Below are 111,236 nucleotides of genomic sequence, written 5' to 3'. Positions count from 1 at the left end.
TCGTAATCCCGCGTGTGCTTGGCGAGTTTCTCGGGATTGTTCAGGTCGGCACGGTGAATGATCTCGGTCGCCCCTTTGGCACCCATCACGGCAATCTCTGATGTGGGCCATGCGTAGTTGAAATCACCGCGCAGGTGCTTGGACGACATCACCACATAGGCCCCGCCATAGGCTTTGCGCGTGATCACCGTCACTTTGGGTACCGTCGCCTCGCCATAGGCAAACAAGAGCTTGGCGCCGTGTTTGATCACACCAGCATATTCCTGACTGGTCCCGGGCAAGAACCCGGGCACGTCGACAAGGGTCAGGATCGGAATGTCGAAGGCATCACAAAAACGGACAAAGCGCGCGGCTTTGCGTGAGGCATCAATATCAAGACAGCCCGCAAGCACCATCGGCTGGTTGGCAACCACACCGACGGTTGATCCCTCAAGGCGGATAAATCCGGTCAGGATATTCTTGGCGAACTCTTCCTGAATTTCGTAAAAGTCGCCCTCATCCGCCAGCTTCGTGATCAGCTCTTTCATGTCGTAGGGCATGTTGGGGTTATCAGGCACCAGCGTATCAAGGCTTTCCTCGATCCGGTTCACATCGTCAAAGAAAGGCCGCACGGGCGGCTTGTCGCGGTTATGCAAAGGCAGGAAATCAATCAGACGGCGTACCTCGGCAATCGCCTCGACATCGTTTTCAAAGGCCGCATCGGCCACGGATGATTTCTTGGTGTGGGTCCCGGCCCCGCCCAGTTCCTCGGCGGTGACCTGTTCATTGGTCACGGTCTTGACCACATCAGGACCTGTGACGAACATGTAGGAACTGTCTTTGACCATAAAGATAAAGTCGGTCATCGCAGGCGAATAAACCGCGCCACCCGCCGTCGGCCCCATGATCAGGCTGATCTGCGGGACAACGCCCGAGGCCGTGATATTGCGCTGAAAGACTTCTCCGTAAGCGGCAAGGCTGGCGACACCCTCTTGAATACGCGCGCCTCCACTGTCGTTGATCCCGATGATCGGCGCGCCATTCTGGATCGCCATATCCATGATCTTGCAGATTTTCTGGCCGTGCGTTTCAGACACAGACCCGCCCATGACAGTGAAGTCCTGGCTGAAAACATAGACCAACCGCCCGTTGATCGTACCCCAGCCTGTGACCACACCATCACCGGCAGGGCGCTCTTTTTCCATGCCGAAATCGGTGCAGCGGTGAGCCACGAACATATCAAACTCTTCGAATGAATCCGCATCCAAAAGCAGCTCGATCCGCTCGCGTGCGGTCAGCTTGCCCTTGCTGTGCTGCGCGGCAATCCGTTTTGCGCCGCCACCCATCCGGGCCGCTTCACGCCGCGTTTCCAGTTCCTGCAAGACATCCATCAGATCACACCTCCGCCAATTGTTGGGTCTGTATAGCCTGCCCCCCTGCGCGCGAGAAGCGACTTCGGGCATATTTGCAAATAATGCAGTTAGCTAAATGAATTTTTTGCAAATCTGCAAATAAGAGAAATTCTGATCGCTTTTTCGCACAGCGATGGACAAGCCCCGATCAGAGGCATAGATCAAGTGTATGGCTTCCTTACCGATGATCCGCTTTCTGGATCGCACCACACCACCGCATATCATCACGCTTGTGCTGATTACCGGCATGTCCGCGCTGAATATGTCCATCTTCCTGCCGTCGCTGGCAACGATGACGACCTATTTTAACACCGATTATGCCATTATGCAGATTGCCCTCTCCGGCTATCTGGCAGCGACGGCCATCTTGCAGATTTTTGTCGGCCCGATCTCTGACCGCTTCGGGCGGCGGGTGATGGTGTTGGGGTCGCTGTTTATTTTCGTGCTCGCCACCATCGGGGCGCTGATGGCCATCACAGTCGAAACATTCCTGTTCTTCCGCATCATTCAGGCCGCAGTTGCGACCTGCATGGCGCTGGGACGTGCGATTGTGCGCGATATCGTCCCGCAGGACCAAGCCGCATCGATGATCGGCTATGTCACGATGGGCATGGCGCTGGTGCCGATGCTGGGCCCGATGCTGGGTGGCGCGCTGGAACAGGCCTTCGACTGGCATGCAACATTTGTCTTTCTCGCTCTCGCAGGCATGGCAACATTCGCGCTGTGCTACTTCGATCTGGGTGAAACCGTTGCAGGCAAAGGCACCAGTTTCAGCGACCAGCTCGCCTCCTATCCCGAACTCCTGCGCTCGCCGCGGTTTTGGGGCTACGTGCTTTGCGCGGCCTTCGGCTCAGGCGCATTCTTTGCTCTGCTGGGCGGCGCGTCCTTCGTCGCATCCGAGATTTTCGGTCTCTCACCGGTGTGGAGCGGGATCGCGATTGGCGCACCCGCCCTTGGCTACGCCTTCGGCAATTTCCTGTCGGGGCGATATTCAGTGCAGTTTGGCATCAACCGCATGGCCTTGATCGGTACGGCCATTACGATTGCAGGCCTTGGAACGTCCGCCCTGCTGACGTTGGCGGGCGTGATCCATCCGCTTAACTTCTTCGGCTTTTGCGTCTTCCTTGGCTTGGGCAACGGCATGACGCTGCCCAACGTCATGGCAGGATCAATCTCGGTGCGCCCGCATCTGGCAGGCACGGCAAGCGGACTTGGCGGGGCCATCATGATTGGCGGCGGCGCTGCACTTTCGCAATTCGCAGGTGGCATCCTGACCGTGGAAAGCGGCACATTGCCTTTGCAATTGCTGATGCTTCTGGTGTCGGTGCTGGCAATGCTGTCCGTCCTGTTCGTGGTCTGGCGGGAACGCCGCATCGCTTGACGCGCTCTTTGCAGCGGCTAATGTGAGTTAGCAAATCTGCAAAGGTACGTGATGGCAGTTCAGAAACTCTATGCTGGTGCGAAACTGCGCGAACTGCGCGGCAGGCTGTCACTCACGCAAAAGAACTTTGCCGAAAAACTGGGCGTGTCGCTGCCCTATCTCAACCAGATGGAAAACAATAACAGGCCGGTCTCGACCGCCGTGGTGTTGGGGCTGGCGCAGGAGTTCGGCTTTGACGTGACCGAGTTGCAATCGGGTGACGAGGCGCGCCTGGTCAGCGATATGCGCGAGGCGCTGGCCGATCCGGTCTTTACAGGCCCTGCCCCTGCGCTCGCTGACATGCGCCTTGCTGCGGCCAACGCCCCTGCCCTTGCGCGCGCGTTTCTTGATCTGCATGCGGCCTACCGCCAGACCCATGAACGGCTGGCCTCACTGGACGAGGCTTTGGGCCGCGAAGACGCCCGCCTGCGCCCGAGCCCATGGGAAGAGGTGCGCGATTTCTTCCATTATTGCGACAACTATATCGACGCGGTGGATCGTGCCGCCGAACGGTTTGCCAGCCGCACAAACCCCGGCGAAGCGATGGCCGATGCCGCCGTGCGCATGCTGGACAGTCACGGGATCACCACCGTGTTCAAGGATGTCGCCGACATGCGGCACTTTGATCCGGCAACCAAGACCCTGACGATCTCGCAATATGCCAATCATGCCACACAAACCTTTCAGCTTTTGCTGCAACTGGCGCTCATCGCACAGGAACCGTTGCTGGAAGCCACCCTTGACCTTGCCCGCTTTCAGTCGGACGAGGCGCGCAGCATCGCCAAAGTGGGACTGGCCAATTATTTCGCAGGGGCCGCCCTGATGCCCTATGGCGCATTCCTGTCCGCAGCCCAAGCCACGCGGCACGACCTTGAGGTTCTTTCCGCGCGCTTTGGCGCTTCCATCGAACAGGTCGCGCACCGGCTCTCCACGCTGCAACGCCCCGGCGCCAAAGGCATCCCGTTCTTCTTTGTCCGCGTCGATCAGGCCGGCACGATCACGAAACGGCACTCGGCCACAACTCTGCAATTTGCACGCTACGGCGGGGCGTGTCCGCTGTGGAATGTGCATCAGGCATTCGAACTACCCGGACAATTCCTGCGCCAACTAGCCGAAACCCCCGACGGCGTGCGCTATTTCTGCCTTGCGCGGGATGTAAGCAAATCAGGCGGCGCCTATAATGTCCCGACCCGCCGCTATGCCATCGGGCTGGGCTGTGAGGTGAAACATGCGCCCGCTTTGGTCTATGCCGACCACATGGATCTGGGCGCGGCCGAAACCTATGCCCCCATCGGGATTTCCTGCCGGATTTGCGAGCGGCGGAACTGTCACCAGCGCTCTGTGCCACCACTGGAAAGGCAGTTGCGCGTTGATCCCGACCGGCGCGGGATCTTGCCCTATCAGCTTGACTAAACGACGCATTCCCGCTGCTATGTTTACATACAGGGAGGAACGCTCATGGAACTGAAAGGTTCAAAAGTCATTGCCGCCGATATTGATACGGTCTGGACACATCTCAACTCACCCGAAACACTCAAGGCCTGCATTCCAGGCTGTGAGGAGTTGACCGGCTCGCCCGAAGAGGGCTTTGCCGCAGTCGTCAAACAGAAGGTCGGACCGGTGAAGGCCACGTTCAAAGGCGAAGTGACACTGGAAAACGTCGTGCCCGGCAAGAGCTATACCATCACCGGCGAAGGCAAAGGTGGCGTTGCGGGCTTTGCCAAAGGCGGGGCCGATGTGGTGCTGACCGAAGTCGAGGGCGGCACCGAATTGACCTATGACGTCGAGGCCAAAGTGGGCGGCAAGCTGGCCCAGCTTGGCAGCCGGATTATCGGTGGATTCGCCCGCAAGATGGCGGACGAATTCTTTGAGCGTTTCCAGAAGGTCGTCGAGGACGGAGAGGCGGCCTGATCAGGCCGCCCGTAAAGCCGCCGCAACCTGATCTTTCAGCATCATGCGCTGTTTGCGCATCTCGCTCATATGCAGGTCGTCCGTGGGTTCGACATCTGTCTCGGCCCGATGGATTGCACGATTAATCGCATGGTATTCATCATAGATCCTGGCGAAATGAGCGTCATTTTCCTTGAGCGATTGCATTGCTGCGATCTGGTCTGGAAACTCTTCGATAAGCTCGTGCGGGGTATGCGACATCACAATAGTCCTTTGTTGATTGGTCACTGTGATCCTAGTGTCCCCGAGCGCCGCTTTCATTGATCCGGATCAACTACCGACGGGCCGCGCGCCAACCTGCGGCTTCGGCCTCGGCCTGCGTACAAAACCACCGCTCGCCATTGGCGGGATTAATACGGGTGCGGTCGTAATGTTCCTGTCCGGGCATGTGATAGATGCGGCCAGAGGACGAGATATTACCTTTGATCGCGCAATTCCGGTTCGGCACCGGATCATCTGCGAATTGCGTCGCGCGAAAATCAGACGGCATCTGCACGTCCACAGCCCAAAGCCCGCGTTCCGCAATCGCGGCGGCCTTTTCGTCAAGATCATAGGTTTCGGAATAGCGCCGGAATGCCCAGGCCATGCCGGAATAGACAATCAACTGGCCCATGTCCTGCCCGTCGACCGTACATTGCGCCACGACGCGGCCATAACGGTCGATGTCGCGCTGTTGGCAGCGGGCGTAGGTGCCTTCAAAGCGGTTGCGCACCGCATCGCGGGTCCAGGCCCCGCAATCCCACTGCCGCCCGTCCGCTGAACAGGGTTGTCCCATTTCCGGCGCATCAATCCCGAAAAGCCGCACCCGTGTGCCCCCCACATCAATCGTGTCAGCATCAATGACGCGGACCGTGCCGTTGGGGGCCGCAAGCGCAGGAGTGGCGATGAGCGCCATAAGAAGGGTCAGTATGCGAAACATTCTCTGAGTTAGAGAAGAGTTAAGCCCCGCTTCAAGCCCGAATGGGTATAAAGGTTAAGAAAGTGTTAACATGTCACAGGTTTCTTACCGCTGCTGCGTTTCCCAATGCGGGTGGATCCACGGCTGATCATTTGCGGGCGCCAAAGGTTGCCGTTGCAGGATATGATCTGCCGCCTTCTCGCCAACCATGATCGAAGGCCCGTTGGTGTTCCCGTTGGTGACACGCGGAAAGATCGAACTATCCGCAACCCGCAGGCCCGCGACCCCGATCACACGGGTTTCGGGATCAACGACCGCCATCGGGTCATTCACATCTCCCATCTTGCAGGTCCCGCAGGGATGATAGGCGCTTTCGGCATGCTCGCGGATCACGGCGTCAAGCTCTTCATCGGTTTGGGCCGCATCACCCGGCTGGATTTCATGGCCACGGAATTCATCGAATGCCGGTTGCGCAAAAATCTCGCGGGTCAGGCGGATGCAGGTGCGGAAATCTTCCCAGTCCTGCGGGTGGGACATGTAGTTGAATTCGATTTTCGGGTGATCATTCGGGTCCGCCGACCGCAAGGTGACCTGCCCGCGCGATTGTGAGCGCATCGGGCCGACATGCGCCTGAAACCCGTGGCCTTCGGGGGCAACCTTGCCGTCATAGCTGACGGCAATCGGCAGGAAATGGTATTGGATATCGGGATATTTGACGCCGGCTTTTGAGCGGATGAAACCGGCGCTCTCGAATTGGTTCGAACTGCCAAGGCCGGTTTTCCACAAAAGCCACTCCAGCCCGATTTTGGCTTTGCCGCGGATATTCCAATGCGCAAAAAGCGAGACCGGTTTTGTCGCGGCCTGCTGGATGTAAAGTTCCAGATGGTCCTGCAGGTTCTGGCCGACACCGGGGCGGTCGGCGATGACCTCAATCCCGTGCTCCGCAAGATGTGCGGCGGGGCCAATGCCCGAAAGCATCAAAAGTTTGGGTGAGTTCAGTGACGAGGCCGCGATGATGACCTCTTTGTTGGCTTTTATTACCTCGATCTTCTTGCCACGGCTGACCTCAACCCCGACGGCGCGGCCGTTCTCGATCACGATGCGCCGCGCAAGGGCATGGGTGATGTTGCAGTTGGGGCGCTTGAGCGCAAGGCGCAGGTAGGCCGTTGCCGCCGACCAGCGTTTGCCCTTGTAGATTGTGGCGTCGAACGGTCCGAACCCTTCTTGCTGCGCGCCGTTATAGTCATCGGTGATAGGATAGCCCGCCTGGCGGCCCGCCTCGACAAAAGCGCGTGTGAGGGGGTTTTTGCGGGGGCCGCGGGTGACATGCAGCGGCCCGTCTTTGCCGCGCCATTCCGGATCGCCGCCATGGCCACCATCGTGCCAGTGCTCCATCCGTTTGAAGTAGGGCAGCACATCGGCATAGGACCAGCCGTGTGCACCGCTTTCCGCCCAATAGTCATAATCGCAGGCATGGCCCCGCACATAGATCATGCCGTTGATCGAGGAAGATCCACCGATCACCTTGCCGCGCGGCGTGACGAGTTGCCGTCCACCCAGATGCGGTTCAGGTTCGGATTTCATGCCCCAGTCATAGCGCGACATATTCATCGGATAGGACAAGGCGGCAGGCATCTGGATGAACGGGCCGGCATCGGAGCCGCCATATTCGATGATGAGGACCTGTTTGCCCGCCTCGGCAAGACGGTAGGCGATGGCGCAGCCAGCAGAACCTGCGCCAACGATAACATAATCAGCCTGCATCAGCGCGCTCCTTGCGCCTGACGGCGCTCGTCGCGGAACGAAGAATGCGCGCAAGCGCGTGACGAGCGGGTGTTGGTATCATGGAGCATAGGGCAGAAGCCTCCGGCGGAAGTTTGAAGGGACATGGAAAGACGCGGTTATTCACCACGCGGGAAGCGCTGGCTCTCTTCGAGCACATTCAGGTCCATATGATTGCGCATGTAGCGTTCGGAGGCTTTTTGCAGCGGCTGGTAGTCCCACGGGTAATAATTGCCGTTGCGCAATGCTTCATACACCACCCAGCGGCAGGCTTGGGATTGACGCACGGCTGCATCGAATGTGGCAAGATCCCAGCGCGTTTCGGATTTGGCGCGCAGCTGTGCAAGCGTGCCCTGATGGGCCGGGACGTCTGCGAGGTTCACCAGTTCATGCGGATCTGCCTCCAGATCAAACAACTGATCAGGGTCCAGCGCGCAGCGGGTGTATTTCCATTTGCCATAGCGCAGGCAGACCAGGGGCGCTTCGCTGCCTTCGGCTGCGTATTCCAAGGCGACAGGCGCGTCGCGGGTACCGCCTTGCCCGAGGGGGAGAAGGCTTTCGCCGGTGGTCCAGGGGGCGACTTCGGACATATCGACGCCTGCCAGTGCACATAGCGTCGGTGTCACGTCGATTGTGCTGACAGGGGTCGTGTTCAGGCCCGGTGTCATATCAGGGCTCGCGATCATCAAGGGGACGCGTGCAGAGCCTTCAAAGAAGGACATTTTGAACCACAGCCCCCTCTCACCCAGCATGTCGCCGTGATCCGACACGAAGACGATTGTCGCCTCTTGCCGCGTGTCCTGAAGCGTTTGCAGTATCTCTCCGATCTTGTCGTCCAGATAGGAGATATTGGCGAAATAGGCGCGGCGCGCCCGCCTGATATCGTCATCCGTGATATTGAAATTATCGCGGTCATTTGCATCAAGGATCCGCCGCGAATGCGCATCCTGATCGGCGTAGGGGATTGGTCCGACTTGTGGCATCAAATGCGCGCAGTCTTTGTATAGGTCCCAGTATTTCTTGCGCGCCACATAGGGATCGTGCGGGTGCGTAAAGCTGACGGTCAGGCACCAGGGCCGTGCGTCATGCCCGCGTGAGAGGTCATAAAGCTTGCGCGTTGCATTGTAGCAAACCTCGTCATCATACTCCATCTGGTTGGTGATCTCGGCCACACCCGCGCCGGTGACCGAACCCATATTGTGATACCACCAGTCGATCCGCTCTCCGGGTTTGCGATAGTCAGGGGTCCAACCGAAATCAGCAGGGTAGATGTCGGTGGTCAGACGTTCCTCGAATCCGTGCATCTGATCGGGACCCACGAAATGCATCTTGCCCGACAAGCAGGTCTGATAGCCCGCACGCCGCAAATGATGCGCATAGGTGGGAATGGATGACGTGAATTCGGCCGCATTGTCGTAGACACCCGTCCGCGACGGCAACAGCCCCGACATGAACGACGCCCGTCCCGGCGCACAGAGCGGAGAGGCCGTGTAGGCGTTGGCAAAGCGTGTTGACCGTGCCGCCAGTGCCTTGAGATTTGGTGCATGCAGCCAATCGGCAGGCCCATCGGGAAACAGCGTGCCATTCAACTGGTCAACCATGATGATCAGGATGTTGGGGTGTGTCATTGGGTCCGTCCTGCCAGTTCAATGTGTAAAAGGGCCAGCGCCTGCCGCGTTGCATCGGACTGTTCCGACGTCATCCGCGACAGTCCCTGCCGCAGGTAGAGCCCGTCGATCAGTGCAGCGATTCGTGTCGCGGCCCCCTCAGCACGATCACCGACAAGCGGGCGCAGATCGTGCAGCAGGTTACTGTGCAGCCGTCTTTGATAAATGCGCAGCAGCGCATGGGCATTGGCGGATGTCTGCGCCAGCACATAGAAGTTCAGCCATGCGGCAATCACCTCGGGCTGGAAATTGCTTGCGGTAAACCCCGCGCGAACAATCGCCTCAAGCCGCTCTTTATGGCCTTTGGCCCGCTTCAGCGCGCTGCATACTTCCTGTCTGTAGTCCGAGAGCGTGTGGCGCATGGCGGCCAGAAAGATCTGCTCCTTGCCGCCAAAATAGTGATGCGCCAGTGCTGACGACATGCCCGCACGCTTGGCAATATTGCTTACCGTCACGTCCAGATTTCCGACAGCACCGATTTCGTCAATCGTGGCTTTCACTAAGGCCGCGCGGCGGATAGGCTCCATTCCAAGCTTGGGCATCTTTTCCTCTTCATGGGTGTGTCCAAGCAGATAATTGGTTCTTTATTGACTCGTCAATCAAGAAAAAACTGGGAGAACGATATGAAACTGAAATCAACCCTTTCCGTGCTGGCGATCTGCGCGGCCGCGCCGGCCTTGGCGGACTGTGACACCGTCACCTTCTCTGATGTGGGCTGGACCGATATTACCGCGACAACAGCCGCGACGACTGTCGTACTGGGAGCGCTCGGCTATGACACCGACATCAAGGTACTTTCCGTGCCTGTAACATATATCTCGCTCGCCGAAGGCGATGTGGATGTGTTCCTTGGCAACTGGATGCCCACAATGGAAGCTGATATCGCACCTTACCGTGAAGCGGGCACTGTCGATACGGTCCGCGCGAACCTTGAAGGTGCCAAATATACGCTTGCTGTGAACCGCGCGGCCGCGGACATGGGCATCGCCACTTTTGCCGATATCGCGGCAAATGCGGACGCGCTGGAGGGCAAGATCTATGGCATCGAGCCCGGCAACGATGGCAACCGTCTGATCATGGATATGATCGCGGCTGACGCATTCGGCCTGAGCGATTTTGAAGTCGTCGAAAGCTCTGAACAGGGCATGCTCGCACAGGTCGACCGTGCCTCTGGCCGTGATGAGCCGATTGTGTTTCTGGGCTGGGAACCCCACCCGATGAACGCCAACTTCGATATGTCCTATCTGGAAGGCGGCGATGACTGGTTCGGCCCCAACCTTGGTGGCGCGACCGTCTTCACCAACACCTCGGCAGGTTACGTTGAAAGCTGCCCCAATGTCGGCACGCTGCTGACCAACCTTGAATTCTCGCTCGCCATGGAGAACGAGATTATGGGTGCGATCCTGAATGACGGTGCGGACCCTGCGGATGCCGCGACCGCATGGTTGAAAGCCAACCCTAGTGCCTATGTGGCCTGGCTCGACGGTGTGACCACCAAAGACGGTGGTGACGCGGTCACAGCCGTGAACGCCGCCTTGGGCATGTAAGACGACTTTGACAGGCCCCCACGCGGGGCCTGTCGCATTTAAGACGGAAGGTGCGGCATGGACTGGCTGACGGAGAACAAGATCCCGATTGGAGCATGGGCGAAATCCATATTTGATTGGATGAACAACAATCTAAGCTTCTTTTTTGACTGGCTGTCCGACACGATGGAAGCGCTGATCGACGCGATCCTCTGGGTGCTCGAAACGCCACATCCTTTCTTCATTATCGCCGCTTTTGCAGCCCTCACTTGGCTGTTGCAACGCAACTGGAAAACACCGCTCTTCATCGTGGTCGGATTTCTGTTCATCCTGAACCAGGACTACTGGGAAGAGACCATGCAGTCGCTGACACTTGTGCTCTCGGCCTGCGTCGTCTGCATGGGAATCGGGGTACCTGTGGGGATTGCCGCCGCGCATCGCCCGCGCCTCTATCGCGCGATGGTGCCGGTGCTGGACCTGATGCAGACGCTACCGACCTTTGTTTATCTGATCCCGGCGATTGTCTTTTTCGGCATCGGCATGGTCCCCGGCCTGATCGCAACTGTCATCTTTGTGCTGCCAGCACCGATCCGCCTGACCTATCTGGGCGTTGCTTCGACCCCCACGCCACTCTTGGAAGCGGCCCAGGCCTTTGGTGCCACCAAACGCCAGGTGCTCTTCAAGGTCGAACTGCCCTCGGCCATGCCGCAAATCATGGCAGGGCTCAACCAGACAATTATGCTGTCGCTGTCCATGGTGGTCATCGCTGCCCTTGTCGGGGCCAGCGGACTTGGCGTGCCGGTGATCCGCGCACTGAACACGGTGAATACCTCACTAGGGTTTGAAAGCGGCTTTGTTATCGTCGTTGTCGCCATCATGCTGGACCGGATGCTGCGGGTGAAATCGAAATGAATGCTGTTGAATTTGATAACGTCTCGATCGTCTTTGGCGCACGGCCGGAAACCGCGCTGCCCCTCATGGACGAAGGGCTTGAGCGCCCCGAAATTCGGGAAAAAACAGATCAGATCCTGGGCGTGCACAATTGTTCGCTGAATGTCGAAGCGGGCGAAATTCTGGTGCTGATGGGCCTGTCGGGCTCGGGGAAATCAACCTTGCTGCGCGCCGTTAACGGCCTGAACCCCGTGATCCGCGGCGCGGTGCGTATTTTTGACGGCAACTGGACCTGTGATGTCGTGAACTGTGCGCCCAACGATCTGCGGCGGGTGCGGCGGGAATGCGTATCGATGGTCTTCCAGCAATTCGGCCTGCTGCCATGGCGGACCGTGCGCGATAACGTGGGCCTCGGGCTTGAACTGGCGGGGATGGAGCCCGCCGCAAGGCGCGCACGCGTCGATCAGGAACTCGAGATGGTGGGGCTGGCCGACCGCGCAGATGCGCTGGTGGGGGAACTCTCGGGCGGGATGCAACAGCGCGTTGGCCTTGCACGTGCCTTTGCGACCGATGCACCGATCCTGCTGATGGACGAACCGTTTTCGGCGCTAGATCCGCTGATCCGCACGCGGCTGCAAGACGAGCTGCTGGAACTGCAAAAACAACGCGGGCGCACAATCATCTTTGTCAGCCACGATCTGGATGAAGCCTTCAAGATCGGCAATCGCATCGCCATCATGGAAGGCGGTCGGATTGTCCAATGTGGCACCCCGCGTGATATTTTCACCAACCCCGCCAATGGCTATGTCGCGGAATTTGTGGCCCATATGAACCCGCTGGGCGTGCTGACCGCACGTGATGTGATGACAAACGGCACCGCAGAAGGGCCCGCGATTGATGTGGAAACACCGGTGCAGGAGATCATTGACAGGATTGACAGCACCGGTCTTCAGGTCACGGAAAATGGCGCGCCTATCGGCGTCGTCACCCAGGCGTCTCTGCTTGCAAGGCTCAGCCCGCAGACGGACTAGGCCCCCATTTTCCATGTCCCTTCAAACTTCCGCCGGAGGCATCAAACCTTCGTCGCAGGCACAGCGGGCGTGATGTTGCGCCGCGCAACAGCCTCGCGCCACGTGATGAAACTGACCGAGGCCATAATCACGGCCCCACCGAAGATGACCCAGCCATCCACGGCCTCACCGAAAACAACAGCCCCGAGCAAAACCGCCCAGACCAGTTGCAGGAACGTCACCGGTTGCGTCACGGTCAGCGGCGCGGCGGCAAAAGCCAGCGTCATGGAATAGTGCCCCGCCGTGGCAAAGCAGGCCACCAGAAACAGCCATCCCATTTGCGACAGCGTCGGCGTCACCCAGACGGCCCAAGCAAAAGGGGCCAAGCCCACGGTCACTGTGATCGACAGCATGCCGACAACGACAGGGGCCGATACTTCGCCTGACAACTGCTTGGCGATCAGATAGCCGATTGCAAAAAACACGGCCGTGCCCAGCATCGCGATATGGCCGATTTCGACCTCGCGCACACCGGGACGCAGGATAATGATCGCACCAATCAGCGCCATGATGACGGCCGCCAATCGGCGTGGTGGCAGACGTTCACCTAAGAACAACGCAGCCCCCAAAGAGACATAAACTGGCGAAAGATAATTCATCGCCGTGACTTCTGCGATGGGGATGCGCGCCATGGCAAAAAACCACAGGATCACCGCCAGCGTATGCACAGCCCCCCGCGCCCAGAACAGCTTTTTCTGCCGGCCCGTCAGATGGGCCGCCAGAATGGGCCGGATCATCGGCAACAGAAACACCAGCCCCAGAATATAGCGCAGAAACGCCGCCTGTGCGGCGGGCACGTCATCGCCCACGTGTTTGACCACGGCTGTGACGGCCACGAACATCAGGCCGGTAAAGACCATCCAGAAGATGCCCACAACGGGGCGCGATTGTGCTTGGGATGCCATGCGCTATCCGTGGCACCAGAGCGCACCAAAGGCAAGCGCGCAAAAACCGCTGGATGAAGACGCGGAAGGCCCGTAACAACGGTTCCATGAAGATACTCTTTCTTGGCGATGTGATGGGCCGCGCGGGCCGTGCTGCAATTACCACCCACCTGCCCCGCTTACGGGACGCGTGGAAGCTGGATTTTGTGGTAGTGAATGGCGAAAACGCCACTTCCGGCATGGGGCTTTCGGGCGATCATGCGAACCTGCTGCTGGATGCGGGCGCGGATGTTGTGACCTTGGGTGATCATGCGTTCGACCAAAAGGACATGCTGGGCTTTATTGAAAAAGAACAGCGGGTTATCCGTCCGATCAACTATTCCAAAGCAGCCCCTGGCGTCGGTGCGCGTGTGTTTAACGCGCCCGGCGGGCGCAAGGTGCTGGTGGCGCAGGTGCTGGGGCAGGTCTTTATGAAACGCCCCTTCGATGATCCGTTTTCAGCGCTGGACGCTGTCTTGCGCCAGTACCCGATGGGCGGTCAGGTGGCGGCCAGCCTGATTGACATTCACTGCGAAGCGACCTCCGAAAAAATGGCCGTTGGTCATTTCTGCGACGGGCGTGCGAGCATTGTTGTCGGCACTCACACCCATGTGCCCACAGGCGACGCGATGATCCTGTCCGGTGGCACCGCCTATATGACCGACGCGGGCATGTGCGGTGACTACAACTCTGTTATCGGCATGGAAAAAACCGAACCCCTGCGCCGATTCATCACTGGCATGCCGAAATCACGCTTCACCCCTGCGGCGGAAGAGGCGACGCTCTCTGGCCTTTATGTCGAGACCGACAACATGACAGGCAAGGCGACCAGAGTGGAAATGGTACGCCAGGGCGGGCGACTGTCACAGGCGGGCCCTGCATGATGTCTGAACGGGCGCGGCTGACAGGGTTCCTGTTGCTGCTGGGGTGTGGTTGGGGGCTGACGACGCCGTTGATCAAGATCACGGTGACCGCAGGGTATCAGCCCTTTGGCATCATCTTCTGGCAAATGCTGATTGGTGCGATGCTCTTGGGTGCTGTCCGTTGGCGTCAGATCGGACGGATGCCTGTTTCAGCAAGAACAGTGGCAGTGTGGCTGATGATCGCAACCATCGGCACACTTATTCCGGGTACAGCGAGCTATCGCGCGGCCTTTCATCTGCCCTCTGGTATCATGTCGATTGTGATTGCCACCATCCCGATGATGGCCTTTCCGATTGCTTTGGCTTTGGGCAACGACCACTTCTCGTTGCGCCGTTTGGCGGGGCTTTGCCTTGGCCTGATCGGTGTCGGCCTGATCGCCCTGCCCGAGGCAAGCCTGCCGGAACGGGCGATGATCGCCTTTCTGCCTTTGGCGCTTGTCGCACCCTTTTGTTACGCCTGTGAAGGCAACATCGTCGCGCGCTGGGGCACAGCGGGTCTTGATCCGTTTCAGGCCCTGTTCGGGGCGTCGGCCATTGGCACAGTGATCGCACTGCCCCTAGCCGTTGGGTCGGGACAGATCTTTGTGCCGGCGTCCCCCTTTATCATGGCGGATTTCGCGCTATTGGTTGGTTCAATTGTGCATGTGCTGGTTTATGCAGGCTACGTCTGGCTCATTGCACGCGCGGGATCGGTCTTTGCTGGCCAAGTCAGCTATGTTGTCACCGGATCGGGGGTCTTCTGGGCGATGGTGCTCTTGGGCGAAACCTATAGTATCTGGGTCTGGCTGGCGCTCTTGTGCATGGCCATCGGGCTGAGCCTTGTGCAGCCACGGCTTGCTGAACCAAAGCCACTGGGCGAAACTGAAGTTCATGGATAATTTTCTGTCCCTCACGCAGACGCAAAGCGCCATCCTGACGATGGCCGTTGTGCTGGGCATGTTTGTCATGTTCCTGCGCGAGATCTATCCCACCGAAGTGGTCGCCATGATCGGGGTGTCGATCCTCTTGGCCACGGGTGTGCTGCCCTATGAGGCGGCGGTGGCCGCCCTTGCCAACCCTGCCCCCTGGACGATTGCTGCGATGTTCATCATCGTCGGCGCTTTGGTGCGCACCGGTGCCCTGAATGCGCTGACCCAACTGGCAGAACGGCAGGCCAAGGTCAGCCCTGCAGGTGCAATTGGCGGGGGGCTGGTCTTTGTCGCTGTCGCAAGTGCGATTATGAACAACACACCGCTGGTTGTTGTGATGATCCCCGTCTTTGTCCAACTCGCGCGGTCGTTGGGCACCTCTGCATCGAAATTGCTGATCCCGCTCAGCTATGCCGCGATTGTGGGCGGCACCATGACGCTTTTGGGGACATCGACAAACCTCTTGGTGGATGGTGTCGCGCGGGCGTCGGGGCTTGCGCCATTTGGCATCCTCGAGATCTTCCCGATCGGTGTCGTGGTGGTGCTCTGGACCTTTACATATCTCTATTTCATGGCCCCTCGCCTGCTGCCCGAACGGCAGAGCATGGCGACAATGCTCTCGGACCGGTCCAAGAAGAAATTCTTTTCCGAGGCCGTCATCCCGCCCGACAGCAACCTGATCGGTCGCGAAGTCATGGGTGTGCAGCTGTTCAAGCGGGATGGCGTGCGCCTGATCGACGTCGTGCGCGGGGATCAATCGCTGCGCCGCAATCTGAAGAATGTGACCCTCCAGGTCGGCGACCGCGTCGTGTTGCGCACCGAGATGACCGAGCTTCTGTCGCTGCAAAACAACAAGGAGTTGCGGCGCGTCGACCAGCTGTCCGCCGTGGAGACAAAGACCGTCGAGGTCCTTATTACGCCGAACTGCAAGATGGTGAATCGCCGGCTTGGATCAATGCGCCTGCGGCGGCGTTACGCGGTTTATCCGCTGGCCTTGCACCGGCGGAACGCCAACATCAGCGCGCAGATCGACGATATTGTCATTCGCGTCGGTGATACAATCCTGCTGGAAGGTGCGCCTGAAGATATCCAGCGTCTGGCCGAGGACATGAACCTTGGCGATGTGTCCGAAGCATCCCAGCGCGCCTATCGCCGTGGCCATGCGCCGGTTGCGATTGGCGTTCTTTTGGCCGTTGTCACGCTTGCAGCCCTTGGCGTGGCCCCGATCCTGATGCTCGCGATGCTGGGTGTCACGGTGGTGCTGATGACCGGCTGCATTGACGCGGATGAGGCGTTTTCCCATGTGGACGGCCGCCTGCTCGCGCTGATTTTCGCTATGCTGGGCGTGGGTTCGGCGTTGCAATCCTCGGGTGCCGTAGAGATGATTGCCGACACCTTGTCGCCTGTCATGCTCGTGATGCCGCCCTTCCTTGTGGTGCTGTCTGTCTACCTGCTCTCCAGTGTCCTGACCGAACTTGTGTCAAACAATGCCGTCGCCGTCGTCATGACACCGATTGCCATCGGGCTGGCCAGCGCTCTTGGCGTTGATCCACGCCCCTTGGTCGTGGCTGTCATGATTGCCGCCAGTGCGAGCTTTGCCACGCCCATCGGCTATCAGACCAATACTTTGGTTTACGGCCCGGGCGGGTATAAATTCTCGGACTTTCTGAAATTCGGCATCCCGCTGAACCTGTCGCTGGCGCCGATTGTTTCTTTTGTGATCCCCTTTATCTGGCCGCTCTAGACGGGGTTGCGGGGGCCGTGGTGCTTGCCGTATAGAGGCGCAGATCAAGGCTTTATCACACGAGGTTTTCCGATGGCTGGCCACTCCAAATGGGCGAATATTCAGCACCGCAAAGGACGGCAGGATAAACTGCGCTCCAAGCTGTTTTCCAAGCTTGCCAAGGAAATCACAGTAGCCGCCAAAATGGGCGATCCGGACCCTGATAAAAACCCGCGTCTGCGTCTGGCTGTCAAAGAAGCCAAATCAAGCTCTGTCCCCAAGGACGTAATCGACCGCGCGATCAAGAAATCGCAAGGTGGCGACGCGGAAAACTATGATGAAATCCGCTACGAGGGCTATGGCCCCAACGGTGTGGCTGTGATCGTCGAAGCGATGACCGACAACCGCAACCGGACGGCCTCCACCGTGCGGTCGACCTTCTCCAAAAACGGCGGTAACCTTGGTGAAACAGGGTCTGTCGGGTTCATGTTCGACCGCAAGGGTCAGGTTGTTTACCCTGCCTCTGTGGGTGACGCCGACACCGTGATGATGGCCGCGATCGAGGCAGGTGCCGAGGACGTGCAAAGCGATGACGAAAACCACGTCATCATCTGCGCCGACACAGACCTTAACGAGGTGGCGAACGCACTGGAAGCCGCGCTTGGCGAGAGCGAAAGCACCAAGCTGATCTGGCAGCCCAACATCACCACGGAAGTGGACCTTGAAGGTCTGACCAAGCTGATGAAGCTTCTTGATACGCTGGAAGAAGACGATGACGTGCAGCGCGTGACCGCCAATTTCGAAGCCTCGGATGAAGTGATGGCGGCGTTTTCGGAAAGCTGACTGCTAGGGCGTGATCACGCCCGTTTCCGTTACTATCAGATCAAGCGGTTGGTCTGTCGGTTCCAGCGGCAGACCATCATCTTCCTGCGCGCCATAAGCAAAGCCAATCGCCATGGTCGGTTGCGCCGCGCGCAGTTTTTCAAGCGTCCGGTCATAGAACCCGCCCCCATAGCCCAGACGCCCGCCCCTGCGGTCGAAGGCAACCAGCGGCACAATCAGGATTTGCGGGATCATCCAATCCCCTGCCTCGGGGATCATTGCGCCGAATTCACCCTTGATCATGGCGCAGTCAGGCTCCCACAGACGAAACTGCAACGGCTGCCCTGCCCCGATAATGACAGGCACACCGACGGGCCCATGGGCTGCGGCCTCTTCCATGGCGGGGGTCGGGTCAATCTCGGTGCGCATCGCCATATAGCCCGCCAGCGGCACGCCGCGATAACCGGCAAGCACTTCGCTCAGATATCCGGCCGCAGCAATATGCGGCTTATGGGCCGCTTGGCGTCGCGCAAAAGCAGCGGTCCGGGCGGCGGATTTGTCCATCAGAGCAACCACATCGCAGCAAGGCCGAGGAAGGCGAAAAAGCCCACCACATCGGTCACGGTCGTCACGAAAGCACCCGAGGCAAGGGCGGGGTCGATACCGATCTTTTCCAAAAGCACAGGGATCACGGTTCCCGCCAGCCCCGCCACAACCATGTTGATAACCATCGCCACAGCAATCACGACGCCCAGCATCGGCGAGCCGAACCAGACGACCCCCACTGCGCCCATCACCACCGCGAAAATCAGGCCGTTGATCAGACCCACAAGGACTTCGCGCTTGATCACGCGCCAGACGTTGGCGGTGGTCAGATCGCGCGTGGCAAGCGCACGCACAGCCACCGTCAGCGATTGGGTGCCGGCATTGCCGCCCATAGAGGCGACAATAGGCATCAGGACCGCAAGTGCCACAAGTCCCGCGATGGTTTCTTCAAAGAGCGAAATCACCAGCGAGGCAAAAATAGCGGTCAACAGGTTTACCGCCAGCCACGGAAAACGCGACTTGGTGGTGGCGATCACGCGATCCGACAGGCTGCCTTCGCCGACACCGGCCAGACGCAGGATGTCTTCCTCGGCTTCCTCCTCAAGAAACATCATCGCATCATCGATGGTGATGACACCGACGATCCGGTCGTCATCATCAACCACAGGTGCAGTGATCATGTGATAGTGGTTGATGGCCTGCGCCACCTCTTCCACGTCCTGTTCAACGTGGAATGTGCGGAAAGTATCTTCCTTGAGGTCGCGCAGCAGCGTGTCGCGCGGATGGCTCAGCACACGGCCCAAAGTGACATAGCCCAGCGCCTTTAGGCGGGGATCAACCAGGATCACGTGATAGAACTGGTCGGGCAGCACGACATCCGAGCGCAGATAATCAATCATCTCGCCCACGGTCCAATGTTCCGGCGCGCGCACCAGTTCCGACTGCATGTGACGGCCAGCGGATTCTTCGGGATAGGACAGCGCCTGTTCGACAACCACACGGTCGCTGGCATCCAGCGCATCCAGCACCGCCTCTGTCTGGGTGTCGTCAAGGTATTCGACAAGATCGACAACATCGTCGCTTTCCAGATCACGCACCGCATCGGCAAGCTCTTCCGGATCAAGCTGGCCGATCACCTCTTCGCGCAGCTCCTCATCAAGCTCTGAGAGGACCTCACCCTCAAGGTTTCCGGGCCACGCCGTCAGCAGCGCACGCCTGTCCTTGGTGTCGATCTGTTCCAGCAAATGCGCCACGTCGGCAGGGTGCATGTTATCGAGCGTTTCGGTGAGGAACGCCCCGTCATCGCGCTCCACAGCCTCCATGACCTCACTGACCAGACGGTCGGTGATACCAAATGCTTCTTCGTCGTCGATGGGGTCAGCTTCGGCCATGATGCATCCTTTGTTGCGTAGTGAACATAATCGTTCGCAGCGGGGGCACAACGCGGTTTTCGCGATTTACCCCGTTCTTGGGGACTCATATGGTCGCGATATGACAAAGCACTTACTTTTGGGGCAGACCCTCGGTTTTTCTGGCAATCCGTTGACGGGTAACTGGCGGGATGCTGTCCAATTTGACAGCGCGGGCGGCGTGCTGATCGAACACGGTCGGATTATTGCGACAGGCAATGGCCCCGCTCTGCGGAGCGCCCACCCTGATGCGGCGGTGACAGATTACGGCCATGACCTGATCAGCGCGGGCTTTGTTGATGCGCATATGCACTATCCACAAACCGGCATCATCGCGAGTTGGGGCAAGCAGCTGATTGACTGGCTGAACACCTATACCTTCCCCGAGGAATCGCGGTTCGGGAATCGCGCCTATGCCGATCAGGTGGCGGGCGAGACGCTGGATCTGGCGATTGCCCATGGCACAACCACGCTGACAAGCTTCTGCACCATTCACCCCGAAAGCGTGGATGCGTTTTTTGAAGCAGCGGCCGCGCGCAATATGGCGGTGATTGCAGGCAAGACCTGCATGGACCGGAACGCCCCCGATAGCCTACGTGACACCGCCCAGAGCGCCTATGACGACAGCAAAAAGCTTTTGGAAAAATGGCACGGCAAAGGGCGCGCGCATTACGCGATCACGCCGCGGTTTTCACCCACATCCACGCCCGCGCAACTATCCGCCTTGGGCGCACTTTGGGCTGAGCACCCCACCTGCCTGATGCAAACACACCTGAGCGAACAACTGCCCGAGATTGCGTGGGTCCGCGATCTTTTCCCGCAGGCGCGCGACTATCTGGATACCTATGAGGCATATGGGCTCTTGGGCGAAAACGGACTTTATGGCCATGCGATCCATCTTGAGGCGCGTGAAATCGACCGCCTGAGAGAGGTCGGCGCGGCGGTTGTGCATTGCCCCACATCGAACACCTTCATCGGATCGGGTCTTTTTGATCTGATGGGGCTTGCCAAAGCATCGCTGTCCATGGGACTTGCGACAGATACAGGTGGCGGATCATCGTTTTCGATGCTGCGCACAATGGCGGCGGCCTATGAGATCGGGCAGTTGAGGGGCACGGCACTGCATCCGGCGCAATTGATGTGGTTGGCCACAGAAGGATCAGCAGGCGCGCTGAAAATGACGGGCGAGATCGGGCATCTGGCCGCGGGTGCTGCCGCCGATCTGACGATCCTCAATCTGCAATCAACGCCAGCCATTTGCCAACGTGCGGACCGTGCCGCCGACATTTGGGATGCTCTTTTTCCGACCATCATGATGGGCGACGACCGCGCGGTGCGGGACGTGTGGATCGCAGGTGTCAGGCAGGCGCGCTAGCAGCTTGCGGCCAGTTTCAGCACCCAGACATTGCCGGACCGGCCCAGCCCGTATTGCGTATAGTTGCGCCCCAGCAAGTTGCGTCGATGGCCGCGCGAGTTTTGCCAATCGGTAAGAACCTCTGCCTGTGACCGCTGTCCACTGGCGATATTCTCGGCGCCGCTGCGCATCGCACAGCCACCCGCACGCGCCCGCTGCACAAAGCTACGCCCGTTGGGCCCGTTCGGGGCCTGATGCGAGAAATAACCGCGTCGCGCCATGTCTTCGGCATGCGCTTGGGCGGCGCGGGTCAATGCCGGATTTGCCTGCAAGGGAGCAAGCCCCTGCCGCGCACGGAACAAGTTCAGGTCTGCAGCGAACCCTGCGCCAAAGCTCGACGAAGACGAAGAGACCTGAATGGTCGTCGATTGTGACATTGAGGAAGTATTGCAAGCAGCCATGACAGCAAGAGCGCAACAAAGGGCTAATATCTTCATGACCATCCAGAGCGAGCGTGTGAGCAGAGACCTGATTGGTCGCTTCTGAATATGGCCAAATTGGGGCGCCATTTACAACCCGGCGAGTTTTCGCGCGAGCGCGTTTTGCCGTGCGATGATCTTTGGCAGGTCAACTGACGTCATCTGTCCCTCCGACACGATCTGCTGTCCCTCCACAAACAGCGCATCCACCTTCATCGGCCCTGCCAAAAGCAAGGCCACCGGATCCCATGATCCGGCATTCTCGATCACCTTGCCATCCCAGATGGCAATATCAGCACGTTTACCGACAGCAATCTGCCCGCAATCATCGCGCCCAAGAACCTGCGCGCCGCCACGGGTGGCAATCTCAAGCGCCTCACGTGCCGACATCGCATCGGCCCCGTTCTGCACCCGCTGCAAAAGCATGGCCTGTCGGGCCTCTGCGACGAGGTTCCCGATGTCATTGCTCGCAGAGCCATCCACCCCCAAGCCCACAGGCACGCCTGCGTCCCGCATCTGGCGCACCGGGGCAATGCCTGATCCAAGGCGGCAGTTCGAGCACGGACAATGGGCGACACCCGTGCGGCTGCGTGCAAAAAGATCAATCTCGCGCCCGTCCAGCTTGACGCAATGTGCATGCCAGACATCGTCACCCGTCCAGCCAAGGTCTTCGGCATATTGCCCCGGACGGCAGCCGAATTTTTCCAGCGAATAGGCGATATCTTCGTCGTTTTCGGCCAAATGGGTGTGCATCATCACGCCCTTGTCGCGGGCCAGAATGGCCGCGTTGCGCATCAGATCACGCGTCACCGAAAACGGGCTGCAAGGGGCGACGCCGACACGCACCATGGCACCCGGTTTTGCGTCGTGGAACGCGTCAATCACCCGGATGCTGTCCTCAAGGATATGGTCCTCGTTCTCGACCAGCGCATCGGGGGGCAGCCCACCGTCGCTTTCGCCAATGCTCATCGCGCCGCGCGTGGCGTGAAAGCGCAGGCCGACATCTTGTGCGGCGGCGATTGTGTCATCCAGACGCGCCCCGTTGGGGTAAAGGTAAAGATGATCGGATGTCAGTGTACAGCCCGACAGTGCCAGCTCGGCAAGGCCCACTTGGGCCGAAACGAACATCTCTTCAGGCCCAAAGCGCGCCCAGATCGGGTACAGCCGCTGGAGCCAGCCAAAGAGCAACGCATCCTGTGCGCCGGGGACGGCACGTGTCAGCGTTTGGTAAAGGTGGTGGTGTGTATTCACCAGGCCGGGGGTGATGATCTTGCCCTTGGCGTGGAAAACAGTCGCCCCGTCTGCCTTGAGATTCTGGCCAATCGCAGCCACGACGCCACCGCGCAAAAGAATATCGGCACCCTGCAACTCATGCCGTTGGTCATCCATCGTGATGATGTGATCGGCATCTTTGATCAGGGTTTCAGCCATGCAGGGTCTGCCGTAAAATCGCCAAAGCCTCGGCATGGATCGCGGGGTTTGCGGCGGCGATCACCTGTCCGCCCTCATGCGCGGGCGCGCCGGACCAGTCTGTGACGATCCCGCCTGCGGCCTGAATGACAGCGATGGGGGCCTGAATGTCGTAGGCGTTCAAGCCCGCTTCAATCACTAGATCAACCTGGCCCGCCGCCAAAAGCGCATAAGCATAGCAATCCATGCCATAGCGGGTCAGTTGCGCGCGCCGCGAGACAGCGTGAAAGGCGGCCCCTTCTTCGGGGGTGCCAACTTCGGGAAATGTTGTCAGCAAAGTGGCCTGTGCCAACGGCCGTGGCGCGCGGCATTGCAGCGCGGCCCGGCCCTGCGGGCCATGCACCTCGGCAATACCGAAACCGCCTGCAAAGCGTTCTGTGATATAAGGCTGGTCGATCAATCCGAAAAGCGGCCCGCTTTCGTCCCTGACCGAGATGAGCACACCCCATGTCGGTGTCCCGCTGATGTAACCGCGTGTTCCGTCAATAGGATCAAGAACCCACGTCAATCCAGAGGTGCCCGCCTTGTAGCCATGCTCTTCGCCAAGGACCGCGTCATCAGGGCGCGCGTGGGCCAGGACCGCGCGCATCGCCTCTTCCGCGCCGCGGTCAGCGATCGTGACCGGATCAAAGCCTGTGTCACCCTTGTTGTCCGCCGCCAGACCCGTTGCGCGGAAATGCACCAATGTGACCGGCCTTGCCGCATCAGCAAGCGCGTGGGCCACACGGATCAGTTCCGTTTGGGTTGTTTTTGAGACTGTCATCAGGATGGACCCTTCATCTGCGCCGCTGTCCCATTGGCGGTATCGCGGCGCAGTATAGCAGGTCAAGTCGTGGTCTAGGCCGCTTCACTCAGCACGCGTGCGAGATCAAACAGGCGACGGCGCTGGTTCTCGGGGATCGCGTAGTAGGAGCGCAGCAATTCAAGTGCTTCTTTATCGGTCAGGATGTCGGCAGGCATATCCGATGTATTCGGCACGGCATCATGATCAACTTCGAGACCTTCAAAGAAGAAAGAAACATTGACACCCAATACCTTAGAAATATCCCAAAGGCGGGACGCGCTGACGCGGTTCATACCTGTTTCGTATTTCTGGATTTGCTGGAACTTGATGCCAACTGCTTCTGCAAGCTGCTGTTGTGTCGTGCCATTCATCCAGCGCCGATGGCGAATCCGTTTTCCGACATGAACGTCAACGGGGTGCTTCATGCTGTCTACCTCTTTTTCAAAGGAACATGGCAACACTGTACCACAAACCTTGTTTGCGCGCCGCAGTTTTGATCTTCTCACTGCAACGGGTTTCTAATCAACGGGAAAATAGCATTCCCATAGAACACGCAACGGTTGCACGGCCTGTCCTGACCTTAAAGACAGGTTCGCGGGATCACTTTTAGACATTCGGCTACATTTCACAGCTGTTTTACAAATGCAGGCGCGGCACCGATAAGTGACGGTAAAATGGAATTTGGAAGGAATCACACCTCATGCGCGCATTTCAAGTGACTTCGTTTGAAGCCCCGCCTGCGTTGCGGGATGTGGACGTCCCCGCTCCCGGGCCAGGCGAGGTTTTGCTCGACATTGCGGCGTGCGGTTTGAATTTCGCTGATCTGCTGATGGCGAAAGGCACCTATCAGGACACGCCCGCCACACCCTTCACCTTGGGTATGGAGGTTTGTGGTACCGTCATCGCGACCGGTGACGATGTAACGTCACCCGCCATCGGCACGCGGGTCGCTGTCTTTGGAGGGCAAGGCGGATTGGCCGAGAAGGGGCTTTTTCCCGCCGCCCTCTGCAGACCGGTGCCGGACACGATGCCCGATGTCATCGCGGCAGGTTTTATGGTGGCCTATGGCACTTCACATCTCGCACTTTCCCGCCGCGCCCGCCTGCAAGAAGGTGAAACACTTCTTGTCTTGGGCGCTGCGGGTGGTGTCGGGTTGACGGCGGTCGAGATCGGCAAGGCTATGGGCGCGACGGTGATCGCTGTTGCCCGCGGTGCGGATAAACTGGCGGTTGCCAAGGCGGCCGGTGCAGACCACCTGATTGACAGCGACACCGACGACATCAAGGCTGCGGTCAAAGCACTCGGTGGCGCAGATGTCGTTTACGATCCGGTTGGCGGGGCCGCGTTCAAGGCCGCCCTTGGCGCATGCAACCGGGAAGCACGGGTGATCATCATCGGTTTCGCCAGCGGCGAGGTGCCGCAGATTCCCGCGAATATCATTCTGGTGAAGAATATCTCGGTCATCGGGTTCTACTGGGGCGGTTATCTGGCCTTCAACCCTGAGGCCCTGACCGAGAGCCTGTCAGAACTGATGGACTGGCACGCTGCAGGCAAACTCAAACCCCACATCAGCCATACGCTGCCGCTTTCTCAGGCTGCCGACGCGCTGGAGTTGATGCGTAGCCGTAAATCCACCGGCAAAGTCGTCGTTACGCCGTAAGCAATTGCGGCGCGAGGCGCGGTGCATCATAGCAGTGCTGGATAATCCGGGCCATCGCCTGACTGGGCTGATCTTCGGGCTTGAGAACGTACAGATTGATGTTCTGAGGCTTCAGCGCGGGCAATAGGCCACCATGTTCAACCGGCACGGTATGTGGCGGCAAGCACCCCTTCAGCGACACATGCACGGCGAGATCGGCACTGACTGCGGCCTCGATGGCACTGTCGTGATCGGAATCAACCGCCATGTTCCAATCGATTCCACCCGCGTTCAGCGCCTGCAAAACACCACTGCAGAAGATACAGTTCTTGCAAAAGGCGACCGGCAAGGGGCGGCGGCGCCAAGCCACCCCATCTTCTGCACCGATCCAGATCAGCGGCAGTTCGATCAGAACCTGCCCTCCCGGACCACAGGTTTCCTCGGTCGTGAGGATCAGATCAACCTCACCGCGCCCGTGCATTGCCAAGAGTTTGCGGGTCGGCGCGGAAATCAGACGCACCTGCATGCGCGGAAATTCTGCGGCAAAGCGTTTCAGCACGGCGGGGATGACAGGGTAGATGATGTCATGCGGCACCCCTAGTTTGAGTTCGCCCTCAAATTCAGTCGCAGTCAGGCGGTTCAAAATCTCGTCATTGGTTTCCAGCATCGACCGCGCGTAACCCAAAAGCTGCTCGCCCGCTGGTGTAAGCGCGATCGTCCGCGCAGTCCGGTCAAGTAATGCGACATTCAGCGATTCTTCCAATCGCTTGAGCTGCATCGAAACGGCGGATTGGGTCAGGTTCAGCATACCCGCAGCGCGTGTCACACCGCCTGCGTCCGAGACCGCCACGAAAGAGCGCAGAGCTGTCAGGTCGAGGTTTCGCGCCATATCACAATCCTTGATGCATCACTTCAAAAGTATTCATTTTCATTATGACCATACCTCCCCCATATATCAAGCAGTAGAATACAAACGAGACAAAGCATCACGAGAGAGAATGTTATGACACTGTCAATCCGCACAAGCGCCCTGAGCATCAATACACGACCCAAGACACGTTCTATTCTGAACAGCCTGCGCGACATGATTGCGCTGTCACGCCAGCGCCGGCAGTTGCGCGCATTGGATGACCATATGCTTGCTGACATCGGGATTTCACGCACAGAGGCCGTTGCAGAAGCTCAAAAACCCGTCTGGAATGCACCGCTGCACTGGCGCAACTAGCAGGCGTGCGAACCTGACCTGCGACATTCTCGCCCAAATTGGTCAGAAATACGCAAAACGCCCCCGCGAAGCCTTGAAAATGCAAGGGCCTCTGCCAATATCGACAGCAAGGATGCCGTTTTGCGGCGCCGCTGTTTAATTTGGAGGTCTAAATGGCTCAGTACGATACAATTAGAACGGCCGGCGGAGTACGCACGGCTGCTATTGATGAGGGTCTTCGCGCCCACATGAACAAAGTCTACGGCACAATGTCCGTGGGTATGTTGATCACATTTGCTGTTGCTTGGGCCGTTGGCACATCGCCTGCCCTGCTCAGCATCTTCCGTGATCCGATCACACTGTCGCCAAACATTCTTGGCTGGATCGTGATGTTCGCACCGCTTGCGATGGTCTTCGGCTTTGGTGCCATGATCAACCGTTTCTCTGCGGCCGCTGCGCAAACGTTCTTCTATGCGTTTGCGGCAGTCATGGGCCTGTCGATGGCATGGATTTTCGTGGCCTTCACCGGCCTGTCGATCGCAAACGTCTTTTTGATCACGTCGATCGCCTTCGCGGGTCTGAGCCTCTACGGCTATACCACGAAGAAAGACATCTCCGGCTGGGGCGCATTCCTCATCATGGGTGTGATCGGTCTGGTCGTGGCGATGATCGTCAACATCTTCCTGCAGTCACCTGCGATTATGTTTGCGATCTCGATCCTCGGTGTGCTGATCTTCGCGGGCCTCACAGCTTATGACACACAGAAGATCAAGAACGACTACATCGCACATGCCGCACATGGCGATCAGGAATGGCTGGCGAAATCTGCGATCATGGGTGCTCTGAACCTGTATCTGGACTTCATCAACATGTTCATGTTCCTGCTGCAGCTGTTCGGTAACCGCGAATAAGCATTGCGCTAGAAGATGATTTGAGGGCTGATGGCAACATCAGCCCTTTTTCTTTGCCCGAAAGCCACCCATGACTTCCTTGCCCATTACATCGGTCACCGCCATTTTGGCGGGGCTTCTGATCCTTTTGCTGACGATCAAGGTTATCCAGTTGCGCAGACGCGGCGGCGTGGTCTTGGGGGATAATGATGACCGCATTCTGGCCAAAGCTATCCGGGGCCATGCGAATGCGGTCGAACAGCTGCCCATTGCTCTTATTCTGATGGGATTGGCCGAGACTCAGGGAGCATCGCAAGCCCTCCTGATCCTCGCTGCCATGGCGCTTATCGTCGGGCGCGCCCTACATGGCATCTACTTTGCTGTCCACGGCACCCACTGGCGGTTCCGGTTTATCGGCATGTGGCTGACGCTGGCCGCACAGATCGGGTTGATCCTGATCCTTGCCCTGACGCTTCTGGGGTTTTGACAAACAAAAAGGCCGCGCAAGATGCGCGGCCAGATTATTCTCAGGTCAGGGGATCAATTACTTGATCTTGCCTTCCTTGTACTCGACGTGCTTGCGCACAACGGGATCGTACTTTTTGATGACCATTTTTTCGGTCATCGTACGTGCATTCTTTTTCGTGACGTAGAAGTGCCCGGTCCCCGCAGTGGAGTTCAGGCGGATTTTGATTGTGGTAGGCTTCGCCATATCTCATATCCTCTGATTGCGGGCCGACGCGCGGCACATCGCGTGTATCTCATAGAAGGTGCCTTTTACCCGCGCCTTGGCCCGAGTCAACAGCAAACAGGTGTCCTGATGGTTTGTTTATGCGCGGATGGCCTATAAGCCGGATTCTGTCCCCCGCAGTTGCCCGCGGATGGATGACCATTCATCTGGAGTGCCTGTTACCAGACACCCTCTAGCTGCCAACCCGGACCGTCTGGGGCTCAAGCATCCCCGCCTTTCGGCGCGAGGTCCCTATTTGGCATTGCTCCCGGTGGGGCTTGCCGTGCCGCTTGCGTTACCGCTCGCGCGGTGGGCTCTTACCCCACCGTTTCACCTTTTCCTGACCGGGGTCAGGTAGTCTGTTCTCTGTGGCGCTTTCCCTAGGGTTACCCCCGCCGGGCGTTACCCGGCACCGTGCTTTTTGGAGTCCGGACTTTCCTCGACCCCGGATCAACTCCGGGACCGCAGCCATCCAGCCATCCGCGCAAAATGGCAGTTAGGCGACAGCCGCGTTCACGTCAACGGGAAAGCGGTTTGCCAGATCGGTGATCATGGTAAGGTCAACGGTATCCAGAGGGCCTATGTAGCGCGGACGAAAGCGCATGCGGAAGCTTTTGAGGAGCAGCGCATGATCCGTTGTCGCTGTATAACCGAATGCGGCCATCAAAGCCGCAAACCGCGCGTCATCGGCCCCTTGCGGGCCCTCTTCCGAAGAATGCGCGCCAGCGCTTGATGAGGGCCAGACGGACAGCCCTTCGACAGCCAGTCTGCGCCAGTCAAAACGCACGCCCGGATCTATCTTGCGTCCCGGCGCCATATCCGAATGGCCGATCACCCGTTCCGGCCGAATATCCCAGCGCGCCTTGATCCCGCGCAAGAGTTCCGTCAGCGCATCCATCTGTGCTACCGCAAAAGGGGCAAACCCCGTATTGGCCAGTTCAAGCCCGATGGAACGGCTATTGACGTCTGTCACGCATCCCCAAGCGCCAGCACCAGCGTGCCACGCGCGCATCGCCTCGGGAACAAGTGAGATCACCTCACCGTCTTCCGCAATCAGGTAATGGGCGGAGACTTCGGTTTCGGGATTGCACAAAGTATCGGCCGCCGCCTGCGCCGACGTCATCGCCGTATAATGGATCACCACGATATCAGGTGTCGCCCCGTCACGCCGCGGCCCGCAATTGGGCGATGCCTGCGTTGTCAGCCTCAGTTCCGCACCGCCTGGATAAAGGGTGCCGGATCCCAACCACAGGCAAAGCCGTCACCATCAGGGTCAATACCGCGTCTGTCCCGCTCGGGCCCGCCACGCGCAAGGAAATCGCGCTGCGCGTCATCAGGGGTCGCATAGGTCGCACAGTTACGGCGGAAGCGTCCTTCGCCCGAAAGCAGTGACCGGCTGTACCATTCCTGTCCCTTCACGTTGGGCGCATTCAGCGCGTATTCGACGATATTCGGGCCAGTGTTCGCTGGACGCTCGGGCAAAGCGGTCGGTGCGATCTGTTCACGCGCCGCAGCTTGGGCCGCACGCCGTTGCGCATCACTTTCAATCGTTTCACGACCTGCGACAGCGTCAAAGCTCTGCTCATCAGAAAGCCCCGTACCGCCCGTGATCAATGCAGGAGCCGGATTGCTGGGCGATGCCTGCACGCCTTGGGTCCGCAAGGGATCAGCGCCAAGATTAGGGGTTTGCACGGCTGCAACGGGTGCCGGGCTTGCGGCCGCTACAGATGGAGCCGGTGCCGGTGCCGGCGCTGGTGTCGCCGAGGTGCCGATTCCGGCCTGCGCAAGTGCGCTCGACGGAATCGCTTGGGTCTGATTGACAGGTTGCTGCGATGCAATCGTGTTCACCTGTGCAGGGGGAACAATGGTCTCGCGCGGTGCACTGAGCTGGGCTTCGCGACGCGCGCGTTCAAGCTCGAACTGGGCATAATCGCCAAAGCCAATCCCACGCTCGGTTGGCACCTCTCGCGGCGCGCAGGCACCCAGCCCGATCAATGTCAGTGCGATGATAATGCCCGGTTTCATCATGTTCTACCTGTCAGACTTCGCTTTGTTTTGAAAAAGCTTACCACCACTTGGCGGGCTTGGCTACAAAACCTGCCGATTGCTCGAGGCTGTAAGCCACATTCAGCAAATCACCCTCTTCCCAGGGCCGTCCGATCAATTGCAGGCCCATCGGCAGACCTTGCGCGTTCTGTCCGGTAGGCACCGCAATGCCCGGCAGACCTGCAAGGTTCACCGTCACGGTAAAGACGTCATTGAGGTACATCTGGATCGGGTCGGCATTGGTCATCTCGCCCAGTCCGAAGGCCGCCGACGGCGTGGCCGGCGTCAGGATCGCATCGACGCCGTCCGCAAAGACACGGTCAAAGTCCTGCTTGATCAGCGCCCGCACACGGCGCGCACGGTTGTAGTAGGCATCATAGAAACCCGCTGACAGCACATAGGTGCCAACCATTACACGGCGCTGCACTTCGGGGCCAAAGCCCTCGGCGCGGGTCTTTTCATACATCTCGGTGATGCCGTCCCCATGCGCAAGCTTGGCACGGTGGCCAAAGCGCACACCGTCATAGCGGGCAAGGTTCGAAGAAGCCTCGGCGGGCGCAATCACATAGTAAGCGGGCAGCGCATATTTCGTATGCGGCAGCGAGATATCGACAATCTTCGCGCCTGCGTCTTTCAGCATCGCGGTGCCATCTTCCCACAGCTTCTCGATCTCGGCGGGCATGCCCTCCATCCGGTATTCTTTGGGGATACCAATCGTTTTGCCGCGAATGTCGCCTGTCAGGGCAGCTTCAAAATCCGGCACCGGAATATCGGCACTGGTGCTGTCCAGCGGGTCATGGCCCGCCATGGCGGTCAGCATGATGGCCGCGTCGCGCACGTCCTTGGTCATCGGCCCCGCCTGATCCAGTGACGAGGCAAAGGCCACAATCCCCCAGCGCGACACGCGGCCGTAGGTAGGCTTCAGACCGGTGATACCGGTAAAGGCCGCAGGCTGGCGGATGGAGCCGCCCGTGTCGGTACCCGTGGCAGCAAGACAAAGGTCGGCGGCAACAGCGCTGGCCGACCCGCCAGATGAGCCACCGGGCGTCAGGGCTGTATCGTCGCCCGCGCGCTTCCACGGATTGACCGCATTGCCGTAAACCGAGGTCTCGTTTGACGAGCCCATCGCGAATTCGTCCATGTTGAGCTTGCCCAACATGACCGCACCTGCATCAAAAAGCTGGCTTGTGATCGTGCTCTCATACTCGGGCTTGAACCCTTCAAGAATGCGAGACGCGGCCTGTGAGGGCACACCTTTGGTGCAAAACAGGTCTTTGATCCCCAGCGGAATGCCGCACATATCGGGCGCATCACCGGCCTTGATACGGGTATCGGCGGCGGCGGCCTGTGCCGTCGCGATTTCGGGTGTGTGGTGCACGAAAGCGCCCAGCGCGTCTGCACCCTCAATGGCGGTCAGACAGGCGGATGTGATCTCGGCACTGGTGGTCTCGCCTTTGCGCATGGCGTCACGGGCCTGCGCGATGGTCAGTTTGGTCAGATCGGACATTATTCCACCACCTTTGGCACAGCAAAAAAGCCTTCACGCGCGTCGGGGGCGTTCTTCAACACCGCCGCTTGCTGGTTGCCGTCGGTGACGACATCCGCGCGGCGCTTCAGGCGCTGGGGGGTCACGGATGTCATCGGCTCGACACCTTCCACATCCACTTCGTTGAGTTGCTCAATAAACCCCAAAATCGCGCTGAATTCGGATGCCAGCGCTGGCAGGGCGTCGTCTTCCACCTTGATGCGGGCAAGCTTGGCCACACGGCGGGCGGTTTCGGTGTCAATCGACATGGGGAAAATCTCCGGTAAATCTATCCGCTGCGTTTACCGCCCCGTGCGGCCAGTCGCAAGCATATGGCGTGTGTAAACATGGATCATAAAGCCCAGCATGATCCCGTTCAGGACATGCCACATGAAATGCGTGCCAATCGGGATCGCATCGCACAGGATTTCATCAAGCGAACGGATGGTGATCGACAGGCACAAAAGTGCCGCCCCCTGTAAAAAACCACGGGCGATTCCCGGTTTGTGCCGCAGGATCAGGGCGTAGATGGCCAAGAGGATCGGCACGGTCCAGTAGAAGTTGGAAATGCGGATAAAGGGAAACTGGTTCAGTACAGGCACCAGCACGGCGGCATAGGGAATGAACAGGGCCGTTGCGAAAACCGCATACCAATGCCCCATTGGCACCATGTCGCGGTTCACGACGAAAAGATAGATCAGGATGAAAACGCCAATCGGCAGCACATCCAACAGCATGGCCCAGATCGTGGCATGGGTGTGAAACAGGAAACTGCCCACGCCAATGGCAAAGAGAATGCCGCAAAGCACCCGTGCCATCGGCACGCCCGCGCTGCGTCGCCACAGGATCAGGGCCGCAATAATGAATGCCAGATTGGTCAGCGCGTTCAGCGGTTCGGACCAATAGGTGAAATCCGTGCGCTCGCAGTAACCATCAATCTGTTCAAACCAATTCACCTTGGCCCCTCCGTTCTTTGCCCCTATCCTGACGCCAAAGCGAGGGAGAGCAATATGAAAATCACTTGGTTGGGACACGCAAGTTTCCGCATTGAAATCGAAGGCGCGGTTCTGCTGATTGACCCGTGGCTTGAGGGAAACCCCTCATTTCCCAATGAACACCGCGCTGCGGCCCTTTCCGGTGCCACCCATATCCTGTTGACCCACGGCCATTTCGACCACACCTCCGAGGTGGACGCGATTGCCAAGGAAACCGGTGCTTTCGTCGTCGGCATCCCCGAGCTTTGCGCGATCTTTGACGCCCATGAGACGGTGGAATTCAACAAAGGCGGCACGGTTGATCTGGGCGGCGCGCTGGTGTCGATGGTGCAGGCGACGCATTCCTCCTCGGTCGGGGCGGCCTACGCCGGAACCGAAGCGGGCTATATGATCAAGGGCGAAGGCCATACGATCTATGTCTCGGGTGACACCGATATCATGGCCGATATGGACTGGATGGGGGATTTCTATAACCCCGATATCGGTATCCTGTGTTGTGGGGGTCATTATACGATGGGTATGGAAGGTGCCGCATATGCGGCCAAACGCTATTTCAACTTCAAGACCGTGATCCCCGCCCACTACGCGACATTCCCCTTGCTGGCACAAAGCGCCCAGCCGCTGGTCGATGCTTTGCCGGACGTGGACGTGCGCACACCGGCCGTAATGGAAACCGTGGAAATCTAGCGCTTTGCAGCAAAGAAATCCTTGAGCAATGCTTCCGAGGGCTGCGCGGCAATGCCATCATAGACTTCGGGGGCATGGTGGCATTGCGCATGCTGGAAGATACGCGGCCCTTGGGCGACGCCGCCTGATTTCGGGTCAGCCGCCCCGTAATAAAGCCGCGCAATCCGCGCGTTGCTGATCGCAGCCGCGCACATCGGGCACGGCTCCAGCGTGACATAGAGATCATAGCCCGTCAGCCGTTCCTGCCCCAAGGCAGCACAGGCCGCGCGGATGGCCAGTATCTCGGCGTGGGCGGTGGGATCGTGCAATTCCCGTGTCCGGTTGCCTGCTTGTGCGATCACGCCCGCGGGCCCTGCGATCACAGCGCCCACGGGCACCTCACCGCGCGCACCTGCGGCGCGGGCCTCTTGCAAGGCTACATCCATGTATGAGCGAAAATCCATGTCTTGTGATGCACTGACGCGGCTATCTCTGGCAAGGGGCGATCAAAGCGGATATGGGAGCCATATGAGCACAGATACCCCTCCCCCAGGCGACCGGATCGCCAAAGTCCTCTCGCGCGCAGGTGTCGCCAGCCGCCGCGAAGCCGAGCGCATGATCGAAGACGGCCGCGTCAGCGTGAATGGCAAAACCATCACCAGCCCCGCGCTGAATATCACCGCATCCGACCGGATCGTCGTGGATGGCAAGCAGGTGGGCGCACCCGAGCCCGCACGCCTCTGGCTCTATCACAAACCTGCAGGCCTGGTGACAACCGAACGTGATGAAAAAGACCGCCCGACGGTCTTTGCATCGCTGCCCGACACGATGCCGCGTGTGATGTCGGTGGGGCGGCTTGATCTGAATTCCGAAGGTCTCTTGCTGCTGACCAACGACGGCGAGATCAAGCGCAAGCTCGAACTGCCCGCGACCGGATGGCTGCGGCGCTACCGTGTGCGGATCAACGGATCCGTCTCCGAAGCCAAGCTTGATGAATTGCGCGCAGGCATCACCGTGGACGGCGTGAATTACCAACCCATGGTCGTGACCTTTGACCGCCAGCAAGGGGCAAACGCATGGCTGACCGTCAGCCTGCGTGAAGGCAAGAACCGCGAAATCCGCCGCGCGATGGGCGAGATCGGCGTAACAGTGAACCGCCTGATCCGTGTGAGTTACGGGCCGTTCCAGTTAGGCGCGCTCAAGCAGGGTGACGTCGAAGAGGTCAAACAGCGCGTTCTGCGCGACCAGCTTGGACTTGCCGAACAACCGGCACAGAAAAAACCTGTCCGCAGAACCGTCAATCGCCCCACAAGGGGGAAAAAGCGGTCAAGTTGAACCTTGTCGCAATGAACGCCCTTATGCATTCTGTACCTTGAGAGTATTTTAGGAACGATTGCTTTGGCTGATTTGTTTGCGACCGAAAGCATGGCCGCCTGTTTTTTTGAGGGCGGTCATGACTGCTGGCCTGCTGCCAGCAAGCAGTCTGCCCCAACCGGGTGGCAGATGCGCGGAGTTTCCGAGGCTCTCGCAAACATATCGCACGCATCCTATCTGGAAGATGAATAAACCGGCGGAGTTACGCGAAAATGTTGCGATTGATCTTCATTGTTGCCTTTGTGGCGGTGGTTGCGATTGCAATCACGGCCCTAATAGGAACAATGACAGCCGTCGCCCGCACGAGCGCCACAAAGGAACCTGACGACATGCCCGCGAAATTCCGACGCATCACCTATGCCTTGCTGGTTGTCCTGCTATTTGGGGTCACAACCGGTTGGTTGGGGGCGGCCTGATGGCAAAACGTTTTGGAGGCAAATTCAGCCCCGACGGGCAGCAGGGGACAGGCAAGCGCGGCGATGCCCCACGGGGGGCTGTCGCAAAGCCAGCGGACGGGCGGGTCAAACTGCTCTATGTGCCTGCCATTGTCTTGGCTGCAACATCGCTGAATGACGGTCCGGTCACGCTGGTGACTGCACTTGTCGGCGCGGCCGTTCTGACGCTTGCGGCTTGGCTCTTGCAAGAGGGGCTTGCGGCCGAAGCGGCCTATAACGCCCGCAAAGTGGCGCGGCGTCCTGCCCTGCCACGCAAAATGCTCGCCACGGCACTGACAGGCGTGGGCGTGGCAATTGCGGCTTACACAGGTGACAGCGGCACGGTTGGTGCCGTCCTCTACGGGATCGCCGCGGCTGGTCTGCATACCGCGACCTTCGGGATCGACCCGATGACGGACAAACGCATGGAAGGGGTCGACAGCTTTCAGCAAGACCGTGTCGCCCGCGTCGTCGATCAGGCCGAGGCGCATCTGGATGTTATGAAACGCCAGATCGAGACTGTCTCCGACCGCCGCCTGACAGAACGCGTCGAGGATTTTCAGGAGATCGCCCGCCGGATGATCCGCACCGTCGAGGAAGACCCGCGTGACCTGACCGGTGCGCGCAAATTCCTGGGCGTTTATCTGATGGGCGCACGGGATGCGACACTCAAGTTCGTCGATCTTTACAACCGCAACAAAGACGCCGATGCCCGCGCCGCCTATGAGGCGCTGCTCGACGATCTTGAACAGAATTTTGCTGCACGCACCGACAAGATGATGCTCGATGACCGCAGCGATATGGATATTGAAATTAATGTACTGCGTGACCGCCTCCAGCGTGAGGGCGTCAATTTGAAAACGAAAGGGAACGACTAATGTCTGAAACGATCCGTCAGAAGGCTGAAGCGACGCTTGCCGAAGTTGAAAAAGTCACCGCCGTGGTTCTGCCTGAACCCAAGAGTGAACTCATCACGCTTGAGGCCGCAGACGCGCCCACCAGCGCTGAAATTCAAAAACGTGTGGCCGAGATCAATATCGCAGACACAAATTCCATCGTGTCCTTCGGCTCCTCGGCGCAGGCCGAATTGCAGGTCATCAGCCAATCCATGCTGGCAGGCGTGCGCAACAAGGACGTGGGGCCCGCAGGTGACAGCCTGCGCAATATCGTCACCACGATCCGCGGCTTTTCAATCTCGGAACTTGACGTGCGCCGCAAGCGCAGCTGGTGGGAAAAGCTCTTGGGGCGTGCCGCACCGATGGCGAAATTCGCCGCACGTTTTGAAGAGGTGCAAGGCCAGATCGACCACATCACCGATGATCTTCTCAAGCATGAGCATGTGCTTCTGAAAGATATCGAGAGCCTCGATGTGCTCTATGACAAGACCCTGCAGTTCTATGATGAACTGGGCCTTTATATCGCCGCCGGTGAAGCGAAAATCGCCGATCTTGACGCCACAACGATCCCCGCCAAAGAGGCCGAGGTGCAGGCCGCCGCAGAAGAACAGGCCGTGATGAAAGCGCAGGAATTGCGCGACCTGCGTTCCGCCCGCGATGATCTGGAACGCCGTGTCCATGACCTGAAACTCACCCGTCAGGTGACGATGCAGTCCTTGCCCTCCATCCGCTTGGTGCAGGAAAATGACAAATCGCTGGTGACCAAGATCAACTCGACCTTGGTGAACACGGTGCCACTGTGGGAAACACAGCTTGCGCAGGCGGTGACGATCCAACGCTCTTCAGAAGCGGCAGAGGCGGTGCGTGACGCCAATGATCTGACCAATGAATTGCTCAAAGCCAACGCCGAGAACCTGCGTCAGGCCAACCGCACCATCCGCGAGGAAATGGAACGGGGTGTCTTTGACATCAACGCGGTGAAAGAGGCCAACGCCAACCTGATTGCCACGATCAACGAAAGCCTCGAGATTGCCGACGAAGGCAAGCGCAAGCGCGCCGAGGCCGAGGTCGAGTTGCAGAAGATGGAGCAGGAGTTGAAAGAGACACTTGCCTCTGCCAAAGCGCGCAAAACCGGCACGGGCGACACCATCGGCACAGCGACAGGCAGTTAAAAGGCTATGATGATCGGGGGTATCACACGGCGTCTTGCGATGCTCGTCCTTGCGACGGGTGTCATGGGGTGCCAGTTGATGACGCCTCCGGTCTCATCGCCCCTACCCCCGCCTCCGGTGACGGCCCCTGTGCCGGACCCGACCCCCGTGGTCATACCCCCCAGTCAGGCCAGCAAGGACCTGGCGGTCTATTACGGTCGTTTGCAAAACGACCTTCTGGCCCAGGGCCTGATGCGGGGCGATGGTGGCGGGCCGGATACGCCGTTTACAGATACGCAACTCGCGCGCAATTTTGTGCGCATCGCGCTGTTCAACGAATACCGCGACGACAGTGATTTCCAGACGCCACAGGCCACGATTTCCAAACTGCGCCGCTGGACGACCCCGATCCGCATGTCGGTGGAATTCGGTAATACCGTCCCCCTTGCCCAGCGTGATACCGATCTGGCCAGTGTCAGCGCCTATGCCGCGCGCCTTTCGCGTGTCACAGGCGTACCGATCGAGATCACCGACCGGAACCCCAATTTCCGCGTCCTTTTTCTGGGTGAGGATGACCGCCGCGCCTACGGGCCGCGCCTGCGCGCGCTGATCCCCAATATTTCGGACGCGACTGTACGCACCTTCGTGAACCTGCCGCGCGACCAGCTTTGCGTTGTGATCGGCACTTTCGCGCCCGGCCGGTCCAACTATACCAAAGCCGTCGCGATGATCCGCGCCGAACACCCCAGCCTGATGCGCAGTGCCTGTATCCATGAGGAACTGGCCCAGGGCATGGGCCTTGCCAACGACAGCCCGCAAGCGCGCCCCTCGATTTTTAATGACGACGAAGAATTCGCGCTATTGACCGCGCATGATGAACTGCTGCTGCGGATGCTCTACGACCCGCGCCTGCAAACCGGCATGGACCCTGCGACCGCCGCCCCACTTGCGCGCATGATTGCGCGTGAATACCTCTCACCTGGACAAAGCTAAACGGATACGCCGCGTCCCAGCTTATTAACGACGGAGACCATACCATGGGCATTTTCGATTTTCTGACTGGTGAATTCATCGACGTCATCCATTGGACCGACAACACCCGTGACACCATGGTCTGGCGGTTCGAGCGTGAGGGGCATGAGATCAAGTACGGTGCCAAGCTGACAGTGCGCGAGGGGCAGGCGGCGGTCTTTGTCCATGAGGGGCAACTGGCCGATGTGTTCACCCCCGGTCTTTACATGTTGGAAACCAACAACATGCCGATCATGACGACCCTGCAACATTGGGACCATGGTTTCAAAAGCCCCTTCAAGTCCGAGATTTACTACGTCAACACCACCCGTTTCTCGAACCTCAAATGGGGCACGAAGAACCCGATCATGGTGCGCGACCCCGAGTTCGGCCCGACCCGCCTGCGCGCCTTTGGGACCTACACTGTCAAGGTTGCCGATCCGGCCCTCTTCCTGCGTGAAATCGTCGGGACCGATGGCGAATTCACCATGGACGAGATCAGCTATCAGATCCGCAATATCATCGTGCAGGAATTTTCCCGCGTGATCGCGCAATCGGGTATTCCGGTGCTGGATATGGCTGCCAATACCGCCGATCTGGGCAAGCTGATCGCATCGGCCATTGATCCCACGATGAAGCAATACGGCCTGACGATCCCCGAACTTTACATCGAGAACATCAGCCTGCCTGCCGCCGTCGAAGAGGCGCTGGACAAGCGGACCTCGCTCGGGCTGGCCGGTGATCTGGGTAAATTCACCCAATATTCCGCGGCCGAGGCGATGACATCCGCCGCCAGTAACCCCGCAGGGGGTGGCATGGCCGCAGGTCTTGGTGCCGGCATGGGCATGGCGATGGCAGGCCAGATGGCCCAAGGTGGCCCATGGGGGGCAAGCCCTGCGGCCGCGCCGCCCCCACCACCACCGGTCGAGCATGTCTGGCACATCGCCAAGGGCGGCGAGGTGACCGGTCCCTTCTCCAAGGCCGCGATGGGCCGCATGGTCACCGAAGGTACGCTTGACCGTGACAGTATGGTCTGGACCCAAGGTCAGGACGGCTGGATGGAAGCGGGCGAGGTCATGGAACTGGCCCAGCTCTTCACCATCATGCCACCACCACCGCCGGGGACCTGAGGCGATTTCTGCTTTCGCGACCATAAAGGCCAGGCTGCCGCACCGGCGCGTCTACCTCAAGTGGATGCACTGGCTGATGGTGCCGTTGTTTGTCTGGTTCGTGGTCGTGCAACCGATTGATGTGCAACGTATCGGCCCTGCCGCTGTGCAGTTCCATTCAGTGATGGGGCTGCTCTTTGTCAGCTTGGCGTTGTTCTGGACCGTCGATTATATGCGCAAGGGCCTTGCCAGCCGCCCCGGCCCGAAACTGCCCGCCAAGGCGCGCCCGCTTCACCAGCTTCTCCATAAAGTGCTGATCTGGGGTGTGTTTTGTGTGGCACTCACAGGTTTTGGTCTGGGGCTGACATCGGCCGTCCTGCTTTGGGCGGGGGGAATTGTGCCCATCGCGCCGCCCCTGAACATGCCGCAGGCGAATGATTTCATCGGCATGGTTCATGAAGTGCAGTTCTACACTCTGGCTGTCATCGCGGGGTTTCACGTGCTGTTCCACCTCTGGCGCCACTATCGCTTGCGTGACAACGCACTGCGGATCATGGCGCCCAAAGCGCTGCACAGGTTCCTATGACGCGACGCAGACTCACAATTATCCTGCACTGGAGCATCCTGATGCTGGTGCTTGTCATGGTCAAAGGCGGCACGTCTGAACCTTGGGTCCGCTGGGCCTTTGTCATCGGCGGCGGACTCTGGGTTGGCATGGCACTGGTCAAAGGCATGATGTGCAAACCCGGGCCCAAACTGCAAGGGCCGCTGCGCGCGGCCTACCCGTGGATGCATCGCGGTATGTATGCGGTACTGGCGGTGACTGTCTCCCTGAACGCAGCCGCCCTTCTGGGCTGGATGCCCCATGATACGGGCTGGGTGGCGCTTCTCGTTTTACTTGGCGCTGGGGCCCTGCACGGGCTGTTCCACTTCTGGCGGCACAACGTGCTCTTCGATGGTGCGCTGCGCGTGATGACACCACGCTTTATGCATAAGATACTGTGATGACTGACGGACAGGCACCTGTAGATGATCACCGCTTTCCCTGCGAAACCTGCGGGTCGGACCTGCGGTTCGATCCTGCCGATCATCAACTCAAATGCGATCACTGCGGCAATGTGCAACCGATCGAGAGCGCGGGGCCTTGGGCCGGCGCGATTGTCGAGCTGGATTTCCAGCGCGCGGTGCAGCATCGGCTCGACGATGCCGATATCGAGGAAACCCGTGTCAATGAATGCCCCAACTGCGGCGCCCAGACCGAGTTTGACCCAGATATCCACGCCGCCGAGTGCCCGTTCTGCGCCACTCCTGTGGTCACTGACACCGGCACCCACAGACATATCAAACCACGCGGCCTGCTGCCTTTCGCACTTGATGAGGGGGCCGCGCGCGAGGCCCTGATAACCTGGCTTGGCAGCCTCTGGTTTGCACCAAACGGCCTGACGGACTACGCACGTAAGGGCCGGAAGATGAACGGCATCTATGTTCCCTACTGGACCTTTGATGCCGATACCAAGAGCCAGTACACAGGCCAGCGCGGCACCCATTATTATGAAACCCGCACCGTGATGCGCGATGGCAAGCGGCGTCAGGTGCGCGTGCGCAAAACACGCTGGCGGCCTGCCTCGGGGCGCGTGGCGCGGTTCTTTGATGATGTTCTGGTGCTGGCATCCCGGTCGCTCCCCAAGAAATACACCGACGGGTTGGAGCCTTGGGACCTTTCGGCCTTGGAACCCTATAACCCCGAATATCTGGCCGGTTTCCGCGCCGAGGGCTATCAGGTGGAACTGACAGACGGTTTTACCGAGGCCCGCGCCTATATGGACCGGATGATCCACCGCGATGTGAAATATGATATCGGCGGCGATGCCCAGCGTGTCACGAGCGTGAACACGGTCGTTGACGACGTGACATTTAAACACATCCTGCTGCCGGTCTGGCTTGCGGCCTATAAATACCGCGGGCAAACCTACCGATTTGTCGTGAATGGCCGCACAGGGCGCGTACAGGGTGAGCGACCCTATTCCGCATGGAAGATCGGCTTTGCTGTTGTCGTGGGACTTTTCCTTGCGCTTATCGCAGGATTTGTTATCGCTAACAGTCAATAAAAGAGGGAGCCTCCGTGATGATCCTGTGCTGTGGAGAAGCGCTTATTGACATGTTGCCGCGCGAAACTGCGGAAGGCGAAAGCGCCTTTGCCCCCCACGCGGGCGGTTCGGTCTTCAACACCGCTATAGCGCTGGGGCGTCTGGATGCCCCTGTGCAGTTCTTTTCCGGGCTCTCGTCCGACCTTTTTGGCGATGTCCTCCGGTCGGGACTTGCCGCCTCACAGGTTGATGCCAGCCCCGCTGCCGTCTCGGACCGCCCCACCACCCTTGCTTTTGTCAAACTGACCGATGGCCATGCCTCCTACGCCTTTTATGACGAAAACACCGCTGGCCGGATGTTGACCAATGACGATTTGCCCGAGGTGACGGCAGATGCTTTGTTCTTTGGCGGGATCAGCCTTGTGGTCGAACCCTGCGGCGCCGCCTATGAAGCCCTGATGCTGCGCGAGGCACCAACGAAGCTGACGATGATCGACCCCAATATCCGGCCTTCGTTCATCACGGATGAGGCCGCCTATCGCGCACGTCTTTCGCGGATGATGGGGGTGGCAGACATCATCAAGACCTCGGACGAGGATCTGGCATGGATCATGGAGGCGGCCGATGCAGACGGCTTTCTGGCACAGACCGGCGCGCAGGTCATTCTGCTGACACGTGGCGGCGAAGGCGTCAGCATCGTGACCAGACATGGCACGTTTGATGTGCCTGCCGAGAAAGCAACGGTGGTCGATACTGTGGGCGCTGGCGATACATTCAGCGCGGGCTTTATGGCACAGCTGCACAAAAGCGGCCATCTGACCAAAGCAGGGATCAAAACCGCCAGCGAAGATGATCTGCGCGCAGCCGCCGCTTTCGGGGCCAAAGTGGCCGCGATCACCGTCAGCCGCGCAGGCGCAAACCCACCCTGGACGTCCGAGCTGTGAGGGCTCTGATCCAGCGCGTCACCCAGGCGGCGGTTCATGTCGATGGAGCCGAGATCGGGGCGATCGGACCGGGACTGCTTATCCTGATCTGTGCAATGGAAGGCGATGACGCCGCGAAATCACAAGCACTGGCTGCAAAAATCAGCAAGTTGCGCATCTTCACCGACGATGCGGGAAAGATGAACAAGTCCTTGCTGGATACAGGCGGGGCGGCATTGATCGTCAGCCAGTTTACGCTGGCCGCTGATACATCACGCGGCAACCGCCCCGGATTTTCCGCGGCGGCAAAGCCCGATGTCGGGCGCGCGCTCTATGAGCAATTTATTGAAGATATGGCAGCGCTAGGTATCGCGACCGCGACAGGATCATTCGGAGCTGATATGGCTGTCAGCCTCACAAATGACGGGCCTGTGACAATCTGGCTGGACGTTTAGCCTAGCACTGCTTGCCGACCACCAGCACCCAATAAGGGCCGCGCGGACCTTGTGTGATGCCAACGCCGAATTCCTCGATCCGGGGGTGCAGCATGTTGCGACGGTGACCGGGCGAGTTCAGCCAGCCATCCACAATCTGCTCTGAGCGGGGATAGCCCCAGGCGATATTCTCGGCGACGATGCAGTCATTATAGCCTGCCTGCTTTACCCGCGCCTGCGAGTTGGTGCCATCCGACCCACGGTGATCGAAGAAGTTGTTGACCAGCATGTCACAGGCATGGACCATCGCGGCCTGTCCCAACTGGCGGTTGAAACGCAGCGGCGCCTCACCGTTGGCGCGGCGGCTCTGGTTCAGGCCAGCCGCGATCTGCGTGGCCAGTTCGTTGACGTTCGGGGGGGCAACACAATCGGCGGCAGCCGCTGAAGTACCAACAAAAGAGAGTGCCAACACGGCCATAATGCGAGCAATGCGAGTCATAATTGCGATCCCGTCGATTGAATAAAACCACCGTAAGGATCACCGTCCAACGCGGCAACGCGAAGGCGACTCTAAGGCACAGAAGCGGCGATTACGTGCCGACTCGACGCAATTGGAAACTAATCGCGCTTATGGCAAAGATTGTCGCCGCAACGCAGATAATCATCGGACCGACCGACGTGTCAAAGATCACGGCAAGCCGCAATCCGGCCACAGCCGAGAGCACGCCGATTCCCATCGACAGAAATGCCATGCGTTCTGGTGTGCTGGCATAGTTGCGCGCAGCGGCTGCCGGAATGATCAGAAGTGCTGTGATCAGCAATGCGCCGACAACCTTGATCGCCACAGCCACAACCGCCGCCAGCAAGAGCGTGAGCACCAGCTGTTCACGGCGCGGATTGATGCCTGCCGCATAGGCAAGGTCTGGGCTGAGCGTTGCTGTCAGCATCGCGGACCAATGCCACCAGAGTGCGGCGACAACCAGCGCCCCGCCGCCCCAGATCACCGCCAGATCGCCGCGCGTCACGCTCAGGACATCACCGAAGAGATAGGCATCCAGATCAACCCTTTGGCCGGGGATCAGCGTGACAGCCACCAAACCTATGGCCAGAGCGGCATGCGCAAGGACGCCCAGCATCGTATCGACGGCGGCACCCTGACTGCTGAGCCCGTGGATCAAGACAGCCATCGCCAAGGCAACGACGCCCACCCCCAAGGTAATCGAGGTGCCGAAAAGCAGTGCCAGCGCCACGCCCAGAACGGCGGCATGGGCTGTCGCGTCACCGAAATAGGCCATGCGCCGCCAGACGACAAAACAGCCCAGCACGCCAGCCGCGATTGCAGTCCCGACACCGGCAAGTGCCGCGCGCACCAGAAAATCATCCAGCATCTATTCCGCCGCCTCATGATGATGGTGGTGATCATGGTCGTGCCCGTGATCATGGTCGTGGCGATAAAGCGCAAGCGCACCGCCCGTGCCTGTCCCGAACAACTCGCGATATGCGGGCGCGGCAGAGACCACTTCGGGCGTGCCTTCGCAGCAGATATGCCCGTTGAGACAAATTACCCTATCGGACGCGCTCATCACGACGTGCAATTCATGGCTGACCATCAACACAGCGCAACCGATATCGCGGCGCACCGCCTCGATCTGTCGGTAGAACGCCGCCGATCCCGGCTGGTCGAGGCCCTGTGTCGCCTCATCCAGCATCAGGATATCGGGTTTCCCCAAGATCGCACGCGCGAGCATCACCCGCTGGAACTGTCCCCCCGATAACTGCGACATCTGCCGTGTACCAAGGCCCGCAACACCCGCCGTGCGCAACGCCTCTTTCGCATCGTCAGGGTCCACCGGGTGCGGCAGATTCAGGAACCGGTTCACAGTGATCGGCAGTGTCGGATCAATATGCAGCTTTTGTGGCACATAGCCGATGCGCAAACCCTCTTGGCGTTTCACAGAGCCTTTCTGCGGGTTCAGGGCGCCGATCAGGACACGCAGCAGCGTTGATTTACCCGATCCGTTTGGTCCGACAATGGTGACGATCTCGCCGGGTTCAAGCGCAAGGCTCACCCCTTGCAAAACCTTCTGGCCACCGTGTGAGAATTCAATGTGGCGCGCATCAATCAGGCTCATGCTGCATCCTTTTTCTGGCAGCTAGGGCACAGCCCTTCGGCCTCAAAAACGGTCTGTTCAACCTGAAACCCACTCAAGGCTGCTGTCTGATTCATAGCGGCGTTGGCCTGCGCCTCGGCAACCTTGCCGCAACTGCGGCAAATCATGAAAGCCGGATCATGGGCCGCCCCGGGGTGGGTACAGGCAATAAAGGCATTCAGCCGTTCGACGCGATGCACAAACCCCTGCTCCACCAGAAACGCCAGCGCACGATAGGCGACCGGCGGCTTGGACCCGAGCCCTTCGGCATCCAGACGCGCCAACACATCATAGGCCCCCATCGCGGCATGGCTTTCCAACAGGATCTCAAGCACGCGTCGACGCACAGGCGTCAGTTGCACCGCGCGTTCTTTGCAGGCGGCCTCGGCAGCCGCCAAAGCGGAACTAACACAAGCACTATGATCGTGACTGGCAAAGCCCAGCGTCTCCTGTGGCATGATCGCCCCTTGTTATGTTATAACATACACATTATAGCGATGGCGATTTCAAAGAACAAGGACCGCACGATGATTCGTTTTCTTGCCGCATTTTCCCTTCTTCCTTCCGTCGCGCTGGCCGAAGTACCGCGTGTGATGACGGATATTGCCCCTATTCACAGCCTGACAGCACAAGTCATGGGTGATCTTGGCCAGCCCGATGTTCTGTTGCCACCCGGTGCGGACCCGCATGACTATGCGCTGCGGCCAAGCGATGCAGAGCGGTTGAGCACTGCCGATCTGGTGATCTGGGTCGGCGAAAGTTTGACACCTTGGCTTGAAGAGCCGCTTGAAACGCTCGCCCCGCAAGCCCCCCGCTTTGAATTGCTCGAGGTCGACGGCTGGGAAAAGCTGGAAGCGCGCGGGAAAGATGATCACGGGCATGAGGATCATGGACACGACGATCATGGGCACGATGACCACGGGCACGATGATCATGACCACGGACACAATCATGCCCATGATCACGGCGACTATGATCCGCACGCATGGCTTGATCCGGTTGTCGCCCAAAGTTGGGTTTCCGCGATTGCGGGCGAGTTGAGCGCGCTGGACCCGGACAATGCCGCAACCTATGCCGCCAATGCGAAAGCCACGATTGCCGCCCTCGCTGCACTTGAGGCGGAGCTGGCCGCACAATTGGCAGGCCTCTCGGACCGCGCGTATATCCTGCCGCATGATGGCTATCAGTATTTCGAGGCGCGTTTCGGGCTGACAGCACAGGCCGCGATTTCCGGCATTGATGCGCGCACACCCGGGCCTGCACAAATCGCCGCATTGCGCGAGGAGATGGCCGCGCAGAATGTGGTCTGTGTCTTTAGTGATGCGGAAATCGGTGATCGTTGGGCAACCGTGATCATCGAGGGAACCTCTGCCAAGACGGCCGCGATCGACGGTGTCGGGGCCGGCCTCGCGGCGGGACCTGCGCTTTACGGGCAAATGCTGGAGCGGCTTGCCGCGCAGTTTGCAGGCTGCCTTGGGCCCAACACGTAAGGTGGGTCTTGATCTACCTTACCTCAACGCAACCTTACTCGGCCAATAGCTTCTCGGATTGCAGCCATCCCGGAATGTCACCGATGGACGACAAAACCACGTCGGCCAGCGGTGACAATTCTTCCCGCGGCGCAGGGCCGGTCAGCACGCCAATCGTGCGCATCCCTGCAGCACGGCCCGCGTGCAGATCATGGGTACTATCGCCGACCATGAGGCAATTTTCTGCTCCCAGCCCTGTTTCGGCACAAAAAGCCAAAAGCTGTCCCGGCGCGGGTTTCCCACCGTGGCCGCTGTCATAACCTGCGATAAAATCGAAATGCTGCGTCACACCTGCGCGCGCCAGATGCGCCCGCGCGGGGGCTTCGGCATCATTTGTGGCGATGCCCAGACGCAAACCTAATTCACGCAAACCTGCAAAGTAGCTTTGCAACGGCACCGCCTCGACCTGCGTCACAGCCGCTGCCGCCGCATTCATCCGTGACAAAAGCGCGTCGGCATCCAGATCGGGCAAGACCGATCTGATGATCTCCGCCACCTCGCCTGCCGTGGACGCGATGACGATGCTCTCGGGACGGAACGTAGCTGCGGGGACATCATATCCCAACACATCCGCCAGACGTGCAAAAAGCACCGGATCATGGCCCGCTTCGGCGTCGAGCATCCCACGCGTCCACGCCCCCCACGTGGCGTTGAAGTCAAACAACGTCCCGTCCTTGTCAAAAATGATACCTTTGATCACCGCGCGCCCTTTCATCATCCATTGACAGCGGACCCTGCCCGCCCGACGGTGTCAACCTATGTTGAAACTCCGATCCTACCGCACACGGCCAATGCATCTGGGTGGCTTCCCGCTCGAGAGCCTGCGGCGTGTGGATCATGTTGATCTGTCAGCGCTTCCGCCGATGGATCCGGTGTCTTTTCGCAGACCGGACGATCGCAAAAGCATTATTGGCGCGATGCAGCATTATCAGGCGATGCTGGACGCCACCCGCGACGGCATGGTCAAGCGCGAGATGGCCGAAATCCCTGAAGACCTGACGGAAAGAGCCAATCATCTCAAAGCCTTCGGATATTACTGTGACGCCAGCATGGTGGGCGTCTGCGCAGTGCCCAAAGCTGCTTGGCTGCAAACCCCGATCATCAATCCGGATGTGGACAGGCTTGCAGATAAACTGCGCACAATGCAGCCAAAGTCGCTTGCCGCCGGGATTGACGTGATTATGGCGGGCTTGCGGGAAAGCATGTCTTTGCCACCCGCCGATTGCCGCCATCATACCCATGCGCTGGTGTTTCTCTACGACCACCCCCGCGCGCCCGAGGAGAGCGAACAGGGGACCCGCTGGATCAAGGACGCGCTGCCCCAACGCGCCTGCCTGCGCGGAATGGAAACAGCCGTCACACTGGCCAGCTATATCCGCACGCTGGGCCATGAGGCGCGCGCCCATTCAATGGCCGCCACCGATGTGCATCTGGGCGCTCTTGCGGCCCTTGCGGGCCTTGTCGCGCTGGAGGACGGCGCACTCATGAACCCATTCACCGGTGACCGCTACGGACTGGCAGCGATCACAACGACGCTGGCGATGACACCGGACAAACCTCTTGCGCCAGGACAGCAGGCACCGCGCAGCTATCACACGGGGCTCGGCACCCATGCCAGGACTGCCCGCACCCGCGATCCCTTTGCCAAGCGCGATTTCGCCCTCGGCCCGCATCCTTTCGAGACGCTGAAACGGGTGGATGACCCCACGACCTACATCGACCGCGCAAACGTCGCGCGGGTGCCCAAACGCGCAAATATGTTCGTACGCGGGCTCTTCGGTGATATGGGCAAGCAGGTGCAAGAGGCCACCAAGAACGGCAACTACGTCCGCAAATCCGCAGCCGCCTTTGCGTTCCGGCCGTCGCTGGGAGCCTTTGTGCTTCTGCAGGACGGCGAGGCCGTGGGCGAACCCGTCGTGGACACGCCTGAAAACAACGCCGCCAACATCAAGGCCGCGCTTTACTTTTTGGGTGTCGATGCCGTGGGCCTGTCGGCCTGCCCCGACTGGACCTATTACAGCCACGACACCACCGGCGCGCCGATCACCCCCTACCACGATCACGCGATTTCCATGATCATCGATCAGGGCCATGAAACCATGGAAGGGGCATCCGGCGACGACTGGATCGCCTGTGCGCAATCCATGCGCGCCTATTTGCGGTTCTCGCTTTTGGGCGGTGTGCTGGCCCAGCATTTGCGCAATCTGGGCTATACAGCGCGCGTTCATTCGGTGATGGACGAAGAGGTGCTGCATCCGCCACTCTTGTTGCTGTCGGGACTGGGTGAGGTCAGCCGCATTGGCGAGGTGATCCTGAACCCCTTCCTTGGGCCGCGCCTGAAATCCGGCGTTGTCACCACCAACATGCCGATGACGCATGACAAACCCATCGACTTTGGTCTGCAAAAATTCTGTGACGCCTGTAACAAATGCGCCCGCGAATGCCCCTCTGGTGCGATCACCGCAGGGCCGAAGCTGATGTTCAACGGCTACGAGATCTGGAAGTCCGATAGCCAGAAATGCACGACCTACCGCGTCAGCCAGAAGAACGGGGCGATGTGCGGGCGCTGTATGAAAACCTGCCCGTGGAACCTTGAAGGGCTTTTCGCCGAAGCGCCGTTTCGCAAGCTGGCGATGACCGTGCCACAGGCGGCCAAGACGCTGGCTGCCCTTGATGACCGCCTCGGGAAAGGTGCGATCAACCCCGTCAAGAAATGGTGGTGGGACCTGGAGATGGAGGACGACGGCGCCTACCGCCCTGCGCGCCATCCGGTCAACGCCCGCAATCTTCAGCCAGAGCTGGACCTGAAATTCAGCGACCAGACGCTGGCTGTCTATCCCGCCCCTTTGGCACCACCCCCCTACCCTTGGCCCGCGCCCATGGACCGCGAGGCAGGGATCGCCGCCTATCAGGCCATGATCACCGCCGATGAACACCGCGCGCGCCGTGCCGCAGGTCTGCCGCCCGAGCATATCTACGCGCCCGTTCAGGGCGAGACACCTGTCATCGCAGCGATCGTCAGCAAGGCCGAACGGATGACGGACAAGGTGACGAAATATGAATTCACCCGCGCTGACGGAGGCCCGTTACCACCCGCAACCGCAGGAGCGCATATTGATGTGGTCGTGGCCCCTGAATTCTTCCGCCAGTACTCGCTCAGTGGTGATCCGGCCGATCATGGCAAGTATCAGATTGCCGTGCTGCGTGAAGATGCGGGCCGTGGCGGTTCGAAACTCATGCACCGCATATTCACGGAAGGCCGGCGCGTCTTCATCTCGCCCCCGATCAACCATTTCCCGCTGGTCGAGGACGCCTCTGAGACCCTGTTGATGGGCGGCGGGATCGGTGTGACGCCAATGATCGCGATGGCCCACAGGCTCCATGCGATCGGTGCCGCGTTCATGCTGCACTACAGTATTCCGAGCCGTGCAGAAGCTGGATTTCTGCATGATCTGGCAACGGTACCTTGGGCGGATAACGTGGCATTACATGTCTCGGATGAAGGCACACGTGCCGATCTTGCGGCGCTCACCCGCTATGTTGCAGGAGCGCATATCTACACCTGCGGACCTGATGCCTATATGGCCGCAGTCATGGATGCCGCGGCGAAAAACGGCTTTCCCGAAGAGGCGCGGCATCTTGAATATTTCGCTGTGCCGGAACAGCCCGATTATGAAAATCACCCGTTTATGCTGGTCCTGAAAGACGGACGCACCGTGGATGTTGCTGCTGACCAGTCGGCATCTGATGCGCTGATTGCCGCGGGGGTGCATGTGGATGTGAAATGTTCTGATGGTCTCTGCGGTGTGTGCAAATGCCGCGTGCTTGAAGGGGCTGTCGAGCATCGCGACTTTGTGCTTTCCAAAACCCAGCGCGAGACCGAGATCATCCTGTGCCAGAGCCGTGCGTCAGTGGCGGGCGGAACGCTCAGAATCGACCTTTAGGTCCAATGCACGCTTTCAGCGCCAGGGAGCGCGTAGCGCGCGCGCAGCGGCTGATCATATCCCAATCCGGTGCTATCACAAAATTCGATGACCCATGTGTCATCCATGGTAATGAACTCCAGCACAGCGGCCAGAAAAGCAGGATCTGTCGCGCGGTCGCGCAGATCATCGACCGTTCCGCCTGAAGCACCCAGAAAAACCGGGCAGAGTTCGTCATTGCCGGCCAGCCACGCCAGCCCCTTCAACGCAATCACTTCGGCTTGTTCGTGTTGCATCCCGTGCCCTTCGTTTTGCAGAAACATTTTCTTAACTATTCGCACCCAATCTGTCGTCACAGAACCGAGCAGAACGCTCTTGATAGGTGCAAGAAATGCCTGGCCGCATATTGATCATAGATACCGTAGCAACGAATAGAATCGTGTTGAAAGTCAAGATGCTGGCAGCACAATTTGCAGTCGACGCCTGCGCGAGCAAGGCTGAGGCAATCCAGATGATCGAGCGGAACCGGCCCGATCTAATTTTGCTCAACCTCTCTGATGCAGCGCATGACCAGCATAGCCTCTGCCGTGATCTGCGCCGTTCCACAGTGACGACATCTATCGCAATCATTGCCGTTGGTGTCGCCGATACCTCAAGGGCGCGGTTTGCAGCCCTTGATGCAGGCGCAGATGATGTGCTGCCCCATCCTGTGAATGATGCACTTCTGCTGGCACGCATCCGCAGTCTTTTGCGGGTCCGCAGCACCAGTCACGAACTGATGCTGCGCGAAAGCACAAGCCGTGCCTTGGGTTTTGAAGAAAGCAAAGCGGCCTTTGACGGTGCCGTGCGCATCGCCATCCTGAGCCAGGATGCGCAGGCTGTCACCGGCCTCAAGGCCGGCCTGTGCGCGGGGCTGCGCAGTGCGATTCCGGTGCTGCATCCCAATGACGCCCTGCTTGGCGATGAAAGCAGTGCTGCGCATGATCTCTTTGTGATCAATGCCGCGGCGGTCGGGGATGGCGGAAGCCGGCTTTTCGGGTTGGTGTCCGACCTGCGCGCGCGCACCCAGACGCGGCTTGCAATGCAGCTTGTCGTGGTTCCGGCTGACGCGCCAGAGGTGGCCGCGATGTTCCTTGATCTTGGCGCAGATGACGTGGTGCCCGCCACCAGCGATGCCGATGAAATCAGCATGCGCGCAACGCGCCTGATCGCGCGCAAACGGCAACACGACAAATTGCGCGATACAGTCCGCAACGGATTGAACGCTGCTGTGACTGATCCGCTGACCGGGCTGTTTAACCGGCGCTATGTTGAGCCGCATCTGGCGCGCCTTGCCGATCAGTCGCGCAAATCAGGGCGGGAACTGGCCGTGATGATGATCGACATTGATCACTTTAAATCCGTGAATGACACCCACGGGCATGCAGCGGGCGACAAAGTACTGGTCGAGCTTGCCAACCGCCTGCGTGAAAACCTGCGCGCGATTGATCTGGTGGCGCGAATGGGCGGCGAAGAATTTCTGGTCGCCATGCCGGGGACATCTGTTTCAGATGCACGGATGGCCGCCGCACGGCTATGCGAACTGGTCAATGCGACACCGTTCAATCTGGGCGAAGGGCTTCCGATGTTGAAGGTGACCGTGTCGGTCGGTGTCGCGGTCAGCGGGCAGATGAATGCAGAGAGCAACGCGATCACCAAAATCTGTGATCGGGCAGACAAGGCGCTCTATGCGGCCAAATCCGCAGGCCGTGATCAGGTGGCGTTCAGCAAATCAGCCGCCTGAGGATCGGTCGCGCAGGCTGCGGGCACGCGACATCTCTTCCAATACTTGATCTGCAAAGGCGCGGCGGCGCTCGGGCGTCATTGCGGTAATCTGTTCCACCACAACCTCTTGTGCCGTGGCCTGAACCGCAGTGATCCGTTCGCTTTGCTCGGCAAGCAACGCCCGCAAGACATCAGGTTCAAAAGGATCGGCCTGCAAGGCTGCAACCACACGATTGACGCGATCACGCAGATCGAAATCACGCAAAGACCGGTCTTCGCGCAGTTTGCGTCCGATGGCACGGCGTTCCTGCGGTTCAAGCGCCCGTGCAATCGGCCCAAGCCCGAGATCGAAACTGCGCGGTGGTCCGTCACCCCAACGCCCCGAAGCCGCAGACCCCACGACAACCCCGATCACCGCAAGGTTGAGCGCAAGCGAGAGCACAAGCACGATCCGCCAAAGGCGGCTCGGGCGCGCTTGTGGTGTTTTATCGTCAGCCATCACCCAATGCTCCTGCGTCGAGAATCAAATCTGTTGTAAAGAGGTTGATACTTACCTCATCCCCCATCATCGCGGCGGTCACATCCTGCACCGATGCAGGTGGCGCCACCCCGACCCAAATGCCGGCAACTGTCGCCATGGCAAGCCCGCTGACCGCAGGCCAGCCACCAATCGCATCCAGCATGCGCATCATCAAACCGGGCCGGGCCACGGGGGCTGCGACCGCGCGCGGCTGTACGGCGTCGGCATCGGCAATGACACGCGCCATCAGGGCATCGCCGGGCACAGGGGATGTGCCGCGCGCCTGCGCGAAAAGATCGTCCAGCATGTCGTCATTCGGGTTCGTCATCGTCATACCCCAGTTCTGCCTTCCGCCCTGCCATGATATCGGCAAGGGCCCGTTTCCCGCGTGCTGTCAGACTTTCCACGGACCGCACGCTGATGTCCATGATTTGCGCAATTTCAGGGTTCGCAAGCCCCTCGAGATGGCGCAGCGATACCGCCTGCGCCTGTCGCTCCGGCAATTGTGCCAGCGCATCAGACAGCGCCATCATACGCGCCTGCGTCTGCATTTGCGCGACTGCGCTGGGGCTTGGATCGGGCGGTTCGGCCACCTGATCCAGCGGCACACCACCCCGCCTTTTACGCAACCGGTCGGTGCAGAGGTTCGCCACGACGCGGTAAAGCCAAGTACTCACCTGCGCTTCGCCCTGCCGCCATTCGGGGGCGATCTTCCACAGCCGCATCATCGCGTCCTGCGCCACGTCCTCGGCCTCGGAGCCATTGCCCAACATACGCGTGGCCTGCGCCAGCACGCGTGGCAACAGCCGCGCCGTCAGATACCGCGCAGCCTGCCCGTCGCCATTGGCGTAGGCTACCAAGAGCGCCGCGTCTTCGGCGCCCGCAAAGGGGTCTGGCGATGCGTTCATCTGTCAGTTTGCTAGCCAACTTCATGCCGGGTGGCAATTGGCAGAAGGCCAAAACGCCCTCTGCCAGCCACGTCCTAGCCGCGATCGCGTGGGCCGTCGCCACGATGATCACCGCGACCTTCGCCGCGCCGTTCACCCATCCGCGCCTTGGCGGCCTCAAACTCTTCTGCGGAAATCACACCGTCACTATCGGCATCGACGCGGTCAAACATCTGTGCCGCACGACGTTCGCCCCGCGATGGCATTTCGTCCTGCTGCAGCAGACCATCTTCGTTGTCGTCAAAACGCGCAATCATGCGGGTGGCGCGTTCTGTGGCCCGTTCCGCGCCAGACGCAGCCAGTTCGGCAACAGACAAGGCGCCGTCACCATCGGTGTCGATTTCGGCAAAGCGGGCTTCACCGCGCGCCTGCATTTCCTCCAAAGTCAGCGCACCGTCACCATTGATATCAAGTGTGGCAAAATCCGGCCGTTCGCGGTGGTTCTCTGCCTGTGCTGCCCCCGCTGTCAAAACCAGACCCGAGAGAAGCGCTGCTGTCAAAATCTTCGTTTTCATTGTGTTGTCCTTTTTTGCATCCTTGCAGCCTATCTGTGCTGCTGATGCTCCTTGAACGCGGGGGCGCACTAACTCCGGCGCAGTTTCCTGAAGAATTTTTGGCACGTCACAAATCGGCGCACCCCCTTTTCAAACCAATCGCAATAGTCCATGTGAAAAGGGCAAGACGGAGTTTTCTTATGTCGAACGCAGAAACGATCCTTGATGATCGCCCAACCAAACCTGCCATTCTCAACGGACTGCGGTGCAAATGCCCGAACTGCGGCGAAGGGAAACTGTTCGCGCGCTATCTCAGGGTCGCTGATACCTGCCCTGTCTGCCACGAGGAACTGTCGCACCACCGTGCCGATGACGGCCCCGCCTATCTGACTATTCTGCTGGTGGCTCATATCATTGGTTTTGTGATCCACTTCTGGTGGGTCTATTATCGGCCTGAACCCTGGGTCATGGCGACCGGACTGACTATCGGGTCTGTCGCGCTGTCGCTGGCGCTTTTGCCGCGTATGAAAGGCATGATTGTCGCCATTCAATGGTCGCGCCGGATGCACGGGTTTGGCCACAACGGATAAGGGGCATCCCATCGACAAATCCGCGATCAGAGATGCCGCAACGATCATCGTTCTTCGGGATGCGAACACCCGGCCATCGGTTTTGATGGGGCAACGCGGCGCCGGTGCAGCCTTCATGCCCGGCAAATTTGTCTTCCCCGGCGGTGCTGTTGATGACAACGACGCAGCCGTCCCCGTCACATCACTGTCCCCGCTGGATGAAGCGCGCCTTGCAAATGAAAGCACCCGTGCGCCCGTGGCCCTTGCTGCCGCTGCCATCCGCGAGCTCTGGGAAGAAACCGGTCAGGTTCTGGGCCACCCGGGCCATTGGTCCGAGCCACCACAGGGATGGCGCGGTTTTGCCGCCACCGGGCATGTCCCTCACGCCGCAGCCCTGCAATTCTTTTTCCGTGCTGTCACACCGGCGGGGCGCCCGCGCCGGTTCGATGCGCGGTTCTTTCTGGCGGATGTGGACCATTTGAAGACGGACCCCGATGATTTCTCGAACGCCGAGGATGAACTGGCGCATCTGCAATGGGTGCCTTTGGCCGATGCGCGCAAGTTCAATCTGCCTTTCATCACACAGGTTGTTCTGGCCGAGTTGGCCAGCCATATCGCACGTGGCGGCACGCCGGCCAGCGTGCCCTTCTTTCGCAATGATGATGAAGCACATCTGGTCAGCCGCCTTGCCGGCCAAAGCCCGCTAGAGCAATAAGACCAGCATGATGATGCTAAGGGTCAGCAATGCCAGACCCTGCCATTCACGCAGGCTGACTTTCTCACCAAAAACAAACGCTCCGATCATGAGCGAGAACAAAAGCTCGATCTGCCCCACCGCGTTCACATAGGCTGCGTTTTGCAAGGTGTAGGCGGTAAACCAGCAGATTGACCCGATCATGCTGGTAACCCCGACCAGCCCCGCGACCCGCCACGCCGAGAGCACACGCATGATCTCGCCCCGTTCCCGCCACGCAAGCCAGAGCGCCATGGAAATGGTCTGAAAGGCGGTGACCAGCGCCAGCGTGACAATCGCACGGTAAAACACATCTCCCTCGGCCAATGACAGCGCCGCGCCGCGCACGCCGTTGCCCGAGATGCCAAAGAGCACACCCGCACCAAGGCCCAAGGCCGTGGCGCGGTTGAAAATACGTTTGCGCCACGGACCGATGCCGCCTGGCGGATCGGAGAGCAAAAGCACGCCTGCAAGGCCGATCATCATCGCCGTGATCGTCAAAGGCGTGAACGTATCCCCCAGAATGAGGAAGCCGAAAAGTGCACTCAGCAGCACTTCGGACTTCTTGAACGTAATGCCGACGGCAAAATTGCGATGGCTGAAAAGTGCGACGACACACATTGTCGCCAATATCTGCGAGGTGCCACCCGCCAGCGCATAGGGCCAGAATGCGGGCGGTATTTGCGGTGTGCCTTGACCCGAGGCTGTCGCATAGACAAGGGCGATCACCGCAACGAGTGGCGCGGAATAGATGAACCGTGCAAAGGTCGCGCCAGCGGTCGAAAGCGCCATGCTTTTGAGGCGCTTTTGCAGCATAAACCGCAGGGTCTGCGCTGTGGCCGCGCCAATGGTGATGGGGATCCAGAGTTCCATTTAGGCCCTATGCCAGCAATCTCTGCCCCTCACCAGCGCGGACTAGCCCTTGACCCCCACCGCTTTGCCTGCACCCTCGGGCATCGGCAAGGCTGCATGGGCAGCAGCCACTTTCGCCAAAGTCGCCGCCTGCGCGGGCGCAGGATCAGACGCGCGGCGCGTCTCAAGGCTGACGTGGATCAGCATGTGCTCGCCCGTGGCCAGTTCACGCGCGCCTTCATACATCCGGTGAAACACATGCATCTTTTTTCCCGCCCCGTTCAGGACTTGCGTTTCGATCCGGATCACAGCACCTGCATGGACCTCATCCAGATGCCGGATATGGGTTTCCGCAGTAAAGTAGCTGCCGCCGGTTGCGATGTACTCTGCATCACAGCCGACAAGCGCCATCATCCGGTCGGTCGCATCGCCAAAGGCCTGCAAATAGCGCGCCTCGTTCATGTGCCCGTTGTAGTCGGTCCAATCGAGCGGCACCGCGCGTTCCACGGTCACGATCGGCTGACCAAGATCATCGGGCAGACCAATGGCCCCTTCCACACGGCGGTCCTGTGCGTTCAAGAGCTTGCCCGCGCCCCAGTTCTGCGCCTTCAGACCGCGCAGGATTGTGACGAGGTTATTGTCGCGCGCGCGCTCCAGTTCACGGATCGTGTACATGCCCGATTGCGCATCGGATTGATCCGCCACGGCATCAATCAGTTCATCGGTCAGTTCGGGCACATCCATCAACTTGGTCCACGGCCATTCAAGACATGGCCCGAATTGTTCGATGAAATGCCGCATCCCCGCTTCACCACCGGCAATGCGGTAGGTTTCAAACAGGCCCATCTGCGCCCAGCGCAGGCCAAAGCCATAGCGGATCGCGTTGTCGATTTCCTCGGTCGTGGCAATGCCGTCCTTGATCAGCCAGAGCGCTTCGCGCCAGACAGCCTCAAGGAAACGGTCAGCGATATGGGCGTCAATTTCGGCGCGGACATGCAGGGGGTACATGCCGATTTCGGTCAAAATCTCTTTGGCACGCGCGACAATCTGCGGTGCGGTCTTGTCGCTCGGGACCAGTTCGACCAGTGGCAAAAGGTAGACCGGATTGAACGGATGGGCGACGACGATCTGTTCAGGGCGTGTGGCGCAGCCTTGTAATTCGGACGGCTTGAACCCGCTGGTCGAGGACCCGATCACCGCATCATGGGGGCAATGTTCCTGCAAGGTTTGATAGACCTTGCGCTTCAATTCCAGCCGCTCGGGCACGCTTTCCTGCACCCAGTCCACGCCTGTCACAGCAGCGGACATGGTGTCATGAAAACTCAGTTGCCCCTCGGCAGGCAAAGCCACATCCGACAGCCCCGGCAAGGACCGGCGCGCGTTGTTCAGCACTTCGGTGATCTTGCGCCCGGCCTCTGGATCGGGGTCAAAGACGCGGACATCCCAGCCCATCAGCAGGAACCGCGCAGCCCAGCCACCACCAATAACGCCACCGCCGATAATCGCTGCTGTCTTTTGTGTCATTGTCTAGCCTGCCGGTTTGTCATCAGGGTGATCGAATTCATCCGCAGGCACAGGTTCGCGGCGAATACTTGGGTCGCAGGCCACCATTGCCGTTTCGCTGTCACGGATGATCAGGCCACCGCGCGCGCGGCAGTCCTCAAAGGTCATACGCCCGCCAATAACCATGAATTCGCGCATCCCCCCGCCGCCGCCACTGCTGGTCATGCCGCCGCCCTCGCAAGCGGCCAAGGCGATCACACTGCCCAAAATCAACCGTTTCATCGTTAAAACTCCTCTAGTCGGCTCAAATCATATCCGTTGAATTGCAAAACATCACGCGCCGCTTCCAGACGGTCAGCGCGAATGTCGGGGGTGCGGTTCAAAATCCAGCCCGACCGCCCGTTGGGGGCACCAACAACGGCGGTGCGGTAATCCTCATCCGTCCAGAGCACCCAGTAATCGGCGGCGACGAAAGGCACCGAGGGGAAGCGCACCTTCAACCGGCCCGGCCCGACAATTTCCGCCGTGCCTGCGATGCGCGCAGTCTCCTGGCCCGCCGCGTCGCGGCAGATGTTGAGAACGGAGAGCAAGCCATCATCGCGCAAACCGTATTCCGCCGTCACGCCGACACAGCCCGCCTGAAATGGGACGGGATAGCGTGACACCTCATACCAGAAGCCAAGATACCGCTCCGGCTCAAAAACCGCCTTCGATGCAATCGGCACGTCGGTATCGCGGTAGACAGAAAAGAGACCGCCACTGCCCTGCGTGCTGCACCCCGCCAAAAGCAGGATGACGGCCAAAACCCTCATCGCGCGACCGGCGCGCGTTTGGTCAGGCCCAGTTTGGCGCGGACCTCGGCGGGGCCGATCACCTTTGCGCCAAGGTTTTCAATGATCCCGGCCGCGCGTTCGACCAGTTGGGCATTGGTGGCCAAAACGCCGCGATCGAGCATCAGATTGTCTTCCAGCCCGACCCGCACATTTCCGCCTGCAAGAACCGAGGCCGCCACGTAAGGCATCTGGCTGCGGCCAAGGCCAAAAGCGGAAAATGTCCAGTCATCCGGCACGTTATTGACCATCGCCATGAAGGTGTTGAGATCATCCGGCGCGCCCCACGGCACCCCCATGCAAAGCTGCACCAGCGCAGGGCTGTCCAGCACACCATCTTTGACCAACTGCTTGGCGTACCAAAGATGGCCCGTATCAAAGGCCTCGATTTCGGGCTTTACCCCCAGTTCGGTCATCATCCGCCCCATGGCAATCAACATGCCGGGGGTGTTGGTCATGACGTAATCGGCTTCGGCAAAATTCATCGTGCCGCAATCGAGCGTGCAAATCTCGGGCAGGCATTCGGCCACATGGGCAACCCGTTCGGTCGCACCCACCATATCCGTGCCCGCAATCGTCGGCAGGGGCGTCTCCACTCCGCCAAACACCATATCCCCGCCCATGCCAGCGGTCAGATTGAGGACAACATCGACCTCCGCCTCGCGAATGCGGTCGGTTACCTCGCGGTAAAGCGCAAGATCGCGCGACGGCGCGCCGGTCTCAGGATCACGCACGTGGCAATGCACCACCGCAGCACCCGCCCTTGCCGCATCAATCGCACTTTCGGCAATCTGGCGGGGCGAGCGCGGCACATGGGGGCTACGATCCTGGGTCGATCCAGAGCCCGTGACAGCGCAGGTGATAAACACCTCTTTGTTCATTTGCAGCGGCATATGCGGTCTCCTTTGGGTGTTTGCGTGACATTTGCCCATATCAGAGCACCGCACAAGGCAGAATTCCCGACGACAGGGGTGTCACTCTGCCGATCAAACTGTGCAACGGAAGTCTGCGTAAGGTGGATTGAAATCCAACTTACCTAATAGGGCATCGGGTGTTCCTTATGCACCGCGTCAATCGCGGCAATCACCTCATCCGAGAGAACCACACCCTTCCCATCAAGAATTTGCTGCAACTGCGCCGAGGTCGTCGCCCCAAAAATCGCTGAGACCGCAAAGGGCCGCGTGCGCTGCCACGCCATCGCCATATGCACCGGATCGAGCCCGTGTTTCGCCGCCAGATCAAGATAGGCCTGCGCGGCTGGCCACAACCGTTCGGTCACGCGCCCACCCAGATCACCGTTGATCGACAGACGGCTTCCTCCCGGCACAGCGCCATTCTGGTATTTGCCGGTCAGTACACCGCAGGCGAGCGGAGAGAACGACAGCAAGGTCACATCCTCGTTCACGGCCATCTCGGCCATGTCGGTGTCATAGAGGCGGCACAGCAGCGAATATTCGTTCTGGACAGAGGCCATGCGCGGCAGTCCCGCAGCCTTGGCCTGATCGATCCACTTGGTCATCCCCCAGGCGCTTTCGTTCGACATGCCGATGCTGCGGATTTTGCCCGCTTTTACCATATCGCCCAGCGCCTCAAGCACGTCCATCATATGGTCCATTGTCTGCTGGCGGTTCTGGCCCGACGGATCATAGGTCCAGTTCTGGCGGAACATGTAAGAGCCCCGGATCGGCCAGTGCATCTGGTAGAGATCAATTACATCCGTCTGCAGCCGCTTGAGCGATGTATCCACCGCCTCGCGGATCACTGCCCCGTCATAACCGCGCCCTTCGCGCACCCAACCGGGGTTATTGCCCGACACTTTGGTCGCCACCACAATCTCGTCGCGGCGGCCGGTCTTGGCGATCCAGTTCCCGATGATCTGTTCTGACAGGCCGACGGTTTCGGCGCGGATCGGGTTCACAGGATACATCTCTGCGGTATCGAGAAAGTTGATACCGGCATCCAGCGCCATGTCGATCTGCTTGTGCGCGTCATCTTCCGGTGTCTGGTTGCCATAGGTCATGGTGCCCAGACACCATTCGCTGACCATAATATCGGTGCGGCCAAGGGGGAGTTGTTTCATGACTGTTCGCCTTGTTCTTGGTTTCGTGCCGGACCCTAAAGCCCCGACCGGCAAGAGCAAGGGTAGAAAGACGACATAGACTGTCGATTATGGCCAAGCCCGGTAGCGGCGGTGCCGTCATAGCTCGACCATGCGATGTTTATCTCCTTTGCGGCTTTGTTTTTTTCGGTAGTGCTTTTGCAGCTGTCTTCGGGCGGCGTGGGGCCACTGGATGCGCTGACGGGGATCGAACTGGGGTTTTCGCAGGCCGAAGTCGGCTTTCTCGGGTCGGCACATTTTGTGGGGTTTTTCATCGGCTGCTGGTGGGCGCCGCGCCTGATGGGCAGCGTAGGGCACAGCCGCGCCTTTGCGACCTTTACCGCGATGGGCGCGATCGGTCTTGCCGCCCACGTGATTGTCGCAGACCCTTATTTCTGGGCTCTCTTCCGCGTCGGATCAGGCATTTGCGTCGCTGGCTGCTATACGATCATCGAGGCGTGGTTGCAGGCCAAGGTCAACAACGAAACCCGCGGCCGCGCGATTGCGAGCTACCGTGTGGCCGATACGGGGGCGTCCTTTGTGGCGCAGTTCATGATCGGCGCGCTGGCCGATGTCGAGACCTATATCGCCTACAACATCCTGACGATCCTGTGCTGTGCATCCTTGCTGCCCTTGGCGCTGACCCGTCTTGCACAGCCTGAAACGCCCCGGGCCACGCGCCTGCGCCCGTCCCTCGCATGGGCCTGTTCGCCTTTGGGCGTGGCGGCTGTTCTGGTGGCGGCCCTCTCGAGTGCCTCTTTCCGCATGGTCGGGCCACTTTACGGGCAGCAAGTGGGCCTCAACCCCAACCAGATCGGGTCCTTTCTGGCGGCATTCGTCGCAGGCGGGGCGATTGCACAATATCCGGTGGGCTGGCTCGCGGATAAGTTTGACCGCCGCTGGGTGATGATCTGGCTTTCGGTGGCTGCTGTCATCGCCTGCGCTTTCACGGTCACCACATCAGGCCAGGGCACCACGATTATCATGACCGCCGCCTTTCTCTTCGGCCTGACGACCTTTCCGATCTATTCGGTGGCCACCGCACACGCCCATGACTTTGCCACAGCGGATCAGCGGGTCGAGCTTTCTGCGGCACTGATGTTCTTTTATGCCGTGGGCGCCATTGCCGCGCCCTATACGACGTCAGTCCTGATCGGGCTTTATGGGCCGGGTGCGCTTTTTTACTTTATCTCCGCCGGACATATTCTGTTGATCATCTTCGGTCTGGCCCGGATGCGCGTGCGCCGCATCCCGAAGCAACGCACTCCCTATATCTACGCGCCGCGCACGACGTTCAGCATCGGGCGGCTTTTGGGGCGTAACCGCGACCGCTAGGCGCAGAACGTCTGGCACTTGGCCGCATGGCCCGCTACATAGGCGCAAACGCTGAAGGACACATCGCATGGCCCGCCATCTGATCACATCTGCCATTCCCTATATCAACGGGATCAAACACCTAGGAAACCTTGTCGGCAGCCAACTGCCCGCCGACCTTTACGCCCGCTACCTGCGCCAGCGCGGGCATGAGGTGCTGTTTCTATGCGCCACGGACGAACACGGCACGCCCGCCGAACTGGCCGCAGCCAAAGCGGGCAAGCCGGTTGCCGAATATTGCGCCGAGATGCATGACGTGCAGGCCAGGATCGCGGAAGGGTTCCGTTTGTCCTTTGACCACTTCGGCCGCTCCTCCAGCCCGCAGAACCACAAGCTGACGCAGGCCTTTGCCACCCGTCTGGCAGAGGTCGGCCTGATCAAGGAAGTGACAGAGGAGCAGGTCTATTCTGTGGCCGATGGCCGTTTCCTGCCGGATCGTTACATCGAGGGCACCTGCCCCAACTGCGGGTTTGAAAGTGCGCGGGGCGACCAATGCGACAACTGCACAAAGCAGCTGGACCCGACCGACCTGATCAACGCGCATTCCACCATTTCGGGGTCAACCGAGTTGGAAGTGCGGGAAACAAAGCATCTCTACCTGCGACAGTCCGAACTGAAAGACGATCTGGCCGCATGGATCGAGAGCAAAAAAGACTGGCCGATCCTGACGACCTCGATTGCCAAAAAGTGGCTCAATGACGGTGACGGCTTGCAGGACCGTGGCATCACCCGTGACCTTGACTGGGGTATTCCCGTCATGAAGGGCGACGACGTCTGGCCCGGCATGGAAGGCAAGGTGTTCTACGTCTGGTTCGACGCGCCCATCGAATACATCGCCTGCGCGCAGGAATGGGAAGACGCGGGCAAAGGCACCGACTGGGCGCGCTGGTGGCGCACCGACAAAGGCGCAGATGATGTGACCTACACCCAGTTCATGGGCAAGGATAACGTGCCGTTCCATACCCTTTCCTTTCCCGCCACGATCATGGGGACCAAAGAGCCTTGGAAACTGGTCGATTACATCAAGTCGTTCAACTATCTGAACTACGATGGCGGCCAGTTCAGCACCTCGCGCGGGCGCGGCGTGTTCATGGATCAAGCGCTAGAGCTTTTACCGTCAGACTATTGGCGTTGGTGGCTTTTATCTCACGCGCCTGAATCCTCGGACGCGGAGTTCACATGGGAAAACTTCCAGACGGACGTGAACAAGGACCTCGCCGACGTCTTGGGCAACTTTGTAAGCCGGATCACTAAGTTTTGCCGGTCAAAGTTCAGTGAAGCGGTTCCCGAAGGCGGCACTTATGGCCCCGCCGAAGAGCAACTTATCGCAGACCTCACCACGCGTATCCGCGCCTATGAGGGGCACATGGACGCGATGGAAGTCCGTAAATCTGCGGCGGAGTTGCGGGCGATCTGGGTGCTGGGCAATGAATATCTGCAAGCCAACGCGCCATGGACAACCTTCAAAACCGATCCCGAGACAGCCGCCATGCAGGTTCGCCTCGCACTGAACCTGATCCGGATTTACGCGGTGCTTTCGGCGGCGTTCATCCCCGACGCATCCAAGACCATGATCGACGCGATGCAAACGGATGATGATAGCTGGCCCACAGACGTTGCCGCCGCCTTGCAGGCGTTGCCTGCTGGCCACGCCTTCACTGTCCCCGAAAACCTTTTCCGCAAGATTACGGACGAGGAACGCGAGGAATGGGCGGCGCGTTTTGCAGGCACACGCGACGCAGGAGAATAAGCCATGATCATCGGCCACATCGGCGCACGCGCCGGCAGCAAGGGCGTTCCGAACAAGAACTTTCGCATGTTGCACGGCAAGCCCCTGCTGGACTGGTCGCTCGATCAACTGCTGGAAAGCGATCGCGTGGATCAAGTGGTCGTCTCGACGGATAGCGTGGAAATGTATGAGCACAGCCTGAAACGCGGCTGTCTCGACATCGGTCTGCGCCCCGCACATCTGGCCACGGATACGGCAGGCAAATGGGATGTGTGGAAACACGCGCTGGGTGAGGTCGAGAAACAGACCGGCCCCGCATCCGCGTTCCTTGACCTTGATTGCACCTCGCCACTGCGGCCCGACAGCGCGATCCCCGAGGCGCTTGATCTGTTCTTCGCCGAGACCCCCGATATGGTCATGTCCTGCTGCGAGGCGCGCAAGAACCCCTATTTCAACCTCGTCGAGCCTGATGAGACCGGCGCGCTGCACGTCAGCAAACCCCTGCCCGGCGGTGTCGTCGCGCGCCAACAGGCCCCTGCGGTCTACGAACACGCGGCCTCGACCTATGTCGTCGCGCCCGATTACCTGCGCCGCGCCGCCAGCCTCTTTGAAGGGCGCGTCATCCCCTACATGATGGCCCCCGAAACCTGTGTCGATATCGACAGCCCCTTTGATTTCCGACTGGTCGATTTCCTGATGGGCGAACAATTGAAGGACCGCAACGATGCATGATCAACTCAAAGACAAGACCATCTTCATCACCGGTTCCGGTGGCGTCCTGGGCAGCACCTATGTCCGCCGGATGCTGGCGGCCGGTGCGCGGGTTGTGGCATCGGACCTGAAAGGGCACCGCGCCGATGCTTTGGTGGAAAACCATGGCGAGAACCCGAATTTCCGCTTCTACGATCTGGACGTGGGCCAAGAGGACGAGGTTGTCGAAATCTTCCAGCGCATCATGGGTGACGGCTGGGAGCCCAATGTCGTGTTGAACAACGCCGCCATCACCGGTGAATTGCTGATGGGTGCGGGCAAGGCCTTTCCCGACTTCGCCAACACCAGTGTCGAGGACTGGGACAAAACACTGCGCACCAATATGACTGGTGCCTTTATGATCGCCCGCCAGATGGACCGCGATATAGTGGGGCGCTATCCTGCGACCCTGATCAACGTGGCGTCGATGTATGCGCTGAACGGGCCGCACCACCAGATTTACGAGGACATGCCGTTCAAATCCTTCTCGGCCTATTCGGCCACGAAGGCGGGTATTCACGGCCTCACCCTGTGGCTTGCGGGCTATTGGGCAAAACGCAACGCGACCGTGAACACCATCGCACCGGGTGCCGTGTTCAACGGCCATTCTGATGAATTCCAGCGCCGCGTGGGCGAGTTGATCATGGCGGGCCGCATGGCCGCGCCGGATGAAATTGCCGATGCGATGCTTTTCCTGTGTTCCTCGCAGTCGGGCTATATGACCGGCCAGTTGGTCAACGTCGATGGCGGCTTCAGCGGATGGTAGCAGATACATTTCTGGTCATCGGTGCGGGATCAATCGGGCAACGCCACGCCCGTAATCTTGCCGCCTTGGGCCAGAAGGTTGACCTGATCCCTTACCGTGAATTTGATGCCGATGCCGTCGCCCGGCGCAGCGATGTTGCAGGCGTCATCGTCGCAACAGCCACCCCGATCCGGCTATCGCTGATCCAGCTTTGCGCCGCACAAGACTTGCCCTTTTACGTTGAAAAGCCGCTTGGTTGGACCAAGGACCAGATTGCCGACATCTATGCGGCAGCCGCGCCTGTCGCGGACCGTTCAATCGTCGGCTTCATGATGCGCTATCATCCCGCCGTGCGCGCGCTGGCGGGTCTTGACCTGTCAGACATCTACAGTTTCGCCTTCGAGATCGGCCATGATGTGCGGCAATGGCGCGAAAACTGGTCCTTTTCGCAAAGCTACGCCTCTGATCCGGCGGGCGGCGGTGTTCTTCTGGACCTGTGCCATGAACTGGATATCGCGCACTGCCTCTTTCCCAAGGCCACGGTGACCGGCGCCGCAAGCCTTGACCATCCCGATTTTGCAAAGGTCGATTTCGCCACGCGCATCAGCCTCGCCGCCCCTTTGGGCACGGTCGCGATGGACTACCTCTCACCAGTCAGTCTGCGCAAAGGCCAATTGCGCGGCACCGATCAGGTCATTGATCTGGACCTGCTGGCTCCTTCATACACACGCGACACAGGTGCCGGTCCGCAAACGACAGCATTCGATTTTGATCGCAACGATATGTTTCTGGGCCTGATGACCGATTTCATCGCCATCGCCACCGGACAGCCGCCGTCGGATAATCCGCTGATGCCACGCCTGAGCACTGTGCGGGAAAGTTGCGATCTAATCGCCGACGCGTGGCAGGCACGCCAGTTCACCGGACAGGTTGACGTCGCGTTCTAGCGCCAGCCCTGCCAGAACCTGAGCGCCGCCTGCTTTTGCGCAAAGCTCTCGGTCAGCGCATCGCGGTCATATTCGGTTCTGATCCATTCCTCGATCGCGATTGGCTCTTGCGCATTGCGCGCCGCGTAGACATCGAAGAAGTGATCCAGAATGCCGGTCGAGGTCTTGCGGATATGCAAATACCGGAAGCTGAGTTGTCTGCGCGCTTCGGCGACAGATTGACCTTCATGGACCATTAGATAAAGCGCCGCGACAAGGCCGGTCCGGTCGGCACCTGACTTGCAGTGCATCAGGAACGGACGCTCCATATCTTCAAATGCGGCGATGACATCCAAAAGACGCTCACGGCTCGGGGCCGCCCGCGCCGACATATGCACCGTCACCAGTTCGAGCCCGAGGCGTTCGCAACTCTCTACCTCGAAAAGATAATGCGGCTGTTTCGCGACACCACGCAGGTTCAGAACCGTTTTGATCCCCATGGCGGCATAGGCCTCGAACCGTTTGTGATCGGGGTGGTTTGAACGGTACACACCTTCGCTCACCTGATCGAAGTTATGCCAGAAGGTCCGCAAAATACCATGATCCAGCCAGCGGACGTGCCAATAGGATTTCTTTCGCTCGGCCGGGTCGGTGATGTCATGGCCGAATGACTTGCGCAGATCGCGCTCTTTTTGGTCCAAGGCTTTGAATATCTTGCGGATCATAGGCGGCCCAGTTGCGGTTCTGCGGTGTCACTTGGACCATGGCCAGCCATATTGCAATGGGCACGCACCAATTGCCCCGCAAGGTGAAACCCCATAAACACGCCTTAACAACTCAGGCAGGAGACCGCATCATGGACATTGCAGGCCGCAAAATCGGACCCGAACATCCCCCCCTTGTGATTGCCGAGATCGGCATCAACCACGGTGGTGATCTGGCCGTCGCCAAGGAAATGGTGCGCCTTGCAGCCGGTGCAGGCTGCGAGATGGTCAAGCACCAGACCCACATCATCGAAGACGAAATGACCGAAGAGGCCAAGCAGATCTTCCCCCCGAATGCCGATGTGTCGATCTGGGAGGTCATGGAGGCCTGCGCGCTTTCGCTCGAAGAGGAAGCCGAACTCAAGCGCTATACCGAAAGCCTCGGGATGATCTGGATTTCGACACCTTTTTCGCGGGCGGCGGCGGATTTCCTGAACGACCTTGATGTACCTGCCTTCAAGATCGGATCGGGTGAAGCCGATAACCTGCCGCTCATCCGCCATATCGCCCGCATGGGGAAACCGGTGATCATGTCGACCGGCATGCAAAGCATCGAAAGCATCCGCGCCTCGGTGGCGATACTGGATAATGCAGGGATCGAATATGCGCTGCTCGAGTGTACGAACCTCTACCCCTCACCGCCGGAAATCGTCTCGCTTCAGGGTGTGACCGACTTGCGCGAGGCTTTTCCAAAGGCCGTCGTCGGTTTCTCGGATCATTCCATCGGTCCGGATATGGCTTTGGCATCAGTTGCTTTGGGGGCCTGTATTCTGGAACGGCACTACACCGATACGCGCTATCGCAAGGGCCCCGATATCATCAACTCGATGGACCCTGCCGAGTTGCGCTATCTGATCGACCGGTCGCGCGAAATCCACACCGCGCTGCATAACCCCAAACAGCGCACCAGCGCCGAGGAAGACGTGTACCGCTTCGCGCGCGCCTCTGTCGTCGCCGACCGTGATCTGCCCGCAGGCCATGTGATCACCGAGGCTGATATCTGGGCCCGCCGCCCCGGTTCAGGCGAAATTGCGGGGTATGATTTCGACAAGGTCGTGGGAAAAACGCTCACCCGTGCTGTTGCACGCAACACGCAACTGAAGTGGACCGATCTGGATGGATGAGGCATTCACGTTTGTTTGCCTTGATCCGCGCAAACAAAAGCGCGCGGATATCGCGCGATTGCTGGGGCCGGTCGGAGCCATGCAGTGGATGCGGTTGCCCAAGATGCGCCTGCGCAATTGGCCGCAAACCAAAGTGCGCGCCGAGACAGCGCTGATGGCAGCGCGGCATATTCCTGCAGAGGGGCTGAAACGCCGCTTGTGGTCGTGGATCTTGCAGAAGCAATATAACGGCATGCGCCAGTATTTCGAGGCATATCCAACGCATGTCGCCGTGGCGTGGAACGGTCTGAACGGGTCGCGCAGGGTCTTCATCGATGCAGCCAAGGATGCTGGTGCCAAGACCCTGTCATTTGAACTTGGCCCTTTTCCCGGACGGATCACGGTGGACCCCAAGGGCGTAAATTTCGCCAACGCCCTACCGCGTGACCCCGCACCTTATCTTGATTGGCTGCACCAGAGCCATATCAACCCAAACGACTGGCGCGCTTTAGGTGCAAAGATCAAGCAACGCGTACCGATCGCACCACCCGCTCAAACTGGGGCACTGCCGCCATTGACAGACCCCTTCATCTTCGCACCGCTACAGGTGCCCGGCGACAGCCAATTGCGCCTTTTTGGCGGCAATTACCGCACCGTCGAAAGCTTCGTCAAAGCCCTGCATGAGGCGGCAGGCCACCTGCCCGAAGGCTGGCACTTGCGCATCAAAGAGCATCCCAGCACGCCCGCCTTTGTTGGAGATCTCTTGAGGGACGTCGATGCGCCCATTTATCTGGACAACACCACAGACACCTTCGCGCAAGTCACCGCAAGCCGTGGCGTGATCACGATCAATTCCTCTGTCGGCTTGGAAGCAGTGTTTTTCGACAAACCGGTGGTGGCCTGCGGTCAGTGTTTCTGGGCGATCCCCGGTATGGCGGAAAAAGCGCCTGACCAGGACACAATGAACCAAACAATTGCGCGCGCAGATACATGGCAGTTTGACCTTGAAATACGCAATGCCGTGATGAGCTTTCTGGCACAGGTCTATTATCCGGAACGTCAACCAAACGAAACAAAGGGCGCAATTGCGACAATCATCGACCGATTGAACGGCACTGGGCCTTTTGCATTCATATTCGACACATCGGAGGCGAAAAGATGAGATGGCCTTTCCGCACACACGTCCCCAGGATCGCAACAAAGATCACGGTTACACCACCAGATCCAGCGGCCGACCGCGCCCCTTTCGCAATCGTGCTGATTGCGCGTAATGAAAGCGCGCGAATATTGGATTGGCTCGCGTTTCATGCACTTGCAGGTGTTTCAGACGTTTTGCTCTATGATAACGGATCAACCGATAAGACCGTTGAACAGACCCTTGCCTTTAAGGGCTGTCGCATAAAGGTTGTGCCCTGAAGGCTTACCGCCAGCGATGCAAAAACCGGCACCAAGCTACACCAGCAATCCATGGCCTATGCTCATGCTATTTGCACTTTTGGTGGTCAATTCAGGCGAATGGCTTTTATCGACGTGGATGAATATCTTGTTCCGCGTGAAGCCAAAACGCTGCAAGAGGCTTTGCTTAATCTGCCCCACCCAAATATTTCGCTGCCATGGACGATGTTCGGTCACGGGGGACACAATGCCACACCGCCGGAAGCCGCTCCGTTTGCCTACCTTGAACGCGCACCTTTTGGTGAAGAGCGCCTTTTGAACTTCAAGTGTATCGTTGACCCAAGCGAAGTGACCTGCGTCCATCCGCATCGATTTGACACCCGTTCCCATGGCAGTATCACATCAAATACCCTGAACATGCTTTGCCCAGCCAAGGCACGCACCGGTGATTTTGTCCGCCACGATGTTATTCAACTGAACCATTACTATCTGGGTTCAAAGCAAGATATGGAGGCTAAGATTAATGGCCCAGATGTCGCGGGTACTGCGCATGAAGAGCGCAAGGCGGCGATTTTGCGTGGTGCCGCTTTGATCGAGGCACAGCCTGTTGCGGACGACAGCGCTGTGGCGTTTCTGGCGCGCCATGGCATTCATGACACTGAAAGCCTGCGCGCCCGCTTTGCCTGAAAGCCAAAGTGCCGCGCTAGTGACATTGCCCTTGTCTGCGTGAAATTGAGAACATAACATGAACATATGTCCCGTCTTGATCTCTCACAAAAGCTTGCGATTCTCAGTGACGCCGCCCGCTATGACGCCTCTTGCGCGTCCAGCGGAACCACGCGCCGTGATAGCCGTGATGGCAAAGGGTTAGGCTCAACCGAAGGGTCGGGCATCTGTCATGCCTACGCCCCCGACGGGCGCTGCATCAGTTTGCTGAAAATCCTGATGACGAATTTCTGCATCTATGATTGCGCCTATTGCGTCAATCGGGTGTCATCCAACGTCCAGCGGGCGCGGTTTTCACCTGACGAGGTGGTGCAACTGACCATCGAATTCTATCGCCGCAATTATATCGAAGGGCTGTTCCTGTCCTCGGGCATCATACAGTCGCCGGATAAAACCATGGACGACATGCTGCGCATCGCCAAACGCCTGCGTGAGGTCGAGAATTTTCGCGGCTATATCCACCTGAAAACCATTCCCGATGCCGCCCCCGAACTGATCGAAGAGGCAGGGCTATACGCCGACCGTCTGTCAATCAACGTCGAATTGCCCACGGACCAAAGCGTCAAAGCCTATGCGCCCGAGAAAAACCCCGCGACGATCCGCAAGGCGATGGGCGATGTGAAATCGCGCAAGGATGTGGCAAGCGAGCGCAGCTATACCGGCAAACGTGGCAAACGCTTTGTGCCAGCGGGCCAGTCCACGCAAATGATCGTCGGCGCGGACGGCTCCACTGATGCCACGATCCTCGGGCAGTCAACGATGCTATATGGCGATTACAAACTGAAGCGCGTCTATTATTCCGCCTTTTCGCCGATCCCTGATGCCACCGCGAAACTGCCCTTGATCAAACCGCCTTTGGCGCGCGAACACCGGCTTTATCAGGCCGATTGGCTCCTGCGGTTTTACGGCTTTGGCGTGGATGAGATCACTGCCGCCCGCCCCGATGGCAACCTTGATCTGGACATTGACCCCAAGCTCGCCTGGGCCTTGCAGAACCGCGCGCTGTTTCCGGTGGATGTGAACCGCGCCAGCAAGGAAATGCTGCTCCGCGTACCGGGCTTCGGTACCCGCACTGTGGGGCGCATCCTTTCCACCCGGAGGCACCGCAGGCTGCGTTATGATGATCTGTTGCGCATGGGGGCATCGCTGAAAAAGGCGCAAGCCTTTATTGTCGCCCAGGACTGGACACCGGGCGGCCTGACCGACAGCGCAGACCTGCGCGCCCGTTTTGCCCCACCCCCCGAACAGTTGAGCCTTTTTTGATGTATACCGTTCCCCTGCCCCGCATCGGCACAGATATTGCTTGGCGCGACGCCGCCAAACGCCTGATTGGCGCGGGCGTGTCGCCCGAGGATATACTGTGGGATTTCGACAACGAAATGGGTGAGCTATTTGCCATCGACACGCCTCTGCCGCCCGTGACACGGCGGATCAAGGCCCCGCAAAGCTTTGTGGAAATGGCCAACTGGGTGGTCTGGCACAAAGACCCCCAGCGTTTCGCACGGCTCTATGCGATGCTGTGGCGGCTGCGCCATCAGCCGGGCCTCATGCAGGATCGCGCCGATGCAGACTTGGCCAAATTGCGCCAGATGGAAAAGGGCGTGCATCGCTGCAAACACAAGATGAAGGCGTTTGTGCGCTTTCGCGATCTGCGTCAGGGCGGCGCGCGGCGCAGCTTTGCCGCGTGGTTTGAACCCACCCACCATACGGTGGAACCGACAGCGCCGTTCTTCGCACGCCGCTTTGCCGATATGGACTGGATGATCGCCACACCCGACGTGACCGCGCAGTTCATTGACGGCAACCTGACCTTTCACCCCGGCCAACCCAAACCGGACCTGCCCGAGGATGCGACCGAGGCGCTCTGGGGGACGTATTTCTGCAATATCTTCAATCCCGCACGCCTGAAGGTCAGCGCGATGACATCAGAGATGCCCAGGAAATACTGGAAAAACCTGCCCGAAGCGCAGCATATCCACGACCTGATCGCAGGGGCAGAAGCGAAAGTGCAGCAGATGCGCGATGCCGCGCCCACCTTGCCGCCCGAACGGGTGGCCAAGATCAAACGGCAGTTGCGCGGCAGGGATTAGGTGTTGAACAGGAAGTGCATCACATCGCCGTCCTTGACGATATAGGCCTTGCCCTCGGCGCGCATCTTGCCCGCCTCTTTGGCCGCCTGTTCACCACCCAACGTCACAAAATCATCATAGGCGATGGTTTCGGCACGGATAAAGCCGCGTTCAAAGTCGCCATGGATCACACCGGCGGCTTGCGGGGCTGAGGTGCCTTCCTTGATCGTCCAAGCGCGTGCCTCTTTGGGGCCAACGGTGAAATAGGTCTGCAGGTGCAAGAGTTCATAGCCTGCGCGGATCAACCGGTCGAGACCGGCCTCTTCCAGCCCCATTTCCTCAAGGAACATGGCGGCCTCTTCGGGGTCCAGCTGGCTGATCTCTTCCTCGATACGGGCCGAGATCACCACATGGGAATTGCCCTGTGCTGCGGCCATTTCAGCGACGCGGGCGGACTGGCTGTTGCCTTTGCCTGCGCTGTCTTCTTCGACGTTGCAGACATAAAGCACCGGCTTGGTCGTCAGCAGTTGCAGCATTTTCCATTGCTTGGCGTCATCGGGGTCCACATCAACGGTGCGGGCGGGTTTGCCGTCTTCCAACGCCGCCTGCGCCATTTCCAGCAGGCGCACCTGCTGGACCGCCTCTTTGTCGCCGCCACGTACTTTGCGCACGAGGTTCTGCAAACGCTTTTCAATGCTTTCCAGATCGGCCAGCATCAATTCGGTCTCGATCACTTCGGCATCTTCGACAGGGTCAACGCGGCCCTCGACATGGGTGATATCGTCGTCCTCGAAACAGCGCAGCACATGGGCGATGGCATCGCACTCACGGATATTGGCCAGAAACTGGTTGCCCAGACCCTCGCCCTTGCTGGCACCTTTCACCAGACCCGCGATATCCACGAATGTCATGCGCGTTGGAATGATCTGCTTGGACGAGGCAATCGCCGCCAGCTTGTCCAGCCGCGCATCAGGCACCGCCACATCGCCGACATTGGGTTCAATCGTACAGAACGGGAAATTGGCCGCCTGCGCCGCCGCCGTCTTGGTCAGCGCATTAAACAAGGTCGATTTGCCCACATTCGGCAAACCCACAATACCCATCTTGAAACCCATCACGGCTCTCCTTTGAACGTTACGGCGCTTCTAGGCGGCGCGCGTCCTCTGTGCAAGCCACATGGGATCGTCACTCAGCCATTGATTTTCCGCCCCCCATCAAGCAAACCAAGCCAAGTTTGCAGACCGGGGACAAAGATGAGCAGAATCGACGCCAAATTCGCGCAGTTGCGCGCAGAGAACAAAAAAGCTTTCGTGGCTTATGTGATGGCGGGTGATCCTGACTATGACACCGGCCTTGAGGTCGTCAAAGGCCTGCCCGGCGCGGGTGTCGATATCATCGAGCTGGGCATGCCCTTTACCGATCCGATGGCCGATGGCCCTACGATCCAGCTGGCAGGCCAGCGCGCGCTTGAGGGCGGGCAGACCCTTGAGAAAACGCTGCAATACGCCCGTGAACTGCGCAAGACAGACGACACAACTCCGATTGTGATGATGGGTTACTACAACCCGATCTATTCGCGCGGTGTTGATACGTTCCTGGCGGACGCCAAGGCCGCCGGCATTGACGGGCTGATCATCGTTGATCTGCCACCCGAAGAAGATGACGAACTCTGCATCCCCGCGCAAAAGATGGGGATCAACTTCATCCGTCTGGCCACCCCAACAACCGATGACAAACGCCTGCCCAAGGTGCTCGAGAATACCTCGGGCTTTGTCTACTACGTTTCTGTCACAGGCATTACCGGCGCCGCCGCCGCACAGGCCGATGAAGTCGGCCCCGAGGTTGCGCGCATTAAATCCCAAACCGATCTACCCGTGATCGTGGGCTTTGGCATCAAAACGCCAGACGCTGCCGAGGCCATCGCCAGCATCGCGGATGGCGCCGTTGTCGGCTCAGCCATCGTTGAAAAGATCGCGGCGGGTGAAAGCATGGCTGACGTTCTGGCCTTTGTGAAATCGCTGGCGGATGGCGCGCACCGCGGTTAGGCGCGCTTTGATCCACATCAACGTAGCCTCTTGCGTGAACGCCTTAAATCGGTAACAAATAATTACCAATTTAAGGAATTCGGCATGCCTGTCATCACAACAATCGCGGACCTCAAGCGGCTGCATAAGCGTCGCACCCCCAAGATGTTCTACGACTATGCCGAAAGCGGCAGTTGGACCGAACAGACGTTCCGCGAAAACACATCCGATTTCGACCAGATCAGGTTCAAGCAACGGGTCGCGGTGGACATGACCAACCGCAACACCGCCAGCCAGATGATTGGCCAGAATGTGGCGATGCCTGTGGCCCTCGCCCCTGTCGGTCTTACGGGCATGCAATGCGCTGACGGCGAGATCAAAGCCGCCCGCGCGGCCGAAAAGTTCGGCGTGCCGTTCACACTGTCCACAATGTCGATCTGCTCGATCGAGGATGTGGCCGAGAACACCACCAACCCCTTCTGGTTTCAGGTCTATACGCTCAAAGACGATGACTTCATGAAGCGCCTGTTTGACCGCGCGCGTGCCGCCAAATGTTCGGCTATCGTCATTACGCTGGACCTGCAGATTATGGGGCAAAGGCACAAGGATCTCAAAAACGGGCTGTCGGCACCACCAAAATTCACCGCGGCCAGTATCGCAGACCTAGCCACGAAATGGGGCTGGGGCATTGAGATGCTGCAGACCAAACGCCGCTTCTTTGGCAACATCGTGGGTCACGCCCAAGGGGTCACGGACCCCTCATCGCTGGCATCGTGGATTGCAGAGGCGTTTGATCACGCATTGGACTGGGACCGGGTCGCGCAGTTGATGAAGATGTGGGACGGTCCCGTGATTCTCAAAGGGATCATGGATGCCGATGATGCACGAAAAGCAGCAGAGTTAGGCGCAGACGCCATCATTGTTTCCAATCATGGCGGTCGTCAGCTGGATGGCACACTGTCGTCAATCCGCGCCCTGCCCGCAATCATGGACGCTGTGGGCGATAAAGTGGAGGTCCACCTTGATAGCGGCATCCGGTCAGGACAGGACGTGCTCAAAGCGCTCGCGATGGGGGCCAAGGGCACCTACATCGGGCGCGCCTTCGTCAACGGGCTTGGAGCGATGGGCGAAAAAGGTGTGACCAGCGCGCTGGAGGTAATTCACAAAGAGCTTGATCTGACGATGGCGCTTTGCGGGCGGCGCGATGTGAATACGCTCGACAAGGATATCCTGCTGATCCCACAGGGCTTTGAAGGGCGTTGGCAGTAAGGGGATGACGTTAACAGGAATTCACGTATGGGAAGACCTTGTGTCCAACCAGGTGAAATATGTCACAACCCATTGGACATATTATCTATTGTGAGCATGAAACCCCCAGTGTGTGAGCGCGGCAACACTTCCTGGAAACCTTTCCACCGCACAGACGTGGTGTCAGGTACTGGCTGAAATTGGAAACATGCGTCAGTGAAGCACAGCGTCATGCCTAAAAAACAACAGCGATTGCCGCAGTCATTGCAGTCTTGGCGTGATCTGCGTTCGCAGGTGGTCTCTCCTACCATCTTGTCGAAGCACCCGTCGTGGAAGAGGCCGTCGTCGCTGAAGCGCGGGGCAACACTACCTATGTGGCCGGTGGTATTCTGGCCGCGCTTCTGATTGCAGCCGCCGTTGGCCGAGAAGGCGCTCACTGGCAGCGCCCGCTTTGCGGTAACGGCCAACTTCAAATCATGCCAGATCAGAGAAATTCCCCACCAGACACCTAGGATTCGGTTATGCGCGGTGCTAGCGTCTCGCAAGCGCAGCGGCGTGTCGTATTTTGCTGCGCTATGAAGTGTTAACGAGTTAGGAACACCTGATGTTAAAGAAAATGACAGCTCTCGCAGCTGCAACAGCCCTCTGCGCCTCCACGGCTCTTGCAGGCGGCCTCTCACCCGAAATTATCGAAGCGGCACCTGCCGAACCGGCGCCAGCCGCGGCTTCTATTAGCCCGACCTATATTGTGTTGGGCGTGGTTGCGTTGCTTTTGATCGCCGCGACGATTGACGATGATGACAGTGAGGAAGAACTCACACCGGAAAAACAACCGCAGCAGCCAGGGTGATGCCTGCACCCTGTGCAGGATGACCATGCTGTCCGACGCCGCAAGCGCGTAAAGATAGCCATAAACGGCCGGCACTCCTGATAGGATGCCGGCCTGTTTTATTTTTAGGTAGCTGTCAAAGGCTTCCAAACGATTACAATCACCTGACCGGAAGCCTTTTGGCAGAGATCGCGATGGGGACCACAGATAGCAGCAAAACTGAAACTGCTAGGAAGGCCATCCGCAGCCCAAAGGCATCAGAGAGCAGCCCCATCAGCATGGGCGCAAAGAAAAACCCCGAAAACCCGATCACGGCTGTCCGGCTGATTGCTTCGGTGCGCAGATGCGGGGCCACCAGTTTACCCACCAAAGCCAGCCCCATCGGCCCGATCACAGATACGCCAAGGCCCAGAACACCAAAGCCGATATAGGCCACGAACGGCGTCGGTGCCAAAGCCGCGACAACAGCGCCAAAGGCCGAGATGACAGACGCACCGATCACAACCGGAATTTCGCGCAACCGCTCGGCCACGGCTTGCCCGGAAAACCGGCCAATCGCCATGGTGATCCCCAACATCGCAGGACCCAATGCGCCTTCGGCTGCACCACCACCCAGCGTGCGTTCAACATGCAGGGCCGACCACGCCTCAACCGTGGCCTCGGACATGAAGGCCACCAGCACAATTGCGCCGCATAGCAGGATCGGCCAGAGCGGATAGGCCCCGACATAGCCATCTTCGGCGTCCACATAGGTCACATCCATGCGCATCATCGGCAGCAGAAGGATGGCAATCGCGCCAAACCCTGCAAAAACCGGCGCCGGCGGCAACCCCGCTTCACGGGTCGCGCCCACGATCAATGCGCCCATTGCATAAGCCACCGAAAACATCGCATGGTTCGCATTCATCAAGGGCCGGTTATAGCGCGCCTCGAGTTCGCTCACCCGCGCGTTCATGACCACATCGAGCAGCCCCGAGGCCAAACCAACCAGCGCCATCGAAAGCGCAAACACCAATGGCACCGTGATCTGACCCGGGAAAAGCCATGCAAAGGCCAACAGGGCCGCCCCCACCTGCATGGCGCGCGACCCCAGGATCCTGTCCGCACGCGGGGCCAGCCACATCGAGGACACCAGCCCCGTGGCCGAGCCCAAAAGCAAAGCACCGAAAAGCGCATCCGACGCCCCCAACTGCGCTTTAATGACTGGGACATAGGCGGCAAAACAGCCCCAGAACATGCCGATAACGACAAAGGCAGTGGCAGGGCGGCGAGACAGGGACAGGGCGTTCAAAATCGACATGGCGCCATGCCTGCATCGCAAAAGAAACCAAAGCAAGTTTCAAAGTAGCCACGCGTGCAAAAAGTACCTTTCCAAACGGGCGAATCCCCCCTATACGGCGGGCTTCATCGGGCTCGGACACCCTTGGAGGCGGGCCCCTATATTATTGGAGAATTACTATGGCTGCTAAGGTCCAGGATCTTAACGCCAAGGTACGCGCGGGGACAGGCAAGGGGGCCGCCCGCCAAGCTCGCCGTGATGGCGACGTACCTGGCATTGTTTATGGTGGTGGCGCAGAGCCCCAGTCCATCAGCATCCCTTTCAACTACCTTCTGACAAAACTGCGCAAGGGTGGCTTCATGTCCACGCTGCACAACCTCAAGATTGAGGGTCAGGACGACGTGCGCGTCATTTGCCGTGGCGTTCAGCGCGACGTCGTGAAAGACCTGCCAACACACATCGACCTGATGCGCCTCAAGCGCACAAGCCGTGTGAAGATCTTTATCCCTGTCGAGTTCATCAACGCGGATACATGCCCCGGCGTGAAAAAAGGTGGCGTTCTGACCGTTGTCCGCAACGAAGTCGAACTTGACGTTCTGGCTGGCGACATTCCAGAGCACATCACAGTCGATCTGGCCAACGTACAAATCGGTGACACCATTTCGATCAGCAGTGTGACACTGCCTGAAGGTGCAACACCTGCAATTACAGACCGCGACTTTGTGATTGCCAACGTATCAGCACCGCGCGCGCTGCTGGCTGAAGACGATGGCGACGACGATGTTGCCGCGGACGAAGTGCCAACAACTGGCGACGACGCATAAGCCGCAGCGTTCAACCGCCAAGGCGACAAGGGCATCCTGATCAGGGTGCCCTTTTTCGTTCTTCCCCCAAGGATCGGAATGCAAAGACACTCTGGCGCCGCACTGCGGCATAAGATACGCTGACGCCATGAAATTACTTGTTGGCCTTGGCAACCCCGGCGCGAAATACGCGCAAAACCGTCATAACATCGGGTTTATGGCGATGGACCGCATTGCCGCCGATCACGGGTTCAGCAGCTGGCGGTCGAAATTTCAGGGCCAGACCTGCGAAGGGCGCATTGGGTCTGAAAAGGTCACGCTGCTCAAGCCCGAGACATTCATGAACCTTTCGGGGCAATCCGTGGGCGAGGCGATGCGCTATCTCAAACTCGCCCCCGATGACATTATCGTCTTTCACGACGAACTCGATCTGGCCCCCGGCAAGGTTCGGTTGAAAACCGGTGGAGGCCATGCGGGGCACAACGGCCTGCGGTCGATCCACGGCCATATCGGACCGGACTATGACCGTGTGCGCATGGGCATCGGGCATCCGGGACATAAAGACGCCGTGGCCGGCTATGTGCTACGTGATTTCCCCAAGTCCGATGCAGAATGGCTTGATGATGAATTGCGCGGGATCAGTGACGGGATCGCGGATTTGATCGCGGGTGACGGAGGCAAGTTCCTCAATGCCATCGCCTTGCGTGTTGCCCCGCCGCGATCCTCGAAATCGACACCAAAGGCGGCCAAGCCCGACCCCGCACCAGAGCCCGCACCCGACAACCGCTCGGCCATGCAAAAGCTTGTGGATCGCTTTCGGTGACACCCGCCGCGATCCAGGAGGCATTTCTATATCAGTCAAAGGCCTGCATCAGCCTCGGCTCACCCTTCATGGGGCGGCTGATGGCGCTGTGTGCAGCAATGGACTGGCCCGCAGGTGTGGTCACCGACCGCATTTTCGCATGGCAGGGTGATATCAGCCCGCGCGGGCAATCCGTACCACTGCGTCTTGCCGGTGCGCTGCACGCGCTGCATTTGCAGGGGCACGCTGGGCTTGGTGCGGCTTACCCGCCGCAAGACGCCTCCGATGCCGCCCTTTGGGGTGCCGTCAGGTCTGCGCTGGTGTCCGAGGCCGCGCATATCAACACATGGCTAGATGGCGCGCCACAAACCAACGAGGTGCGGCGCGCGGCAACGCTGATTGCCGTCGGTCAACTTCTGGCAGAGCGTTTCGGTTTGCCACTGCGCACCTCGGAACTGGGGGCAAGCGGCGGGTTGAACCTACATTGGGATGCCTACGCGCTCGCAATTCGGGATCAGAAATTCGGTGCGGATGCCCCTGCGCTGACGCTTTCACCGGACTGGGACGGGCCACTTCCGCCTGCGGCAAAACCACATGTCACTTCACGCGGCGGCGTCGATATCAACCCGCTTGATCCGCACTGTCCGGCAGATGCGTTACGTCTGCAGGCCTATCTCTGGGCGGACCAGCCAGAGCGGTTGGAACTCACACGCGCTGCGATCGGCGCGGCACAGACCCCAGTCGATGAAGGGGACGCGATTGACTGGCTTGCACCGCGCCTTGCCCATGTGCCCGGTCAGACCCACCTGATCTATAGCACGGTCGCATGGCAGTACTTTCCTGCCGAAAAACAGGCCCTCGGCACCGATCTGATCGCAGCGGCCGGCGCCACGGCGACCAAAAACACGCCTTTGGCATGGTTCAGCATGGAAAACGACGGCGGCACAAAGGGTGCAGCGCTGACACTGCGGCTTTGGCCCGGTGATGTGACGCTTCACCTTGGCCGCGCCGATTTTCACGGACGCTGGGTGGAGTGGACCGCAAGCTGACGCCGCACCCCATGGCAAATCCCGCAAGTGACACTACATAAGAATGGCGAACCGAAAGGCAGAGTAACCATGGAAAAAGACCCCTCCTTCAACGTTCTCGGCAGTACCCTTGCCCCTTGCTCGACCGACCCTATGACCGGGTTCTTTCGCAACGGGGCCTGCGATACCTGCGCCGCCGATCACGGCAGCCACACGGTTTGCGCCGTCATGACGGATGAGTTCCTCGCGTTTTCCAAATACGTCGGCAACGACCTCAGCACACCGCGGCCAGAGTTCGGTTTTCCGGGGCTGAAGGCAGGGGACGGGTGGTGCCTTTGTGCAAGCCGCTTTCTACAAGCCCACGAAGAAGGCTGCGCGCCACAAGTGAACCTGCATGCGACCCATGTGCGGGCACTAGAAATCGTGCCGATCGACGTCTTGCACATGCATGCAGCGCCCGATCCTGAAAACTGATCAGGCCTTAGCCATCAGGTCATCAATAAAAAGGCTCATAAGCTGTGTGCGCCCGCTGACACCGGCTTTGCGGTAAATCGCATTTGTCTGGGCCTTGATGGTGCCTTCGCTAACCTCGCGCAGGCCTGCGATCTCTTGGGTCGACATGCCCTTCAGGGCAAACAGCGCCACATCCCGTTCCGCCGGGGTCAATTCCCACGCGCTAAAGCGTTCTTCCAGAACATCCATAAAGGCGCCCGACGCCAAACGAAGCTGATCTTCAACAACAGCATTGCGCACCATCGTCCGCCGCAAAGTGAACCAACCAAAACCGACCCCGAGCAAAAGGCCAAGTGCCGCGCCGAGTTCCACCAACTCATAAAGTTGCCAACTCAGCGGACTGATCCCGAGGATCGATGCAAGAATGCGCGACACAAAGAAGATCGCGCAGAGGAACTGCACCACAACAATTACGACAATGGCCAACTGACCTTTTAACAAATGGGCTTCCTCTGGTCAGAGCGGACTAGTCATCGTCGTCATCGTCGTCATCATCGTCATCGTCATCATCATCGTCGTCATCGTCGTCATCGTCGTCATCGTCGTCATCGTCGTCATCGTCGTCGTCATCGTCGTCGTCATCATCGTCGTCATCGCGAGCAGAGGACGAGCCCGCGTCATCAGACCCGCCCGGATTGAAAAGACGCGGACCATCGTCGTCATCCTCGCGCCAATAATCGCGCAGGATTTCCCCTGTTTGGGGATTAAAGACTAGCTCACGGCGCAAGTCATCGCGCTGCGCTACAACGCGAACGCGGCCCAGCCATGTGCGCTGGACAGTAATCTGGGAAAAACCCTGATCGCGCAGTTGCGACACGATCTGATCCTGCACGGATTGCGCCGCTGCAAGCTGGGGGGTGCTCGCAAGCGCGAGACAAATGACGATCTTCCTCAACATGCGGAAGCCTCCCATTCAAATGCGAGCATCTCTTGTTCGTGCGACATTGATAACCTCACCATCGATCACTGGCGCATATCCAACATTGGAACGCTGCCTGACCTGCTCAATATGCCCATTAAAGCGAGTCGGGCCTATTGATAATCAGTTTACTTTGATCAAGGGAGCCATTGCACAGCGCGCCTAAACCAAAGTTTAGGCGCCTCGCACCTAGGCCTTCATGTCAAACCCAAGATGTTTGGCCACGGTAAAGATGTCTTTGTCCCCGCGTCCGCACATATTCATCACCAGCAGGTGGTCTTTGGGCAGGTCGGGTGCAATCTTCATCACATGGGCAAGAGCGTGGGATGGTTCCAGCGCCGGAATGATGCCTTCCAGCGCACAGCAGAGCTGGAACGCCTCCAATGCCTCGGTATCAGTGATGGCCACATATTGCGCGCGGCCAATATCATGCAACCAGGCATGTTCCGGACCGATGCCGGGGTAATCAAGACCGGCAGAGATACTGAAGCCCTCAAGGATTTGCCCCACATCATCCTGTAACAGATAGGTGCGGTTGCCGTGCAAGACGCCCGGGCGGCCGCCCGTCAAAGAGGCGCAGTGCTCCATCTTGGCATTCACACCTTTACCACCGGCCTCGACGCCGATGATGTTGACCTCTTTGTCATCAAGGAACGGGTAAAACAGACCCATCGCGTTCGAGCCGCCCCCGATCGCCGCAATCAGCGTATCGGGCAACCGGCCCTCGGCAGCCTGCATCTGTTCTTTGGTCTCCTGACCAATGATAGCCTGAAAATCACGCACCATCGCAGGATATGGGTGCGGACCAGCCACGGTGCCGATGCAATAGAACGTGTCACGCACGTTGGTCACCCAGTCGCGCAGCGCATCGTTCATTGCATCCTTCAGGGTGCCACGGCCAGAGGTCACCGCAACCACCTCTGCACCAAGAAGGCGCATACGGAACACGTTAGGGGCCTGACGCTCGACATCATGTGCGCCCATATAGACCACACATTTGAGACCGAATTTCGCACAAACCGTCGCCGTTGCAACACCGTGCTGCCCTGCACCGGTTTCGGCAATAATGCGGGTCTTGCCCATGCGGCGGGCCAGAATGATCTGGCCCAGCACGTTGTTGATCTTATGCGCGCCCGTGTGGTTCAACTCGTCGCGCTTCATGTAGATCTTGGCACCACCCAGATGCGCAGTCAGGCGCTCGGCGTGGTAAAGCGGGCTGGGACGACCAACATAGTGGGTCCAGAGATCATGCATCTCGGCCCAGAACGTCTCATCGGTTTTGGCATGCTCGTACTGCTCTTCCAATTCGAGGATCAGCGGCATCAGCGTCTCGGACACGAAACGTCCGCCAAAATCGCCGAAACGGCCCTTTTCGTCGGGACCGGTCATGAAGCTGTTGAAAAGATCGTTGGCCATAGGACACCTGCTTTATTTGTGCCCGCCAGACCTAACGATTCTTGTCAGAATGGTAAAGCGACCATCAGGTCGCAGACTTTCATGGAAAGTCTGAAAACAAATCCTTGATGAGGATTTGCCCACAATTCCTGACACAGGAATTGGCTATCCAACCGCAACTTTCACAGGTTCGGCATTGCAGAACACGATAATCTGTCCTGCGTTTTCAACGGCAGAGTATCCACGACGTCTTATTTCCGCTGCGAACGCGTCGCGCCCCACCATCCGTTCCATATCGCGCACCTTGCGCCGGACCACGCCACCATCGCGCGCCGATTGTGACGAAAATAGATGCCGAAACCATGCTTCGGGCGAGAGCGGAAGAATCGCGTGCTGCATACCGACAGCATCCACTGAGAAGGTAAACGCCGCCTTAATCAGCCTGCGCCGCGGCACAAAACGCTGCAATCAACGCAGCATCCTTGACGCCGGGCGCGGATTCGACGCCAGAGGAGACATCAACCTGCGTGGCCCCTGTCAGCGCAATCGCCTCACCCACAGTGTCCGGTGTCAGGCCACCGGCCAGCATCCATGGCACAGGCCAGCGGCGGCCCGCAATCAAACGCCAATCAAAGGACAAACCGTTCCCGCCCGGCAGATCCGCATCTTTGGGCGGCTTGGCATCGACAAGGATCTGATCCGCAACACGGGCATAGCTGTCCAATTCCGCGAGATCGCTTTCATCGGCGACACCGACCGCTTTCATCACAGGCAGTCCATAACGGGCCCGGATTTCGGACACCCGCTCGGGTGTTTCATGTCCATGCAGTTGCAGGATGTCCAGCGGGACATTTGCCGTGATCTCATCAAGCAGCGCGTTATCGGCATCGACCACCAGCGCGACCTTGGCCACACCGGGCGGCACAGCCAGCGCAAGTGTCGCTGCCTCTGCGATCGTCACATTGCGTGGTGATTTCGGAAAGAACACGAGCCCGACATAGGCAGCCCCAGCATCAACAGCCGCTTTGACCGCGGCAACATCACGAAGCCCGCAGATCTTGACCCGTGTCTGGCGCGGCATCAGCCTGTCTTTTCAAGCAATGCCAGAACGTCATCGCCGTCTTTGCCCGTTCCCGCAGCGCCGCGCAGCTGAGCCACCTCACGCTTGAGCGCTTCGACTTCACGCGCTTTGCCGCGCGCATCGGACCTGATGCGATGTTCGCGCACCCATTCCCACAGGAACCCGATCATCAGACCGGCACCGACTGCGATGAAGATCACGACGAACAAAGGCAGCTGGATATCAGGTTCCAGACCCAGCAGGTCACCGACCGCCTCTGGCATGGCGCGCAGGGTGACGACATCACGATTGGCAAGCCCGATCAGGATAAGACAAAGGCCAACGATGGCCCAGAATGCATAGCGAATGGTTTTCATGTCGAAAGCATACCGCAGTTCAGCGGCGCGGTGAACTGCAATTCCGCGCCACGCGTTTCAATTCTGTAAAAGCGTTGTGAAGGTCTAGTTGCCGTTCAGCCGGTCGCGTAGCAGCTTGCCTGTCTTGAAAAAGGGCACGTGCTTTTCTTCGACTTCCACCGCTTCACCGGTCCGGGGATTGCGACCGATCCGCTGATCACGTTTCTTGACAGAAAATGCGCCGAACCCGCGCAGCTCAACCCGGTCACCACGCGCCATCGCTTCGATGATCTCTTCAAAAATCGTATTCACAATCTTTTCGACATCGCGTTGATAAAGATGCGGGTTCTCGTCGGCGAGTTTCTGGATCAGTTCGGAACGGATCATAGTATGGCCTCCCAACCAGTAAGCGAACACATGGCAGCAGGTTTGTCCCCGCTTTTCAAAAGACTATAGGCATTTTGTGGCGTCGACGAAATACCGCGATTGCGGCGTTTTAGCCTATTTACGGCGCCAAGACCGCGCGAGGCACCTAGATTTGCGGCCATTCTGCCCGGCTCTTTCGCCGCGGCATAACATTGGCCCATCATCGCGAACCCACCGATTCGCATGTGATCCGGCTGTTTTCACCCCTTATGGTGCCGGATGAACGGCGTATACGAAGGCCGGTCAACGCGCAGACGCCCGTTCTCGTCAAAGTCGCGATCAGCGTTAAAGGCCAGACGAGGACGCGCATCGAACCCCGCAATCACAGCGGCCTGATCTGCCAGCACAGACCGTAGACGACCTTGCAGATCATCAGCACCCTGACCACTATGGTAACCATGCACGCCGTTTACTGTGACAGGCTCCAACACAGAGAAGCCAAGATAGCGCAGCGTATAGGCTGCGGGCCACAGCAAAAGCGCAAGATCACCCTCTTTCCCATCAAAGCCACATTCAGCCTCTTTCGCGCCGGTCGTGACGCAGAACAACGCCGTCTTATCCGTGCAAAGCCCCGCATCAAACCGCGCATCGACACGATGCAACGCACCATGGACCAAAACCCTCTCGAACCAGCCTTTCAGGATCGCAGGCGGTGAGAACCACCAGATCGGAAAGTGAAAGATGATACGGTCCGCCTGCCGGATTTTCGCAACCTCGTCCTGCACGTCCTTGGGCAGCACACCTCGGGCGGCTGACCGTTCCTGCGCCTTGAGCGGATCAAACTGGACGTCCTCAGGCCAGTCCGCGTAGTGGTATGGAGCCTCGACCGGATCAAAACCCAATACATAAAGGTCCGACCACAGCACCTTATGGCCAGCATCCTTTGACGCCTGCACCGTTGCATCAGCCCAGGCTGCGTTGAACGAGCGGCGATCAGGATGTGCGAGAACAACGAGTGTGGTGGGCATATCAAACCTCTGCCGTACATGCGCTCCAACGGCATACGCGCGATAGGCGCAGGATGTCCAGCGGGCGCAAACAATACAAAAACCCCCGCCGCAGTCTCCTGCGGCGGGGGTCAATTCAATCGTCGGCAAATGCCTGAGGCTTATTCGTCGCCCTTCAGAGCCGCACCAAGGATATCACCCAAGGATGCACCGGAATCAGATGAACCATACTGCTCGACTGCTTCTTTCTCTTCCGCGATCTCACGTGCCTTGATCGACAGACCCAGCTTGCGGGTCTTGCTGTCGATGTTGGTCACACGCACGTCAACCTTGTCGCCAACCTGGAAGCGCTCAGGGCGCTGCTCGGCACGGTCACGGGACAGATCGGAACGACGGATGAAGGATTTCGCACCTTCATAGTCAACTTCGATGCCGCCGTCTTCGATCTTGGTCACTTCAACAGTGATGACCGAACCACGCTTCACGCCGCCAACAGCCTCTGCGAAGGGATCACCGTCGAGCGCCTTGATCGAGAGCGAAATGCGCTCTTTCTCGACGTCGACTTCAGCAACCTTGGCTTTGACAATGTCACCCTTGCGGAAATCACCGATCACGTCTTCGCCACGGCCTTCCCATGTCAGGTCGGACAGGTGAACCATGCCGTCAATGTCGCCTTCAAGGCCAATGAACAGACCGAATTCGGTGATGTTCTTGACTTCGCCTTCCACTTCGGTGCCCTCAGGATGTGTCTCGGCAAAGACTTCCCATGGGTTGCGCTGTGTCTGCTTGAGGCCAAGGGAAACGCGGCGCTTGGCGCTGTCGATTTCCAGAACCATGACTTCGACTTCCTGAGAAGTGGACACGATCTTGCCGGGGTGTACGTTCTTCTTTGTCCAGGACATTTCAGAGACGTGAACCAGACCCTCAACACCGGCTTCCAGCTCAACAAATGCGCCGTAATCGGTGATGTTGGTCACACGACCCTGATGCACGGAACCCAATGAGAACTTGGCTTCAACCGCATCCCATGGATCATCCTGCAGCTGCTTCATGCCAAGGCTGATACGGTGGGTGTCTTTGTTGATCTTGATAACCTGCACCTTGATCGTCTCACCGATTGTGAGGATCTCGGAGGGGTGGTTCACACGGCGCCATGCCATGTCTGTGACGTGCAACAGACCGTCAACACCGCCCAGATCAACGAACGCACCGTATTCGGTGATGTTCTTGACGACGCCGTCAACTTCCTGGCCTTCGGTCAGGTTGCCGATAACTTCGGCGCGCTGCTCGGCACGTGATTCTTCAAGGATCGCGCGACGCGATACAACGATGTTGCCACGACGGCGGTCCATTTTCAGGATCTGGAATGGCTGCTTGAGACCCATCAACGGGCCTGCGTCACGCACGGGGCGGACATCAACCTGAGAGCCGGGCAGGAACGCAACAGCGCCGCCAAGGTCCACAGTGAAACCACCCTTTACGCGGCCAAAGATCGCGCCATCAACGCGCTCTTCGTCAGCATAGGCTTTTTCCAGACGATCCCAGGCTTCTTCGCGGCGCGCCATCTCGCGGGAGATAACAGCTTCGCCACGGGCGTTCTCGACCTGACGCAGGAACACTTCAACAGTGTCACCAACGGCCAGTTCAGCCTCTTCACCGGGGTTTGCGAATTCTTTCAGATCAACGCGGCCTTCCATCTTGTAGCCTACGTCGATGATGGCTTGGCCCGCTTCGATTGCGATGACTTTGCCTTTGACAACAGACCCTTCGGCCGGCGTGTCCATTTCGAAGCTTTCGTTCAAGAGTGCTTCAAACTCTTCCATTGAATTAGCCATGTGGCGTCGTTTTCCTAACGTTTGGTTTTATACGGGCCGTGCGGTTGTCTCCGCCGGTCTTTTGGGTTTCGGTTGGTCACTTGCATCCTTTGCGGAACATAAAACAACAGGGCCGGTTACTACCGACCCCGCTCAAGTCTCACGTCCGCGCCTGTTTCGACACTTCGACAGGGCGGCGTATAGGCGGGTTTTTTCAAGTTTGCAAGGGATTTTCCGCTGACAAGACGGCTGCTGTCGAACGCTCTAAAGCGTCGTCAATGCCCCCTGCACCGCCGCAAAAAACGCGCCCACCTGCGCGCCATCCACCAGCGCGTGGTGCACCTCAAGCGTCATGGCCATATCCCAGCGTCCGTCCCGCTCAACAAATTTGCCCCATGTCACCCGCGGAATGCAGTCATCCGGCCCGGGCAGCGCGTTGTTGATCGCCGTGTAATCCAGCCACGGCATGCAAGACAGATAGGCAAGATCATCGCGCTCTCCGCTGTTGGCTTGCAGCACACCGCCCTTCGCCACCTCTCCGATCAACGCCGCCGCCTGCGTCTCAAACGTGTCAAAATCGGCAACATAGGGCACATAGGCATAGCCGAAACTGCCCGCATCCGTCGGCACGGTCATGGATAACGTCACCATATCATGGGCAACCACAGTATCACCGCGGAAACGCATGCATAGTTCCGGTACAGCGTGCAAACCTGCCCCGATTGCATAAAGACTTGCACGGTAGGGTGAAATCCCATCGGCCTTGCGCTGCATCAGATGTGTCACATCCATGCGCGTGGTCGTCGCATAATGTGGCTGCCGGTAGGTCCGGAAAAGCCGGAACTGCGCGGCGCGGGGCCAGGTCTGAAGATCAACAAGCGTATAGGTCATACGCCAAGTGTTGTCAGATGTCCTGACCTTTCTCCAGCAGTCTTTCGATCAGTTCACGTTGCAGATCACCGCTGTCACCGGCCCCGAACTGTCCGGCCCCACTGCTGTAGAGTGAACCATAGGTCTTGGCCACATTCACGGTCTGCGCCACACCAGAAATAAACTGATTGCGCTCCAATTCCCTGAACGGATGCAGGAACACGCCCCATAGCTGCCCGCCGGCCACGGCGTAACGGGCATCAAGCGCGCTATCGAAATTGGCCTGCATGACGCGGCGCATCTCCTCGGGCGTCATTGTCTCGGCCGACCGTATCGGGACCATCGCACGCATCCGGTTAGCGCCGACATCCGTGACAATCAGGACGGGAATATCATCAATGGTCAACGAAAAGCCCGCCCCCACAAGTTCTGCTTCGGGGTCCAGCGCAAGCACAATCTCGGCCATGCGCGGCAATGTCATAGGCGGTTCAGCTTCTTGCGCATTCACCGATGCGGGCAGAAAAAAAGCGATAACGACGAGCAAACGGATCATGGGCAACTCCTTATCCCATGAGCCTAGACCACCCTTTCACAAACCGGCAAAGCAACCATTGGTGAACCATTGAAACATGGTGCCGTCTTAGCTGCGCGCCGCCTCGACGACCTTGATCGCAGCGGCAATCGCCTGTGCGGCAGTCAGCTCTGACGTGTCCAGCAGCACCGCGTCATCCGCAGGGACCAGGGGGGCCGTCGCACGGTTCTGATCCCGTGCGTCACGTTCTTTCACATCCGCCAGCACCGTCTCAAAGGTGGTGTCTGTCCCTTTACCCGAAAGCTCCTGAAAGCGCCGTTCGGCACGGCATTCGGGACTGGCGGTGACAAAAAGCTTCACATCCGCAGCAGGACAAATGACCGTCCCGATATCACGCCCGTCCAGCACCGCACCACCGTCACGCCCTGCAAAGCTGCGCTGGAACGCCACGAGTGCGGCACGCACGTCGGGGATCACCGCCACCTCGCTGGCCGCTTGCGCAACGGCGGCTGTCCGCAGGCTGTCATTCTCAAGATCAACAGGATCAAGCGTGCGGGCGGCGGCAACCGGTTCCGCCCCTGCAATCACTTTGGCGCCAACCGCACGATAGAGCAGCCCCGTATCAAGATGCGCAAAACCGAAATGCGCCGCAACCGCCTTGGAAATCGTGCCCTTGCCCGCCGCGGCAGGACCATCAATGGCGACGATAAAGCTCATGCCTCGGCACGTACAATCTGCGCGCCCAGCGCACCCATCAGGTCCTCGAATATCGGGAAAGAGGTGGCAATCGGGCTGCCATCATTCACGCGCATCGGCTTTTGCGTGGCCATGCCCATAACCATGAACGCCATCGCGATGCGGTGATCCAGCTGGCTGGCCACAGTCACACCACCCGGTACGTTGCCGTGACCCAAGCCTGTAACTTTCCACCAATCAGGGCCTTCATCTACTGTCACACCGGCCGCACGCAGGCCCTTGGCCATCGCATCAATCCGGTCGCTTTCCTTGACGCGCAATTCCTTGACGCCCTGCATATCCGTGACGCCTTGCGCAAAAGCCGCGACGACCGACAGCACCGGATATTCATCAATCATGCTCGCCGCGCGCGCGGGCGGCACAGCGATACCCCGCAAATCAGGCGAGAATTTCGCCCGCAGGTCGGCAACAGGCTCGCCCCCCTCCTCGCGCATATTCTCATAGACCAGATCAGCCCCCATTTCCTGCAATGTGGTGAACAGCCCCGCCCGCGTCGGGTTCAACCCGATATTGGGCACCAGAACATCCGAACCCGGCGTAATAATTGCCGCACAGACCGGAAAGGCCGCCGATGACGGATCACGCGGCACAACAATCGTCTGCGGGATCAATTCGGGCTGTCCATCAAGGGTAATCACCCGGCCTTCGTCAGTTTCTTCAACACTTAACGTCGCACCAAAGCCCTGCAGCATCCGTTCTGTATGATCCCGCGTCGCTTCTTTTTCGATCACAACGGTCTGCCCCGGGGCATTCAGACCCGCCAGCAAAACGGCCGATTTGACCTGCGCCGACGGAACCGGCACGACATAGCGCACTGGCACAGGGGCGCGCGCACCCACAATGGTCATCGGCAAACGCCCACCGGCACGCCCCACGGCCTGCGCCCCGAAAAGCGCCAGCGGATCAGTCACCCGCCCCATCGGCCGCCCGTTCAGCGACGCATCACCGGTATAGGTCACGGTAATGGGCGAGGTCGCCGCAGCCCCCATGATCAGGCGCACACCCGTACCGGAATTGCCGCAATCAATCACGCAATCAGGCTCGGCAAACCCGCCAACACCCACGCCACTGACAGTCCACGCACCGTCACCATAATTGGTCACCGTCGCCCCGAAGGCCTGCATCGCCTTGGCGGTATCCAGCACGTCCTCACCTTCCAGAAGACCGGTGATCCGCGTCTCGCCAATACACATCGCCCCCAAAATCAGCGACCGGTGCGAAATCGACTTGTCACCCGGCACATGCGCCTCGCCCACCAAGGGGCCACAGGGGTGCGATATCATGGGGATCGGGGTGCCGTGACCGGACATTGGCAATCTTCCTTCTTAACTCGGGCGGTTGATAGCGCAGCGCGTTCGCCGGGTCTATCACCTGTCTTATCATCTTGCCGGAAATACTCCCCCCGGAGGGTCCGACGCTCACACCCGACGGAAGGTCAGATAATGCGGTGTCCGGCCTTCACGGAGCGCCTTCTGCTCATAGCGTGTCGACACCCAGTCCGCCCATGGCGCGCGCCAATCGTCAGGCCCCTCGGCCAGCCATTCAAACCCATGCGAAGGCACCTGCTCCAGCGTCTGGCGGACATAGTCCTTGATGTCGGTCGCCACGCGCAACTCAGCTCCCGGTTTCATCACACGGTGCAAAGGGGCAAGATGCTCCGGGGTGACAAACCGGCGGCGGTGGTGGCGCTTCTTGGGCCAGGGATCGGGGTAGTTCAGAAACACCTTTGACAGCGTCGCATCAGGCAAGACGTCGAACAGATCACGCACATCGCCGGGGTGAACCCGCAGATTGTCCACATCAGCCTTGCGGATCTTGCCCAGAAGCATGGCGACACCGTTGATAAACGGCTCACAGCCGATCAGACCAATGTCGGGATAGGTCTGTGCCATATGCACCAGATGCTCCCCGCCGCCAAAGCCGATTTCCAACCAGATGTCCTTGCCACCAAAAACACCATCCAGCGCAAGCGGCGTCCGGTCGGGATTTTCTTCCCAACTGATCGGTCCGGGCGAAAGCGGCGCAAGATCGTTCTCAAGATAATCGTGCTGGGCGGCACGGATCGTCTTGCCACGAAAGCGGCCATAGAAATTGCGCCACGGGGCGCCCGAGGGATGATTGGTTTTGCTCATAGGCGGGGCTTTAGCAAGGGTGCGCAGCTTTCGCAATCAGCAGGGTGGATCGAGATCCACCCTACGCACCGTGCAAACTGTAAGGTGGGTCTTGACCCACCCTACCTTGATCAGACAGCGCGCTTGAGCGCCTCAACAAGATCGGTCCGCTCCCAGCTGAACCCGCCATCCGCATCCGGCGCACGACCAAAGTGACCGTAAGCCGCTGTGCGCTCATAAATCGGCTTGTTCAGGCCCAGATGCTCACGGATACCGCGCGGCGTCAGATCCATGACCTGTGCAATTGCACGCTCGATCGCCGCCGGATCGACCTCGCCTGTGCCATGGGTATCGGCATAGATCGACAAAGGCTTGGCCACACCGATTGCATAGCTCAACTGGATCGTGCAGCGCTCCGCCATGCCAGCGGCCACTACGTTCTTGGCCAGATAGCGCGATGCATAGGCCGCAGACCGGTCCACCTTGGTCGGGTCTTTGCCAGAGAAGGCCCCACCACCATGCGGGGCCGCACCACCGTAGGTATCTACGATAATCTTGCGGCCCGTCAGACCGGCATCGCCGTCAGGACCACCGATGACGAATGTGCCTGTCGGGTTCACCCACCATTCGGTCCGCGCGGTAATCAAGCCCTCAGGCATCACCTCGCGAATATAAGGCTCTACAATCGCACGGATATCCGCGCTCGTCTGGTTTTCATCACTGTGCTGGGTCGACAGCACGATAGACATGGCCTCAACCGGTTTGCCGTTTTCATACCGCAGCGACACCTGGCTTTTGGCATCAGGGCGGAGCGTCGGTTCTTCGCCGGATTTGCGCACCTCTGCCAGACGGCGCAGGATCGCGTGGGCATATTGGATCGGGGCCGGCATAAGCGCATCGGTTTCCGTTGTGGCATAGCCGAACATGATCCCCTGATCGCCCGCACCTTCTTCTTTGGTGTCGGATGCATTCACACCTTGGGCAATATGCGCGGACTGTTCATGCAGCAGGTTCGTAATCTCGCAGGTCGCGTGATGGAACTTGTCCTGCTCGTATCCGATGTCCTTGATGCAGGCGCGCGCAATATCCTCGATCCGCGCCATATGGTCCTTCAGCTTCGACTGGTCAGACAGCCCCACTTCGCCGCCGATCACCACGCGGTTTGTCGTGGCAAAGGTCTCACAAGCGACACGCGCTTCAGGTTCTTCGGTCAGGAATGCGTCCAGAATACTGTCGGAAATGCGGTCGCAGACCTTATCAGGATGCCCCTCTGAAACGGATTCAGAGGTGAAGATGTAATTGTTACGCGTCATCGGGATGTGCTCCATTAAGTTATACCGCCACGTCAGGAAGCCGTTGTGACAGAATCGAACACCCCGATATGGTGTGCCCGCTGCTAGGTCAATCGCTATCGCGTCTGGCCCTGAAATAACCGCCAAAGATGAACAAAAGCACCATCAGGACAACCGGCAGATCGCCCCATCTGCTATAAGGTGTCGCTGCAAGCGCCGCAGGTAAAGGCGCATCAATCGCGCCATCAACACCCAGCGGCAATGCGGCAGTAATGCGCCCTTTGGGATCAATCATCGCGCTGATGCCGGTGTTGGCAACGCGCACCATCGGCAAACCCTGCTCGATCGCACGCAGCCGCGCCTGGGCCAAATGCTGGTGCGGGCCTGCGGCCTCACCGAACCATGCATCATTCGTGATCAGCAACAACAACCGCGGGCGGGTATCGCCATAGGTGATTTCCTCGGCAAAAATTCCTTCATAGCAAATCAGCGGCACCGCAGCGCCAATTCCGGGCAAATCAACCGGCCCGGGCGTCGCACCCGGCGTAAAGCCGACGCCAAGATTGCGGGCAAGCCCTGTCGCGCCCACCTGTCCCAAGAGCCGGGCACCCGGCATATATTCACCAAAGGGCACAAGATGGCGCTTGTCATAGATGCTTTGCACCGCCCCGCCAGGGCCTACAACGACCAGACTGTTATAGGCCCGTGCTGCGGCATCGCGCCGCTGGATACCGAAAACAAGCGGTGCACCGCGCGCGGAATCGGCCAGAAAGCCCAGATCATCATCAATATGGTTCAACAGGTAGGGAACGGCCGTTTCAGGCCAGACAACCAGATCAGGCACAGGGCCTTCGGCGCTATAGGTGGTCAGGCGGCGCAGGAAAACATCCGTGAAGGCAGGGTCCCATTTCTGCTCTTGCGGGGCATTGGGCTGCACCAGACGCACGATTGGCAGATCACCGGACGGCTGTCCCGCCGGTCCGGGGCGCAGGACAAAGGACAACGCCAGCACCAGCCCCAGAACCACAAGCCCCACAATACGCGCGGGCCCCATCAGGGCCGCGACAGCCAGCCCGCAAAGCACCGTGAGAAGCGTGAGCAAGTGGGGGCCGCCATAGGCCACGACCTGCGCCAGCCCTGTTGTCACCCAGACATGGCCCAGCAAAGCCCAAGGGAACCCTGTCAGGATCAGGGAACGCAACACCTCGGCGCCGACCAGCGCGAGGGCAAACATAACCGGACTGCGCGGCGCGAGCCTTGATGCCACCCAGGCCGCCAGCGCCCAGAAAATTGCAGCCCCTGCCGCCATCAAAAACAGCGCAAAAGGGGCCATCCATCCGTGGCGCTCAATATCAACGAGGAATGGCTCGACAATCCAGCGCAGGCTGAAGGCAAAATAGCCGAACCCGAAAGCCCATGCATGAAACACAGTCTGACGGCGCGAAAGCGCCTGCAGATAGACGGCAAACACCACGCCCAGCGCAAGGATCGTCAGTGGCCACAGGTCAAAAGGCGCTTGGCCCAATCCCGCCACGGCCCCTAAAGCCGCAAACGCGACAAGCCGCAACAACGCCCCGCGCGCAGCAAACTGCACGCCAATGTTAGCCATTGCTGGCCGGTGTCAGGCGGACGCGCAACCGTTTGATCCGGCGCGGGTCTGCATCCACAACTTCGAATTCGGGACCGGCGGGGTGCACGATGACCTCGCCGCGCGCAGGCAGATGGCCAGCAAGCATAGTCACCAACCCGCCCAGCGTGTCGATTTCTTCCTCGTCGATTTCCTCGGCCTCGGTCAGGTTCAAACCGATCTCGGCCTCGAAATCATCCAGATCGGTGCGGGCCTGGGCCAGATAACAACCGGGTTTTTCAAGCACCCAGCTCTTGGCCTCTTCGATATCGTGTTCGTCCTCGATCTCGCCGACGACCTGTTCGATGACGTCCTCGATCGTGACCAGCCCGTCAGTCCCTCCGTATTCATCAATGACCAGTGCCATGTGGATACGCTCGGCCTGCATCTTTTGCAGCAACACACCCAGTGGCATCGACGGGGGAACAAAGATCAAGGGCCGCACCATCTCGCGCAGGTCCAGTTCCTGACGATTGCCGTTGAACCCGTGGCGCAGCGCAAAATCCTTGAGGTTGGCAATCCCGATGGGCGTATCCAGCGTGCCGTCATACACCGGCAAACGGGTCAGGCCGCTGGTCCGGAACACCTCAACCAGTTCATCCTTTGTAATGGTGACAGGAACAGCCACAATATCAGGCTTGGGGATCGACACGTCCTCGACACGCATCCGGCGCAAATTCAGCATCCCCAACATCGCGCCTGCTGCATTCACGTTTTCACGTGGTGCCTCATGGTTTTCTTCTGATGTCGCGGGCCCAGTAAACACGTTCACCAAACGTGAAAAAAGCCCTGGAGAGGTCTCCGTCTCATCCTGCTGCGCGCTTTGCGCAGCGCTAGACGGTCCTTCGTCTGTGTCGCCCATTTTATCCTTACCTATGTGGGTCAAACGACCCGATTACTCCCTATATGGGTCAGGAACACCCAGTTTGCCAAGTATCTCTATCTCCAAGCCCTCCATTAAGGTGGCGTCGCGGTCACGTTCGTGATCGAAACCCAATAAATGCAGGGTGCCATGAACAAGTAAATGAAGCGTGTGATCGCGCAAAGACTTGCCTGCCTCGGCTGCTTCGCGCGCACAGGTGTCATAGGCAATCGCAATATCACCCAGTTCAGGGTCCGGCACGGGCTGCGGCGGCAGAGGCATTTCACCATCTATCGCGGCACCGCGCTCCTCTGACGGCCAGCTCAGCACATTGGTGGGCGCGGGTTTGTCGCGGAAATCGGCGTTCAACGCCGTGATCCGCGCGTCATCACAAGCCAGCACGCTGATTTCAAACACCGAAGGCTCCAACCCCAGCCGTTCAAGTGCCGCATCGCAGGCCAATTGCGCCAGCGCGTCGATATCGCCCCAGCGGTCATCTTCAACAACGCAGTCGACGCTCACCTTGGGTCATCCGCCTCATAGGCCTCGATGATCGCAGCAACCAGCGGATGGCGTACGACATCTTTGGCCGTGAAGTAGTCAAAGCTTATCTTGGGAATATTCTTGAGCAAACGTTCCGCATCCCACAGCCCCGAATTTACACCGCGGGGCAAATCGATCTGCGTGCGGTCACCGGTGATCACCATGCGCGACCCCTCGCCCAGACGGGTCAGGAACATCTTCATCTGCATTGTGGTCGCGTTCTGCGCCTCGTCCAGTACCACAAAGGCATTGGACAGGGTCCGCCCCCGCATAAAGGCCAAAGGCGCGATCTCGATCACCTTTTCCTCGATCATTTTGGCCGATTGTTTGCCCGGCAGAAAATCGTTCAGCGCATCATAAAGCGGCTGCATATAAGGATCGACCTTGTCCTTCATGTCACCGGGCAGATAGCCAAGTTTCTCGCCCGCCTCGACCGCAGGGCGCGACAGGATAATCTTGTCCACATGCCCGCTGATCAACATATTCACGCCAACGGCCACGGCCAGATAGGTCTTACCGGTTCCCGCAGGCCCGATACCAAAGGCAAGCTCATTGGCAAAAAGCGCCTTTACATAGGCCTTTTGCGCATCGGTGCGCGGCTCGACCAGCTTCTTGCGTGTCTTGATCTCGACCCGCTCTGTCTCACCCTTGAACAGCTCGATCTGGTCACCACTGCGGACAGGATCGAACATCGGCTCGGCCCCCATGCGCAATTCGCGGTCCAGATCACCCGGCTCCAGCGAACGGCCCGCCTCGAGCCGGCTGTAAAGCGCGCCCAGCACCTGCGTCGCCTCGACGCGCGCATCATGGTCCCCGATGACAGCCAACTGGTTGCCACGACGCAGAATCTGCACGCCAAGTCTGTCTTCGATGGTGGTCAGGTTGCGGTCATATTCGCCGCAAAGATCGATCAGCAAAAAGTTGTCAGGGAATTCCAACAGGGATTCTGTCGCAACGTCAGCGGGTGGGGTCAGGGCACCGGTGGCCAATCAGCTCTCCTCTTCGTCTATATGTAGGTATCGTGGCAAGTGCAGACACAAGGCGCAAGGCTCTTTGCGCAAAGAGCTGTTTTTGATTGCGCCCTGTGCGACACGATGTAGGTGCGGCGCGGCGTTCTGCCACCTTAAACCTTTGATACCCCGACAAAACACCCTGCCCGAGACGCAAATTGCCAAATGCTATAAACTTGCGCAAACTGCTGCAAGAAGGGCCAGAACCACAGCCGGACAGGTGGATCTGCCCCAAGAGGAGAGCACAGCAATGGTGGAGAGAGATTCGATAAGCTTTGTCTTCTCCGGATCAGGCAGCGGCACGCCCGTCACCCCCGCAGAATTCGTCGCAACCATCGCGACGCTCGCCCCACCCGGCTTTGGGTGGCTGCACCTGAACAGAGCGGACGCAGCGACGCCCGCGTTACTGGCCGAGGCAGGGCTGGATCACTTTGTAATCGCCGCCCTGACCGCTGACGAAACCCGCCCGCGCTGCACCGTGCACGGCAACGGCGTGCTCTTGAACCTGCGCGGTGTGAACCTGAACCCTGATGCAGAACCAGAAGACATGGTGTCGGTGCGGCTCTGGCTGGAACATCAGCGCGTGATCGGGGTTTGGGGGCGTCCTCTTTTTGCAGTGCAGGATCTGGCCGAGACGGTGACACGCGGCGAGGCCCCGCGATCACCCGGCGATTTCGTGGCGAAACTGGCATTGCGTCTGACAGATCGGGCCGAACCGGTCGTGGCAACCCTGAACGAGGAAATCGACACGCTGGAAGAGGCGGTCATTGACCCGAAGGCCCGTGTGTCACGCGCGCGCCTTGGCGGCTTGCGGCGCAAAGCCATCGTGTTGCGCCGCTATTTCGTGCCGCAACGCGACGCGCTGACCACGCTGGAAATCGAAGATATCGGCTGGCTGGACAACCATGATCGCGCGCGCCTGCGCGAGGCGGCGGAACGGGTGCAGCGCTTTGGCGAGGAACTCGATGCGATCCGTGACCGAGCGCAGATCGTGCATGACCAGATCATGGACAACCGCGCCGAAGCGATGAACCAGCGCATGCTGCTGCTCTCGATCGTCTCGGCGATCTTCCTGCCCTTGGGGCTGTTGACCGGATTGCTGGGCATCAATGTGGGCGGCATGCCCGGTGTGGATGATCCGCGGGCATTCTGGGCCGTCTGTTTGCTGATTGCCGGCCTTGCCGGCCTTTTGGTCCTGCTTTTCCGCAAGCTGGGACTGTTCCGCACGTAAGGTGGATCTCAATCCACCTTACACCAAAATACCTTTGAGCGAATTCGGGCTGTCCTCGATAATCCGCACCGCGCGCACCTGCCCCAGCACATCCGCTGGCGCATCGGCATAAACCGCATGCAGATACTCGGACTTGCCGATCATCTGGCCCGCTTCACGCCCTGCCTTTTCAAACAAGACCTTCACGTCGCGGCCGACCATGGCAGCCTGCGTCGCCTGCTGTTGTTCACGCAAGAGCGCCTGCAAGCGCTGCAAACGGTCATGCATCACATCCTCGGGCAGCTGCGGCTTTTCAGCGGCAGGCGTGCCCGGACGGGTAGAGTATTTGAACGAATAGGCTTGCCCATAGTGGACATCGCGCACCAGCTGCATGGTGTCTTCAAAATCCTGCTCCGTCTCACCGGGGAAGCCCACAATGAAATCACCCGACAACAGCAGGTCAGGCCGCGCCGCGCGAATACGTGCGATCAACGCCAGATAACTCTCGGCGGTATGCTTGCGGTTCATCGCCTTCAAAATCCGGTCCGACCCTGATTGCACCGGCAAATGCAGATAAGGCATCAGTTTATCGCAAGTGCCATGCGCTTCGATCAACGCATCATCCATGTCATTGGGGTGGGAAGTGGTGAAACGGATACGCTCCAACCCGTCCACCTTGTCCAGCGCCCAGATCAGCCCTGCCAAGCCACCCTCATGCCCGTGATAGGCGTTCACATTCTGGCCCAGGAGCGTGATTTCCTTCACACCGCTTTCCACCAGTTCCTGCGCCTCGCGAATGATCCGATCCGCCGGACGCGACACCTCGGCACCGCGCGTATAGGGCACGACACAAAACGCGCAGAATTTGTCGCAACCTTCCTGCACGGTCAGGAAAGCGGTCGGCCCGCGCTTGGCCTTGGCGCGTGTTTTCAGCGTATCAAACTTGTCATCGTCAGGAAAATCGGTGTCCAGCGCCTTGGCCCCGCTCTGCACCGCCTCTTCCATCGCTGGCAAACGGTGATAGCTTTGCGGGCCCACCACCAGATCAACCATCGGCTGGCGGCGGATGATCTCTTCACCCTCGGCCTGTGCCACACAACCCGCGACACCGATTTTCAGATCGGGGTTTGCAGCCTTCAGCCCTTTGAACCGGCCCAGTTCGGAATAGACCTTTTCGGCGGCCTTTTCGCGAATGTGGCAGGTATTGAGCAGAATCATATCCGCGTCATCCGGTGTGGTTGTTTCCACATAGCCCTTACCGCCCAGCGCCTCGGCCATGCGTTCGCTGTCATAGACGTTCATCTGACAACCATAGGTCTTGATATAAAGCTTCTTTGGCGCGGACATGGGGGCTGCTCTCGGGTTAGGATAACTCGGGCCTTCTAACGACTTGGCGGAATGCTTGCAATGCGGCCCGATATCACCGATTTTGCACCCTGCCTTTCGACGAAGCGAGTTTTATGCATTACCCATCCATTTCCGCACTCTCGGGCGATCTTCGACGCAGCCCGCCCAAAGGCCCTGTTGCCTTGATCCTGATCGAGGATGATGTTGCGGTTGCACGCACGATTGCCCACCATACCAACGCAGGTTTCGCCCGCATTCTCGCCTTTTGTGCGCCCCGGCAGACGTTGCCAACCGACCTGCCCGACACCGTGGACCGTGTCGATTTTGACGTCAGCGCTGAGGACGCTTTGCAAGTGATCGTCAATGCGATGATCAAGGCGCTGCCGGACCAGTGGCTCTATTATTGTTATAATGCGGAATATCTTTTCTACCCGTTCTGCGAGACCCGCAGCGTAGGCGAGATGCTGACATTCATGCGCGAGGAACGGCGCGACACAGTGATGAGTTCTGTCGTCGATCTCTATGCCAAAGACCTGACGACCCATCCTGACGGTGTTGATCACGACGGCGCCCATTTCGACAAATCCGGCTACTATGCGCTCGCCCGCGCAGATGATGATGGCGAAACACTCGAGCGGCAGGTCAATGTCTTTGGCGGGCTGCGGTGGCGGTTCGAAGAGCATATCCCGAAACTGCGCCAACGGACCGACAGGATTTCATTTTTCCGCGCGCAGCCCGGTCTGGAAATGCTGGCGGATCGGGGATTCAATATCGCTGAATACAACACCTATTCCTGCCCGTGGCACAATAATCTTTCTGCCGCGATCGGCTCGTTCCGGACGGCCAAGGCCCTGCGGCGCAACCCGGGCAGCCGGTCAGCCATCACAACCTTTCACTGGCCACAGTCCCAGCGTTTCAGCTGGCACTCACAACAGCTTCTGGATTTGGGGCTGATGGAACCGGGGCAGTGGTTCTAAACTGCTTCTTTGGATAATGCAGTGATGAATAAGGCCAATCGCTTGGTCTTTTGACCAAACCGGCATGGATTGGCGCTGACCGGATCAAGTGCATATGCAGCGCCAAATCATCCGCGTCGCGGATCAGATGTTCCCAGAACCGGCGCTGCCAAATGCCCTTTTCGCCGCCTTTGCGGTGGCTCTCTGGAATATAGGCAGGCGCAGGTGCATGGCGCGAAAAACTTGATTTAATCAGCAGCCAGCGTTTGGAAAAATCGGCATCCCCGTCCGGCAACGTCCAGATCATATGCAGCTTGTTGGGAAGGATCACTGCGGCCTCAATCTCAAACGGCCAGCGCTTGCGGCAAAGACGCATCGCGTCACGTAACAGGTCAATCTGCGACACCAAGAGATCGGACCGGTGATCCTGCAAGCGGACGGTAAAGAAATAGGTGCCACCCGGCACGTAAAGACGACGGTAATGAGACATGCGACGACTGTCTCAAATATCGGTTAATTATTTATGAAACTATGCAAACCGTAAGGTGGATCACGATCCATCTTACCCGTCACTTACGGCGCAACCGGATGACAACATCCACTGACGCGATTTCTGCCCCGGCAGGCGCGTCGGGCAAGTTGCGGATTTCCAGCTCGTCCGCAGGCGCGTCTGTCAAGGTCGCGCTGTCTTCCCAATAGAAATGCGGATGGTCTGTCATATTCGTGTCGAAGTAGCTTTTCGATCCGTCCACTGTAATCTCGCGGACGAGGCCCGCATCGCAGAACGCGCGCAATGTATTATAGACAGTCGCCAGAGACACTTTTTCATCTGCATCAGAGGCTGCTTCGAAAAGGCTTTCGGCTGTCACATGGCGGTCCTGCCCGTCGCCCACCAGCAAAGACGCCAAGGTTACGCGCTGACGCGTCGGCCGGAGCCCCGCACCCGCCAACCAGTTTGTGCTGCGCTGTGTCGCTATATCTGACATGATCGCCCTTTATGACAATTATTCTCAAGTATATGGGAAGAATATCCCCCGGATCAAATGAAAACCGTCAGAAAAGCGCAGACTTGCTCTCATAAACCGCTGAGTGATAGAGGTCTTGCGACGCAGTAAAGAAGAACGAGACCAAAGATATGGCCGATTACCCGACTTATTTTGACAAAGACGCCCTGCTGGCTTGCGCCCGTGGCGAGCTTTTCGGCGAAGGCAACGCCCAGCTTCCAGCGCCTCCCATGCTGATGATGGACCGGATCACCGAGATTTCGGGTGATGGCGGCGCACACGGGAAAGGCCATGTTGTGGCTGAATTCGATATCACGCCTGATCTTTGGTTCTTTGACTGCCATTTCCCCGGAAACCCGATCATGCCAGGCTGCCTCGGGCTTGACGGGCTGTGGCAATTGACCGGTTTCAACCTTGGCTGGCGCGGCTGGCAAGGGCGCGGTTACGCGCTGGGTGTGGGCGAGGTCAAACTGACCGGCATGGTCCGGCCCGACCGCAAGATGCTGACATACAAGGTAGATTTCACCAAAGCCATCCAGACCCGCCGCCTCACCATGGGCGTGGCCAACGGAATTGTTGAGGCGGATGGCGAGGTCATCTATCAAGTCACCGACATGAAAGTCGCCCTGTCTGAAAGCTAGTCGAGAGCTTCGCCCTCGCACATCCATTACCGTTCAAAAGGAGAGGTGCCCATGCGCCGCGTTGTTGTCACAGGTCTCGGGATCGTATCACCGATCGGAAACAATGCCGAAGAAGTGCTTGCCGCGCTCAAGGCCGGAAAGTCCGGGATCGAGGCATCGCCCGAAATGGCCGAGCACGGGTTTCGCAGCCAGATCGCGGGTACGCTCAAGCTCGACATCACCGACCATGTCGACAAGCGCACCCTGCGCTTCATGGGTCCGGGTGCGGCCTATGCGCACATCGCCATGGGACAGGCGATTTTCGACGCGGGATTGACCGAAGAGCAGGTCGTCAACCCGATGACGGGCCTGATTGCAGGATCGGGCGGGCCATCGACCTCGGCCATTCTCAAGGCACATGAGGTCGTCAAAGAGACAGGCTCGACCAAGCGCATCGGGCCGTTCGCGGTGCCAAAGGCCATGTCCTCGACGGTCAGCGCGAACCTCGCGACAGCCTATAAAATCAAGGGCATGAATTTTTCGATCACCTCTGCCTGTTCCACCTCGCTGCACTGCATCGGCATGGCCGCGCAGCAGGTGGCACTCGGCACGCAGGACATCATGTTCGCAGGCGGCGGCGAGGAACTGGACTGGACGCTGTCCTGCCTCTTTGATGCGATGGGCGCGATGTCCTCGAAATATAACGACACCCCCGAGCGCGCGAGCCGCGCCTTTGACGCCGACCGCGACGGTTTCGTAATCGCGGGCGGCGGTGCCATGGTCGTGCTGGAAACGCTGGAAAGCGCGCAGGCACGCGGCGCAAAAATCTATGCCGAAGTGACAGGCTTTGCTGCCACATCAGACGGGGCCGATATGGTGGCCCCTTCGGGCGAAGGCGGCGAACGCGCGATGCGCGGCGCTTTGGTCACGCTGCCCGAGGGCCGCAAGGTCAGCTACATCAACGCACACGGCACATCGACCCCTGTGGGCGACGTAGGCGAAGTCGAGGCCGTGCGCCGCGTCTTTGGCAAAGGCACCACGCCACCGATCAGCTCCACCAAATCCATGACCGGTCACAGCCAAGGCGCCACAGGGGCACAAGAGGCCGTCTATTGCCTCCTGATGCTCGAGCACGACTTTATCGCGCCCTCGATCAATGTCGAAACCCTCGACCCCGCGCTTGATCCGGCGGAAATTGCGACCGCGCTCGTCGAAAACGCAGGTCTTGATACGGTGATGACCAACTCTTTCGGGTTCGGCGGTACCAACGGTTCCATGCTGCTTTCCAAATTCAAAGGATAGGCCAATGACAATTTCCATGCAGGGCAAACGCGGGCTGATCATGGGCGTGGCGAATGAACGCTCCATCGCCTGGGGCATCGCCAAAGCCATGGCCGACGCAGGCGCCGAACTGGCCTTTACATATCAGGGCGAGGCTTTCGGCAAACGGCTTGAACCGCTTGCCGCCTCTGTCGGGTCCGACATCATGGTCGATGTGGATGTGAACGACGATGCCAGCATGGATCTGGCGTTCCAGACGCTCAAAGACCGCTGGGGCTCGCTTGATTTCGTGGTCCACGCGATTGCATTTTCCGACAAGAACGAGCTGACAGGCCGCTTCATCAACACCAGCCGCGACAACTTTAAAAACTCGCTGGCGATTTCGTGCTATTCCTTCATCGACGTGGCCAAGCGGGCGTCCGAGATGATGCCCGATGGCGGGACATTGCTGACGCTGACCTACCAGGGTTCCAACCGCGTGACCCCATTCTACAACGTCATGGGCGTGGCGAAAGCGGCGCTGGAATCCGCAACGCGCTACCTTGCCAATGACCTTGGCCCCCAAGGGATCCGCGTCAACGCGATCAGCCCCGGCCCGATGAAGACCCTCGCAGGGGCGGCTATCGGTGGCGCGCGCAAGACCTACAAACACACCGACCAGAACGCCCCCTTACGCAGCAACGCCACGCTTGAAGCTGTGGGCGGCACGGCCGTTTACCTTGCATCCGATGCGGGGGCCTGCACCACGGGCGAGATCATACGCGTCGACGGCGGCTACCACGTGCTGGGGATGCCGCAGGCGGACAATCTGTAGGGACAATACCCCGTCTTTGAATTCACCCGCCTGCTGGCGTTTTGCGCCGTTGGGCGCGAGGCGTATGGGTGGGCATTCAAGTATTTGGGTCGGCTGTCTGCATTGTAGGAGTTTGCTTGCGTCTGATACCGCCGGGCGGGCCGGTTCTATCGGTTCAGAGCAAACCCTCGTGGATTACGCAGGGAACGGCAGCCTAGCGCCCAAAGCTTCGCAATTCCGCAGCACCGCTGGGTGCTGTTAAGGGTAACCCCCAATGAGTCGGACAGATCCCGACCCAAACCTGCGGAAAACAGCGCTGATTGCCGCAGGTTTGTGGTTGCATCAGCTTTTGGCAATTCAAAAATGGTCTTTCAGAAGCGAGGAAGTGAAGTGCTCCCAGACCGCTATGCTGGCATCACGCACTGCAAATGCTTCCGTGCGGCTCATTGTTGCTGTGATTGGTATCAACTGCCCACGTGCTTTGATTGCGACATGGTACCCTGGTGTCCCATTGCGAGGGACTGGCATTGAGCCAGGATCATATGGTGCACCACCATTGAAATCGACAACGATTTCAGAGAATTCAGCATACGCAACCGTATTCACACCAAAATGGATACTTACGTCGTCAAAGCATATCTCATAGCGCTTTTTTCGCCAACCAAAGCGCCAGACTACCCACGACAGGCAAGCACAGGCTCCTACGAATATAAGCGCCGTGTCTAATTGACCCTCAGCGATCCCGATCAGGGCTATCAGTAAACATCCGAAGGCAGGCAGGCCGCCAACCAGCGTCACTAAGGTTGCAATAACCATGTTGCGCGCCAACATCGTGATGACAACAGAACCGTTTGGTTGTGTGATTACATCGACGTTCTTTTTCCTGTCACTTGCCAATGGAAGCTCATTCAGTCCGATACATCCGAATACTGAGACATTGAGTTCCTCTATTTGCAAGCCCATCACGCCCAAATGGCCGCAGCCAACCGGCACCTGCGTCGTAAGGTTTTATCTGCCTAATTGGCGTTTCGCCTTGAACTGAGCATGCAAACAAGAGCCATTTATTAAAGATCGCCTGGTTTCCGCTTTGTCCCGCGAAACGGACATCGCATCATCCGCTCGAGGGCCGCCCTGCCTGCACGCCTTGCCCCGTCACTCACTCAAACACGATCACGTTGCGCTTGGCGCTGCCTGTCTTGGTATCCGCAATCGCCTCGTTGATTTGCTCCAGCGACCAGCGCCCCGAGATCAGCTCATCCAGTTTCAGCCGCCCCTGTTCGTAGAGATCGACCATCCACGGAATATCGCGCGCGATGACCACATCGCCCATCTTCGATCCCACCATGCCTTGGCCGGTAGCTGCCAGCATCACCGGCTCATAGGTGGACATCGCACCCGAATGGGGCATGCCGACCATGATCACCTTGCCGCCATTGGCGAGGTATTGCGGGGCAGTGTCATAGGCCGGTATTGCACCCACTGTGACAAAGACCGCATCGGCCCCGCGCCCGATGGCCTTTTTCGCGGCACGCCACGGTTTTTCGGAGGTCGCAAGCACCCCGTCGGTTGCGCCGAATTCCTTGGCAATGGCGAGCTTTTCTTCCGACATATCCACTGCGATGATCCGACGTGCGCCTGCGATGCGCGCGCCTTGGATCGCGTTCAGACCCACGCCACCTGCGCCAATCACAACCACGTCCTGTCCGGCGCGCAGACCCGCTGCGTTTACCACAGCCCCCACGCCCGTGATGACGCCACAGGCGAGCAGCGATGCCGCTTCCATCGCAATCCCTTCAGACAGTTTCACCACCTGGCTTTGATCGACGACCACCCGTTCGGCAAAGCCGCCCGTGTTCATCGCCTGATGTAGCGCAGCACCCGTTGCGTCGGTCAGCGGACCGCTGGCCATGTCGCTTTCACAGGCCACCGGTTTGCCGCCCGCGCAGGACGGGCAGGTGCCACAGGCGCGGATCAGCGTCACGACCACAGGATCGCCGACCGCGATACCGCGCACGCCCGCACCGACTGCACTGACGTGCCCTGCGGCCTCATGGCCGTAGACCGCAGGCAGGGTGCCGCCCCATCCGCCGTCGATATAGGAGATGTCGGAATGGCAGATCGCGCAGGCCTTGAGTGTGACCTCAACCTCGCCCATTTCGGGGGCGGCAAGCGTGACCGTTTCAATGGTGAGCGGGGCGCCGAACTGGCGGCAAACGGCGGCTTTGATCTGTGGCATGGGGTTCATCCTTGGAATGTTGTGCGCTGACCCTGCTTTGGTCGGATGCGTCTTGCAAGTCTGATCGCGACGTTATGTGCCGCGGGGGCGCTTTGGCCGGGGGGTTTGGACAAAAACCAGAATACAGCCGATGGTCAGGATCGCCGACAAAATGAAGGGCGCGCCCGGTGCGTAGACCGGGCCGTGGCCGTCGGTGAAAAACCAGAAGGTCTGCGTGACCATCAGCGGGGCGACAATTGTGGCCACCGCGTTGATGGAACTGACCGTGCCCTGCAATTCGCCTTGTTGGTTATCTGCCGCAGTGCGCGACATGATCCCTTGCAGCGCAGGCCCCGCGATCGAGCCCAATGCGGTGAGCGGCGTCAGTGCCAGTGCGACCCATCCGTTCGTCACGAAACCCAGCGCGACAAAAGCCAGCACGTCAACCGACAGGCCAAGGATCACGGCCTTGCGTTCGCCGATACGGTTCAGGATCGGGCGGATGAGCAAGCCCTGCACCACGGCGATGCCGATGCCGAAGATGCCCAGCGACAGGCCGATCATACCCGGCCCCCAGCCAAAGCGTTCCGCGCCGAAATAGGCCCAGACGCCGGGGTAGACGAAAAAGGCGATGGTGTAGACAAAGCTGATCAGAAGCAGCCGCTTCACCCCGGGCAGGCCCCCGATGTTTCGGAACGCACCCAGCGGGTTGGCGCGCCGCCACTCAAAGGGGCGGCGGATCCGGTCGGTCACGCTCTCGGGCAGGACATAGTAGCCGAAGACTGCGTTGGTCATTGCCAGAAATGCCGCTGCCCAAAACGGGGCGCGCGTGCCGAATTCCGCCAGCGCCCCGCCCATGAGAGGGCCCAGCACAAAGCCGACGCCAAAAGCCGCACCGATCAGGCCGAAGTTGGCGGCTTTTTCCTCGGGCGCGGAAATATCGGCCATATAGGCGGCCGAGGTTGATTGCGTTGCCGCCGTGATCCCGCCGATCACCCGCGCAATGATCAGCAGCCAGATTGTGAAAGCCAGTGCCATCAAAACATAGTTGAAAGCCATGATCACCAGCGAGATGATCAGGATAGGCCTGCGGCCGTAGCGGTCCGACAGGCTGCCCAGGGTCGGGCCGAAAAGGAACTGCATCGCCGCGAAAATCGTTGCGAGAATACCGCCCCAAACGGCCGCACCGCCGATGCCTTGGCCTTCGACCTCTTGGATCAGGTCGGGCATCACCGGCATGATCAGACCGATCCCCATACTGTCGAGCATGACCGATATGAAGATAAAGATGACGGCGAGGCGTTTGTTCATCCGCGCAGGATTAGTCTGCGCGGTCGGTTTTGCAAGCGCGTTCAATGGGCTAGGCGCGCAAATGCCCCGTTGCTGATAAAAAGTCACAAAGGTGCTGCGCGAATTCCGCCGGTTGTTCGACACAGGGCAGATGGCCGGCCTTGCGGATCAGCACGAATTTGGAGCCTGGGATCAGGTCGGTGGTTTCACGCACCAGATCGGGCGGTGTTGAGCCGTCTTCGCTTCCGGCAATGCCCAAAGCAGGTATGCGCAGCCCGCTGGTCGGCGTGTAGAAATCGGTGCCTGCGATGGCTGCACAAACGCCGGTATAGCCCGCGACCGAAGTGGCCTCTACCATTGCTTTCCACGGGGTCATGTCCGGCGTTCCGTAAAAATCGCGCCCGAACCAGCGGCGCATGATTTCGTCCGAGGCAGCCGCCAGTCCGTTGGCCGTGATAAAGCTGATCCTGTCCTGCCAGAGTTTGGAGTTGCCGATTTTGGCGGCCGTGTTTGACAGGACCATTGCGCGGATCAGATCGGGCCGCTTCACGGCGAGCCCTTGCGCGATCATTCCACCGACGGACAGGCCGACGAACATCGCATCTTTGATATCAAAGGCATCGCAGACAGCTTCGGCGTCGCTGATCAATTGGCCCATGCTATATGGTCCCTCAGGCGCATCGGATCGCCCGTGCCCGCGCATATCATAGCGCAGAATGCGCAAGCCCTCGGGCAGCAAAGGCAGGATCGCGTCCCACAGGTGCAGGGTGGTGCCCAAGGAGTTTGAGAACACCACCGTTGGTCCATTTTCAGGACCCGTCATTTGGGCGAAAATGCCGGTACCGTCTGGCCGTGTGATCATCTGCTCTTGCATTGTCGTATCTTTCCGCTTCGATCAGGTTTTTGGCGTCACGCCAGCGTCTCCAGCGCTTTTGCAAAGACGGAGGCATCGACGTTGCCACCTGTGGCCACCGCGATCACGGCATCGCCTTCGAAAGCGTCGGGGTGAAACAGTGCGGCGGCAAGCGCAGCTGCCCCGCCCGGTTCCACGACAATGCGCAGGCGTTCAAAGGCGAGGGCCATGGCGCGCAGGCATTCATCCTCGGTCACCACCACACCGGGGCCGCAGAGTTTTTGCATGATCGGGAAGGTCAGATTGCCCGGTTGCGGGGTGATGATCGCATCGCAAAGCGACCCGCTCAGGCGCGCGTTGCGTTCGATCTTACCGCTTTGAAGTGAGCGCGTGACGTCGTCAAAGCCTTCCGGTTCGGCGGGCCGTGCGCGCAAGCCGGGCGCGTCTGCGGCGAGGGCGAGGGCGATGCCCGAGGTCAGACCACCGCCGCCGCAACAGACCATGACATCGGCCTCGGTCACGCCCAGTGCGGTCATATCTTCTGCAATCTCGAGGCCGACTGTGCCCTGGCCTGCGATCGTCATTTCCGCATCGAATGGCTTGATCAGGGTCAGGTTGCGTTCTGTCGACAGCCGTTCGCCGATTTCGTCGCGGTCCTCGGTTTCGCGGTCGTAAAGGATCACTTCGGCCCCGAGCGCGCGGGTGTTCTCGATTTTTACGGCGGGCGCATCGGCGGGCATGATGATGACAGCAGGCGCGCCGTGTTCACGGGCGGCAAGTGCGACGCCTTGGGCATGGTTACCGCTGGAAAAGGCGATGACGCCGGTTTTCAGCGCATTGTCCGAGAGGGCCGAGACCGACGCCCAGCCACCGCGGAACTTGAAAGACCCGGTGTGTTGCAGGCACTCGGCTTTCACAAAAACCCGTCTGCCCGCGATATCGTCGAGAAAGGGAGAGGTCAGGATCGGGGTGCGCCGTGCATGGCCTTTGATGCGGTCGGCGGCGGCGCGGATCATGTCGATGTTCATTGTAGTGTCTCCAGCCAGCGGTGCAGGGTAGCCACGGCATCAGGTTCGTCAAGGAAGGGCACATGCCCGCGGCCTGCAATGTCGGCGCGGATCATATCGGGGCGGCGGTGTTGCATTTCATCTGCGGTCGCTTGGGTCAGCAAATCCGAGTTTGCGCCGCGAATGAGTGCCAGCGGCAATCCCGCCAGCGCGTCAAACAGCGGCCACAGATCGGGGGTGGGTTGCGCGCCGCTGGCCAGCACTGCGTCCCGCAGTTTCGGATCATAGCGGATGATCAGGCCGTCGGGGGTTTCCTGATAGTGGGCCCGCACTTCCGCAAGCCAGCGGTCCATCGGGACATCGGTGAAATGGGTCCAGAGCTTTGCGCGGACCTCGGCGGCTTCGGCATAGGTTTTTTGGGCAGGGTTGCGCCCGATGTAGTCCTTGATGACATCAAGGCCCTTTGGCGCAATTTCAGGCCCAATGTCGTTGAGTGCGACGCCCGATAAACGCTCTTTGGCCGTCGCCGCCAGCAGCATCGCGATCAACCCGCCGCGCGAGGTGCCAAGGATCGCCGCCTGTTCCAGCCCAAGATGATCCATCAGCGCCAGCGTATCTGCGGCCTCTTGCGGGATCGTGTAGGTGGTGGGATCGGCCCAGTCCGATTGGCCGCGCCCGCGATAATCGGGGCGGATCAGGCGGACAGGCAGGTGGGGCGCGACATGGTCGAAATCAGCGCCGTTGCGGGTCAGGCCGGCCAGTGCAATGACCGGCAAGCCGGTGCCTTCGTCCGTGTAATGCAGGCGCAGCCCGTCGGTAGAGATGTAGCTCGGCATCACAAATGCTCCGGTATTGCGGTAAGGTCGGAAAGCACGTGGTGCGGTGTGGCATAGAGTCTGTCGACCGGTTCGCCCGCGCGGTTCACCCATGCGGTCTGAAACCCGTAACCGGCAGCACCGGCGGCGTCCCAGCCGTTGGACGACACGAAGAGGACTTCATCCTTGGCACAGCCGAAACGCGCGCCGATCATGTCATAAACGCGGGTCTGGGGTTTGAAGACGCCCACGTCTT

121 protein-coding genes, 1 other RNA gene, 2 pseudogenes and 1 riboswitch (2 of these 125 cut by a window edge) are annotated in these 111,236 nt (G+C 59.3%); of the genes and pseudogenes, 54 read left to right on the top strand and 70 right to left on the bottom strand.

From position 1 onward, the window contains the following. Window positions 1–1,373, bottom strand: the 5' portion of a protein-coding gene (locus tag C7964_RS12605) for an acyl-CoA carboxylase subunit beta (RefSeq protein ID WP_110280261.1). The gene continues 160 nt to the left of window position 1, outside the view; 1,373 of the gene's 1,533 nt are visible here — the first part of the coding sequence; the start codon lies at window positions 1,371–1,373; its stop codon lies beyond the left edge, outside the window. A 187-nt stretch (window positions 1,374–1,560) separates the two neighbouring features. Here C7964_RS12605 and C7964_RS12600 point away from each other — a divergent pair, with 187 nt between their 5' ends. From C7964_RS12600 to C7964_RS12590, 3 genes are read left to right on the top strand one after another with little or no spacing between them, the layout of a single operon-like run. Next, window positions 1,561–2,772 carry a multidrug effflux MFS transporter gene (locus C7964_RS12600; RefSeq protein ID WP_110279992.1) on the top strand — a complete coding sequence of 404 codons (1,212 nt, stop codon included), beginning with the start codon at window positions 1,561–1,563 and terminating at the stop codon, window positions 2,770–2,772. 51 nt (window positions 2,773–2,823) lie between these two features. Beyond that, window positions 2,824–4,224, top strand: a complete 1,401-nt coding sequence (locus tag C7964_RS12595) for a helix-turn-helix domain-containing protein (protein ID WP_110279991.1) — start codon at window positions 2,824–2,826, stop codon at window positions 4,222–4,224. A gap of 45 nt (window positions 4,225–4,269) precedes the next feature. Continuing rightward, complete coding sequence (locus C7964_RS12590; RefSeq protein WP_110279990.1) at window positions 4,270–4,722, top strand: SRPBCC family protein; 453 nt, start codon at window positions 4,270–4,272, stop codon at window positions 4,720–4,722. Here C7964_RS12590 and C7964_RS12585 read toward each other — a convergent pair whose 3' ends face one another. From C7964_RS12585 to betI, 5 genes are all read right to left on the bottom strand, one after another. Next, complete coding sequence (locus C7964_RS12585; protein ID WP_110279989.1) at window positions 4,723–4,962, bottom strand: HP1242/YdcH family protein; 240 nt, start codon at window positions 4,960–4,962, stop codon at window positions 4,723–4,725. It lies immediately after the preceding gene. A 73-nt stretch (window positions 4,963–5,035) separates the two neighbouring features. After that, window positions 5,036–5,680, bottom strand: coding sequence for a thermonuclease family protein (locus C7964_RS12580; protein WP_110279988.1), 645 nt, complete (start codon window positions 5,678–5,680; stop codon window positions 5,036–5,038). An 84-nt stretch (window positions 5,681–5,764) separates the two neighbouring features. Further along, the gene (betA, locus tag C7964_RS12575) at window positions 5,765–7,423 is read right to left on the bottom strand and encodes a choline dehydrogenase (protein WP_110279987.1); all 1,659 of its coding nucleotides are present in this window, start codon (window positions 7,421–7,423) and stop codon (window positions 5,765–5,767) included. Window positions 7,424–7,560: 137 nt separating this feature from the next. Beyond that, on the bottom strand, window positions 7,561–9,069 hold the full coding sequence (betC, locus tag C7964_RS12570; protein WP_110279986.1) for a choline-sulfatase: 1,509 nt from the start codon (window positions 9,067–9,069) through the stop codon (window positions 7,561–7,563). Beyond that, a complete protein-coding gene (gene betI, locus C7964_RS12565; RefSeq protein WP_181417168.1) occupies window positions 9,066–9,650 on the bottom strand; it encodes a choline-binding transcriptional repressor BetI in 585 nt (194 codons plus the stop codon). Before betI ends, betC begins: the two co-directional genes overlap by 4 nt. An 81-nt stretch (window positions 9,651–9,731) precedes the next feature. On the opposite strand from betI, the gene choX reads away from it, so the two are divergent. Genes choX through choV form a run of 3 tightly spaced genes read left to right on the top strand, consistent with a single transcriptional unit; the run spans window position 9,732 to window position 12,556 of the window. Further along, on the top strand, window positions 9,732–10,655 hold the full coding sequence (choX, locus tag C7964_RS12560; RefSeq protein WP_110279984.1) for a choline ABC transporter substrate-binding protein: 924 nt from the start codon (window positions 9,732–9,734) through the stop codon (window positions 10,653–10,655). Window positions 10,656–10,712: 57 nt separating this feature from the next. Continuing rightward, entirely contained in the window at window positions 10,713–11,546 is an 834-nt protein-coding gene (choW, locus tag C7964_RS12555; protein ID WP_110279983.1) for a choline ABC transporter permease subunit, read from the top strand. Next, entirely contained in the window at window positions 11,543–12,556 is a 1,014-nt protein-coding gene (gene choV / locus C7964_RS12550; RefSeq protein WP_110279982.1) for a choline ABC transporter ATP-binding protein, read from the top strand. Before choW ends, choV begins: the two co-directional genes overlap by 4 nt. Before the next feature lie 41 nt (window positions 12,557–12,597). Here the strand turns inward: choV and C7964_RS12545 are convergent, their stop codons facing one another. After that, entirely contained in the window at window positions 12,598–13,500 is a 903-nt protein-coding gene (locus C7964_RS12545) for a DMT family transporter (protein ID WP_110279981.1), read from the bottom strand. Between the two features lie 86 nt (window positions 13,501–13,586). On the opposite strand from C7964_RS12545, the gene C7964_RS12540 reads away from it, so the two are divergent. The 4 genes from C7964_RS12540 to C7964_RS12525 all read left to right on the top strand — a co-directional run bounded on the left by C7964_RS12540 (window position 13,587) and on the right by C7964_RS12525 (window position 17,915). After that, window positions 13,587–14,402, top strand: coding sequence for a TIGR00282 family metallophosphoesterase (locus tag C7964_RS12540; RefSeq protein WP_110280260.1), 816 nt, complete (start codon window positions 13,587–13,589; stop codon window positions 14,400–14,402). Further along, on the top strand, window positions 14,399–15,319 hold the full coding sequence (locus tag C7964_RS12535) for a DMT family transporter (RefSeq protein WP_110279980.1): 921 nt from the start codon (window positions 14,399–14,401) through the stop codon (window positions 15,317–15,319). The genes C7964_RS12540 and C7964_RS12535 overlap by 4 nt, the downstream gene beginning before the upstream one ends. After that, window positions 15,312–17,093 carry an SLC13 family permease gene (locus tag C7964_RS12530; RefSeq protein WP_110279979.1) on the top strand — a complete coding sequence of 594 codons (1,782 nt, stop codon included), beginning with the start codon at window positions 15,312–15,314 and terminating at the stop codon, window positions 17,091–17,093. The genes C7964_RS12535 and C7964_RS12530 overlap by 8 nt, the downstream gene beginning before the upstream one ends. Before the next feature lie 72 nt (window positions 17,094–17,165). After that, window positions 17,166–17,915 carry a YebC/PmpR family DNA-binding transcriptional regulator gene (locus tag C7964_RS12525; protein ID WP_110279978.1) on the top strand — a complete coding sequence of 250 codons (750 nt, stop codon included), beginning with the start codon at window positions 17,166–17,168 and terminating at the stop codon, window positions 17,913–17,915. 3 nt (window positions 17,916–17,918) lie between these two features. On the opposite strand, the gene C7964_RS12520 is transcribed toward C7964_RS12525, so the two are convergent. Next, entirely contained in the window at window positions 17,919–18,458 is a 540-nt protein-coding gene (locus tag C7964_RS12520; RefSeq protein WP_110279977.1) for a 5-formyltetrahydrofolate cyclo-ligase, read from the bottom strand. Then, entirely contained in the window at window positions 18,458–19,831 is a 1,374-nt protein-coding gene (gene mgtE, locus C7964_RS12515; RefSeq protein ID WP_110279976.1) for a magnesium transporter, read from the bottom strand. Before mgtE ends, C7964_RS12520 begins: the two co-directional genes overlap by 1 nt. 100 nt (window positions 19,832–19,931) lie before the next feature. Here mgtE and guaD point away from each other — a divergent pair, with 100 nt between their 5' ends. Beyond that, window positions 19,932–21,224: a guanine deaminase gene (gene guaD, locus C7964_RS12510; protein WP_110280259.1), complete on the top strand. Its 1,293-nt coding sequence runs from the start codon at window positions 19,932–19,934 to the stop codon at window positions 21,222–21,224. On the opposite strand, the gene C7964_RS12505 is transcribed toward guaD, so the two are convergent. The 4 genes from C7964_RS12505 to C7964_RS12490 form a co-directional block, all read right to left on the bottom strand. Continuing rightward, window positions 21,221–21,640: a CAP domain-containing protein gene (locus tag C7964_RS12505; protein ID WP_110279975.1), complete on the bottom strand. Its 420-nt coding sequence runs from the start codon at window positions 21,638–21,640 to the stop codon at window positions 21,221–21,223. The two genes, guaD and C7964_RS12505, sit on opposite strands and share 4 nt — an antisense overlap. A 132-nt stretch (window positions 21,641–21,772) precedes the next feature. Next, complete coding sequence (locus C7964_RS12500) at window positions 21,773–23,113, bottom strand: 8-oxoguanine deaminase (RefSeq protein ID WP_110279974.1); 1,341 nt, start codon at window positions 23,111–23,113, stop codon at window positions 21,773–21,775. Next, window positions 23,106–23,915, bottom strand: coding sequence for an inositol monophosphatase family protein (locus tag C7964_RS12495; protein WP_110279973.1), 810 nt, complete (start codon window positions 23,913–23,915; stop codon window positions 23,106–23,108). Before C7964_RS12495 ends, C7964_RS12500 begins: the two co-directional genes overlap by 8 nt. 74 nt (window positions 23,916–23,989) lie before the next feature. Beyond that, a complete protein-coding gene (locus tag C7964_RS12490) occupies window positions 23,990–24,361 on the bottom strand; it encodes a helix-turn-helix domain-containing protein (RefSeq protein WP_055294435.1) in 372 nt (123 codons plus the stop codon). A gap of 275 nt (window positions 24,362–24,636) precedes the next feature. On the opposite strand from C7964_RS12490, the gene C7964_RS12485 reads away from it, so the two are divergent. Beyond that, a complete protein-coding gene (locus C7964_RS12485; protein ID WP_110279972.1) occupies window positions 24,637–25,596 on the top strand; it encodes an NADPH:quinone oxidoreductase family protein in 960 nt (319 codons plus the stop codon). On the opposite strand, the gene C7964_RS12480 is transcribed toward C7964_RS12485, so the two are convergent. Further along, entirely contained in the window at window positions 25,586–26,464 is an 879-nt protein-coding gene (locus tag C7964_RS12480; RefSeq protein ID WP_110279971.1) for a LysR family transcriptional regulator, read from the bottom strand. The two genes, C7964_RS12485 and C7964_RS12480, sit on opposite strands and share 11 nt — an antisense overlap. A 114-nt stretch (window positions 26,465–26,578) precedes the next feature. Here C7964_RS12480 and C7964_RS12475 point away from each other — a divergent pair, with 114 nt between their 5' ends. From C7964_RS12475 to C7964_RS12465, 3 genes are all read left to right on the top strand, one after another. After that, window positions 26,579–26,800 (top strand): DUF1127 domain-containing protein, encoded by a 222-nt coding sequence (locus C7964_RS12475; protein WP_110279970.1) that lies wholly within the window; start codon window positions 26,579–26,581, stop codon window positions 26,798–26,800. A gap of 152 nt (window positions 26,801–26,952) precedes the next feature. After that, window positions 26,953–27,690, top strand: coding sequence for a Bax inhibitor-1/YccA family protein (locus C7964_RS12470; protein WP_110279969.1), 738 nt, complete (start codon window positions 26,953–26,955; stop codon window positions 27,688–27,690). Window positions 27,691–27,760: 70 nt separating this feature from the next. After that, window positions 27,761–28,156 (top strand): MAPEG family protein, encoded by a 396-nt coding sequence (locus C7964_RS12465; protein ID WP_110279968.1) that lies wholly within the window; start codon window positions 27,761–27,763, stop codon window positions 28,154–28,156. A gap of 57 nt (window positions 28,157–28,213) precedes the next feature. On the opposite strand, the gene rpmG is transcribed toward C7964_RS12465, so the two are convergent. The 7 genes from rpmG to C7964_RS12430 form a co-directional block, all read right to left on the bottom strand. Beyond that, window positions 28,214–28,381 carry a 50S ribosomal protein L33 gene (rpmG, locus tag C7964_RS12460; RefSeq protein ID WP_008233681.1) on the bottom strand — a complete coding sequence of 56 codons (168 nt, stop codon included), beginning with the start codon at window positions 28,379–28,381 and terminating at the stop codon, window positions 28,214–28,216. Window positions 28,382–28,500: 119 nt separating this feature from the next. Continuing rightward, an RNA gene (rnpB, locus tag C7964_RS12455) (RNase P RNA component class A) lies at window positions 28,501–28,883 on the bottom strand. Window positions 28,884–28,895: 12 nt separating this feature from the next. After that, the gene (locus tag C7964_RS12450; RefSeq protein ID WP_110279967.1) at window positions 28,896–29,645 is read right to left on the bottom strand and encodes an N-acetylmuramoyl-L-alanine amidase; all 750 of its coding nucleotides are present in this window, start codon (window positions 29,643–29,645) and stop codon (window positions 28,896–28,898) included. Then, complete coding sequence (locus C7964_RS12445) at window positions 29,606–30,424, bottom strand: hypothetical protein (protein ID WP_110279966.1); 819 nt, start codon at window positions 30,422–30,424, stop codon at window positions 29,606–29,608. The genes C7964_RS12450 and C7964_RS12445 overlap by 40 nt, the downstream gene beginning before the upstream one ends. 40 nt (window positions 30,425–30,464) lie before the next feature. Beyond that, complete coding sequence (gene gatA, locus C7964_RS12440; protein ID WP_110279965.1) at window positions 30,465–31,952, bottom strand: Asp-tRNA(Asn)/Glu-tRNA(Gln) amidotransferase subunit GatA; 1,488 nt, start codon at window positions 31,950–31,952, stop codon at window positions 30,465–30,467. Next, window positions 31,952–32,239 carry an Asp-tRNA(Asn)/Glu-tRNA(Gln) amidotransferase subunit GatC gene (gene gatC, locus C7964_RS12435; protein ID WP_055686240.1) on the bottom strand — a complete coding sequence of 96 codons (288 nt, stop codon included), beginning with the start codon at window positions 32,237–32,239 and terminating at the stop codon, window positions 31,952–31,954. Before gatC ends, gatA begins: the two co-directional genes overlap by 1 nt. Window positions 32,240–32,272: 33 nt before the next feature. Next, window positions 32,273–32,926, bottom strand: a complete 654-nt coding sequence (locus C7964_RS12430) for a ceramidase domain-containing protein (protein ID WP_076659136.1) — start codon at window positions 32,924–32,926, stop codon at window positions 32,273–32,275. 54 nt (window positions 32,927–32,980) lie between these two features. Here C7964_RS12430 and C7964_RS12425 point away from each other — a divergent pair, with 54 nt between their 5' ends. After that, window positions 32,981–33,652 (top strand): metal-dependent hydrolase, encoded by a 672-nt coding sequence (locus C7964_RS12425; protein WP_110279964.1) that lies wholly within the window; start codon window positions 32,981–32,983, stop codon window positions 33,650–33,652. Here the strand turns inward: C7964_RS12425 and C7964_RS12420 are convergent. Continuing rightward, window positions 33,649–34,095, bottom strand: coding sequence for a nucleoside deaminase (locus C7964_RS12420; RefSeq protein WP_110279963.1), 447 nt, complete (start codon window positions 34,093–34,095; stop codon window positions 33,649–33,651). The genes C7964_RS12425 and C7964_RS12420 overlap by 4 nt on opposite strands. 64 nt (window positions 34,096–34,159) lie before the next feature. On the opposite strand from C7964_RS12420, the gene C7964_RS12415 reads away from it, so the two are divergent. From C7964_RS12415 to dtd, 11 genes are all read left to right on the top strand, one after another. Continuing rightward, entirely contained in the window at window positions 34,160–34,966 is an 807-nt protein-coding gene (locus C7964_RS12415) for a pseudouridine synthase (RefSeq protein WP_110279962.1), read from the top strand. A gap of 251 nt (window positions 34,967–35,217) precedes the next feature. Next, window positions 35,218–35,421, top strand: coding sequence for a hypothetical protein (locus tag C7964_RS12410; RefSeq protein WP_110279961.1), 204 nt, complete (start codon window positions 35,218–35,220; stop codon window positions 35,419–35,421). Further along, window positions 35,421–36,317, top strand: a complete 897-nt coding sequence (locus C7964_RS12405) for a 5-bromo-4-chloroindolyl phosphate hydrolysis family protein (RefSeq protein WP_110279960.1) — start codon at window positions 35,421–35,423, stop codon at window positions 36,315–36,317. The genes C7964_RS12410 and C7964_RS12405 overlap by 1 nt, the downstream gene beginning before the upstream one ends. Further along, window positions 36,317–37,507, top strand: a complete 1,191-nt coding sequence (locus C7964_RS12400) for a toxic anion resistance protein (RefSeq protein ID WP_110279959.1) — start codon at window positions 36,317–36,319, stop codon at window positions 37,505–37,507. The genes C7964_RS12405 and C7964_RS12400 overlap by 1 nt, the downstream gene beginning before the upstream one ends. A gap of 9 nt (window positions 37,508–37,516) precedes the next feature. Then, window positions 37,517–38,479, top strand: coding sequence for a DUF2927 domain-containing protein (locus C7964_RS12395; RefSeq protein ID WP_286163925.1), 963 nt, complete (start codon window positions 37,517–37,519; stop codon window positions 38,477–38,479). A gap of 44 nt (window positions 38,480–38,523) precedes the next feature. Continuing rightward, window positions 38,524–39,627: an SPFH domain-containing protein gene (locus C7964_RS12390; protein WP_110279957.1), complete on the top strand. Its 1,104-nt coding sequence runs from the start codon at window positions 38,524–38,526 to the stop codon at window positions 39,625–39,627. A 64-nt stretch (window positions 39,628–39,691) separates the two neighbouring features. After that, window positions 39,692–40,192, top strand: coding sequence for a cytochrome b/b6 domain-containing protein (locus C7964_RS12385; protein WP_110279956.1), 501 nt, complete (start codon window positions 39,692–39,694; stop codon window positions 40,190–40,192). Continuing rightward, a complete protein-coding gene (locus C7964_RS12380) occupies window positions 40,189–40,611 on the top strand; it encodes a hypothetical protein (protein ID WP_110279955.1) in 423 nt (140 codons plus the stop codon). Before C7964_RS12385 ends, C7964_RS12380 begins: the two co-directional genes overlap by 4 nt. Then, window positions 40,611–41,714 carry a TFIIB-type zinc ribbon-containing protein gene (locus C7964_RS12375; protein WP_110279954.1) on the top strand — a complete coding sequence of 368 codons (1,104 nt, stop codon included), beginning with the start codon at window positions 40,611–40,613 and terminating at the stop codon, window positions 41,712–41,714. Before C7964_RS12380 ends, C7964_RS12375 begins: the two co-directional genes overlap by 1 nt. A gap of 17 nt (window positions 41,715–41,731) precedes the next feature. Beyond that, window positions 41,732–42,637: a carbohydrate kinase family protein gene (locus C7964_RS12370; protein WP_110279953.1), complete on the top strand. Its 906-nt coding sequence runs from the start codon at window positions 41,732–41,734 to the stop codon at window positions 42,635–42,637. Beyond that, on the top strand, window positions 42,634–43,071 hold the full coding sequence (dtd, locus tag C7964_RS12365) for a D-aminoacyl-tRNA deacylase (protein WP_110279952.1): 438 nt from the start codon (window positions 42,634–42,636) through the stop codon (window positions 43,069–43,071). Before C7964_RS12370 ends, dtd begins: the two co-directional genes overlap by 4 nt. A gap of 1 nt (window position 43,072) precedes the next feature. Here dtd and C7964_RS12360 read toward each other — a convergent pair whose 3' ends face one another. The 4 genes from C7964_RS12360 to C7964_RS12345 all read right to left on the bottom strand — a co-directional run bounded on the left by C7964_RS12360 (window position 43,073) and on the right by C7964_RS12345 (window position 45,658). Continuing rightward, window positions 43,073–43,549: a CAP domain-containing protein gene (locus C7964_RS12360; protein ID WP_110279951.1), complete on the bottom strand. Its 477-nt coding sequence runs from the start codon at window positions 43,547–43,549 to the stop codon at window positions 43,073–43,075. Between the two features lie 91 nt (window positions 43,550–43,640). Further along, window positions 43,641–44,438 carry a metal ABC transporter permease gene (locus C7964_RS12355; RefSeq protein ID WP_110279950.1) on the bottom strand — a complete coding sequence of 266 codons (798 nt, stop codon included), beginning with the start codon at window positions 44,436–44,438 and terminating at the stop codon, window positions 43,641–43,643. After that, window positions 44,439–45,182, bottom strand: coding sequence for an ATP-binding cassette domain-containing protein (locus C7964_RS12350; RefSeq protein ID WP_110279949.1), 744 nt, complete (start codon window positions 45,180–45,182; stop codon window positions 44,439–44,441). Continuing rightward, a complete protein-coding gene (locus tag C7964_RS12345; protein ID WP_110279948.1) occupies window positions 45,179–45,658 on the bottom strand; it encodes a transcriptional repressor in 480 nt (159 codons plus the stop codon). Before C7964_RS12345 ends, C7964_RS12350 begins: the two co-directional genes overlap by 4 nt. 69 nt (window positions 45,659–45,727) lie before the next feature. Here C7964_RS12345 and C7964_RS12340 point away from each other — a divergent pair, with 69 nt between their 5' ends. Then, a complete protein-coding gene (locus tag C7964_RS12340; protein ID WP_110279947.1) occupies window positions 45,728–46,690 on the top strand; it encodes a zinc ABC transporter substrate-binding protein in 963 nt (320 codons plus the stop codon). 34 nt (window positions 46,691–46,724) lie between these two features. Here the strand turns inward: C7964_RS12340 and C7964_RS12335 are convergent, their stop codons facing one another. Continuing rightward, window positions 46,725–47,429 carry an HAD family hydrolase gene (locus tag C7964_RS12335; protein WP_286163924.1) on the bottom strand — a complete coding sequence of 235 codons (705 nt, stop codon included), beginning with the start codon at window positions 47,427–47,429 and terminating at the stop codon, window positions 46,725–46,727. Window positions 47,430–47,487: 58 nt separating this feature from the next. On the opposite strand from C7964_RS12335, the gene C7964_RS12330 reads away from it, so the two are divergent. Continuing rightward, window positions 47,488–50,673, top strand: a complete 3,186-nt coding sequence (locus C7964_RS12330; RefSeq protein ID WP_110279946.1) for a 2Fe-2S iron-sulfur cluster-binding protein — start codon at window positions 47,488–47,490, stop codon at window positions 50,671–50,673. Here C7964_RS12330 and C7964_RS12325 read toward each other — a convergent pair. Beyond that, window positions 50,670–50,948: a DUF3572 domain-containing protein gene (locus C7964_RS12325; protein ID WP_110280257.1), complete on the bottom strand. Its 279-nt coding sequence runs from the start codon at window positions 50,946–50,948 to the stop codon at window positions 50,670–50,672. The genes C7964_RS12330 and C7964_RS12325 overlap by 4 nt on opposite strands. A 143-nt stretch (window positions 50,949–51,091) precedes the next feature. On the opposite strand from C7964_RS12325, the gene C7964_RS12320 reads away from it, so the two are divergent. Further along, window positions 51,092–52,435: a diguanylate cyclase gene (locus tag C7964_RS12320; protein ID WP_502693567.1), complete on the top strand. Its 1,344-nt coding sequence runs from the start codon at window positions 51,092–51,094 to the stop codon at window positions 52,433–52,435. Here C7964_RS12320 and C7964_RS12315 read toward each other — a convergent pair. The 4 genes from C7964_RS12315 to C7964_RS12300 form a co-directional block, all read right to left on the bottom strand. Continuing rightward, window positions 52,424–52,915, bottom strand: coding sequence for a periplasmic heavy metal sensor (locus tag C7964_RS12315; protein ID WP_110279944.1), 492 nt, complete (start codon window positions 52,913–52,915; stop codon window positions 52,424–52,426). The genes C7964_RS12320 and C7964_RS12315 overlap by 12 nt on opposite strands. Next, the gene (locus tag C7964_RS12310; RefSeq protein WP_286163922.1) at window positions 52,908–53,264 is read right to left on the bottom strand and encodes a hypothetical protein; all 357 of its coding nucleotides are present in this window, start codon (window positions 53,262–53,264) and stop codon (window positions 52,908–52,910) included. The genes C7964_RS12315 and C7964_RS12310 overlap by 8 nt, the downstream gene beginning before the upstream one ends. Further along, complete coding sequence (locus tag C7964_RS12305; protein WP_110279942.1) at window positions 53,248–53,844, bottom strand: RNA polymerase sigma factor; 597 nt, start codon at window positions 53,842–53,844, stop codon at window positions 53,248–53,250. Before C7964_RS12305 ends, C7964_RS12310 begins: the two co-directional genes overlap by 17 nt. A 74-nt stretch (window positions 53,845–53,918) precedes the next feature. After that, the gene (locus tag C7964_RS12300) at window positions 53,919–54,398 is read right to left on the bottom strand and encodes a CREC-EF hand family protein (protein ID WP_110279941.1); all 480 of its coding nucleotides are present in this window, start codon (window positions 54,396–54,398) and stop codon (window positions 53,919–53,921) included. Window positions 54,399–54,577: 179 nt separating this feature from the next. Between C7964_RS12300 and C7964_RS12295 the strand changes: the two genes are divergently transcribed. Both C7964_RS12295 and C7964_RS12290 read left to right on the top strand, forming a co-directional pair. Further along, complete coding sequence (locus C7964_RS12295; protein ID WP_055294383.1) at window positions 54,578–54,967, top strand: DUF983 domain-containing protein; 390 nt, start codon at window positions 54,578–54,580, stop codon at window positions 54,965–54,967. Next, a complete protein-coding gene (locus C7964_RS12290; protein ID WP_286163921.1) occupies window positions 54,951–55,661 on the top strand; it encodes an NUDIX hydrolase in 711 nt (236 codons plus the stop codon). The genes C7964_RS12295 and C7964_RS12290 overlap by 17 nt, the downstream gene beginning before the upstream one ends. Here C7964_RS12290 and C7964_RS12285 read toward each other — a convergent pair. The 6 genes from C7964_RS12285 to C7964_RS12260 form a co-directional block, all read right to left on the bottom strand. Continuing rightward, window positions 55,650–56,552, bottom strand: coding sequence for a DMT family transporter (locus tag C7964_RS12285; RefSeq protein WP_110279940.1), 903 nt, complete (start codon window positions 56,550–56,552; stop codon window positions 55,650–55,652). The two genes, C7964_RS12290 and C7964_RS12285, sit on opposite strands and share 12 nt — an antisense overlap. Window positions 56,553–56,594: 42 nt before the next feature. Further along, the gene (locus C7964_RS12280; protein WP_110279939.1) at window positions 56,595–58,055 is read right to left on the bottom strand and encodes a carnitine 3-dehydrogenase; all 1,461 of its coding nucleotides are present in this window, start codon (window positions 58,053–58,055) and stop codon (window positions 56,595–56,597) included. A 3-nt stretch (window positions 58,056–58,058) separates the two neighbouring features. Then, entirely contained in the window at window positions 58,059–58,316 is a 258-nt protein-coding gene (locus tag C7964_RS12275; RefSeq protein ID WP_110279938.1) for a hypothetical protein, read from the bottom strand. Window positions 58,317–58,318: 2 nt separating this feature from the next. Continuing rightward, window positions 58,319–58,846: a lipocalin family protein gene (locus C7964_RS12270; protein WP_110279937.1), complete on the bottom strand. Its 528-nt coding sequence runs from the start codon at window positions 58,844–58,846 to the stop codon at window positions 58,319–58,321. Beyond that, entirely contained in the window at window positions 58,843–59,757 is a 915-nt protein-coding gene (gene bcoG / locus C7964_RS12265; protein ID WP_110279936.1) for a 3-dehydrocarnitine:acetyl-CoA trimethylamine transferase BcoG, read from the bottom strand. Before bcoG ends, C7964_RS12270 begins: the two co-directional genes overlap by 4 nt. A gap of 143 nt (window positions 59,758–59,900) precedes the next feature. Continuing rightward, window positions 59,901–60,944 (bottom strand): aldo/keto reductase, encoded by a 1,044-nt coding sequence (locus C7964_RS12260; protein ID WP_110279935.1) that lies wholly within the window; start codon window positions 60,942–60,944, stop codon window positions 59,901–59,903. 135 nt (window positions 60,945–61,079) lie between these two features. Between C7964_RS12260 and C7964_RS12255 the strand changes: the two genes are divergently transcribed. From C7964_RS12255 to C7964_RS12235, 5 genes are all read left to right on the top strand, one after another. Beyond that, window positions 61,080–62,297 carry an MFS transporter gene (locus C7964_RS12255; RefSeq protein WP_110279934.1) on the top strand — a complete coding sequence of 406 codons (1,218 nt, stop codon included), beginning with the start codon at window positions 61,080–61,082 and terminating at the stop codon, window positions 62,295–62,297. A 67-nt stretch (window positions 62,298–62,364) separates the two neighbouring features. Then, window positions 62,365–64,086 (top strand): methionine--tRNA ligase, encoded by a 1,722-nt coding sequence (metG, locus tag C7964_RS12250; RefSeq protein WP_110279933.1) that lies wholly within the window; start codon window positions 62,365–62,367, stop codon window positions 64,084–64,086. Between the two features lie 3 nt (window positions 64,087–64,089). Further along, on the top strand, window positions 64,090–64,797 hold the full coding sequence (locus C7964_RS12245; RefSeq protein ID WP_110279932.1) for an acylneuraminate cytidylyltransferase family protein: 708 nt from the start codon (window positions 64,090–64,092) through the stop codon (window positions 64,795–64,797). Next, complete coding sequence (locus C7964_RS12240) at window positions 64,790–65,581, top strand: SDR family NAD(P)-dependent oxidoreductase (RefSeq protein ID WP_110279931.1); 792 nt, start codon at window positions 64,790–64,792, stop codon at window positions 65,579–65,581. The genes C7964_RS12245 and C7964_RS12240 overlap by 8 nt, the downstream gene beginning before the upstream one ends. Then, window positions 65,575–66,507: a Gfo/Idh/MocA family protein gene (locus C7964_RS12235; protein ID WP_110279930.1), complete on the top strand. Its 933-nt coding sequence runs from the start codon at window positions 65,575–65,577 to the stop codon at window positions 66,505–66,507. Before C7964_RS12240 ends, C7964_RS12235 begins: the two co-directional genes overlap by 7 nt. Here C7964_RS12235 and C7964_RS12230 read toward each other — a convergent pair. Further along, window positions 66,504–67,211 carry a fused DSP-PTPase phosphatase/NAD kinase-like protein gene (locus C7964_RS12230; RefSeq protein WP_110279929.1) on the bottom strand — a complete coding sequence of 236 codons (708 nt, stop codon included), beginning with the start codon at window positions 67,209–67,211 and terminating at the stop codon, window positions 66,504–66,506. The genes C7964_RS12235 and C7964_RS12230 overlap by 4 nt on opposite strands. Before the next feature lie 131 nt (window positions 67,212–67,342). On the opposite strand from C7964_RS12230, the gene C7964_RS12225 reads away from it, so the two are divergent. The 5 genes and pseudogenes from C7964_RS12225 to C7964_RS12200 form a co-directional block, all read left to right on the top strand. Next, window positions 67,343–68,374: an N-acetylneuraminate synthase family protein gene (locus C7964_RS12225; RefSeq protein ID WP_110279928.1), complete on the top strand. Its 1,032-nt coding sequence runs from the start codon at window positions 67,343–67,345 to the stop codon at window positions 68,372–68,374. After that, on the top strand, window positions 68,367–69,515 hold the full coding sequence (locus tag C7964_RS12220; RefSeq protein WP_110279927.1) for a capsular polysaccharide export protein, LipB/KpsS family: 1,149 nt from the start codon (window positions 68,367–68,369) through the stop codon (window positions 69,513–69,515). Before C7964_RS12225 ends, C7964_RS12220 begins: the two co-directional genes overlap by 8 nt. 290 nt (window positions 69,516–69,805) lie before the next feature. Continuing rightward, window positions 69,806–70,435, top strand: a pseudogene (locus tag C7964_RS12210) (glycosyltransferase family 92 protein); the annotation flags it as partial. Window positions 70,436–70,501: 66 nt separating this feature from the next. Then, window positions 70,502–71,737 (top strand): putative DNA modification/repair radical SAM protein, encoded by a 1,236-nt coding sequence (locus C7964_RS12205; protein WP_110279924.1) that lies wholly within the window; start codon window positions 70,502–70,504, stop codon window positions 71,735–71,737. Next, window positions 71,737–72,549, top strand: a pseudogene (locus C7964_RS12200) (TIGR03915 family putative DNA repair protein); the annotation flags it as partial. The gene C7964_RS12205 and the pseudogene C7964_RS12200, both read left to right, overlap by 1 nt. Before the next feature lie 11 nt (window positions 72,550–72,560). Here the strand turns inward: C7964_RS12200 and ychF are convergent. Next, window positions 72,561–73,658: a redox-regulated ATPase YchF gene (gene ychF, locus C7964_RS12195; RefSeq protein WP_110279922.1), complete on the bottom strand. Its 1,098-nt coding sequence runs from the start codon at window positions 73,656–73,658 to the stop codon at window positions 72,561–72,563. Window positions 73,659–73,796: 138 nt separating this feature from the next. On the opposite strand from ychF, the gene trpA reads away from it, so the two are divergent. From trpA to C7964_RS12180, 3 genes are all read left to right on the top strand, one after another. Next, window positions 73,797–74,588 carry a tryptophan synthase subunit alpha gene (gene trpA, locus C7964_RS12190; protein WP_110279921.1) on the top strand — a complete coding sequence of 264 codons (792 nt, stop codon included), beginning with the start codon at window positions 73,797–73,799 and terminating at the stop codon, window positions 74,586–74,588. 84 nt (window positions 74,589–74,672) lie between these two features. After that, on the top strand, window positions 74,673–75,836 hold the full coding sequence (locus tag C7964_RS12185; protein ID WP_110279920.1) for an alpha-hydroxy acid oxidase: 1,164 nt from the start codon (window positions 74,673–74,675) through the stop codon (window positions 75,834–75,836). Window positions 75,837–76,419: 583 nt separating this feature from the next. Beyond that, window positions 76,420–76,665 carry a hypothetical protein gene (locus tag C7964_RS12180; RefSeq protein WP_110279919.1) on the top strand — a complete coding sequence of 82 codons (246 nt, stop codon included), beginning with the start codon at window positions 76,420–76,422 and terminating at the stop codon, window positions 76,663–76,665. Between the two features lie 139 nt (window positions 76,666–76,804). Here C7964_RS12180 and C7964_RS12175 read toward each other — a convergent pair whose 3' ends face one another. Beyond that, complete coding sequence (locus C7964_RS12175) at window positions 76,805–77,944, bottom strand: MFS transporter (RefSeq protein WP_110279918.1); 1,140 nt, start codon at window positions 77,942–77,944, stop codon at window positions 76,805–76,807. A gap of 158 nt (window positions 77,945–78,102) precedes the next feature. On the opposite strand from C7964_RS12175, the gene C7964_RS12170 reads away from it, so the two are divergent. The 4 genes from C7964_RS12170 to C7964_RS12155 all read left to right on the top strand — a co-directional run bounded on the left by C7964_RS12170 (window position 78,103) and on the right by C7964_RS12155 (window position 81,030). Then, on the top strand, window positions 78,103–78,747 hold the full coding sequence (locus tag C7964_RS12170) for a 50S ribosomal protein L25/general stress protein Ctc (RefSeq protein ID WP_110279917.1): 645 nt from the start codon (window positions 78,103–78,105) through the stop codon (window positions 78,745–78,747). A gap of 127 nt (window positions 78,748–78,874) precedes the next feature. Beyond that, entirely contained in the window at window positions 78,875–79,549 is a 675-nt protein-coding gene (pth, locus tag C7964_RS12165) for an aminoacyl-tRNA hydrolase (protein WP_110279916.1), read from the top strand. Then, the gene (locus tag C7964_RS12160; protein ID WP_110279915.1) at window positions 79,546–80,577 is read left to right on the top strand and encodes a DUF2332 domain-containing protein; all 1,032 of its coding nucleotides are present in this window, start codon (window positions 79,546–79,548) and stop codon (window positions 80,575–80,577) included. Before pth ends, C7964_RS12160 begins: the two co-directional genes overlap by 4 nt. Window positions 80,578–80,646: 69 nt before the next feature. Continuing rightward, window positions 80,647–81,030 (top strand): DUF2237 family protein, encoded by a 384-nt coding sequence (locus C7964_RS12155; protein ID WP_110279914.1) that lies wholly within the window; start codon window positions 80,647–80,649, stop codon window positions 81,028–81,030. Here C7964_RS12155 and C7964_RS12150 read toward each other — a convergent pair whose 3' ends face one another. The 19 genes from C7964_RS12150 to C7964_RS12060 all read right to left on the bottom strand — a co-directional run bounded on the left by C7964_RS12150 (window position 81,031) and on the right by C7964_RS12060 (window position 97,568). Further along, a complete protein-coding gene (locus C7964_RS12150) occupies window positions 81,031–81,510 on the bottom strand; it encodes a helix-turn-helix transcriptional regulator (protein ID WP_110279913.1) in 480 nt (159 codons plus the stop codon). A gap of 25 nt (window positions 81,511–81,535) precedes the next feature. Then, window positions 81,536–81,967 (bottom strand): PepSY domain-containing protein, encoded by a 432-nt coding sequence (locus tag C7964_RS12145; protein ID WP_286163918.1) that lies wholly within the window; start codon window positions 81,965–81,967, stop codon window positions 81,536–81,538. 210 nt (window positions 81,968–82,177) lie between these two features. Continuing rightward, window positions 82,178–83,404, bottom strand: coding sequence for a tryptophan synthase subunit beta (trpB, locus tag C7964_RS12140; protein WP_110279912.1), 1,227 nt, complete (start codon window positions 83,402–83,404; stop codon window positions 82,178–82,180). A gap of 144 nt (window positions 83,405–83,548) precedes the next feature. Continuing rightward, on the bottom strand, window positions 83,549–83,782 hold the full coding sequence (locus tag C7964_RS12135; RefSeq protein WP_110280254.1) for an N-(5'-phosphoribosyl)anthranilate isomerase: 234 nt from the start codon (window positions 83,780–83,782) through the stop codon (window positions 83,549–83,551). A 34-nt stretch (window positions 83,783–83,816) separates the two neighbouring features. Continuing rightward, window positions 83,817–84,464, bottom strand: a complete 648-nt coding sequence (locus C7964_RS12130) for a phosphoribosylanthranilate isomerase (RefSeq protein WP_110279911.1) — start codon at window positions 84,462–84,464, stop codon at window positions 83,817–83,819. After that, a complete protein-coding gene (locus C7964_RS12125; protein ID WP_110279910.1) occupies window positions 84,464–84,820 on the bottom strand; it encodes a lipopolysaccharide assembly protein LapA domain-containing protein in 357 nt (118 codons plus the stop codon). Before C7964_RS12125 ends, C7964_RS12130 begins: the two co-directional genes overlap by 1 nt. An 84-nt stretch (window positions 84,821–84,904) precedes the next feature. After that, complete coding sequence (gene ihfB, locus C7964_RS12120) at window positions 84,905–85,186, bottom strand: integration host factor subunit beta (protein WP_055294323.1); 282 nt, start codon at window positions 85,184–85,186, stop codon at window positions 84,905–84,907. Window positions 85,187–85,425: 239 nt separating this feature from the next. After that, the gene (locus C7964_RS12115) at window positions 85,426–86,193 is read right to left on the bottom strand and encodes an NAD(P)H-dependent oxidoreductase (protein WP_110279909.1); all 768 of its coding nucleotides are present in this window, start codon (window positions 86,191–86,193) and stop codon (window positions 85,426–85,428) included. 140 nt (window positions 86,194–86,333) lie between these two features. Then, window positions 86,334–88,007, bottom strand: a complete 1,674-nt coding sequence (gene rpsA, locus C7964_RS12110) for a 30S ribosomal protein S1 (RefSeq protein WP_286163917.1) — start codon at window positions 88,005–88,007, stop codon at window positions 86,334–86,336. Window positions 88,008–88,250: 243 nt separating this feature from the next. After that, on the bottom strand, window positions 88,251–88,877 hold the full coding sequence (locus C7964_RS12105) for a chloramphenicol acetyltransferase (RefSeq protein ID WP_110279907.1): 627 nt from the start codon (window positions 88,875–88,877) through the stop codon (window positions 88,251–88,253). A 13-nt stretch (window positions 88,878–88,890) separates the two neighbouring features. Continuing rightward, the gene (locus C7964_RS12100) at window positions 88,891–89,409 is read right to left on the bottom strand and encodes a hypothetical protein (protein WP_110279906.1); all 519 of its coding nucleotides are present in this window, start codon (window positions 89,407–89,409) and stop codon (window positions 88,891–88,893) included. Between the two features lie 87 nt (window positions 89,410–89,496). Further along, complete coding sequence (gene cmk / locus C7964_RS12095; RefSeq protein ID WP_110279905.1) at window positions 89,497–90,105, bottom strand: (d)CMP kinase; 609 nt, start codon at window positions 90,103–90,105, stop codon at window positions 89,497–89,499. Continuing rightward, window positions 90,102–91,454 carry a 3-phosphoshikimate 1-carboxyvinyltransferase gene (gene aroA, locus C7964_RS12090; protein WP_110279904.1) on the bottom strand — a complete coding sequence of 451 codons (1,353 nt, stop codon included), beginning with the start codon at window positions 91,452–91,454 and terminating at the stop codon, window positions 90,102–90,104. The genes cmk and aroA overlap by 4 nt, the downstream gene beginning before the upstream one ends. Window positions 91,455–91,562: 108 nt before the next feature. Continuing rightward, window positions 91,563–92,276 (bottom strand): tRNA (guanosine(46)-N7)-methyltransferase TrmB, encoded by a 714-nt coding sequence (gene trmB / locus C7964_RS12085; RefSeq protein ID WP_110279903.1) that lies wholly within the window; start codon window positions 92,274–92,276, stop codon window positions 91,563–91,565. 110 nt (window positions 92,277–92,386) lie between these two features. Beyond that, the gene (gene metK, locus C7964_RS12080) at window positions 92,387–93,568 is read right to left on the bottom strand and encodes a methionine adenosyltransferase (RefSeq protein ID WP_110280253.1); all 1,182 of its coding nucleotides are present in this window, start codon (window positions 93,566–93,568) and stop codon (window positions 92,387–92,389) included. 7 nt (window positions 93,569–93,575) lie between these two features. Beyond that, a riboswitch (SAM-SAH riboswitch) is annotated at window positions 93,576–93,623 on the bottom strand. Window positions 93,624–93,656: 33 nt separating this feature from the next. Next, complete coding sequence (gene lnt / locus C7964_RS12075) at window positions 93,657–95,156, bottom strand: apolipoprotein N-acyltransferase (protein WP_110279902.1); 1,500 nt, start codon at window positions 95,154–95,156, stop codon at window positions 93,657–93,659. After that, on the bottom strand, window positions 95,149–96,036 hold the full coding sequence (locus C7964_RS12070; RefSeq protein WP_110279901.1) for a transporter associated domain-containing protein: 888 nt from the start codon (window positions 96,034–96,036) through the stop codon (window positions 95,149–95,151). The genes lnt and C7964_RS12070 overlap by 8 nt, the downstream gene beginning before the upstream one ends. Window positions 96,037–96,069: 33 nt before the next feature. Further along, a complete protein-coding gene (gene ybeY, locus C7964_RS12065; protein WP_110279900.1) occupies window positions 96,070–96,558 on the bottom strand; it encodes an rRNA maturation RNase YbeY in 489 nt (162 codons plus the stop codon). Further along, window positions 96,555–97,568, bottom strand: coding sequence for a PhoH family protein (locus tag C7964_RS12060; protein ID WP_110279899.1), 1,014 nt, complete (start codon window positions 97,566–97,568; stop codon window positions 96,555–96,557). Before C7964_RS12060 ends, ybeY begins: the two co-directional genes overlap by 4 nt. 271 nt (window positions 97,569–97,839) lie before the next feature. On the opposite strand from C7964_RS12060, the gene C7964_RS12055 reads away from it, so the two are divergent. Continuing rightward, entirely contained in the window at window positions 97,840–98,820 is a 981-nt protein-coding gene (locus C7964_RS12055) for a zinc transporter ZntB (protein ID WP_110279898.1), read from the top strand. A gap of 18 nt (window positions 98,821–98,838) precedes the next feature. Here the strand turns inward: C7964_RS12055 and miaB are convergent, their stop codons facing one another. Beyond that, complete coding sequence (gene miaB, locus C7964_RS12050; RefSeq protein ID WP_110279897.1) at window positions 98,839–100,146, bottom strand: tRNA (N6-isopentenyl adenosine(37)-C2)-methylthiotransferase MiaB; 1,308 nt, start codon at window positions 100,144–100,146, stop codon at window positions 98,839–98,841. Window positions 100,147–100,259: 113 nt separating this feature from the next. On the opposite strand from miaB, the gene C7964_RS12045 reads away from it, so the two are divergent. Continuing rightward, on the top strand, window positions 100,260–101,123 hold the full coding sequence (locus tag C7964_RS12045; protein ID WP_110279896.1) for a glycosyltransferase family protein: 864 nt from the start codon (window positions 100,260–100,262) through the stop codon (window positions 101,121–101,123). Here C7964_RS12045 and C7964_RS12040 read toward each other — a convergent pair. Both C7964_RS12040 and irrA read right to left on the bottom strand, forming a co-directional pair. After that, window positions 101,062–101,592, bottom strand: coding sequence for an REP-associated tyrosine transposase (locus C7964_RS12040; protein WP_110279895.1), 531 nt, complete (start codon window positions 101,590–101,592; stop codon window positions 101,062–101,064). The genes C7964_RS12045 and C7964_RS12040 overlap by 62 nt on opposite strands. A 79-nt stretch (window positions 101,593–101,671) precedes the next feature. Then, the gene (irrA, locus tag C7964_RS12035) at window positions 101,672–102,088 is read right to left on the bottom strand and encodes an iron response transcriptional regulator IrrA (RefSeq protein ID WP_110279894.1); all 417 of its coding nucleotides are present in this window, start codon (window positions 102,086–102,088) and stop codon (window positions 101,672–101,674) included. Between the two features lie 149 nt (window positions 102,089–102,237). Between irrA and fabA the strand changes: the two genes are divergently transcribed. Genes fabA through C7964_RS12020 form a run of 3 tightly spaced genes read left to right on the top strand, consistent with a single transcriptional unit; the run spans window position 102,238 to window position 104,821 of the window. After that, window positions 102,238–102,747 carry a bifunctional 3-hydroxydecanoyl-ACP dehydratase/trans-2-decenoyl-ACP isomerase gene (gene fabA, locus C7964_RS12030; protein ID WP_110279893.1) on the top strand — a complete coding sequence of 170 codons (510 nt, stop codon included), beginning with the start codon at window positions 102,238–102,240 and terminating at the stop codon, window positions 102,745–102,747. A 51-nt stretch (window positions 102,748–102,798) separates the two neighbouring features. After that, a complete protein-coding gene (gene fabB / locus C7964_RS12025) occupies window positions 102,799–104,028 on the top strand; it encodes a beta-ketoacyl-ACP synthase I (protein WP_110279892.1) in 1,230 nt (409 codons plus the stop codon). 4 nt (window positions 104,029–104,032) lie between these two features. Beyond that, complete coding sequence (locus C7964_RS12020; RefSeq protein WP_110279891.1) at window positions 104,033–104,821, top strand: enoyl-ACP reductase FabI; 789 nt, start codon at window positions 104,033–104,035, stop codon at window positions 104,819–104,821. A gap of 336 nt (window positions 104,822–105,157) precedes the next feature. Here the strand turns inward: C7964_RS12020 and C7964_RS12015 are convergent, their stop codons facing one another. The 7 genes from C7964_RS12015 to C7964_RS11985 form a co-directional block, all read right to left on the bottom strand. Then, on the bottom strand, window positions 105,158–105,766 hold the full coding sequence (locus C7964_RS12015; RefSeq protein WP_146214855.1) for a hypothetical protein: 609 nt from the start codon (window positions 105,764–105,766) through the stop codon (window positions 105,158–105,160). 190 nt (window positions 105,767–105,956) lie between these two features. Then, on the bottom strand, window positions 105,957–107,036 hold the full coding sequence (locus C7964_RS12010) for a zinc-binding dehydrogenase (RefSeq protein ID WP_110279889.1): 1,080 nt from the start codon (window positions 107,034–107,036) through the stop codon (window positions 105,957–105,959). Window positions 107,037–107,108: 72 nt separating this feature from the next. After that, a complete protein-coding gene (locus C7964_RS12005; RefSeq protein WP_110280252.1) occupies window positions 107,109–108,326 on the bottom strand; it encodes a TCR/Tet family MFS transporter in 1,218 nt (405 codons plus the stop codon). A gap of 49 nt (window positions 108,327–108,375) precedes the next feature. Further along, window positions 108,376–109,179 carry a 3-oxoadipate enol-lactonase gene (gene pcaD / locus C7964_RS12000; RefSeq protein WP_110279888.1) on the bottom strand — a complete coding sequence of 268 codons (804 nt, stop codon included), beginning with the start codon at window positions 109,177–109,179 and terminating at the stop codon, window positions 108,376–108,378. Window positions 109,180–109,214: 35 nt separating this feature from the next. After that, window positions 109,215–110,186 (bottom strand): threonine ammonia-lyase, encoded by a 972-nt coding sequence (locus tag C7964_RS11995; RefSeq protein ID WP_110279887.1) that lies wholly within the window; start codon window positions 110,184–110,186, stop codon window positions 109,215–109,217. Further along, window positions 110,183–111,001: an alpha/beta fold hydrolase gene (locus C7964_RS11990; protein ID WP_110279886.1), complete on the bottom strand. Its 819-nt coding sequence runs from the start codon at window positions 110,999–111,001 to the stop codon at window positions 110,183–110,185. The genes C7964_RS11995 and C7964_RS11990 overlap by 4 nt, the downstream gene beginning before the upstream one ends. Continuing rightward, a protein-coding gene (locus C7964_RS11985; RefSeq protein WP_110279885.1) for a haloacid dehalogenase type II crosses the window boundary here: on the bottom strand, window positions 111,001–111,236 show its 3' end. 442 nt of this gene lie beyond the right edge of the window; 236 of the gene's 678 nt are visible here — the last part of the coding sequence; the start codon falls outside the window, past its right edge; its stop codon occupies window positions 111,001–111,003. Before C7964_RS11985 ends, C7964_RS11990 begins: the two co-directional genes overlap by 1 nt.

The organism is Loktanella sp. PT4BL (assembly GCF_003201935.1).
In the GTDB taxonomy this organism is placed as follows: domain Bacteria; phylum Pseudomonadota; class Alphaproteobacteria; order Rhodobacterales; family Rhodobacteraceae; genus Yoonia.
This window is presented reverse-complemented; position numbering and strand designations above follow the sequence as displayed.

Excerpts from the sequence above, each read along its gene's own strand:
- C7964_RS12470 (WP_110279969.1), top strand. The coding sequence starts at position 26,953 with ATGGCTCAGTACGATACAATTAGAACGGCCGGCGGAGTACGCACGGCT.
- C7964_RS12545 (WP_110279981.1), bottom strand. The coding sequence starts at position 13,500 with ATGGCATCCCAAGCACAATCGCGCCCCGTTGTGGGCATCTTCTGGATG.
- C7964_RS12360 (WP_110279951.1), bottom strand. The coding sequence starts at position 43,549 with ATGACTCGCATTGCTCGCATTATGGCCGTGTTGGCACTCTCTTTTGTT.
- C7964_RS11990 (WP_110279886.1), bottom strand. The coding sequence starts at position 111,001 with ATGCCGAGCTACATCTCTACCGACGGGCTGCGCCTGCATTACACGGAC.
- rpmG (WP_008233681.1), bottom strand. The coding sequence starts at position 28,381 with ATGGCGAAGCCTACCACAATCAAAATCCGCCTGAACTCCACTGCGGGG.
- C7964_RS12145 (WP_286163918.1), bottom strand. The coding sequence starts at position 81,967 with ATGTTGAGGAAGATCGTCATTTGTCTCGCGCTTGCGAGCACCCCCCAG.
- mgtE (WP_110279976.1), bottom strand. The coding sequence starts at position 19,831 with ATGGCCGAAGCTGACCCCATCGACGACGAAGAAGCATTTGGTATCACC.
- rpsA (WP_286163917.1), bottom strand. The coding sequence starts at position 88,007 with ATGGCTAATTCAATGGAAGAGTTTGAAGCACTCTTGAACGAAAGCTTC.
- C7964_RS12155 (WP_110279914.1), top strand. The coding sequence starts at position 80,647 with ATGGAAAAAGACCCCTCCTTCAACGTTCTCGGCAGTACCCTTGCCCCT.
- trmB (WP_110279903.1), bottom strand. The coding sequence starts at position 92,276 with ATGAGCAAAACCAATCATCCCTCGGGCGCCCCGTGGCGCAATTTCTAT.
- bcoG (WP_110279936.1), bottom strand. The coding sequence starts at position 59,757 with ATGCCGCTGCAAATGAACAAAGAGGTGTTTATCACCTGCGCTGTCACG.
- C7964_RS12100 (WP_110279906.1), bottom strand. The coding sequence starts at position 89,409 with ATGATCCGTTTGCTCGTCGTTATCGCTTTTTTTCTGCCCGCATCGGTG.
- pth (WP_110279916.1), top strand. The coding sequence starts at position 78,875 with ATGAAATTACTTGTTGGCCTTGGCAACCCCGGCGCGAAATACGCGCAA.
- C7964_RS12395 (WP_286163925.1), top strand. The coding sequence starts at position 37,517 with ATGATCGGGGGTATCACACGGCGTCTTGCGATGCTCGTCCTTGCGACG.
- C7964_RS12205 (WP_110279924.1), top strand. The coding sequence starts at position 70,502 with ATGTCCCGTCTTGATCTCTCACAAAAGCTTGCGATTCTCAGTGACGCC.
- C7964_RS12275 (WP_110279938.1), bottom strand. The coding sequence starts at position 58,316 with ATGAAACGGTTGATTTTGGGCAGTGTGATCGCCTTGGCCGCTTGCGAG.
- metK (WP_110280253.1), bottom strand. The coding sequence starts at position 93,568 with ATGACGCGTAACAATTACATCTTCACCTCTGAATCCGTTTCAGAGGGG.
- C7964_RS11995 (WP_110279887.1), bottom strand. The coding sequence starts at position 110,186 with ATGAACATCGACATGATCCGCGCCGCCGCCGACCGCATCAAAGGCCAT.
- C7964_RS12255 (WP_110279934.1), top strand. The coding sequence starts at position 61,080 with ATGTTTATCTCCTTTGCGGCTTTGTTTTTTTCGGTAGTGCTTTTGCAG.
- C7964_RS12235 (WP_110279930.1), top strand. The coding sequence starts at position 65,575 with ATGGTAGCAGATACATTTCTGGTCATCGGTGCGGGATCAATCGGGCAA.
- C7964_RS12600 (WP_110279992.1), top strand. The coding sequence starts at position 1,561 with ATGGCTTCCTTACCGATGATCCGCTTTCTGGATCGCACCACACCACCG.
- C7964_RS12300 (WP_110279941.1), bottom strand. The coding sequence starts at position 54,398 with ATGAAAACGAAGATTTTGACAGCAGCGCTTCTCTCGGGTCTGGTTTTG.
- choX (WP_110279984.1), top strand. The coding sequence starts at position 9,732 with ATGAAACTGAAATCAACCCTTTCCGTGCTGGCGATCTGCGCGGCCGCG.
- C7964_RS12495 (WP_110279973.1), bottom strand. The coding sequence starts at position 23,915 with ATGACAGTCTCAAAAACAACCCAAACGGAACTGATCCGTGTGGCCCAC.
- C7964_RS12330 (WP_110279946.1), top strand. The coding sequence starts at position 47,488 with ATGTTGAAACTCCGATCCTACCGCACACGGCCAATGCATCTGGGTGGC.
- C7964_RS12490 (WP_055294435.1), bottom strand. The coding sequence starts at position 24,361 with ATGAAGCACCCCGTTGACGTTCATGTCGGAAAACGGATTCGCCATCGG.
- C7964_RS12370 (WP_110279953.1), top strand. The coding sequence starts at position 41,732 with ATGATCCTGTGCTGTGGAGAAGCGCTTATTGACATGTTGCCGCGCGAA.
- betC (WP_110279986.1), bottom strand. The coding sequence starts at position 9,069 with ATGACACACCCCAACATCCTGATCATCATGGTTGACCAGTTGAATGGC.
- fabB (WP_110279892.1), top strand. The coding sequence starts at position 102,799 with ATGCGCCGCGTTGTTGTCACAGGTCTCGGGATCGTATCACCGATCGGA.
- C7964_RS12170 (WP_110279917.1), top strand. The coding sequence starts at position 78,103 with ATGGCTGCTAAGGTCCAGGATCTTAACGCCAAGGTACGCGCGGGGACA.
- C7964_RS12480 (WP_110279971.1), bottom strand. The coding sequence starts at position 26,464 with ATGGCGCGAAACCTCGACCTGACAGCTCTGCGCTCTTTCGTGGCGGTC.
- C7964_RS12530 (WP_110279979.1), top strand. The coding sequence starts at position 15,312 with ATGGATAATTTTCTGTCCCTCACGCAGACGCAAAGCGCCATCCTGACG.
- fabA (WP_110279893.1), top strand. The coding sequence starts at position 102,238 with ATGGCCGATTACCCGACTTATTTTGACAAAGACGCCCTGCTGGCTTGC.
- C7964_RS12590 (WP_110279990.1), top strand. The coding sequence starts at position 4,270 with ATGGAACTGAAAGGTTCAAAAGTCATTGCCGCCGATATTGATACGGTC.
- C7964_RS12485 (WP_110279972.1), top strand. The coding sequence starts at position 24,637 with ATGCGCGCATTTCAAGTGACTTCGTTTGAAGCCCCGCCTGCGTTGCGG.
- C7964_RS12420 (WP_110279963.1), bottom strand. The coding sequence starts at position 34,095 with ATGGATTTTCGCTCATACATGGATGTAGCCTTGCAAGAGGCCCGCGCC.
- C7964_RS12175 (WP_110279918.1), bottom strand. The coding sequence starts at position 77,944 with ATGTCGATTTTGAACGCCCTGTCCCTGTCTCGCCGCCCTGCCACTGCC.
- C7964_RS12375 (WP_110279954.1), top strand. The coding sequence starts at position 40,611 with ATGACTGACGGACAGGCACCTGTAGATGATCACCGCTTTCCCTGCGAA.
- C7964_RS12185 (WP_110279920.1), top strand. The coding sequence starts at position 74,673 with ATGCCTGTCATCACAACAATCGCGGACCTCAAGCGGCTGCATAAGCGT.
- C7964_RS12525 (WP_110279978.1), top strand. The coding sequence starts at position 17,166 with ATGGCTGGCCACTCCAAATGGGCGAATATTCAGCACCGCAAAGGACGG.
- C7964_RS12405 (WP_110279960.1), top strand. The coding sequence starts at position 35,421 with ATGGCAAAACGTTTTGGAGGCAAATTCAGCCCCGACGGGCAGCAGGGG.
- C7964_RS12020 (WP_110279891.1), top strand. The coding sequence starts at position 104,033 with ATGACAATTTCCATGCAGGGCAAACGCGGGCTGATCATGGGCGTGGCG.
- C7964_RS12115 (WP_110279909.1), bottom strand. The coding sequence starts at position 86,193 with ATGCCCACCACACTCGTTGTTCTCGCACATCCTGATCGCCGCTCGTTC.
- C7964_RS12520 (WP_110279977.1), bottom strand. The coding sequence starts at position 18,458 with ATGGACAAATCCGCCGCCCGGACCGCTGCTTTTGCGCGACGCCAAGCG.
- C7964_RS12180 (WP_110279919.1), top strand. The coding sequence starts at position 76,420 with ATGTTAAAGAAAATGACAGCTCTCGCAGCTGCAACAGCCCTCTGCGCC.
- metG (WP_110279933.1), top strand. The coding sequence starts at position 62,365 with ATGGCCCGCCATCTGATCACATCTGCCATTCCCTATATCAACGGGATC.
- guaD (WP_110280259.1), top strand. The coding sequence starts at position 19,932 with ATGACAAAGCACTTACTTTTGGGGCAGACCCTCGGTTTTTCTGGCAAT.
- C7964_RS12070 (WP_110279901.1), bottom strand. The coding sequence starts at position 96,036 with ATGGGCGACACAGACGAAGGACCGTCTAGCGCTGCGCAAAGCGCGCAG.
- trpA (WP_110279921.1), top strand. The coding sequence starts at position 73,797 with ATGAGCAGAATCGACGCCAAATTCGCGCAGTTGCGCGCAGAGAACAAA.
- C7964_RS12040 (WP_110279895.1), bottom strand. The coding sequence starts at position 101,592 with ATGTCTCATTACCGTCGTCTTTACGTGCCGGGTGGCACCTATTTCTTT.
- C7964_RS12280 (WP_110279939.1), bottom strand. The coding sequence starts at position 58,055 with ATGACACAAAAGACAGCAGCGATTATCGGCGGTGGCGTTATTGGTGGT.
- C7964_RS12475 (WP_110279970.1), top strand. The coding sequence starts at position 26,579 with ATGACACTGTCAATCCGCACAAGCGCCCTGAGCATCAATACACGACCC.
- aroA (WP_110279904.1), bottom strand. The coding sequence starts at position 91,454 with ATGTCCGGTCACGGCACCCCGATCCCCATGATATCGCACCCCTGTGGC.
- C7964_RS12500 (WP_110279974.1), bottom strand. The coding sequence starts at position 23,113 with ATGGCTGAAACCCTGATCAAAGATGCCGATCACATCATCACGATGGAT.
- C7964_RS12225 (WP_110279928.1), top strand. The coding sequence starts at position 67,343 with ATGGACATTGCAGGCCGCAAAATCGGACCCGAACATCCCCCCCTTGTG.
- C7964_RS12540 (WP_110280260.1), top strand. The coding sequence starts at position 13,587 with ATGAAGATACTCTTTCTTGGCGATGTGATGGGCCGCGCGGGCCGTGCT.
- C7964_RS12585 (WP_110279989.1), bottom strand. The coding sequence starts at position 4,962 with ATGTCGCATACCCCGCACGAGCTTATCGAAGAGTTTCCAGACCAGATC.
- C7964_RS12410 (WP_110279961.1), top strand. The coding sequence starts at position 35,218 with ATGTTGCGATTGATCTTCATTGTTGCCTTTGTGGCGGTGGTTGCGATT.
- C7964_RS12325 (WP_110280257.1), bottom strand. The coding sequence starts at position 50,948 with ATGCAACACGAACAAGCCGAAGTGATTGCGTTGAAGGGGCTGGCGTGG.
- C7964_RS12245 (WP_110279932.1), top strand. The coding sequence starts at position 64,090 with ATGATCATCGGCCACATCGGCGCACGCGCCGGCAGCAAGGGCGTTCCG.
- C7964_RS12125 (WP_110279910.1), bottom strand. The coding sequence starts at position 84,820 with ATGAAAACCATTCGCTATGCATTCTGGGCCATCGTTGGCCTTTGTCTT.
- C7964_RS12535 (WP_110279980.1), top strand. The coding sequence starts at position 14,399 with ATGATGTCTGAACGGGCGCGGCTGACAGGGTTCCTGTTGCTGCTGGGG.
- C7964_RS12350 (WP_110279949.1), bottom strand. The coding sequence starts at position 45,182 with ATGAGCCTGATTGATGCGCGCCACATTGAATTCTCACACGGTGGCCAG.
- C7964_RS12505 (WP_110279975.1), bottom strand. The coding sequence starts at position 21,640 with ATGTCACAATCGACGACCATTCAGGTCTCTTCGTCTTCGTCGAGCTTT.
- choV (WP_110279982.1), top strand. The coding sequence starts at position 11,543 with ATGAATGCTGTTGAATTTGATAACGTCTCGATCGTCTTTGGCGCACGG.
- lnt (WP_110279902.1), bottom strand. The coding sequence starts at position 95,156 with ATGGCTAACATTGGCGTGCAGTTTGCTGCGCGCGGGGCGTTGTTGCGG.
- C7964_RS12400 (WP_110279959.1), top strand. The coding sequence starts at position 36,317 with ATGTCTGAAACGATCCGTCAGAAGGCTGAAGCGACGCTTGCCGAAGTT.
- C7964_RS12295 (WP_055294383.1), top strand. The coding sequence starts at position 54,578 with ATGTCGAACGCAGAAACGATCCTTGATGATCGCCCAACCAAACCTGCC.
- C7964_RS12135 (WP_110280254.1), bottom strand. The coding sequence starts at position 83,782 with ATGCAGCACGCGATTCTTCCGCTCTCGCCCGAAGCATGGTTTCGGCAT.
- C7964_RS12580 (WP_110279988.1), bottom strand. The coding sequence starts at position 5,680 with ATGTTTCGCATACTGACCCTTCTTATGGCGCTCATCGCCACTCCTGCG.
- C7964_RS12385 (WP_110279956.1), top strand. The coding sequence starts at position 39,692 with ATGCACTGGCTGATGGTGCCGTTGTTTGTCTGGTTCGTGGTCGTGCAA.
- ychF (WP_110279922.1), bottom strand. The coding sequence starts at position 73,658 with ATGGGTTTCAAGATGGGTATTGTGGGTTTGCCGAATGTGGGCAAATCG.
- C7964_RS12260 (WP_110279935.1), bottom strand. The coding sequence starts at position 60,944 with ATGAAACAACTCCCCCTTGGCCGCACCGATATTATGGTCAGCGAATGG.
- C7964_RS12005 (WP_110280252.1), bottom strand. The coding sequence starts at position 108,326 with ATGAACAAACGCCTCGCCGTCATCTTTATCTTCATATCGGTCATGCTC.
- C7964_RS12105 (WP_110279907.1), bottom strand. The coding sequence starts at position 88,877 with ATGACCTATACGCTTGTTGATCTTCAGACCTGGCCCCGCGCCGCGCAG.
- C7964_RS12390 (WP_110279957.1), top strand. The coding sequence starts at position 38,524 with ATGGGCATTTTCGATTTTCTGACTGGTGAATTCATCGACGTCATCCAT.
- C7964_RS12305 (WP_110279942.1), bottom strand. The coding sequence starts at position 53,844 with ATGAACGCATCGCCAGACCCCTTTGCGGGCGCCGAAGACGCGGCGCTC.
- choW (WP_110279983.1), top strand. The coding sequence starts at position 10,713 with ATGGACTGGCTGACGGAGAACAAGATCCCGATTGGAGCATGGGCGAAA.
- C7964_RS12010 (WP_110279889.1), bottom strand. The coding sequence starts at position 107,036 with ATGCCACAGATCAAAGCCGCCGTTTGCCGCCAGTTCGGCGCCCCGCTC.
- C7964_RS12425 (WP_110279964.1), top strand. The coding sequence starts at position 32,981 with ATGAAAATCACTTGGTTGGGACACGCAAGTTTCCGCATTGAAATCGAA.
- C7964_RS12355 (WP_110279950.1), bottom strand. The coding sequence starts at position 44,438 with ATGCTGGATGATTTTCTGGTGCGCGCGGCACTTGCCGGTGTCGGGACT.
- C7964_RS12465 (WP_110279968.1), top strand. The coding sequence starts at position 27,761 with ATGACTTCCTTGCCCATTACATCGGTCACCGCCATTTTGGCGGGGCTT.
- pcaD (WP_110279888.1), bottom strand. The coding sequence starts at position 109,179 with ATGCAAGAGCAGATGATCACACGGCCAGACGGTACCGGCATTTTCGCC.
- cmk (WP_110279905.1), bottom strand. The coding sequence starts at position 90,105 with ATGAGCTTTATCGTCGCCATTGATGGTCCTGCCGCGGCGGGCAAGGGC.
- C7964_RS12220 (WP_110279927.1), top strand. The coding sequence starts at position 68,367 with ATGGATGAGGCATTCACGTTTGTTTGCCTTGATCCGCGCAAACAAAAG.
- trpB (WP_110279912.1), bottom strand. The coding sequence starts at position 83,404 with ATGGCCAACGATCTTTTCAACAGCTTCATGACCGGTCCCGACGAAAAG.
- gatC (WP_055686240.1), bottom strand. The coding sequence starts at position 32,239 with ATGTCGATTGACACCGAAACCGCCCGCCGTGTGGCCAAGCTTGCCCGC.
- C7964_RS12340 (WP_110279947.1), top strand. The coding sequence starts at position 45,728 with ATGATTCGTTTTCTTGCCGCATTTTCCCTTCTTCCTTCCGTCGCGCTG.
- irrA (WP_110279894.1), bottom strand. The coding sequence starts at position 102,088 with ATGTCAGATATAGCGACACAGCGCAGCACAAACTGGTTGGCGGGTGCG.
- betI (WP_181417168.1), bottom strand. The coding sequence starts at position 9,650 with ATGCCCAAGCTTGGAATGGAGCCTATCCGCCGCGCGGCCTTAGTGAAA.
- C7964_RS12045 (WP_110279896.1), top strand. The coding sequence starts at position 100,260 with ATGCATTACCCATCCATTTCCGCACTCTCGGGCGATCTTCGACGCAGC.
- C7964_RS12230 (WP_110279929.1), bottom strand. The coding sequence starts at position 67,211 with ATGATCCGCAAGATATTCAAAGCCTTGGACCAAAAAGAGCGCGATCTG.
- C7964_RS12270 (WP_110279937.1), bottom strand. The coding sequence starts at position 58,846 with ATGAGGGTTTTGGCCGTCATCCTGCTTTTGGCGGGGTGCAGCACGCAG.
- C7964_RS12285 (WP_110279940.1), bottom strand. The coding sequence starts at position 56,552 with ATGGAACTCTGGATCCCCATCACCATTGGCGCGGCCACAGCGCAGACC.
- C7964_RS12415 (WP_110279962.1), top strand. The coding sequence starts at position 34,160 with ATGAGCACAGATACCCCTCCCCCAGGCGACCGGATCGCCAAAGTCCTC.
- C7964_RS12345 (WP_110279948.1), bottom strand. The coding sequence starts at position 45,658 with ATGCCACAGGAGACGCTGGGCTTTGCCAGTCACGATCATAGTGCTTGT.
- C7964_RS12055 (WP_110279898.1), top strand. The coding sequence starts at position 97,840 with ATGGTGGAGAGAGATTCGATAAGCTTTGTCTTCTCCGGATCAGGCAGC.
- C7964_RS12445 (WP_110279966.1), bottom strand. The coding sequence starts at position 30,424 with ATGAAACCGGGCATTATCATCGCACTGACATTGATCGGGCTGGGTGCC.
- betA (WP_110279987.1), bottom strand. The coding sequence starts at position 7,423 with ATGCAGGCTGATTATGTTATCGTTGGCGCAGGTTCTGCTGGCTGCGCC.
- ihfB (WP_055294323.1), bottom strand. The coding sequence starts at position 85,186 with ATGATCCGTTCCGAACTGATCCAGAAACTCGCCGACGAGAACCCGCAT.
- C7964_RS12130 (WP_110279911.1), bottom strand. The coding sequence starts at position 84,464 with ATGCCGCGCCAGACACGGGTCAAGATCTGCGGGCTTCGTGATGTTGCC.
- C7964_RS12595 (WP_110279991.1), top strand. The coding sequence starts at position 2,824 with ATGGCAGTTCAGAAACTCTATGCTGGTGCGAAACTGCGCGAACTGCGC.
- C7964_RS12310 (WP_286163922.1), bottom strand. The coding sequence starts at position 53,264 with ATGACGAACCCGAATGACGACATGCTGGACGATCTTTTCGCGCAGGCG.
- gatA (WP_110279965.1), bottom strand. The coding sequence starts at position 31,952 with ATGTCCGATCTGACCAAACTGACCATCGCGCAGGCCCGTGACGCCATG.
- miaB (WP_110279897.1), bottom strand. The coding sequence starts at position 100,146 with ATGTCCGCGCCAAAGAAGCTTTATATCAAGACCTATGGTTGTCAGATG.
- C7964_RS12240 (WP_110279931.1), top strand. The coding sequence starts at position 64,790 with ATGCATGATCAACTCAAAGACAAGACCATCTTCATCACCGGTTCCGGT.
- C7964_RS12315 (WP_110279944.1), bottom strand. The coding sequence starts at position 52,915 with ATGGCTGACGATAAAACACCACAAGCGCGCCCGAGCCGCCTTTGGCGG.
- C7964_RS12380 (WP_110279955.1), top strand. The coding sequence starts at position 40,189 with ATGACGCGACGCAGACTCACAATTATCCTGCACTGGAGCATCCTGATG.